Annotated in this window: 108 protein-coding genes, 1 tRNA gene, 2 pseudogenes and 2 riboswitches (2 of these 113 running past the window's edge); of the genes and pseudogenes, 56 read left to right on the forward strand and 55 right to left on the reverse strand. The window is 67.3% G+C overall.

The window, feature by feature from the left end; genetic code table 11:
- The 3 genes from ACXJJ8_RS10845 to ACXJJ8_RS10855 form a co-directional block, all read left to right on the forward strand.
- Nucleotides 1-277, forward strand: partial view of a DUF3108 domain-containing protein gene (locus tag ACXJJ8_RS10845; RefSeq protein ID WP_499029805.1) — the end only. It extends 422 nt beyond the left edge of the window; only the last 277 of its 699 coding nucleotides appear in the window; its start codon lies beyond the left edge, outside the window; its stop codon occupies nucleotides 275-277.
- Between the two features lie 516 nt (nucleotides 278-793).
- Nucleotides 794-1,108, forward strand: a complete 315-nt coding sequence (locus tag ACXJJ8_RS10850; protein WP_499029807.1) for a hypothetical protein — start codon at nucleotides 794-796, stop codon at nucleotides 1,106-1,108.
- A gap of 169 nt (nucleotides 1,109-1,277) precedes the next feature.
- Nucleotides 1,278-2,330 (forward strand): sensor histidine kinase, encoded by a 1,053-nt coding sequence (locus tag ACXJJ8_RS10855; protein ID WP_499029809.1) that lies wholly within the window; start codon nucleotides 1,278-1,280, stop codon nucleotides 2,328-2,330.
- A gap of 71 nt (nucleotides 2,331-2,401) precedes the next feature.
- On the opposite strand, the gene ACXJJ8_RS10860 is transcribed toward ACXJJ8_RS10855, so the two are convergent.
- The 3 genes from ACXJJ8_RS10860 to ACXJJ8_RS10870 are packed head-to-tail and all read right to left on the reverse strand — an operon-like array spanning nucleotide 2,402 to nucleotide 4,348.
- Entirely contained in the window at nucleotides 2,402-2,839 is a 438-nt protein-coding gene (locus tag ACXJJ8_RS10860) for a DUF2277 domain-containing protein (RefSeq protein WP_499029811.1), read from the reverse strand.
- Complete coding sequence (murA, locus tag ACXJJ8_RS10865; protein WP_499029814.1) at nucleotides 2,836-4,113, reverse strand: UDP-N-acetylglucosamine 1-carboxyvinyltransferase; 1,278 nt, start codon at nucleotides 4,111-4,113, stop codon at nucleotides 2,836-2,838. Before murA ends, ACXJJ8_RS10860 begins: the two co-directional genes overlap by 4 nt.
- 1 nt (nucleotide 4,114) lies before the next feature.
- Complete coding sequence (locus ACXJJ8_RS10870) at nucleotides 4,115-4,348, reverse strand: BolA family protein (RefSeq protein WP_499029816.1); 234 nt, start codon at nucleotides 4,346-4,348, stop codon at nucleotides 4,115-4,117.
- An 83-nt stretch (nucleotides 4,349-4,431) separates the two neighbouring features.
- Here ACXJJ8_RS10870 and ACXJJ8_RS10875 point away from each other — a divergent pair, with 83 nt between their 5' ends.
- The 15 genes from ACXJJ8_RS10875 to ACXJJ8_RS10945 all read left to right on the forward strand — a co-directional run bounded on the left by ACXJJ8_RS10875 (nucleotide 4,432) and on the right by ACXJJ8_RS10945 (nucleotide 16,571).
- Complete coding sequence (locus ACXJJ8_RS10875) at nucleotides 4,432-5,430, forward strand: KpsF/GutQ family sugar-phosphate isomerase (protein ID WP_499029817.1); 999 nt, start codon at nucleotides 4,432-4,434, stop codon at nucleotides 5,428-5,430.
- A 1-nt stretch (nucleotide 5,431) separates the two neighbouring features.
- Nucleotides 5,432-6,010: a KdsC family phosphatase gene (locus tag ACXJJ8_RS10880; protein WP_499029819.1), complete on the forward strand. Its 579-nt coding sequence runs from the start codon at nucleotides 5,432-5,434 to the stop codon at nucleotides 6,008-6,010.
- Nucleotides 6,011-6,012: 2 nt separating this feature from the next.
- Nucleotides 6,013-6,621, forward strand: a complete 609-nt coding sequence (gene lptC, locus ACXJJ8_RS10885) for an LPS export ABC transporter periplasmic protein LptC (RefSeq protein ID WP_499030531.1) — start codon at nucleotides 6,013-6,015, stop codon at nucleotides 6,619-6,621.
- The gene (gene lptA / locus ACXJJ8_RS10890; protein WP_499029822.1) at nucleotides 6,605-7,120 is read left to right on the forward strand and encodes a lipopolysaccharide transport periplasmic protein LptA; all 516 of its coding nucleotides are present in this window, start codon (nucleotides 6,605-6,607) and stop codon (nucleotides 7,118-7,120) included. The genes lptC and lptA overlap by 17 nt, the downstream gene beginning before the upstream one ends.
- Nucleotides 7,120-7,839 carry an LPS export ABC transporter ATP-binding protein gene (gene lptB, locus ACXJJ8_RS10895; RefSeq protein ID WP_499029824.1) on the forward strand — a complete coding sequence of 240 codons (720 nt, stop codon included), beginning with the start codon at nucleotides 7,120-7,122 and terminating at the stop codon, nucleotides 7,837-7,839. Before lptA ends, lptB begins: the two co-directional genes overlap by 1 nt.
- Nucleotides 7,840-7,887: 48 nt before the next feature.
- Nucleotides 7,888-9,297 carry an RNA polymerase factor sigma-54 gene (locus tag ACXJJ8_RS10900; protein WP_499029826.1) on the forward strand — a complete coding sequence of 470 codons (1,410 nt, stop codon included), beginning with the start codon at nucleotides 7,888-7,890 and terminating at the stop codon, nucleotides 9,295-9,297.
- A gap of 82 nt (nucleotides 9,298-9,379) precedes the next feature.
- On the forward strand, nucleotides 9,380-9,697 hold the full coding sequence (hpf, locus tag ACXJJ8_RS10905; RefSeq protein WP_498960693.1) for a ribosome hibernation-promoting factor, HPF/YfiA family: 318 nt from the start codon (nucleotides 9,380-9,382) through the stop codon (nucleotides 9,695-9,697).
- 10 nt (nucleotides 9,698-9,707) lie between these two features.
- A complete protein-coding gene (locus tag ACXJJ8_RS10910; RefSeq protein WP_499029828.1) occupies nucleotides 9,708-10,187 on the forward strand; it encodes a PTS sugar transporter subunit IIA in 480 nt (159 codons plus the stop codon).
- Nucleotides 10,184-11,131 (forward strand): HPr(Ser) kinase/phosphatase, encoded by a 948-nt coding sequence (hprK, locus tag ACXJJ8_RS10915; RefSeq protein ID WP_499029830.1) that lies wholly within the window; start codon nucleotides 10,184-10,186, stop codon nucleotides 11,129-11,131. Before ACXJJ8_RS10910 ends, hprK begins: the two co-directional genes overlap by 4 nt.
- 61 nt (nucleotides 11,132-11,192) lie before the next feature.
- A complete protein-coding gene (rapZ, locus tag ACXJJ8_RS10920) occupies nucleotides 11,193-12,038 on the forward strand; it encodes an RNase adapter RapZ (RefSeq protein WP_499030533.1) in 846 nt (281 codons plus the stop codon).
- Nucleotides 12,039-12,057: 19 nt separating this feature from the next.
- On the forward strand, nucleotides 12,058-12,450 hold the full coding sequence (locus ACXJJ8_RS10925) for a PTS sugar transporter subunit IIA (protein WP_499029832.1): 393 nt from the start codon (nucleotides 12,058-12,060) through the stop codon (nucleotides 12,448-12,450).
- 21 nt (nucleotides 12,451-12,471) lie between these two features.
- Complete coding sequence (locus ACXJJ8_RS10930) at nucleotides 12,472-12,741, forward strand: HPr family phosphocarrier protein (RefSeq protein ID WP_499029834.1); 270 nt, start codon at nucleotides 12,472-12,474, stop codon at nucleotides 12,739-12,741.
- The gene (ptsP, locus tag ACXJJ8_RS10935; RefSeq protein ID WP_499029836.1) at nucleotides 12,741-14,480 is read left to right on the forward strand and encodes a phosphoenolpyruvate--protein phosphotransferase; all 1,740 of its coding nucleotides are present in this window, start codon (nucleotides 12,741-12,743) and stop codon (nucleotides 14,478-14,480) included. The genes ACXJJ8_RS10930 and ptsP overlap by 1 nt, the downstream gene beginning before the upstream one ends.
- A gap of 87 nt (nucleotides 14,481-14,567) precedes the next feature.
- Nucleotides 14,568-15,929, forward strand: coding sequence for a magnesium transporter (gene mgtE, locus ACXJJ8_RS10940; RefSeq protein ID WP_499029838.1), 1,362 nt, complete (start codon nucleotides 14,568-14,570; stop codon nucleotides 15,927-15,929).
- A 96-nt stretch (nucleotides 15,930-16,025) separates the two neighbouring features.
- Nucleotides 16,026-16,571 (forward strand): hypothetical protein, encoded by a 546-nt coding sequence (locus ACXJJ8_RS10945; protein ID WP_499029840.1) that lies wholly within the window; start codon nucleotides 16,026-16,028, stop codon nucleotides 16,569-16,571.
- Here the strand turns inward: ACXJJ8_RS10945 and ACXJJ8_RS10950 are convergent.
- The 3 genes and pseudogenes from ACXJJ8_RS10950 to ACXJJ8_RS10960 all read right to left on the reverse strand — a co-directional run bounded on the left by ACXJJ8_RS10950 (nucleotide 16,568) and on the right by ACXJJ8_RS10960 (nucleotide 18,593).
- Complete coding sequence (locus ACXJJ8_RS10950; protein WP_499029842.1) at nucleotides 16,568-17,515, reverse strand: aspartate carbamoyltransferase catalytic subunit; 948 nt, start codon at nucleotides 17,513-17,515, stop codon at nucleotides 16,568-16,570. The genes ACXJJ8_RS10945 and ACXJJ8_RS10950 overlap by 4 nt on opposite strands.
- Before the next feature lie 77 nt (nucleotides 17,516-17,592).
- Nucleotides 17,593-18,027, reverse strand: a pseudogene (gene ruvX, locus ACXJJ8_RS10955) (Holliday junction resolvase RuvX); the annotation flags it as partial.
- Nucleotides 18,027-18,593 (reverse strand): YqgE/AlgH family protein, encoded by a 567-nt coding sequence (locus tag ACXJJ8_RS10960; RefSeq protein WP_499029844.1) that lies wholly within the window; start codon nucleotides 18,591-18,593, stop codon nucleotides 18,027-18,029. The gene ACXJJ8_RS10960 and the pseudogene ruvX, both read right to left, overlap by 1 nt.
- Before the next feature lie 75 nt (nucleotides 18,594-18,668).
- On the opposite strand from ACXJJ8_RS10960, the gene ACXJJ8_RS10965 reads away from it, so the two are divergent.
- On the forward strand, nucleotides 18,669-19,583 hold the full coding sequence (locus ACXJJ8_RS10965) for a DUF72 domain-containing protein (protein ID WP_499029846.1): 915 nt from the start codon (nucleotides 18,669-18,671) through the stop codon (nucleotides 19,581-19,583).
- A 64-nt stretch (nucleotides 19,584-19,647) separates the two neighbouring features.
- Here ACXJJ8_RS10965 and ACXJJ8_RS10970 read toward each other — a convergent pair whose 3' ends face one another.
- Nucleotides 19,648-20,778, reverse strand: coding sequence for a PilT/PilU family type 4a pilus ATPase (locus ACXJJ8_RS10970; RefSeq protein ID WP_036171929.1), 1,131 nt, complete (start codon nucleotides 20,776-20,778; stop codon nucleotides 19,648-19,650).
- A 16-nt stretch (nucleotides 20,779-20,794) separates the two neighbouring features.
- Nucleotides 20,795-21,832, reverse strand: coding sequence for a type IV pilus twitching motility protein PilT (locus ACXJJ8_RS10975; RefSeq protein ID WP_498960716.1), 1,038 nt, complete (start codon nucleotides 21,830-21,832; stop codon nucleotides 20,795-20,797).
- 137 nt (nucleotides 21,833-21,969) lie between these two features.
- Between ACXJJ8_RS10975 and ACXJJ8_RS10980 the strand changes: the two genes are divergently transcribed.
- Genes ACXJJ8_RS10980 through ACXJJ8_RS10990 form a run of 3 tightly spaced genes read left to right on the forward strand, consistent with a single transcriptional unit; the run spans nucleotide 21,970 to nucleotide 23,938 of the window.
- Nucleotides 21,970-22,653, forward strand: a complete 684-nt coding sequence (locus tag ACXJJ8_RS10980) for a YggS family pyridoxal phosphate-dependent enzyme (RefSeq protein ID WP_499029849.1) — start codon at nucleotides 21,970-21,972, stop codon at nucleotides 22,651-22,653.
- Nucleotides 22,654-22,662: 9 nt separating this feature from the next.
- Nucleotides 22,663-23,481 (forward strand): pyrroline-5-carboxylate reductase, encoded by an 819-nt coding sequence (gene proC, locus ACXJJ8_RS10985; protein ID WP_499029851.1) that lies wholly within the window; start codon nucleotides 22,663-22,665, stop codon nucleotides 23,479-23,481.
- Complete coding sequence (locus ACXJJ8_RS10990) at nucleotides 23,468-23,938, forward strand: DUF4426 domain-containing protein (protein ID WP_499029853.1); 471 nt, start codon at nucleotides 23,468-23,470, stop codon at nucleotides 23,936-23,938. Before proC ends, ACXJJ8_RS10990 begins: the two co-directional genes overlap by 14 nt.
- Here the strand turns inward: ACXJJ8_RS10990 and ACXJJ8_RS10995 are convergent.
- Both ACXJJ8_RS10995 and pdxH read right to left on the reverse strand, forming a co-directional pair.
- A complete protein-coding gene (locus ACXJJ8_RS10995) occupies nucleotides 23,916-24,716 on the reverse strand; it encodes a cobalamin-binding protein (RefSeq protein WP_499029856.1) in 801 nt (266 codons plus the stop codon). The genes ACXJJ8_RS10990 and ACXJJ8_RS10995 overlap by 23 nt on opposite strands.
- Complete coding sequence (gene pdxH / locus ACXJJ8_RS11000; RefSeq protein ID WP_499029858.1) at nucleotides 24,716-25,315, reverse strand: pyridoxamine 5'-phosphate oxidase; 600 nt, start codon at nucleotides 25,313-25,315, stop codon at nucleotides 24,716-24,718. The genes ACXJJ8_RS10995 and pdxH overlap by 1 nt, the downstream gene beginning before the upstream one ends.
- A gap of 31 nt (nucleotides 25,316-25,346) precedes the next feature.
- Here pdxH and ACXJJ8_RS11005 point away from each other — a divergent pair, with 31 nt between their 5' ends.
- The 3 genes from ACXJJ8_RS11005 to dusB are packed head-to-tail and all read left to right on the forward strand — an operon-like array spanning nucleotide 25,347 to nucleotide 27,985.
- Entirely contained in the window at nucleotides 25,347-25,889 is a 543-nt protein-coding gene (locus ACXJJ8_RS11005) for a shikimate kinase (protein ID WP_499030535.1), read from the forward strand.
- Complete coding sequence (gene aroB, locus ACXJJ8_RS11010) at nucleotides 25,886-26,965, forward strand: 3-dehydroquinate synthase (protein WP_499029860.1); 1,080 nt, start codon at nucleotides 25,886-25,888, stop codon at nucleotides 26,963-26,965. The genes ACXJJ8_RS11005 and aroB overlap by 4 nt, the downstream gene beginning before the upstream one ends.
- A gap of 21 nt (nucleotides 26,966-26,986) precedes the next feature.
- Nucleotides 26,987-27,985: a tRNA dihydrouridine synthase DusB gene (dusB, locus tag ACXJJ8_RS11015; RefSeq protein WP_499029862.1), complete on the forward strand. Its 999-nt coding sequence runs from the start codon at nucleotides 26,987-26,989 to the stop codon at nucleotides 27,983-27,985.
- A 189-nt stretch (nucleotides 27,986-28,174) separates the two neighbouring features.
- Here the strand turns inward: dusB and ACXJJ8_RS11020 are convergent, their stop codons facing one another.
- The gene (locus ACXJJ8_RS11020; RefSeq protein WP_499029864.1) at nucleotides 28,175-29,179 is read right to left on the reverse strand and encodes a metal-dependent hydrolase; all 1,005 of its coding nucleotides are present in this window, start codon (nucleotides 29,177-29,179) and stop codon (nucleotides 28,175-28,177) included.
- Nucleotides 29,180-29,333: 154 nt separating this feature from the next.
- Here ACXJJ8_RS11020 and metK point away from each other — a divergent pair, with 154 nt between their 5' ends.
- From metK to ACXJJ8_RS11050, 6 genes are all read left to right on the forward strand, one after another.
- The gene (gene metK / locus ACXJJ8_RS11025) at nucleotides 29,334-30,560 is read left to right on the forward strand and encodes a methionine adenosyltransferase (RefSeq protein ID WP_499029866.1); all 1,227 of its coding nucleotides are present in this window, start codon (nucleotides 29,334-29,336) and stop codon (nucleotides 30,558-30,560) included.
- Between the two features lie 44 nt (nucleotides 30,561-30,604).
- Nucleotides 30,605-30,682: riboswitch (S-adenosyl-L-homocysteine riboswitch) on the forward strand.
- Nucleotides 30,683-30,698: 16 nt separating this feature from the next.
- Entirely contained in the window at nucleotides 30,699-32,120 is a 1,422-nt protein-coding gene (ahcY, locus tag ACXJJ8_RS11030) for an adenosylhomocysteinase (RefSeq protein ID WP_499029869.1), read from the forward strand.
- A gap of 64 nt (nucleotides 32,121-32,184) precedes the next feature.
- A complete protein-coding gene (gene metF, locus ACXJJ8_RS11035; protein ID WP_499029872.1) occupies nucleotides 32,185-33,018 on the forward strand; it encodes a methylenetetrahydrofolate reductase [NAD(P)H] in 834 nt (277 codons plus the stop codon).
- A 121-nt stretch (nucleotides 33,019-33,139) separates the two neighbouring features.
- The gene (locus ACXJJ8_RS11040; RefSeq protein ID WP_499029874.1) at nucleotides 33,140-33,796 is read left to right on the forward strand and encodes a hypothetical protein; all 657 of its coding nucleotides are present in this window, start codon (nucleotides 33,140-33,142) and stop codon (nucleotides 33,794-33,796) included.
- A gap of 22 nt (nucleotides 33,797-33,818) precedes the next feature.
- Nucleotides 33,819-34,394: a hypothetical protein gene (locus ACXJJ8_RS11045; RefSeq protein WP_499029876.1), complete on the forward strand. Its 576-nt coding sequence runs from the start codon at nucleotides 33,819-33,821 to the stop codon at nucleotides 34,392-34,394.
- Between the two features lie 48 nt (nucleotides 34,395-34,442).
- Nucleotides 34,443-35,366: a branched-chain amino acid transaminase gene (locus ACXJJ8_RS11050; protein ID WP_499029878.1), complete on the forward strand. Its 924-nt coding sequence runs from the start codon at nucleotides 34,443-34,445 to the stop codon at nucleotides 35,364-35,366.
- Nucleotides 35,367-35,379: 13 nt separating this feature from the next.
- Here the strand turns inward: ACXJJ8_RS11050 and ACXJJ8_RS11055 are convergent, their stop codons facing one another.
- The 4 genes from ACXJJ8_RS11055 to ACXJJ8_RS11070 all read right to left on the reverse strand — a co-directional run bounded on the left by ACXJJ8_RS11055 (nucleotide 35,380) and on the right by ACXJJ8_RS11070 (nucleotide 39,046).
- Entirely contained in the window at nucleotides 35,380-36,711 is a 1,332-nt protein-coding gene (locus ACXJJ8_RS11055; protein WP_499029880.1) for a sensor histidine kinase, read from the reverse strand.
- Entirely contained in the window at nucleotides 36,692-37,381 is a 690-nt protein-coding gene (locus tag ACXJJ8_RS11060) for a response regulator transcription factor (protein WP_499029883.1), read from the reverse strand. The genes ACXJJ8_RS11055 and ACXJJ8_RS11060 overlap by 20 nt, the downstream gene beginning before the upstream one ends.
- 331 nt (nucleotides 37,382-37,712) lie before the next feature.
- Complete coding sequence (gene rimK / locus ACXJJ8_RS11065) at nucleotides 37,713-38,630, reverse strand: 30S ribosomal protein S6--L-glutamate ligase (RefSeq protein ID WP_499029886.1); 918 nt, start codon at nucleotides 38,628-38,630, stop codon at nucleotides 37,713-37,715.
- Nucleotides 38,627-39,046, reverse strand: coding sequence for an ATP-dependent zinc protease family protein (locus ACXJJ8_RS11070; RefSeq protein WP_499029888.1), 420 nt, complete (start codon nucleotides 39,044-39,046; stop codon nucleotides 38,627-38,629). The genes rimK and ACXJJ8_RS11070 overlap by 4 nt, the downstream gene beginning before the upstream one ends.
- A 211-nt stretch (nucleotides 39,047-39,257) precedes the next feature.
- Between ACXJJ8_RS11070 and ACXJJ8_RS11075 the strand changes: the two genes are divergently transcribed.
- A tRNA-Gly gene (locus ACXJJ8_RS11075) sits at nucleotides 39,258-39,331 on the forward strand.
- A gap of 229 nt (nucleotides 39,332-39,560) precedes the next feature.
- Here the strand turns inward: ACXJJ8_RS11075 and ACXJJ8_RS11080 are convergent.
- A complete protein-coding gene (locus ACXJJ8_RS11080; protein ID WP_499029891.1) occupies nucleotides 39,561-41,381 on the reverse strand; it encodes an autotransporter domain-containing protein in 1,821 nt (606 codons plus the stop codon).
- Between the two features lie 68 nt (nucleotides 41,382-41,449).
- Between ACXJJ8_RS11080 and thiS the strand changes: the two genes are divergently transcribed.
- The 4 genes from thiS to ACXJJ8_RS11100 all read left to right on the forward strand — a co-directional run bounded on the left by thiS (nucleotide 41,450) and on the right by ACXJJ8_RS11100 (nucleotide 45,352).
- Nucleotides 41,450-41,650 carry a sulfur carrier protein ThiS gene (gene thiS, locus ACXJJ8_RS11085; RefSeq protein WP_499029893.1) on the forward strand — a complete coding sequence of 67 codons (201 nt, stop codon included), beginning with the start codon at nucleotides 41,450-41,452 and terminating at the stop codon, nucleotides 41,648-41,650.
- 33 nt (nucleotides 41,651-41,683) lie between these two features.
- Nucleotides 41,684-41,774, reverse strand: a riboswitch (cyclic di-GMP riboswitch).
- Between the two features lie 187 nt (nucleotides 41,775-41,961).
- Nucleotides 41,962-42,765, forward strand: coding sequence for a thiazole synthase (locus ACXJJ8_RS11090; protein WP_499029895.1), 804 nt, complete (start codon nucleotides 41,962-41,964; stop codon nucleotides 42,763-42,765).
- Nucleotides 42,766-42,776: 11 nt separating this feature from the next.
- Entirely contained in the window at nucleotides 42,777-43,511 is a 735-nt protein-coding gene (gene trmB / locus ACXJJ8_RS11095; RefSeq protein ID WP_499029898.1) for a tRNA (guanosine(46)-N7)-methyltransferase TrmB, read from the forward strand.
- Between the two features lie 14 nt (nucleotides 43,512-43,525).
- Nucleotides 43,526-45,352: an SLC13 family permease gene (locus tag ACXJJ8_RS11100; RefSeq protein WP_499030537.1), complete on the forward strand. Its 1,827-nt coding sequence runs from the start codon at nucleotides 43,526-43,528 to the stop codon at nucleotides 45,350-45,352.
- Here the strand turns inward: ACXJJ8_RS11100 and ACXJJ8_RS11105 are convergent.
- Nucleotides 45,342-45,695 carry a Rieske (2Fe-2S) protein gene (locus ACXJJ8_RS11105; RefSeq protein ID WP_499029901.1) on the reverse strand — a complete coding sequence of 118 codons (354 nt, stop codon included), beginning with the start codon at nucleotides 45,693-45,695 and terminating at the stop codon, nucleotides 45,342-45,344. The two genes, ACXJJ8_RS11100 and ACXJJ8_RS11105, sit on opposite strands and share 11 nt — an antisense overlap.
- A gap of 87 nt (nucleotides 45,696-45,782) precedes the next feature.
- Here ACXJJ8_RS11105 and ACXJJ8_RS11110 point away from each other — a divergent pair, with 87 nt between their 5' ends.
- The 4 genes from ACXJJ8_RS11110 to ACXJJ8_RS11125 all read left to right on the forward strand — a co-directional run bounded on the left by ACXJJ8_RS11110 (nucleotide 45,783) and on the right by ACXJJ8_RS11125 (nucleotide 48,711).
- Entirely contained in the window at nucleotides 45,783-46,067 is a 285-nt protein-coding gene (locus ACXJJ8_RS11110; protein WP_499029902.1) for a hypothetical protein, read from the forward strand.
- Nucleotides 46,064-46,741: a fumarylacetoacetate hydrolase family protein gene (locus ACXJJ8_RS11115; protein WP_499029905.1), complete on the forward strand. Its 678-nt coding sequence runs from the start codon at nucleotides 46,064-46,066 to the stop codon at nucleotides 46,739-46,741. The genes ACXJJ8_RS11110 and ACXJJ8_RS11115 overlap by 4 nt, the downstream gene beginning before the upstream one ends.
- Before the next feature lie 37 nt (nucleotides 46,742-46,778).
- On the forward strand, nucleotides 46,779-47,183 hold the full coding sequence (gene mscL, locus ACXJJ8_RS11120; protein ID WP_499029908.1) for a large conductance mechanosensitive channel protein MscL: 405 nt from the start codon (nucleotides 46,779-46,781) through the stop codon (nucleotides 47,181-47,183).
- 100 nt (nucleotides 47,184-47,283) lie between these two features.
- A complete protein-coding gene (locus ACXJJ8_RS11125) occupies nucleotides 47,284-48,711 on the forward strand; it encodes a M28 family peptidase (RefSeq protein ID WP_499029911.1) in 1,428 nt (475 codons plus the stop codon).
- A gap of 90 nt (nucleotides 48,712-48,801) precedes the next feature.
- On the opposite strand, the gene ACXJJ8_RS11130 is transcribed toward ACXJJ8_RS11125, so the two are convergent.
- The 5 genes from ACXJJ8_RS11130 to nudE all read right to left on the reverse strand — a co-directional run bounded on the left by ACXJJ8_RS11130 (nucleotide 48,802) and on the right by nudE (nucleotide 51,702).
- The gene (locus tag ACXJJ8_RS11130) at nucleotides 48,802-49,134 is read right to left on the reverse strand and encodes a hypothetical protein (protein ID WP_499029914.1); all 333 of its coding nucleotides are present in this window, start codon (nucleotides 49,132-49,134) and stop codon (nucleotides 48,802-48,804) included.
- A 99-nt stretch (nucleotides 49,135-49,233) separates the two neighbouring features.
- Nucleotides 49,234-49,533 carry an Mpo1-like protein gene (locus tag ACXJJ8_RS11135; RefSeq protein ID WP_499029917.1) on the reverse strand — a complete coding sequence of 100 codons (300 nt, stop codon included), beginning with the start codon at nucleotides 49,531-49,533 and terminating at the stop codon, nucleotides 49,234-49,236.
- Nucleotides 49,530-50,348 carry a nucleoside triphosphate pyrophosphohydrolase gene (gene mazG, locus ACXJJ8_RS11140; protein WP_499029920.1) on the reverse strand — a complete coding sequence of 273 codons (819 nt, stop codon included), beginning with the start codon at nucleotides 50,346-50,348 and terminating at the stop codon, nucleotides 49,530-49,532. The genes ACXJJ8_RS11135 and mazG overlap by 4 nt, the downstream gene beginning before the upstream one ends.
- Entirely contained in the window at nucleotides 50,345-51,148 is an 804-nt protein-coding gene (gene cysQ, locus ACXJJ8_RS11145; RefSeq protein ID WP_499030540.1) for a 3'(2'),5'-bisphosphate nucleotidase CysQ, read from the reverse strand. Before cysQ ends, mazG begins: the two co-directional genes overlap by 4 nt.
- Nucleotides 51,145-51,702 (reverse strand): ADP compounds hydrolase NudE, encoded by a 558-nt coding sequence (gene nudE, locus ACXJJ8_RS11150; RefSeq protein ID WP_499029923.1) that lies wholly within the window; start codon nucleotides 51,700-51,702, stop codon nucleotides 51,145-51,147. The genes cysQ and nudE overlap by 4 nt, the downstream gene beginning before the upstream one ends.
- Before the next feature lie 17 nt (nucleotides 51,703-51,719).
- Between nudE and bioA the strand changes: the two genes are divergently transcribed.
- Entirely contained in the window at nucleotides 51,720-53,093 is a 1,374-nt protein-coding gene (gene bioA / locus ACXJJ8_RS11155) for an adenosylmethionine--8-amino-7-oxononanoate transaminase (protein ID WP_499029925.1), read from the forward strand.
- On the forward strand, nucleotides 53,093-53,839 hold the full coding sequence (locus ACXJJ8_RS11160) for a 16S rRNA (uracil(1498)-N(3))-methyltransferase (RefSeq protein ID WP_499029928.1): 747 nt from the start codon (nucleotides 53,093-53,095) through the stop codon (nucleotides 53,837-53,839). The genes bioA and ACXJJ8_RS11160 overlap by 1 nt, the downstream gene beginning before the upstream one ends.
- Here ACXJJ8_RS11160 and ACXJJ8_RS11165 read toward each other — a convergent pair.
- From ACXJJ8_RS11165 to ACXJJ8_RS11175, 3 genes are read right to left on the reverse strand one after another with little or no spacing between them, the layout of a single operon-like run.
- On the reverse strand, nucleotides 53,836-54,336 hold the full coding sequence (locus ACXJJ8_RS11165; protein WP_499029931.1) for a chemotaxis protein CheW: 501 nt from the start codon (nucleotides 54,334-54,336) through the stop codon (nucleotides 53,836-53,838). The two genes, ACXJJ8_RS11160 and ACXJJ8_RS11165, sit on opposite strands and share 4 nt — an antisense overlap.
- 20 nt (nucleotides 54,337-54,356) lie before the next feature.
- Complete coding sequence (locus ACXJJ8_RS11170) at nucleotides 54,357-56,009, reverse strand: chemotaxis protein CheB (protein WP_499029934.1); 1,653 nt, start codon at nucleotides 56,007-56,009, stop codon at nucleotides 54,357-54,359.
- The gene (locus ACXJJ8_RS11175; protein WP_499030542.1) at nucleotides 56,002-58,374 is read right to left on the reverse strand and encodes a response regulator; all 2,373 of its coding nucleotides are present in this window, start codon (nucleotides 58,372-58,374) and stop codon (nucleotides 56,002-56,004) included. The genes ACXJJ8_RS11170 and ACXJJ8_RS11175 overlap by 8 nt, the downstream gene beginning before the upstream one ends.
- A 131-nt stretch (nucleotides 58,375-58,505) precedes the next feature.
- On the opposite strand from ACXJJ8_RS11175, the gene ACXJJ8_RS11180 reads away from it, so the two are divergent.
- Nucleotides 58,506-59,096, forward strand: a complete 591-nt coding sequence (locus tag ACXJJ8_RS11180; RefSeq protein ID WP_499030544.1) for a pentapeptide repeat-containing protein — start codon at nucleotides 58,506-58,508, stop codon at nucleotides 59,094-59,096.
- Between the two features lie 487 nt (nucleotides 59,097-59,583).
- On the opposite strand, the pseudogene ACXJJ8_RS11185 reads toward ACXJJ8_RS11180, so the two are convergent.
- The 5 genes and pseudogenes from ACXJJ8_RS11185 to pilG all read right to left on the reverse strand — a co-directional run.
- Nucleotides 59,584-62,304, reverse strand: a pseudogene (locus tag ACXJJ8_RS11185) (FimL-related protein); the annotation flags it as partial.
- 33 nt (nucleotides 62,305-62,337) lie between these two features.
- A complete protein-coding gene (locus tag ACXJJ8_RS11190; RefSeq protein WP_499029937.1) occupies nucleotides 62,338-64,338 on the reverse strand; it encodes a methyl-accepting chemotaxis protein in 2,001 nt (666 codons plus the stop codon).
- Nucleotides 64,339-64,367: 29 nt separating this feature from the next.
- Nucleotides 64,368-64,919 carry a chemotaxis protein CheW gene (locus ACXJJ8_RS11195; RefSeq protein ID WP_499029940.1) on the reverse strand — a complete coding sequence of 184 codons (552 nt, stop codon included), beginning with the start codon at nucleotides 64,917-64,919 and terminating at the stop codon, nucleotides 64,368-64,370.
- A 13-nt stretch (nucleotides 64,920-64,932) separates the two neighbouring features.
- Nucleotides 64,933-65,298 (reverse strand): response regulator, encoded by a 366-nt coding sequence (locus ACXJJ8_RS11200; protein ID WP_498960797.1) that lies wholly within the window; start codon nucleotides 65,296-65,298, stop codon nucleotides 64,933-64,935.
- Nucleotides 65,299-65,320: 22 nt separating this feature from the next.
- Nucleotides 65,321-65,716: a twitching motility response regulator PilG gene (gene pilG / locus ACXJJ8_RS11205; RefSeq protein WP_036169627.1), complete on the reverse strand. Its 396-nt coding sequence runs from the start codon at nucleotides 65,714-65,716 to the stop codon at nucleotides 65,321-65,323.
- Nucleotides 65,717-65,918: 202 nt separating this feature from the next.
- Between pilG and gshB the strand changes: the two genes are divergently transcribed.
- Both gshB and ACXJJ8_RS11215 read left to right on the forward strand, forming a co-directional pair.
- Nucleotides 65,919-66,881, forward strand: coding sequence for a glutathione synthase (gene gshB / locus ACXJJ8_RS11210; protein WP_499029943.1), 963 nt, complete (start codon nucleotides 65,919-65,921; stop codon nucleotides 66,879-66,881).
- 30 nt (nucleotides 66,882-66,911) lie between these two features.
- Nucleotides 66,912-67,799: an energy transducer TonB gene (locus ACXJJ8_RS11215; RefSeq protein WP_499029946.1), complete on the forward strand. Its 888-nt coding sequence runs from the start codon at nucleotides 66,912-66,914 to the stop codon at nucleotides 67,797-67,799.
- Here the strand turns inward: ACXJJ8_RS11215 and tsaB are convergent.
- The 5 genes from tsaB to mrcB are packed head-to-tail and all read right to left on the reverse strand — an operon-like array spanning nucleotide 67,796 to nucleotide 73,833.
- A complete protein-coding gene (tsaB, locus tag ACXJJ8_RS11220) occupies nucleotides 67,796-68,494 on the reverse strand; it encodes a tRNA (adenosine(37)-N6)-threonylcarbamoyltransferase complex dimerization subunit type 1 TsaB (protein ID WP_499029949.1) in 699 nt (232 codons plus the stop codon). The genes ACXJJ8_RS11215 and tsaB overlap by 4 nt on opposite strands.
- Nucleotides 68,491-68,892, reverse strand: a complete 402-nt coding sequence (locus ACXJJ8_RS11225) for a VOC family protein (RefSeq protein ID WP_499029952.1) — start codon at nucleotides 68,890-68,892, stop codon at nucleotides 68,491-68,493. The genes tsaB and ACXJJ8_RS11225 overlap by 4 nt, the downstream gene beginning before the upstream one ends.
- A complete protein-coding gene (gene yoaA / locus ACXJJ8_RS11230) occupies nucleotides 68,885-70,873 on the reverse strand; it encodes a DNA repair helicase YoaA (RefSeq protein WP_499029955.1) in 1,989 nt (662 codons plus the stop codon). The genes ACXJJ8_RS11225 and yoaA overlap by 8 nt, the downstream gene beginning before the upstream one ends.
- Before the next feature lie 21 nt (nucleotides 70,874-70,894).
- A complete protein-coding gene (locus tag ACXJJ8_RS11235) occupies nucleotides 70,895-71,419 on the reverse strand; it encodes a hypothetical protein (RefSeq protein ID WP_499029958.1) in 525 nt (174 codons plus the stop codon).
- Nucleotides 71,416-73,833 (reverse strand): penicillin-binding protein 1B, encoded by a 2,418-nt coding sequence (gene mrcB / locus ACXJJ8_RS11240; RefSeq protein ID WP_499029961.1) that lies wholly within the window; start codon nucleotides 73,831-73,833, stop codon nucleotides 71,416-71,418. Before mrcB ends, ACXJJ8_RS11235 begins: the two co-directional genes overlap by 4 nt.
- Nucleotides 73,834-73,971: 138 nt before the next feature.
- Between mrcB and ACXJJ8_RS11245 the strand changes: the two genes are divergently transcribed.
- Nucleotides 73,972-76,089, forward strand: a complete 2,118-nt coding sequence (locus tag ACXJJ8_RS11245) for a glycosyltransferase (RefSeq protein ID WP_499029963.1) — start codon at nucleotides 73,972-73,974, stop codon at nucleotides 76,087-76,089.
- On the opposite strand, the gene ACXJJ8_RS11250 is transcribed toward ACXJJ8_RS11245, so the two are convergent.
- From ACXJJ8_RS11250 to hrpA, 3 genes are all read right to left on the reverse strand, one after another.
- On the reverse strand, nucleotides 76,086-77,618 hold the full coding sequence (locus ACXJJ8_RS11250; RefSeq protein WP_499029966.1) for a tetratricopeptide repeat protein: 1,533 nt from the start codon (nucleotides 77,616-77,618) through the stop codon (nucleotides 76,086-76,088). The genes ACXJJ8_RS11245 and ACXJJ8_RS11250 overlap by 4 nt on opposite strands.
- A gap of 1 nt (nucleotide 77,619) precedes the next feature.
- The gene (locus tag ACXJJ8_RS11255; RefSeq protein WP_499029969.1) at nucleotides 77,620-79,770 is read right to left on the reverse strand and encodes a RelA/SpoT family protein; all 2,151 of its coding nucleotides are present in this window, start codon (nucleotides 79,768-79,770) and stop codon (nucleotides 77,620-77,622) included.
- Nucleotides 79,771-79,833: 63 nt separating this feature from the next.
- Entirely contained in the window at nucleotides 79,834-83,748 is a 3,915-nt protein-coding gene (gene hrpA / locus ACXJJ8_RS11260; RefSeq protein ID WP_499029972.1) for an ATP-dependent RNA helicase HrpA, read from the reverse strand.
- A gap of 111 nt (nucleotides 83,749-83,859) precedes the next feature.
- Between hrpA and ACXJJ8_RS11265 the strand changes: the two genes are divergently transcribed.
- Nucleotides 83,860-84,387 carry a Dps family protein gene (locus ACXJJ8_RS11265; RefSeq protein ID WP_499029975.1) on the forward strand — a complete coding sequence of 176 codons (528 nt, stop codon included), beginning with the start codon at nucleotides 83,860-83,862 and terminating at the stop codon, nucleotides 84,385-84,387.
- Between the two features lie 59 nt (nucleotides 84,388-84,446).
- Nucleotides 84,447-86,246 (forward strand): DNA helicase RecQ, encoded by a 1,800-nt coding sequence (gene recQ, locus ACXJJ8_RS11270; RefSeq protein WP_499029978.1) that lies wholly within the window; start codon nucleotides 84,447-84,449, stop codon nucleotides 86,244-86,246.
- 89 nt (nucleotides 86,247-86,335) lie between these two features.
- On the opposite strand, the gene ACXJJ8_RS11275 is transcribed toward recQ, so the two are convergent.
- Entirely contained in the window at nucleotides 86,336-86,560 is a 225-nt protein-coding gene (locus ACXJJ8_RS11275) for a hypothetical protein (protein ID WP_499029981.1), read from the reverse strand.
- A 243-nt stretch (nucleotides 86,561-86,803) separates the two neighbouring features.
- On the opposite strand from ACXJJ8_RS11275, the gene ACXJJ8_RS11280 reads away from it, so the two are divergent.
- A complete protein-coding gene (locus ACXJJ8_RS11280; protein WP_499029984.1) occupies nucleotides 86,804-87,634 on the forward strand; it encodes an alpha/beta hydrolase-fold protein in 831 nt (276 codons plus the stop codon).
- Here ACXJJ8_RS11280 and ACXJJ8_RS11285 read toward each other — a convergent pair.
- On the reverse strand, nucleotides 87,553-88,071 hold the full coding sequence (locus ACXJJ8_RS11285; protein WP_499029987.1) for a hypothetical protein: 519 nt from the start codon (nucleotides 88,069-88,071) through the stop codon (nucleotides 87,553-87,555). The two genes, ACXJJ8_RS11280 and ACXJJ8_RS11285, sit on opposite strands and share 82 nt — an antisense overlap.
- 112 nt (nucleotides 88,072-88,183) lie before the next feature.
- On the opposite strand from ACXJJ8_RS11285, the gene ACXJJ8_RS11290 reads away from it, so the two are divergent.
- Together ACXJJ8_RS11290 and ACXJJ8_RS11295 are read left to right on the forward strand one after the other, a co-directional pair.
- Nucleotides 88,184-89,398, forward strand: coding sequence for a glycosyltransferase (locus tag ACXJJ8_RS11290; RefSeq protein ID WP_499029990.1), 1,215 nt, complete (start codon nucleotides 88,184-88,186; stop codon nucleotides 89,396-89,398).
- The gene (locus ACXJJ8_RS11295; RefSeq protein WP_499029993.1) at nucleotides 89,395-89,880 is read left to right on the forward strand and encodes a hypothetical protein; all 486 of its coding nucleotides are present in this window, start codon (nucleotides 89,395-89,397) and stop codon (nucleotides 89,878-89,880) included. The genes ACXJJ8_RS11290 and ACXJJ8_RS11295 overlap by 4 nt, the downstream gene beginning before the upstream one ends.
- On the opposite strand, the gene ACXJJ8_RS11300 is transcribed toward ACXJJ8_RS11295, so the two are convergent.
- Together ACXJJ8_RS11300 and galE are read right to left on the reverse strand one after the other, a co-directional pair.
- Entirely contained in the window at nucleotides 89,881-91,902 is a 2,022-nt protein-coding gene (locus ACXJJ8_RS11300) for a PAS domain-containing sensor histidine kinase (RefSeq protein WP_499029996.1), read from the reverse strand. It abuts the gene before it with no gap.
- Between the two features lie 76 nt (nucleotides 91,903-91,978).
- Nucleotides 91,979-92,953, reverse strand: a complete 975-nt coding sequence (gene galE, locus ACXJJ8_RS11305; RefSeq protein WP_499029999.1) for a UDP-glucose 4-epimerase GalE — start codon at nucleotides 92,951-92,953, stop codon at nucleotides 91,979-91,981.
- 76 nt (nucleotides 92,954-93,029) lie between these two features.
- Here galE and ACXJJ8_RS11310 point away from each other — a divergent pair, with 76 nt between their 5' ends.
- Nucleotides 93,030-94,874 carry an RpoH suppressor gene (locus ACXJJ8_RS11310; protein ID WP_499030002.1) on the forward strand — a complete coding sequence of 615 codons (1,845 nt, stop codon included), beginning with the start codon at nucleotides 93,030-93,032 and terminating at the stop codon, nucleotides 94,872-94,874.
- 7 nt (nucleotides 94,875-94,881) lie between these two features.
- On the opposite strand, the gene ACXJJ8_RS11315 is transcribed toward ACXJJ8_RS11310, so the two are convergent.
- The 4 genes from ACXJJ8_RS11315 to ACXJJ8_RS11330 are packed head-to-tail and all read right to left on the reverse strand — an operon-like array spanning nucleotide 94,882 to nucleotide 100,117.
- A complete protein-coding gene (locus tag ACXJJ8_RS11315; protein WP_499030005.1) occupies nucleotides 94,882-97,203 on the reverse strand; it encodes a type IV pilus modification PilV family protein in 2,322 nt (773 codons plus the stop codon).
- Between the two features lie 12 nt (nucleotides 97,204-97,215).
- A complete protein-coding gene (locus ACXJJ8_RS11320; RefSeq protein WP_499030007.1) occupies nucleotides 97,216-98,943 on the reverse strand; it encodes a hypothetical protein in 1,728 nt (575 codons plus the stop codon).
- 17 nt (nucleotides 98,944-98,960) lie between these two features.
- Nucleotides 98,961-99,563 (reverse strand): PilW family protein, encoded by a 603-nt coding sequence (locus tag ACXJJ8_RS11325; protein ID WP_499030009.1) that lies wholly within the window; start codon nucleotides 99,561-99,563, stop codon nucleotides 98,961-98,963.
- Nucleotides 99,551-100,117, reverse strand: coding sequence for a GspH/FimT family pseudopilin (locus ACXJJ8_RS11330; RefSeq protein ID WP_499030011.1), 567 nt, complete (start codon nucleotides 100,115-100,117; stop codon nucleotides 99,551-99,553). The genes ACXJJ8_RS11325 and ACXJJ8_RS11330 overlap by 13 nt, the downstream gene beginning before the upstream one ends.
- Between ACXJJ8_RS11330 and ACXJJ8_RS11335 the strand changes: the two genes are divergently transcribed.
- On the forward strand, nucleotides 100,089-100,295 hold the full coding sequence (locus tag ACXJJ8_RS11335) for a hypothetical protein (RefSeq protein WP_499030013.1): 207 nt from the start codon (nucleotides 100,089-100,091) through the stop codon (nucleotides 100,293-100,295). The genes ACXJJ8_RS11330 and ACXJJ8_RS11335 overlap by 29 nt on opposite strands.
- Nucleotides 100,296-100,321: 26 nt before the next feature.
- Here ACXJJ8_RS11335 and ACXJJ8_RS11340 read toward each other — a convergent pair whose 3' ends face one another.
- Complete coding sequence (locus ACXJJ8_RS11340) at nucleotides 100,322-100,624, reverse strand: I78 family peptidase inhibitor (RefSeq protein WP_499030016.1); 303 nt, start codon at nucleotides 100,622-100,624, stop codon at nucleotides 100,322-100,324.
- A gap of 66 nt (nucleotides 100,625-100,690) precedes the next feature.
- Complete coding sequence (locus ACXJJ8_RS11345) at nucleotides 100,691-101,332, reverse strand: glutathione S-transferase family protein (protein WP_499030019.1); 642 nt, start codon at nucleotides 101,330-101,332, stop codon at nucleotides 100,691-100,693.
- A gap of 131 nt (nucleotides 101,333-101,463) precedes the next feature.
- On the opposite strand from ACXJJ8_RS11345, the gene ACXJJ8_RS11350 reads away from it, so the two are divergent.
- Nucleotides 101,464-101,820 (forward strand): hypothetical protein, encoded by a 357-nt coding sequence (locus ACXJJ8_RS11350; protein ID WP_499030021.1) that lies wholly within the window; start codon nucleotides 101,464-101,466, stop codon nucleotides 101,818-101,820.
- A 10-nt stretch (nucleotides 101,821-101,830) separates the two neighbouring features.
- Here the strand turns inward: ACXJJ8_RS11350 and ACXJJ8_RS11355 are convergent, their stop codons facing one another.
- From ACXJJ8_RS11355 to ACXJJ8_RS11370, 4 genes are all read right to left on the reverse strand, one after another.
- Complete coding sequence (locus ACXJJ8_RS11355) at nucleotides 101,831-102,436, reverse strand: hypothetical protein (RefSeq protein ID WP_499030023.1); 606 nt, start codon at nucleotides 102,434-102,436, stop codon at nucleotides 101,831-101,833.
- An 82-nt stretch (nucleotides 102,437-102,518) separates the two neighbouring features.
- Nucleotides 102,519-102,899 (reverse strand): VOC family protein, encoded by a 381-nt coding sequence (locus ACXJJ8_RS11360; RefSeq protein WP_499030025.1) that lies wholly within the window; start codon nucleotides 102,897-102,899, stop codon nucleotides 102,519-102,521.
- 10 nt (nucleotides 102,900-102,909) lie between these two features.
- Nucleotides 102,910-103,590, reverse strand: coding sequence for a 2OG-Fe(II) oxygenase (locus ACXJJ8_RS11365; RefSeq protein ID WP_499030027.1), 681 nt, complete (start codon nucleotides 103,588-103,590; stop codon nucleotides 102,910-102,912).
- A gap of 27 nt (nucleotides 103,591-103,617) precedes the next feature.
- A complete protein-coding gene (locus ACXJJ8_RS11370) occupies nucleotides 103,618-104,097 on the reverse strand; it encodes a pyridoxamine 5'-phosphate oxidase family protein (RefSeq protein WP_499030029.1) in 480 nt (159 codons plus the stop codon).
- An 81-nt stretch (nucleotides 104,098-104,178) separates the two neighbouring features.
- On the opposite strand from ACXJJ8_RS11370, the gene dbpA reads away from it, so the two are divergent.
- Nucleotides 104,179-105,561 carry an ATP-dependent RNA helicase DbpA gene (gene dbpA, locus ACXJJ8_RS11375; RefSeq protein WP_499030031.1) on the forward strand — a complete coding sequence of 461 codons (1,383 nt, stop codon included), beginning with the start codon at nucleotides 104,179-104,181 and terminating at the stop codon, nucleotides 105,559-105,561.
- On the opposite strand, the gene ACXJJ8_RS11380 is transcribed toward dbpA, so the two are convergent.
- Nucleotides 105,527-106,366: a hypothetical protein gene (locus tag ACXJJ8_RS11380; protein ID WP_499030033.1), complete on the reverse strand. Its 840-nt coding sequence runs from the start codon at nucleotides 106,364-106,366 to the stop codon at nucleotides 105,527-105,529. The genes dbpA and ACXJJ8_RS11380 overlap by 35 nt on opposite strands.
- Before the next feature lie 132 nt (nucleotides 106,367-106,498).
- Here ACXJJ8_RS11380 and ACXJJ8_RS11385 point away from each other — a divergent pair, with 132 nt between their 5' ends.
- Nucleotides 106,499-107,296 carry a hypothetical protein gene (locus tag ACXJJ8_RS11385; protein WP_499030036.1) on the forward strand — a complete coding sequence of 266 codons (798 nt, stop codon included), beginning with the start codon at nucleotides 106,499-106,501 and terminating at the stop codon, nucleotides 107,294-107,296.
- Nucleotides 107,297-107,303: 7 nt separating this feature from the next.
- On the opposite strand, the gene ACXJJ8_RS11390 is transcribed toward ACXJJ8_RS11385, so the two are convergent.
- Complete coding sequence (locus ACXJJ8_RS11390) at nucleotides 107,304-108,308, reverse strand: HupE/UreJ family protein (protein WP_499030038.1); 1,005 nt, start codon at nucleotides 108,306-108,308, stop codon at nucleotides 107,304-107,306.
- A protein-coding gene (locus tag ACXJJ8_RS11395) for a peptidyl-prolyl cis-trans isomerase (RefSeq protein WP_499030040.1) crosses the window boundary here: on the reverse strand, nucleotides 108,305-109,023 show its 3' portion. Its footprint extends 157 nt past the window's final position; 719 of the gene's 876 nt are visible here — the last part of the coding sequence; the start codon falls outside the window, past its right edge — the gene reads right to left on this strand; it ends in the stop codon at nucleotides 108,305-108,307. Before ACXJJ8_RS11395 ends, ACXJJ8_RS11390 begins: the two co-directional genes overlap by 4 nt.

Consider the following 109,023-nt stretch of genomic DNA (forward strand, 5'->3'; position numbering starts at 1 on the left):
GGTGAACCTCGCGCTTGCGCGCGACGTCAGCGCCGGCAAGCCCCTGCGTTATCGCATGGTCGACGACGGGCGCGCGAAGGACATGGTCTATACGGTCGCCGGGAAGGAGAAGATCACCATCGGCGGCAAGTCGCAGCAGGCCACGAAGGTGCAGCGCACCGACGGGAACAAGCAGACGGTGGTGTGGATCGTCGACGGCATGCCGGCACCGGCGCGCATCCTGCAGCGCAAGGACGGCGAGGATGAGGTCGACCTGCAGCTCAAGTCGATGAAGTAAGCCCGAGGGGCTTCAGGGGTCGCGCCCGATCCGCGAAAGGAAGCTGACGGTGTTCAGGGCGCGGAGACTGCCGACCCGGGGGCCCCAGGTCTTGACCGGCCAGTGGTGGTCCTCGCTCCGACGCAGGTCAGCATAAAGCACGAAGGCCCCACAGGCCAGGCATTCGACGATCGTCTTGAGCTCGATCTCTCCGCCCGGAAGGGCAAAGCAGACGCCGGCGCAACTGGGACAGGACAAAGAGGGGCGATGCGAGCGCATGTGCCTTTCAACGCTGTGCGCTGTGCGGCGAGGACAGCGAATCCTCGATTCGTGCGCTTGCCGGGGTGGAGAAAGCTAAAGGATTCATCTCCGAGCACGCGCCAAAGCCGAGCGGCTGTGTGCGCATTGATGAGTTCGCAAGCGGCTCTGCAGTGCAGCACGAGGCTGGCGCTCGCGGGACCCTCGCGATGTGCGTGTTAGAAGGGCATTCACCCGATGCCTGCCCCGCTACGCGCTCGCACCGCGCGGCGGATAGGGGTGCCCTTTCAACAACCTCGTGAAAAAATGGAAAACCTGTCACTGACCGCCACCGCCCGTGAATTCCTTCATTGGATGGGCGCCCTTTCCACCGACCCGGCTGGGAATGAAATACGGGTCGGCCTGGACCACGGAGAAAGCGTGCGCTTGTGCGGCATGGAGCAAACCTGGTTCTGCGAGAAGCCGAGTGCTTCGCGAGAAGCCTTCGAACGCCGCGAAGACTACCTGCAACTGCACGATCGTCATGAGATCGCAAGGCTCGGCGCGAGCGGCTTCATCATTCTGATGCCCGGGACCGAGCCGGCGGGTCATTGAGCGCACGCCTGCCCTGCCCCGCGCATCTGAAGGGAACCGCGTGAGAATTTCGCGATTCATCCGGTCGAACGTCGAGCTGATCCTTGCCGAGTGGGACCGTTTTGCGCGTTGCAATTCCCCACGCCACGCGCACTTGACCGACTTGGTGCTACGCGACCACGCGAGGCAGATGCTGCTCACCATTGCGGCCGACATCGAAACCCCGCAGAGCGCAGAGCAACAGACGCTCAAATCGCAAGGCCTGGCCGAAGGCACCGATGCCCGCAGCGCGGCCTCGATCCACGGCTTCCAGCGCCATCAGCACGAGTTTTCACTCGTTCAACTGGGCGCGGAATTCCGGGCCCTCAGGTCGACCGTGCTGCGTCTTTGGTTACCCCAGGTGGGCACCATGTCGGATGACACCGTGTTCGAAGTCATCCGCTTCAACGAATCGATCGACCAGGCGATCGCCGAATCGATGGTGTCCTACGTGGAAGCGACCGACGAGGCGCAGAACATGTTCCTCGCGGTGCTGGGCCACGACTTGCGGTCACCACTGGCGAGCATGGCCATGGCCGGCGCAATCCTCGACCATGACGACCTGTCTTCGATGCAACGCGCGAAGCTGGCGAACACCGTGCAGCGCAGCTCGAAGTTGATGAAAAGCATGGTCGACGACCTGCTGGGTTACACCCGCGTGCAGTTCGGCAAGGGCCTGCCGGTCGAGCAGGTCTGGTGCGACATGTCGGATGTCCTGCAGGCCGCCATGGATGATGCGAAGGCCACGCACCCGCAAACGCAGTACGAATTGCGCATCAGTGGAGACCTCGCCGCGTGCTACGACGGCACCCGCCTCCACCAGCTATTCGTCAACCTGCTCGTCAACGCCGCACAACACGGCGCCAAGTCGCGTCCGGTCACCATCGAAGCGTCGGCGACGGAAGAATGGGCCAACGTACGCATCACGAACCATGGCAACGTCATCCCCGATGCTGCCCTGAAGTCCATCTTCAAACCGCTCGTCCAGCTCGGCGCAAATGAGACGTCCGATACGCGGCCCACCACCAGCCTCGGCCTGGGCCTGTTCATCGCACGCGAGATCGCCGAACGCCATGGCGGAACCGTCAGCGTGACATCCGACCAGGAGAACGGCACGACGTTTGCCGTCGCGCTGCCGCGTGATTTCACGTGCCGCCAAAGCGAAGGCACGAAGGCGCTCCAAGGGGCGAAAGTCGCTTCGTGATCGACCAGGTCCTCGCGCAAGCCGTCGAGGTCGACGCGGCGCGCGTCATCGATATTGCGGTGTCGATGAATTCAGGGTGCGCCAAAGCGCTTGGCGGAAAGGATCGCAGCCTTGCTGCGCTCGGCTTCGCGGTTCTTTGGCGGGCTGAATGTCGTGAGCGAGTTGATGAGCGTCGTGGCTGCGTCGCTGACTTGCTGCACCGCCAGGTTGAACGCCGCTTCGTTGGCCTTTGATGGCGCGTTGAAGCCACTCAGCTTGCGGACGAACTGCACCGCCGAGGCCCGAATTTCATCGCCCGTTGCCGGTGGGTCGAAGTTGTAGAGCGTCCGGATGTTCCTGCACATAACGCCTCCAGGCGGCTTCGGCTTTCCGAAGTCTGCACGCAATCCTGGGCCTTTTGAAGATCGAAAATGATCAGCTACCTGCAAAGCCCGCTTTGCAGCCCCCAATGAGTGCTCGGGCGAAAGCCCCCTGATCGAAGCGACCCGGACGAGCGGGCGAAAACTCACCCAACGCGCCGAATCCGCGCCCCCAGCCCCGACAACTTCTCTTCGATATTCTCGTACCCACGATCCAGGTGATAAATACGATCGATCACCGTCTCGCCATCGGCAACGAGCCCCGCAAGAATCAACGAAGCGGAAGCCCGCAAATCCGTCGCCATCACCGGCGCACCGCTCAACTTCTCGACGCCGCGCACGATCGCCGTATGCCCCTCGACGCGAATGTCGGCGCCCAGGCGCTGCAACTCCTGCACATGCATGAAACGATTTTCGAAGATCGTTTCGTTGATCACCGCCACGCCCTCCGCGATGCAATTCAACGCCATGAACTGCGCCTGCATGTCCGTCGGGAACGCAGGATGCGGATTGGTGGTGATGTTCACTGCCTTCGGCCGCTGCCCCTTCATGTCGAGCGTGATGCGATCACCATCGATTTCGATGTGCGCACCGGCCTGCATCAACTTCTCGAGCACCGCGTCCAACGTTTCCGGCCGCGTCCGGCGCGCCGTGACCCGCCCGCCCGTCATCGCCCCGGCGATTAGGAACGTGCCGGTTTCGATCCGATCGGCGACGACAGCATGCTTCGCCCCATGCATCCGCTCAACGCCATGCACCACGATCCGATTGCTGCCCGCCCCTTCGATCTGCGCACCCATCGCATTGAGGCAATCCGCGAGATCCACGATCTCCGGCTCCATCGCCGCGTTCTCCAACACACTGGTGCCCGACGCCAGGCACGCCGCCATCAACACATTCTCGGTCGCCCCGACACTCACCATGTCGAACACCACGCGCCCGCCCTTCAAACGATCCGCGCGCGCCTTGATGAAACCGTGATCGACGCTGATCTCCGCACCGAGCGCCTGCATCCCCTTGATGTGCAGATCCACGGGACGCGAACCGATCGCGCACCCACCGGGCAACGACACCTCGGCCGCACCATACTTCGCAAGCAACGGCCCCAACACGAGCACCGAAGCGCGCATCGTCTTGACCAACTCGTACGGCGCGACGTGGCTGTTCACGCTGCGCGGATCGACGACGATCCCGCTCTCGCTGCCCTTGCCGATGGTGCCCTGGTCGACCGTGATTTCCGCGCCCAACCCGGCAAGCAACTTCGCCGTCGTCACCACATCGTGCAGATGCGGCACGTTGCTGATCTCGACGGGTTCATCGGCGAGCAGGGTCGCGCAAAGAATCGGCAACACCGCATTCTTCGCACCGGAAATCTGYACGTCGCCGTTGAGCGGCGCGCCGCCCTCGATCTGGATCTTCTGCATGTCAGGCGTTCGCCTCGTCGGGCGTGAGCGTCTTGAGGGCCAGCGCGTGGATCTCGCCGCCCATGCGGTCGCCGAGCGTGGCGTACACCATGCGATGGCGGGCGAGCGGCAACTTGCCGCGAAAATCCTCGGCCACGACCGTGGCTTCGAAATGCACGCCGTCCTCCCCTTGCACCTGCGCACGCGCGCCGGGGAGGCCTTGTTCGATCAGGTGGCGGATGGTGTCGGCGTTCATGCGCGGGCGGTCCTGTAAACTGCGTCCTCCAGTTTAGCGGAACGCCACCCCGGTCTTCCGCCTGCCCCGGAGCATCCGCATCCATGGCGATCCACCCCGCCTCCCAGGACGCCGCCTTCGACTTCGCCGCCAGCGGCCGCCGCGTCATGGCCATCGAGGTCCAAGGCCTCGACGCCGTCGCGGGCCGGCTCGACGGTGCGTTCACCGCAGCCTGCCAGGCCATCCTCGCCTGCCGCGGCCGCGTGGTGTGCACGGGCATGGGCAAGTCCGGGCATGTCGCGCGCAAGATCGCAGCGACCCTGGCCTCCACCGGCACGCCGAGCTTCTTCGTGCATCCGGGCGAAGCCGCGCATGGCGACCTCGGCATGATCACCGATGCCGACATCGTGCTCGCGCTCTCCTACTCCGGCGAAAGCGACGAACTGCTGACCGTGCTGCCCGGCCTCAAGCGCCAGAAGAACCTGCTCATCGCGATGACGGGCCGCCCCGGTTCGTCGCTTGCCCGCGAAGCCGACGTGCACCTGGACGCCAGCGTGCCCGCCGAGGCCTGCCCGCTCGCGCTCGCGCCCACCGCCAGCACCACCGCTGCGCTCGCGCTCGGGGATGCACTCGCGGTCGCGTTGCTCGAAGCGCGCGGCTTCACCGCCGAAGATTTCGCACGTTCGCATCCCGCGGGCGCATTGGGCCGTCGCCTCTTGTTGCACATTCGCGACGTGATGCACGCCGGCGACGAGGTGCCGCGCGTGCGCGAAACCGCGACGCTCAGCGAAACCCTCGTCGAGATGAGCCGCAAGCGCCTGGGCATGAGCGCGGTCGTCGATGCCGAAGGCCGACTGCTCGGCCTCTACACCGACGGCGACCTGCGCCGTACGCTCGACGATGCGAGCATCGACGTGCGCGCGACGCCCATCGTGTCGGTGATGACACGCGCGCCGAAAGTCATCGGTGCCAACGCGCTGGCCGTCGAAGCCGCGCAATTGATGGAAGAACACAAGATCAACGCCCTGCTCGTCGTGGACGATGACCGTCGCGTCGTCGGCGCGCTGAACATCCACGATCTCCTCCGCGCACGGGTCGTCTGACATGAATTACTCCCACCTCAACGACTTTCCCGCAGACATTCGCGAACGCGCGCAGAAGATCCGTCTCGCGTGCTTCGATGTCGACGGCACGCTCACCGATGGCCGGCTCATCATCGACAGCAATGGCAACGAATCCAAGGCGTTCCATGTGTTCGACGGCCTCGGGCTGAAGTTGATCCAGCGCAAGGGCATCGCGGTGGCATTCGTCACGGCGCGTGCGAGCGCGGCGGCCGAACGGCGCGCGGCGGAACTGGGCGTGGAATCGCACACCGGCGTGAGCGACAAGCTTGCGTGCGTGGAAGGCATCGCGCAGCGCCTGGGGCTCACGCTCGACCAGGTGTGCTTCATGGGCGACGACCTGGCCGACCTGCGCGTGATGCTGCAGGTCGGGCTGTCGGTCGCGCCGGCGCAGGCGCATCCGTGGACACGCGATCGCGTGCACTGGCGCACCCACACGCGCGGCGGTGAAGGCGCGGCGCGCGAAGTCTGCGATCTGTTGCTCGCCGCGCAAGGCCATGCCGAAGACCTGCTCGCCGACATCGCGCACGTCACCGGCGTGCGCGTGGAGCGGGCTTCTTGACCATGGAACGCGTGGACTTCAGCCGCCTCATGAGCAAGCGCGGGCTGCTGTTGCTCGTCTTGTTCGTCGTCGCGTTGGGGATGGGGCTGTCGGTGTGGAAGCACCGGCCGAAGGACCGCGGCGGCAACGCCGACAACGGGCGTTCGGATTACGTCCTGACCAATTTCGAGGCCATCGTGCTCGACGACCTGGGCCGCGAGTCCTTCACGCTGCAGGCGCCGAGGCTCGCGCGCAGCCCGGGCGACCGGACGATGACCATCGACACGCCCGTGTTCTATATCCCCGTCGCTCCCGCCACCGGCCAGGCCCCCACGCGTGAAGCGGGCTGGGAAGTGCGTTCGAAAACCGGCTGGGTGAGCGCCGACGGCAACGAACTGCGGCTGATCGGCGCGGTCGATGCGAAGACCGCCAGCGGCGCCGACCGCCACGTGACGATCGCCACCGAGCGGCTGAATGTCTTCCCGCAGGCGAACCGGGCCACCTCTCCGGGGACGGTCACGGTGGTCCAGCCGGGCTCTATACTTCGCGGTCAAGGCATGGATGCGCGGCTCGACTCCAAGCGCGTCCGCTTCTCGTCGAACGTAAAGGCCCGCTATGTCCCGTCGCCCTGATCTGTTCCGCTGGTTCGCGCTGTCGCTGCTGGGCGTCGCCGCCGTCGCGGGCGCACGCACGTCGGACCGCAGCCAGCCGATGAACGTCGAGGCCGGCGGCAGCGACTGTTCGATCAGCGACACCGGCCAGTGCGTGCTCACGGGCAACGTGCACATCACGCAAGGCTCGATGGTGATCCTCGCCGGCCGCGCGGTCATCCATCGCGCCAATGGCGACATCCGCCGCGTGCAGTTCACCGGCAGCCCCGTGCAACTCACGCAGGAACTGGACGACGGTTCGACGATCAAGGCGCGCGCGCAGAACGTCGACTACGACATGGCGACCGACACCGTCGTCTTCACCGGCGATGCGCTGATCGACCAGCCGGGCCGCGGCAACATCTCCGGTGGGCGCATTGCGTACAACATGAAATCCGGCCAGGTGCAGGGCACCGGTGAAGGCAAGGGCCGCGTGAAAATGCAGTTCGTCCCGAAGGGCGCGCAGCAGGGCAGTCGCTGATGCTGGTCGCGCAAGGGCTGCGCAAGTCCTATCGCACGCGCGCGGTCGTCCGTGATTTCGGGCTGACGCTCGACGCCGGCGAAGTCGTCGGCTTGCTCGGGCCCAACGGCGCCGGCAAGACCACCTGTTTCTACATGATCGTCGGCCTGGTGCCGGCCGACGCCGGGCAGATCGTGCTCGATGGCCGCGATATCACCGGCGATCCGATGTACACCCGCGCGCGCCTGGGCGTCGGCTACCTGCCGCAGGAACCCTCGGTGTTCCGCAAGCTGTCGGTCGCCGACAACATCCGCCTGGTGCTTGAACTGCGTGAGGACCTCGACGACAACGCGCGCGAGCGCGAGCTCGAGTCGCTGATGGACGAACTCCAGATCGGCCATGTCGCGGGCCAGATGGGCGCCAGCCTGTCCGGCGGCGAGCGCCGCCGCGTCGAAATCGCCCGCGCGCTGGCCGCCAAGCCGCGCCTGATGTTGCTCGACGAACCCTTCGCCGGCGTCGACCCGATCTCCGTCGGCGAGATCCAGCGCATCGTTCGCCACCTGAAATCGCGCGGGATCGGGGTGCTCATCACGGATCACAACGTGCGCGAGACCTTGGGCATCTGCGACCGTGCGTATATTCTCAACGAAGGCAGCGTGCTCGCGCAGGGGGCGCCGGACGCGCTGCTGGCGAACCCCGACGTCCGCCGCGTGTACCTCGGCGAAGCTTTCCGCCTGTAGGTCCGTCGCGTCCGGCCGTCGGAACCCATCGGCGCCGTTGGACTCGACATGAAGCCCCGCCTCCAGACATCGCTGGGACAACATTTGGTCATGACGCCGCAGTTGCGTCAGGCCATTCGTTTGTTACAGCTGTCGACCGCCGAACTCGAGATCGAGATCGCCAGCGCGGTGGAGAGCAACCCGTTGCTGGACTGGGAAGAACCGGCGCAGCTCGACCCCCTTCCGGGCGATGGACACACCAACGGCAACGGCGCCGACCACGACGACGCACCACCGGCCGACGCCTCGGCGTGGGACGGCGACGAACCCTGGTACGAACGCATCGGCCCGGCCGACAGCGAGGAACCGCTCGCCGAACAAGTGGCCGAAGTCGAAACGTTGCACGACCACTTGTTGTGGCAATTGCACCTGAGTCATCTGTCGCAGCGCGATCGCATGATCGGCGTGGCGATCATCGAGGCGATCGACGACGACGGTTACCTGCGCGAAACCCTCGAAGCGATCGCCGAGAGCTTGCTGCCCGAGGTGACGGCGCACCAAAACGAGATCCTCACCGTGCTGCACCAGGTGCAGCGCTTCGATCCGCCGGGCGTCGGCGCGCGTTCGCTCAACGAATGCCTGCTGATCCAGCTCGCGCTGTTACCCGAAGAAACACCGGGGCGCGAACTGGCGAAGAAGATGGCCGACGGCCCGCTCGAACGCCTGCCCCGCATCGGCGTGGCGGGCCTGGCCAACGAGTTGCATCGCCCGCACGCCGACATCGAAGCCGCCGTGCATCTGCTGCGCTCGCTCGAACCGCGCCCCGGCGCGCAGATGGGCGGCTTGTCCGCGGATACCTACGTCACGCCCGATTGCGTGGTGTGGCGCCAGCAGGGCCAGTGGCGCGTCGCGCTCGCCGCGGGTGCGCGGCCGCGCATCGCGATCCATCGCGGCTACGAACGCATGATCCGTTCGGCCAGCGAAAACGATGCGCTCTACCTGCGCGGGCGCCTGCAGGAAGCGCGCTGGTTGCTCAAGTCGCTCGAAGCGCGCGGCGATACGCTGCTCAAGGTGATGCGCTGCCTGTTGCGGCAGCAATCGGCGTTCCTGGAATTCGGCGACCAGGCTTTGCGCCCGCTCACGCTGCGCGAAGTCGCCGCCGAAGTGGGCCTGCACGAATCGACGATTTCCCGCGCGATCGCGCGCAAGTTCGTGCGCACGCCGCGCGGCACGATTCCGCTGCGCGCGTTCTTCGCCTCGGGCATCGAGACCGGTTCGGGCGGTGAAGCCTCCAGTACCGCCATCCAGGCGATGATCCGACGCCTGGTCGAGGCCGAGGACCCGCGCAAGCCACTGTCCGACGCCCGCCTGGCCGAATCCCTGAAGGCCTCCGGCGTGCCCGTCGCGCGGCGAACGGTCGCCAAGTACCGGGAAGCCATGAGCATTCCCTCGTCGCAGGACCGCCTGCGAATCGGTTGAACCCCAGCCCCACGGCCGCCTACTTCCCCTCACGGCCGCCGGGCGTATCCTGTCTTTCCGAAGTGAGCAAAGGAGGTCCGCGATGCGCATCGACACCTACGGCCAGCAGTTGGAAGTCACGCCTGCCCTGCGCGAGTACGTCGAATCCAAGCTTTCACGACTGTCCCGACACTTCGACCAGCCCATCGATGTCCGCACCCAACTCCGCCTGGAGCGCACCGACCACTGCGCCGAGGCCAACGTGAATATCGCCGGTCGCACGCTGCACGCCGATGCCTCCGCCCAGAACATGTACGCCGCGATCGACCTGCTCGCCGACAAGCTCGATCGCCTGTTGATGAAGCACAAGGAAAAGATCATCGACTCCCATCGCGGCGGGGACGCCGCGGCCAGCGGCTGATCCGCAGGCGATGCCGTTCCAGTCGCTGCTCACTGCCGACCGCATCGTCCTGCTCAGGGAAGCCGGGGACCGCGACGGCGTGCTCGACGCCGCCGCCGCCCTGCTCTCCGACGCCTCGCCGGCGGGCACACAGGCGATCGCCGAGAGCCTGCGCAAACGCGAACGCCTGGGCAGCACGGCGATCGGGCACGGCATCGCCATTCCGCACGGCCGCACCAACGCCTTCGACCACGCGCGCGCCGCGTTCCTGCGCCTGCGCACGCCGATCGATTTCGGCGCAAGCGATGGCGAACCGGTCGACCTGGTGTTCGCGATGGCCGTGCCGGAACATTTCACCCAGGAACACCTGCAACTGCTCGCGCAGATCGCCGAGCAGTTCGCCGACGCGCGGTTCCGCGACGCCCTGCGCGCCGCTCCCGATGCATCGGTCATGCGCACCGTGCTCCTGGACCCGGCCTACGCGCCCGACGAAGCGGTGCGCACCCCATGACGCAACGGATCGCGGCGCAGGAATTGTTCGACCTGCACCAGCAACGCCTGGGCTTGCGATGGGTCGCCGGTCAATCCGGCGCCACGCGCGTGCTGGAATCGGTGGAGACCGTCGCACGCCGGCCGTCGCTCGCCGGCTACCTCAACATCATCTATCCCAACAAGGTGCAGATCCTCGGGACCGAGGAACTGCAATGGCTGGACGGCCTGGATTCGCGCGCGCGCTGGGAAGTGATCGAACACATCATGCAGGCGCGTCCGCTCGCGCTGGTCATCAGCAAGGAACAGCGCGTCCCCGAAGACCTGATCCAGGCGGCGGAGGAATCCCACACGCCGTTGTGGCTGTCACCGCGCCGAGGCCACGAGCTGCTCAACCACATGCAATATCACCTGGCGCGCACGCTCGCGCCGCGCGTGACCTTGCACGGTGTGTTCATGGAAATCTATTCGATCGGCGTGCTGATCACCGGCGAATCGGGCTCGGGCAAGAGCGAACTCGCGCTGGAACTGGTGACGCGCGGCCATCGCCTCGTCGCCGACGATGCACCGGAGTTCACGCAGATCGCGCCCGACGTGCTCGACGGCACGTGTCCGGAGTTGTTGCAGGACTTGCTGGAAGTGCGCGGCCTGGGCGTGCTCAACATCCGCCAGATGTTCGGCGACACCGCGGTGAAGAAGAACAAGTACCTGCGGCTGATCGTGCACCTGACCAAGCCGCACCTCGAACCGCAGGCCGCGGGCATGGAACGCATCATCGGGGATCTGAGCGTGCGCCGCCTGCTCGACCTCGACGTCCCGCAGATCACCCTGCCCGTCATGCCCGGCCGCAACCTGGCGGTGCTGGCCGAAGCCGCGGCGCGCGCGCACATCCTGCGCGCGAAGGGCGTCGACCCCGCGGCCGCCTTCATGGCGCGCCATTCCCATTTCCTCGAACGATCCAGCTGACGCCGTGAGCACGCCGACCCCTGTCCCCCCCGCCCCGCCCGCGTCCCCGGTTCCGAGCTTGATGATCGTCAGCGGCATGTCCGGTTCGGGCAAGTCGGTCGCGCTCAACACGCTCGAAGACCTCGGCTTCTACTGCGTCGACAACTTGCCGGCGGACCTGCTGCCGGAGTTCGTGCGGCGCGTGACCCGCGGCGAGGTGCGGCCGGAAAAGCTCGCCGTCGGGCTCGACGTGCGCAGCGGCGGCGACCTCGGCGTGATCCCCGATGTGTTGTCGGAAGTCGGCGGGCTCGGGCTCGATCCGAAGCTGCTGTTCTTCGATGCCGACGACGACGTGCTGCTGCGCCGCTATGCCGACACGCGCCGGCGCCATCCGCTCAGCCACCTCGGCCTGGCGCTCGCCGATGCGATCGCGCTGGAACGCCAGGCGCTCAAGCCGCTGCGACAGATCGCCGACGTGGTGCTCGACACCAGCCATCTCAACGTGCACAAGCTGCGGCGCGTGGTGATCACCGAGTTCGGGCTGGGCGAAGCCTCGAGCCTGTCGTTGCTGTTCGAATCCTTCGCCTATCGCCGCGGCGTGCCGCCGGACGCGGACTTCGTGTTCGATGCGCGCTGCCTGCCCAACCCGCACTGGGATGCGCGCCTGCGTCCGCTGTCGGGCCGCGACAAGGAAGTGGGCGATTACCTGGAGGCGCAACCCGACGTGCTGCAGTACGCCGGCGAGATCGAACACTTCCTCGACACCTGGCTGCCCCGCCTGCAATCGGACACGCGCAGCTATGTCACCGTCGCCTTCGGCTGCACGGGCGGGCGACACCGTTCGGTCTACCTGGCCGAGCGCCTCGCGCGGCATGCCCGCGAGCGCGGCTGGGCCGAGGTTGCGGTGCACCATCGCGAGCTGGACTGACTTGCACTAACCTGCCGCCATGACCGTCGGCCTCCTGCTCATCACCCATGAAGGCATCGGCGGCGCCCTGCTGTCGGTCGCCACGCGCCTGTTCGGCCAGTTGCCGTTGAAGACCGAGGCGTTCGAAGTCCCCTTCGACGCCGATCCCGATGCACTGTTGCCGCTGGCCAGCGCAGCCTTGCGGCGCGTCGACGGCGGGCAGGGCGTGCTGGTGCTGACCGACCTGTACGGCGCGACGCCCAGCAACCTCGCCGCCAAACTCGCGCGCATCGGCACGCCGGTGCGCCGCGTGTCGGCCCTGAGCCTGCCGATGCTGCTGCGCGTGATGAATTACGCAGAAATGGATCTCGACGAGCTTCCGAACGTCGCCGGCGCCGGCGCGCGCAACGGCGTGATCCATGATGACGCCTGAACCCACGCGAGAACCCACCGCATGATCGAGCGCGAGCTCATCGTCGCCAACAAGCTGGGCCTGCATGCGCGGGCCACGGCCAAGCTCGTGCAATTGCTTTCGAGCTACCGCTGCGGTGCGACGATCGCGGCGAAGGGCCGCGAGGTCAACGCGAAGAGCATCATGGGCGTGATGCTGCTCGCCGCCGGCCAGGGCACGCCGATCGTGCTGCGCGTGGACGGCGACGACGAAGCCGAAGCCGCCGCGGCCGTCTCGGAATTGTTCGAACGCCTCTTCGACGAGGGCGGCTGATGCGGCACGTCCTGCCCGGCCACGGCGCTTCGCGCGGCAGCGCGCTCGGCCGGGCACGGGTGCGCCTGCCGCACGTGCTGGACGTCCGCGAGGAACACATCGATGCCGATGCGGTGGAGACCGAACTCGACCGCCTCCATGCCGCCATCGACGTCGTGCGCGGGGAGATGCGCGTGCTGCGCCAGCGCCTGCACGGCGCGCTCGCGCAGGAAGTCGGCGAGTTCCTGGACCTGCATGCGTTGCTGCTCGACGACCCGGAGTTGTTGCAAGGCCTCGACGACCTGATCCGCACCGGCCGTTACAGCGCCGACTACGCGTTGCGCCTGCAACGCGACCGCATCGCGAACGTCTTCACCACGATGGACGATGCGTACCTGCGCAGCCGCATCGACGACATCGACCAGGTCATCGGGCGCATCCACGCCGCGTTGCACCGTCGCGCGATCCCGGTCGAGGGCCTCGCCGGCGACATCCTGGTCACCGACAACATTGCGCCGGCCGAACTCGCGCAACTGCAGCAGCAGGGCGTGATGGCGGTGGTGACTGCGGGCGGCAGCGCGTTGTCGCACAGTGCGATCCTCGCACGCAGCCTGCATCTTCCGCTCGTGGTCGGCGCCGCGCAGGCGCTGCTGCGCGTCAACGACGGCGACGTACTCGCGGTCGACGGCACGAGCGGGCTGGTCGTGCTCGAACCCAACGCCGACGATCTGCGCGGCCACCGTTCGCGCATGCGCGACCAGGTGCGCGAACGTCGCCAGCTCAATCGCCTGCGCCGCGAGCCCACGCGCACGATCGACGGCGTCGACATCAAGTTGTGGGCGAATGCGGAATCGCGCGCGGACGTCGCCGAAGCGCATGCGCTCGGCGCCGCCGGCGTGGGCCTGTATCGCACCGAGTTCCTGTTCCTGCAGCGCATGGAATTGCCCGACGAGGACGAACAGTTCCGCGCCTATCGCGACGTCGTGCTCGGCATGACGGGCCGCACGGTCACCATCCGCACGCTCGACCTCGGCGCCGACAAGGCCGACCGCAGCGGCCTGGTGCTCGAAGGCGAACCCAACCCCGCGCTCGGCCTGCGCGGCGTGCGATTGTCGCTCGCGCGCGAAGCGTTGTTCCGCACGCAGTTGCGCGCGATCGTACGCTGCTCGGGTTACGGCCCGGTGCGCGTGCTCGTGCCGATGATCAGCAGCCGCGAGGAAATCGTTTCGGTTCGCCGCCTGCTCAGGAAGGTGCTGGCCGAAGTGCGGCGCGAAGGCCATGAAGTCGCCGACGTGATCCCGCTCGGCGCGATGATCGAAGTGCCCGCCGCGGCGATCGCCCTGCCCGGCTTCGTCGGCGCGGTCGATTTCCTTTCGATCGGCACCAACGACCTCATCCAGTACCTGCTCGCCGCCGACCGCAACAACGAGGCGCTCGGCGAGATCTACACGCCATTGCATCCGGCGGTGATCCGGCTGCTGGACCAGATCATCCGCATCGCGCATCGGCGCGGGAAGCCGGTGGCCGTGTGCGGCGAGATGGCGGGCGATGCGTTGTTCGCGCCCCTGCTCCTGGCCCTGGGCCTCGGGGAATTCAGCCTGCACCCCAACACGCTGCTCGAATTGCGCCGTGCGATCCGCAACTGCGACCTGGGATTGTTGCGATCGCGCGCCCCGGCACTGCTGCGCGCACGGGACCGCCGGAGCATCGAGGATTGGCTGGACGACAACGGATTCGCGAAATCCATTCGCCAGGGGTAGGCGTGTTCATGCCGCGCAGGCCATAATTCGCGCCATGAACGCCTGACCCTGTCGCGCCCTCGTGTGCGACGCGCCAACGGACCCCGCATGGCCGAAGCGATCCGCCACGAGAAGACCGCACGACAGCTGCGTCTGTTATCGGACGCGCTCGACAGCGGCCGCCTCGGCCCCGTGCGGCGCCTGGTCAATACGCTGTCTCCGGCCGAGATCGGCAACCTGCTCGAATCGCTCCCGCCCGCCAAGCGCACCGTGGTGTGGGGCCTGGTCGATCCCGAGGACGATGGCGAGGTGCTGGTCCACGTCGGCGACGACGTGCGCGAAAGCCTGCTGGCCGAGATGGACCCCGACGAAATCGTCGCGGCCGTCGAGGACCTCGACATCGACGACCTCGCCGACCTGGTCGAAGACTTGCCCGACACGGTCATCGACGAAGTCCTCAAGTCGATGGACCGCGAGAATCGCGAGCGCCTCGAACAGGTGCTGTCCTACGACGAGGACACCGCCGGCCGCCTGATGAACCCCGACGTGGTGACGGTGCGGACCGACACCACGGTCGACGTCGTCCTGCGTTACCTGCGCCTGCGCGGCGAGTTGCCTGACCATACCGATCATCTGTACGTCGTCAGCCGGCGGCATCAATACCTCGGGCGCATCTCGCTGCAGGCGCTGCTCACGCACGAGCCGGGGACGCCGATCAATCACCTGATCGACGACGAGCAACCCGCCATCGGCGTGGACGAATCGGCGGACGAAGTCGCACGCCAATTCTCCGACCACGACTGGATCAGCGCCCCGGTCGTGGACGACAACAACATCCTGCTCGGCCGCATCACCATCGACGACGTCGTCGACATCATCCGCGAACAGGCCGAACACCAGGTGCTCGGCGCCGCGGGCCTGGACGAGGACGAAGACCTGTTCTCGCCGGTGCCGCGCGCGTGGCGGCGCCGCATCGTGTGGCTGTCGGTGAATCTCGCCACCGCGTTCCTCGCCTCGAGCGTCGTCGGCGAATTCCAGGCCACGATCGACCGCATCGTCGCGCTCGCGGTGCTGATGCCCATCGTCGCGGGCATGGGCGGCAACGCGGGGACGCAGGTGCTCGCGCTGATGGTGCGGGGCCTCGCGCTGGGCCAGGTCGGTGCGTCGAACGCGCGCATCCTGTTGTGGAAGGAATTGCGCGTCGCGTTGATGAACGGGTTGATGCTCGGTGGCATCGTGGCGCTCGCCACGTGGGCCTGGTTCCGGGACCCGATGCTCGCCGGCGTGATCGGTGCGGCGATGACGATCAACCTGCTCGCGGCGGCGAGCGCGGGCGTCCTCGTGCCGCTGACCCTGAAACGCATGAACCTCGACCCGGCGCTCGCCGGCGGCGTGATCCTGACGACGGTGACCGACGTGATGGGGTTCTTCGTCTTCCTGGGCTTGGCGAGCGTCATCCTCATTCGCTGAGCGCTGGCCGTTTTCGCGAAAAAATCCGTGGCGTTGTGCGCGGCAGCACGCGTGACATCATGCGCGCCACTTTCGCCAGACCGCTCCGGAGTTTCGATGAAGTCCTTCACGCTGACCCTTGCCGTCGCCGTTCTCGCACTCGCCGCGTGCAAGCCTGCCGCGCAAACGGACAAGGCCGTGCCGTCGACCGCGACTGCACCCGTGCCCGCCACGGCCGCGATGCCCGCGCACGCGTCCGTCGCACCGGCGACGGCCGAGACCGGCAGCATCGACACGTACGAACTGACGATGCCGAACGTCGACAAGGTCCTGCAGGCGCAGGTCGCGCTGGGCCAGGCGGTGAAGGCCGACCGGACGCTCGACCCGGGAATGAACATCTCCGAAGAGAACGACGCGCAGTACGTCGCGCGCATCGAAGCGACGCCGAAACTCAAGGCGGCGATCGAATCGGCCGATCTATCGGTGCACGATTACGCGTACACGATGCAGTCGCTGATGGCGACGATGATGGCCGTCGGCGCGGTGCAGGCCGGCCAGTTGAAGGAAATCCCGGAAGGCGTGAATCCGCGCAACGTCGCGTTCTTCAAGGCCCACCAGGCCGAAATCGAAGCGAAGATGAAGGCGCTCGGCGCGGAAGGCTAAGCGCCGAGCAGCACTTCCAGCACCGCCATCCGCGCGGCGACGCCGTTCGCGACCTGGCGCAGGATGAGCGACTGCGGACCATCGGCGACGTCGTCGTCGATTTCGACCCCGCGGTTCATCGGGCCCGGATGCAGGACCACCGCATCCGGCGCCGCGCGGCGCAGGCGCGTCGCGGTCAGGCCGTAATCGCGGTGATAGTCGCCGAGGGAACCGACGAGGCCCTCTTCCATCCGCTCGCGCTGCAGGCGCAGCATCATGATCGCGTCGACGCCTTCGAGCGCGGCGTCGAAATTCTGCGTCACGACGCAACCTTCGAGCGTCGCATCCGTCGGCAGCAGCGATTGCGGCCCGCACACCCGGATCTCGCCGGTGCCCAGGGTGCGCAAGGCGTGCAGATCGGTGCGCGCCACGCGGGAATGTTTGACATCGCCGACGATGGCGACTTTCAGTCGCGAGAAGTCCGCGCCCTTCGCCTGGCGCAGCGTGAGCATGTCGAGCAGGCCCTGCGTGGGATGCGCGATGCGGCCGTCGCCTGCGTTGATCAGCGCGGTGCCGGGCCGCGCTTCGCCCGCGAGCGTGGCAACGGCGCCGTCTTCCTTGTGGCGCACGACGAACCCGTGCACGCCCATCGCTTCGAGCGTGCGCATCGTATCGCGCGCGGTTTCGCCCTTGCTGGTCGAGGACGTGGATGCGTCGAAGGTCAGCACATCGGCGCCGAGGCGTTGCGCTGCGATCTGGAAACTCGAACGCGTGCGCGTCGAGGGTTCGAAGAACAGCGTGCACACCGTGCGGCCGACAAGCGTGTTGCGCAGCGACACATCGCCGCGGCGGTCGTCGAAGTTCTGCGCCAGGTCGAGCAATCGCACGAGCACCGTGCGCGGCAGGCCTTCGAGCGTGAGGAAATGGCGCAGGCGTCCCTGCGCATCCACCTGGGCGATGGTCACTCGGCGGCTCCGCTCTGGGTTGTGAGAGTTGGGGTGTTGCCGTTGGGCAGCATCTCGATGCTGTCGTCGACGCCGATGGCGTCCTGCGGCGCGGCGAGCCAGCGCTCGATGATCACCGCGGCGGCCACCGCATCCAGCGCGGCGGCGTCGCGGCGCTTCTTGCGGCCTTCGGCACGATCTGCGGCAAAGCGTTGCGCGGCTTCGATCGAACTGGCGCGCTCATCGACGAGCACCACCGGCAAGCGATAGCGCGCGTGCAGTTCGCGCGCGAAGGCGTGCGCCATGCGACGGATCGGCTGGTCGCCGCCGTCGAGGGTCATCGGATCGCCGACCACCAGGCCATCGGGCCGCCATTCGGCGCGGAGGCGATCGATCGCGGCCCAGTCGGGGCCATGCGCATGCACATCGATCACCGCCAACGCACGCGCGCCGCTGCCGAATGCGCTGCCGACGGCGACGCCGATGCGGCGTGCGCCGACGTCGAACCCCAGCACGGTGCCGTCCAGGCGCATCAGGCGTGCCCGCTGTGGTCGGCCATCTGCGTGAGGTCCACGCCGATGCTGCCGGCCGCGGCCTGCCAGCGCGCGTCCAGCGGCGTCGTGAACAGCAGGCCCGGATCCATCGGCACGGTCAGCCAGCTGTCTTCGATGAGTTCCTGTTCCAGCTGGCCCGCGCCCCATCCCGCGCACCCGAGCGCGACGATGGCGTTCGAGGGACCTTCGCCGCCCGCCATCGCTTCGAGGATGTCGCGCGAGGTGGTGACGTAGAGCGCATCGCCGATCTGCATCGTCGAATCCCAGCCATCACCCCCATCGTGCAGCACGAAGCCGCGTTCGGGATGCACGGGGCCGCCGGACAGCACGATCTGGCCGCGCAGGTCGTCGTTCCCGCTGTCGATGCCCATCTGCTGGAAGACATCGCCCAGCGTGTACTCCGACGGGCGATTGACGACCACGCCCATCGCACCCTCGGCGTCGTGTTGGCACACCAGCGCCACGCTCCGCGCGAAATGCGGATCGGTGAGCGCCGGCAGCGCGATGAGCAACCGATTGGCGAGTGGCGTCGGGGTGGCCTCCATGGGCCGGATTCTACCCCCGGCCGCGGGCGGCGGTCGCTCACCATGTTTGCACCGCGGGGCCGACACGATGGCCCGATGGCAATCCGGATCGGCATCTCGGGATGGCGCTACGCGCCCTGGCGCGGCGTGTTCTACCCGCCCGCCCTGCCGCAGCGCTGCGAACTGGAGTACGCATCGCGGCTGTTCCCGAGCATCGAGATCAACGGCTCGTTCTACTCGCTCCAATCGCCCACCAGTTGGCAGGCCTGGCACGACGCGACGCCCGACCACTTCGTCTTCGCGGTCAAGGGCCCGCGCTTCATCACGCACATCCTGCGCCTGCGCGGCGCGGAAACCGCACTGGCGAACTTCTTCGCCTCGGGGGTGTTGTTGTTGCGGCGGAAATTCGGGCCGATGCTGTGGCAGTTCCCGCCGAATTTCCGGTTCGACGCGGAGCGTTTCGCCGCGTTCTTCGCGCTGTTGCCGCGCACGATGCGCGAGGCCGCCGCCCTGGCCGAGCGCCATGATCCGGAGCGCATGCGCGGGCGGCATGGATGGCCGGATGCCATCGACGACATGCCGTTGCGGCATTGCGTCGAGATCCGGCATCCATCGTTCGAGACGCCCGAATTCATCGACCTGCTGCGACGACACGACATGGGCCTGGTCGTCGCCGATACTGCCGGCAAGTGGCCCTTGATGTTCGACGTGACGAGCGATGTCGTCTACATCCGCCTACACGGCGATGAAGCGCTGTACGTCAGTGGCTATTCCGACCGGGCGCTGGCCGATTGGGCGACGCGGATTCGCGCCTGGGCCGACGATGGCCGCGAGGTGGTTTGTTATTTCGACAACGACGTGAAAGTGCACGCGCCGTTCGATGCGCATGCGTTGATGCGTTTGCTGGGCGCGGATGTGCCGATGTTCATGCCGGATGTTCGCGAATCGCGCGCGGCGCTGCCGCATGAGGCGCGGACGGATGTGCCTGCGGGGTTGCGGCGGCGGATGTGACGCGCCAAAGGAAAGGGAGCGGTCGCCCGCTCCCTTCCTGGATCGTTGCCACGAATCGGGGCGCTTACCGCGCTTCCGCAACCTCGACGCCATCCAACCCCTGCGCCAGAGTCCGTGCATCGCCACCCTGCGCAAGCTTGATGCGCAGGCGCACTTCGTTCGCCGAGTCGGCGTAACGCAAGGCATCCTCGTAGGAGATCTCGCCGGCCTGGTACAGCTCGAACAGGCTCTGGTCGAAGGTCTTCATGCCGAGGTTGGTGGATTCCTTCATCACTTCCTTCAGCTTGTGGATCTCGCCGTCGCGGATGTAGTCCTGCACCAGGGGCGTGCCCAGCATGATTTCCATCGCCACGCGGCGCGCCTTGCCGTCGGGCGTCGGGATGAGCTGCTGCGCGACCACGCCCTTGAGGTTGAGCGAAAGGTCCATCAGCAACTGGCCGCGGCGGTCTTCCGGGAAGAAGTTGATGATGCGGTCCATCGCCTGGTTGGCGTTGTTGGCGTGCAGCGTGCAAAGCACCAGGTGGCCGGTTTCGGCGAAGGCGATCGCGTGGTCCATGCCTTCGCGCGTACGGACCTCGCCGATCATGATCACGTCCGGCGCCTGGCGCAGCGTGTTCTTCAGCGCGGCTTCCCAGCTATCGGTGTCGATGCCCACTTCGCGCTGCGTGATGATGCAGCCCTCGTGCTTGTGCACGAATTCGATCGGGTCCTCGATCGTGATGATGTGGCCCGTCGAGTTGCCGTTGCGGTAACCGATCATCGCGGCGAGCGAGGTCGACTTGCCCGTGCCGGTGGCGCCGACGAAGATGATGATGCCGCGCTTGGTCATCGCGAGCGTCTTGATGATCGGCGGGAGGTTGAGCTCCTCCACGCTCGGGATCTTCGTCTCGATGCGGCGCAGCACCATGCCGACCTGGTTGCGCTGGTAGAAGCACGACACGCGGAAGCGGCCGACGCCGGCGACGCCGATCGCGAAGTTGCACTCGTGCGTCTTCTCGAACTCTTCGCGTTGCTGCGGGTTCATCACGTTCAGCACGAGATCGCGGCTCTGCTGCGGCGTGAGCGGGTTCTGCGTGATGGGCGAGATCTTGCCGTGCACCTTCATCGACGGCGGCATGCCGGCCGTGATGAACAGGTCCGACGCCTTCTGGTGCGCCATCAGCTTGAGGAACGAGGTGAAATCGATGCTGCTCATGGTGTGCTCCGGACTGTCACTCGAACAGTCGCTTGTCCTTTGCGTATTCCTTGGCGTGCTGGCGCGTCACGAGACCGCGCTTCACGAGGTCCTGGAGGTGCTGGTCGAGCGTCATCATGCCGTGCGACTGTCCGGTCTGGATCGCCGAATACATCTGCGCGACCTTGTCTTCGCGGATGAGGTTACGGATGGCCGGGATGCCCACCATGATTTCCCACGCCGCCGTACGCCCGCCACCCACCTTTTTCAACAGCGCCTGCGAGATCACCGCGCGCAGCGATTCGGACAGCATCGATCGGACCATCGGCTTTTCGCCGGCGGGGAAGACGTCGATGATGCGGTCGATGGTCTTGGCCGCCGACGAGGTGTGCAGCGTGGCGAACACCAGGTGGCCGGTTTCCGCGGCGGTGAGCGCCAGGCGGATGGTTTCGATGTCGCGCATTTCGCCGACGAGGATGTAGTCGGGGTCTTCGCGCAACGCCGATCGCAGCGCTTCGTTGAAGCCGTGCGTGTCGCGATGCACTTCGCGCTGGTTGATCAGGCACTTCTGCGAGGTGTGCACGAACTCGATCGGGTCTTCGACCGAGAGGATGTGCGCATACTCGTTCTTGTTCACGTGGTCGAGCATCGCCGCCAGCGTGGTCGACTTGCCCGAGCCCGTCGGGCCGGTCACGAGGATCAGGCCCTGCGGCTGGTCGATCAGTTCCTTGAAGATGCGCGGCGTGTCGAGGTCTTCGAGCGTCAGCACTTCGGAAGGAACGGTACGGAACACCGCGCCCGCGCCGCGGTTCTGGTTGAACGCGTTGACGCGGAAGCGCGCCAGGCCGGGGATCTCGAAGGAGAAGTCGACCTCGAGGAATTCTTCGTAGTCGCGCCGCTGCTTGTCCGACATGATGTCGTAGACCAGCGCGTGCACCTGCTTGTGGTCCAGGGCCGGGATGTTGATGCGGCGGACGTCGCCGTCGACACGGATCATCGGCGGGAGCCCGGCGGACAGGTGCAGGTCCGACGCTTTGTTCTTGACCGAAAACGCCAGAAGTTCGGCGATATCCATTTACGTGCTCCCCCGCACGGCGATTGAAGTGCCAACGTTGAACGACTGGTGCATGGCACCCCCCGCGGGCAGTATGGGCGCCGCCCTCCCCGCGGTGTCAACCGCGGATTCCGCGGCGATCACGAGGTTGCGACGAGATGCTCACCCCTGCCCTTGACGCTGTCGTTCAAAGACTTGAGAACGCGGCTCGGCAGTACGGTCGGCCAGCCCCCCGGCTGCTGGCCGTGTCCAAGCGTCAGCCGGCCGCGGCCATCGCCGCCCTTGCGGCCGCCGGGCAGCGCGCGTTCGGCGAGAACTACGTCCAGGAGGCACAGGCAAAGCAGGCCGAACTCGCCGACCAGGCCCTGGAATGGCACCTCATCGGGCACCTCCAATCCAACAAGGCCGCGGTGGCTGCGCAGGCCTTCGACTGGGTGCAGACCCTCGATCGCGCGAAGCTCGTGCCCCTGCTGGCAGCAGCCCGCCCCGATGTTCGCGGCCCGCTGAACGTGCTGATCCAGGTGAACATCGATGATGAGGCCAGCAAGCACGGTTGCCGCCCGGAGGAGGCGGATGTGCTGGCCGGTGCCGTCGCAGCCGCATCGCCCCGGCTGGCGCTGCGGGGCCTGATGGCGATCCCCGCACCGGTCGAGGACATGGGCCGGCGACGCGACGCCTTCGCCCGAATGAAGACCTTGTTCGACACCCTCGCCGTCCGCCACCCGTCGATGGACACGCTGTCGATGGGCATGAGCGAAGACTTCGAACTGGCGATCGCGCAAGGCGCGACGATGGTGCGCGTGGGCACCGCTTTGTTCGGCGAACGCGCGCCGCGCGGCTAAACTTCCCGGATGAACGACCCCATCGCATTCATCGGCGGCGGCAACATGGCGCGCAGCCTGATCGGCGGCCTCGTGCCGGGCCGCGTGCCTGCCTCCGCGATCCACGTGGCCGAACCGGTCGATGCATTGCGCGATGCGCTGGCGCGCGATTTCGGCGTGCACGTCGACGCCGGCAACGATCCGATCGCACGCGCAGCCGACACGTGGGTGCTCGGCGTCAAGCCGCAGGTGTTGCGCGAGGTCTGCGAGGCGCTTGCGCCGATCGCGCAAACCACGCGCCCGCTGATCGTCTCCATCGCCGCGGGCATCACCACCGCGCAACTCGATCGTTGGCTCGGCGGCGGGCTCCCCATCGTGCGCACGATGCCGAACACGCCGGCGTTGCTTGGCGCGGGCGTCACCGGCTTGTTCGCGAACACGCGCGTCGACGCACGGCAGCGTGAGCGCACGCAACAGTTGCTCGGCGCGGCGGGTCGCACCGTCTGGATCGACGACGAAGCCCAGATGGATGCCGTGACCGCGGTGTCCGGCAGCGGCCCGGCGTACGTGTTCCTGCTTGCCGAAGCGATGCAGGCGGCAGGCGAAGCGGAAGGCTTGTCGCCCGAAGCCGCGCGCACGCTCGCGTTCCAGACCATCCTCGGCGCGGGGCGCATGCTGGTCGAAAGCGATGTCGGCGCCGCGGAATTGCGCCGCCGCGTGACCTCGCCCAACGGCACCACGCACGCGGCCATCGAAACCTTCGAAGCCGGTGGTTTTCGCGCGCTCGTGCAGCGCGCCGTGCATGCCGCGGCCGTACGCGGAAAGGCCTTGTCCGATGCGAACGATTGAGCGCGTGGCCGTGTTGTTGCTCGCCAGCGCGCTCGGTGCGTGCGATGGCGGTTCCGCGCCGGTGCCGGCGCAAGCCGCGCAGCCGCCGGCGGAACTGCACGACGGCGATCTCCACATCCATGCCACCGCCGTGAACACCCTCGCGTTGCCCGAAAGCGTCACGAAGACCTACGGCATCCCCCGCGGCGAGCAGACGTGGATGCTCCTGGTCACGACGCGCCAAGGCGAAGAAGGCCGCGATGTCGCGGTGCCGGCGAAGGTCGTCGCGAGCGCGCGCGACCTGCAGGGCCGCAACATCGGCATCGCGATGCGCGAACTCCGCACGGGCGACGGGCTGTTCGACAACGTCGGCACGTTTTCGATCACGCCGCCCGATACGCTGCAGTTCACCGTGGAGATCACGCCCGCCGGTGCGCGGACGCGCACGCTCAGCTTCACGCGCGAAGTGGCGAAGTAGCCCACGCACGCACGATGCGCGCAATCGCGTCGACGCCGTCGGTCAACGCCGCCGGCCCCGGCTGCAGGATGATCGGCGACTTCACTTCGTGCAGTTGTCCGTCGCGCACGGCGGGAATCGCGCCCCAACCCGGGCGTGCCGCGACGCGCTCGGGCCGGAAGCGCTTTCCGCACCACGACCCCAGGATGATGTCGGGCGCGCGACGGATCACTTCGTCGCTGTCTTCGAGGATGCGTTGTTTGGCGAGCGGTTCCAGCGCGCGTTCGGGGAAGATATCGTCGCCGCCGGCGATGCGCACGAGTTCGGCGACCCAGCGGATGCCGGTGATCGGCGGCTCGTCCCATTCTTCGAAATAGACGCGCGGGCGGCGTTCGAGTGTCGCGGCGTCCGCCGCGATGCCATCGAGACGGCGCTGCAACGCATCTGCGTATGCCTCCGCGCGCGACGCCGCGCCGACCAACGCGCCGAGGCGACGGATGTAATCGAGGATGCCATCGACACTGCGATGGTTGGAGATCCACACTTCCACGCCGCGCCGAATGAGTTCGGCAGCGATGTCGGCCTGGATATCGGAAAAGCCGATCGCGAAATCCGGCTCCAGCGCAAGGATCGCGTCGATCTTCGCGCTGGTGAATGCACTGACCTTCGGCTTGTCGCGGCGCGCGGCGGCGGGCCGCACGGTGAAACCGCTGATGCCGACGATGCGGTCCTGTTCGCCGAGCGCGTACAGCGTTTCGGTCGGTTCCTCGGTCAGGCAGACGATGCGGGACGGCGGCATCAGGGGAACAACATGCGCGTCGACCACGTGCCGTCGTCGCCGCGTTCGTGCAGGTGCCGCTCGTGCAGACGGAATTGCGCGCCGTACCAGAACTCCAGCGCGCGCGGCACGATGCGGAAGCCGCTCCAGCGCGGCGGGCGCGGCACGGGCTGGCCTTCGAACCGGCGCTCGGCATCGGCCAGGCGCGTTTCGAAGGTGTCCTTCGAGGCCAGTGTTTCCGATTGGTCGGACGCCCAGGCGCCCAACTGGCTGCCGCGCGGGCGCGAGGCGAAGTAGGCGTCGGCTTCGGGATCGTCGACGATTTCGACCTCCCCCTCGATCCGCACTTGCACGCCGAGCATCACGCGCGGCCAGTGGAACAGGAGCGCGGCCTGCGGGTTGGCCTGCAATTCGCGCCCCTTGCGGCCGTCCAGATGGGTGTAGAAGACGAAGCCACGCGCGTCGTGCGCCTTCATCAGCACGGTGCGCGACGAGGGGCGGCCCCTTGCATCGGCGGTCGCCACGACCATGGCGGTGGGGTCGGGTTCGCCCGCCGCCGCGGCCTGCGCGAAGAGGTGGTCGAACGTGGCGAGTACGTCTGGGGGAAGGTCGGCGCGCATGGCCGCATTCTCGCGCATTAAGATCGCCGGCATGAATCCCGCCCCGCACCTTGTCCTCGTCGGCCCCATGGGGGCCGGCAAGACCTCGATCGGCCGCCGGCTGGCCGAGCGCCTGGGCCTGCCCTTCACGGACATGGACACGGTCATCGAGGCCCGTGCGGGGACGAAAGTGACGACGATCTTCGACCTCGAAGGCGAGGCCGGTTTCCGCGCGCGCGAACGCGAGATGCTCGCCGAAGTGCTGCACGCACCGGCCGGCGTGATCGCCACCGGCGGTGGCGTGGTCCTCTCCGGAGACAACCGCAGGCTGCTGCGCGAAAGTGCGTTCGTCGTCCATCTCGACATCGCGGTGGAAGGACAACTCGAGCGCCTGGCGCGCGATCGCACGCGCCCACTGCTGCAGCGGCCCGATCGCGAAGCGGTGTTGCGCACCCTCGCGAGCGAACGCGCATCCCTGTATGCCGACGTCGCCGATTTGCGTTTCGCCACCGACGGCATGAGCGCGCAGGAAGCGGCGCTGCAACTGGCACGCCTGGTCGACGCGCAGTGGCATCGCAGCGAGGCCGCGGCATGAGCGGCCTGCATACGGTGGACGTCGCCGGAGAACAGCCCTATCGCATCTCGATCGGCGACGGCTTGCTGCGCGACGGCGCTGCGCTCGCGGCGCACGTGCGCGGACGCCATGTTTTCATCGTGAGCGATGCGCACGTCGCGCCGCTGTATGCACCGCGCGTGGTCGATGCGTTGCAGGGCGCGCGAAGCGGCCTGCGTTGCATCGTGTCCTGCATCCCCGCGGGCGAATCGGCGAAGTCGCTCGAGCGCTTCGGCGAACTCGTGCGCGAGCTCGCCGACTTCGGCGCGACCCGCGATGCCTGCGTGATCGCGCTCGGCGGCGGCGTGGTCGGCGATCTGGCCGGCTTCGTCGCGGCGTGCTGGATGCGCGGCATCGATTGCGTGCAACTGCCCACGACCTTGCTCGCGATGGTCGATTCGTCGGTCGGCGGGAAGACGGCCGTCGACATGCCGCAGGGCAAGAATCTCGTCGGCGCGTTCCATCCGCCGCGCGCGGTGTTCGCCGACACGGCCACGCTGCGGACATTGCCGGATCGGGAATTGCGCGCCGGCCTGGCCGAGGTGGTGAAGTACGGCGCGATCCGCGATGCGGCGTTCCTCGATTGGCTCGACGCGCATGCCGCTGCGTTGCTGGCGCGCGACGGCGATGCGCTTGCGCAGGCCATCGCCCGAAGTTGTGCGCACAAGGCGGACATCGTCGCGCGGGATCCGTTCGAACGCGGGGAGCGTGCGTTGCTCAACTTCGGGCATACGTTTGCGCATGCGATCGAGAGCGAACAGGGCTATGGCGGGTTGAATCATGGCGAGGCGGTCGCCGTCGGCATGGTGTGCGCGGCGCGCCTGTCGGCGCGCCTGGGGATGTCGACCGATGCCGAAGCCACGCACCTGGAAAGCCTGCTGACACGATTCGGCTTGCCGGTCGCCGTGCCTGCGGGCCTGTCGGCCGCCGCGCTCGTCGCGCGCATGCGCCTGGACAAGAAGGCCGCCGCCGGTTTGCGCTTCATCCTGTGGGGCGGCGCGGGCGCCGCACACATCGTTTCCGACGTGGACGAGCAAGCCGTCGCCGCCGTTCTCTGACGCGAGGGTAGAATCGCCCCCATGCAGATCGGCCCGCACATCATCGCCCCCAAGGTGATCCTCGCGCCCATGGCGGGCGTGACGGACAAGCCCTTCCGGGTGCTGTGCAAGCGCCTGGGCGCCGGGTCGTGCGTTTCGGAGATGACGACGTCCGACCCGCGCTTCTGGAAGACCAGCAAATCCCTGCACCGCATGGACCACGACGGCGAGCCGGCGCCCATCAGCGTGCAGCTCGCCGGCACGGTGCCGGAGGTGATGGCCGACGCGGCGCGCCACAACGTCGACCACGGTGCGCAGATCATCGACATCAACATGGGCTGCCCCGCGAAGAAAGTGTGCAGCGCGTGGGCGGGGTCGGCCCTGATGCGCGACGAAGGTTTGGTGGCGCGCATCCTGGAAGCCGTGGTGCAGGCGGTCGAGGTGCCGGTGACGCTCAAGATCCGCACGGGCTGGGCCGCGGACAAACGCAATGCGCCGGCGATCGCGCGGATCGCGCAGGAGAGCGGTATCGCCGCGCTCGCGGTCCACGGCCGCACGCGCGACCAGCAGTACGGTGGCGTGGCGGAGTACGACACCATCGGTGAGATCAAGGCGATGCTGTCGATTCCGGTGGTCGCCAACGGCGACATCGATTCGCCGCAGAAGGCCGCCTTCGTGCTTGCGCAGACCGGATGCGATGCCGTGATGGTGGGGCGTGCGGCGCAAGGCCGGCCATGGATCTTCCGCGAGATCGCGCATTACCTGGCGACGGGCGACACACTGGCGCCGCCTTCGCTGGTCGAGGTGCGCGACGTGTTGCTCGGTCATCTCGAAGCGCTGCATGCGTTCTATGGCGAACCCTCCGGCGTGCGCATCGCCCGCAAGCACCTCGGCTGGTACGCGAAGGACCGCCCCGAGAACCATGCGTTTCGCCACGTGGTGAACCGTGCCGAGAGCGCCGAAATGCAACTGGCGCTGACGCGCGATTACTTCGATGCATTGATCGCCGGCGATTCGACCGGCTGGCCGGTGGCCGCCTGAGGTTTAGCTGATGTGGTGGCGTCGTGCGCGACGTCCGAAACTACGGAGTCACAGGTCTTTGCAGGGGAATGTGTTCGTCGGCGCGTCTCACGACGGGCGGCTGCACACTGACGTCAACCACGGCGCGAGCATGCGCAACGCACGTGTTGCATGTCTGCACGATCCATCCCGTCGACGGCGCGAAGCCTCTCACGACGGCGCGTGCCAGATGCGCGTCCACATCGCACCCAGCCGACGCGAGGCATCCCACGGCCACTGCAGTTGCTCGGCGGGGATGGCGCGCCACGCATCGCCTTCGCATTCGGCGACGGCGAAGCGGAAGGTGTAGTCGGGCTCCGCGCCCATGCGCAGATCGCTGAGCACGAGCTTGCCATCGCGCACCTGCGCCTTCGCGAAGTGATGGTTGAACCACAGCAGGCGCGCGACCTGTGGTGCACCACGCACCGCATCCAGCGCCCGCGCATCGGACGCGAAGTGCGTGAAGCGCATCGGCCCGCGGTCGGCGACGAGCGAACGCTCGCCTTCGACGAAACCCTCCGGCGTCATCGCGACCACGCGCCACAGCAGCGTGTTGAACGGCATCGGCACCGAGAACCGGGGCGCATCACCCAAACCGATCGCCGCCAGCGAATCCCGCGCCTCGCGCTCGATCATCGACTTGGCCACGAACGACCAGCCGACATACCCGACGGCGACGGCCAAGGACGCCACCAATGCACGCTGCGCCTGCGGGCGCGCGCCGAACCAGGCCGCGACACCGCACCCGATCACCAACGGCAGGGTCAGCATCGGATCGATGATGAACAGCGTGGACCACATTGCCGGTGGCACCGGCAGCGGCCACCACAATTGCGTGCCGTAGATCGTGCACGCATCGATCAGCGGATGGGTCAGCAGGCACAGCTGGATGATCCAGAACCAGCGCGTCGGCGCCGCCGCCACGCGCCCACCGCGCGATCGGAACCAGAGCCACGACAACCACCCCACCAGCGGCAGTACGAGTAGCGAATGCGTCGCCGCGCGGTGCCAGGTCATGCGGACGACCGGATCGTCGGTGAGGAACAGCGGCAGGACGTCGAGGTCGGGCAACGAATTGAGCGCGGCGCCGGCGAGCAGGGCTGCGCGCCGTTGCGCCGGCGGTGCGAGGGCCGCCGCGATGGCGCCGCCGATGAACAGGTGGGTGATCGAATCCATGCCGGCGATCCTAGCCTGCCGCCTTCACGGCTTCGGGCAGGCTGGCGCGGTGTTCATTTAACTGCGGGAGGGGCGCAAACTGCGCAATCCGGTCCGCGCGCCTGTACAATGCGCGCCCTCATCCTTTCATCCGCATTAAAGGATATACGCAGCGATGACCAGCTCCAGCTACCTCTTCACCTCCGAATCGGTTTCCGAAGGCCACCCGGACAAGATCGCCGACCAGATCTCCGACGCCGTCCTCGACGCGATCCTCGCGCAGGACAAGCGCGCGCGCGTGGCGTGCGAAACGATGGTGAAGACGGGCGCGGCGATCGTCGCCGGCGAAGTCACGACCGGCGCCTGGGTCGACATCGAGTCGCTCGCACGCAAGGTCATCAACGACATCGGCTACAACAATTCCGACGTCGGCTTCGATGGCCACACCTGCGCCATCATCAACATGCTCGGCAAGCAGTCGGTGGACATCGCCGCGGGCGTGGACCGCAAGAAGCCCGAAGAACAGGGCGCGGGCGACCAGGGCCTGATGTTCGGCTACGCCTGCAACGAGGCGCCGGAATTCATGCCGGCCCCCATCTATTACTCGCACCGCCTGGTCGAACAGCAGGCCAAGGTGCGCAAGGCGAAGAATTCCAAGCTGCCGTGGCTGCGCCCCGATGCGAAGTCGCAGGTCACGCTGCGCTATGAAGCCAACAAGATCGTCGGTCTGGACGCCGTCGTCCTGTCCACGCAGCACGACCCGGGCATCAAGCAGAAGGACCTGGTCGAGGGCGTGTACGAGCACATCCTCAAGCCGGTGCTGCCGAAGAATTGGCTCGACAAGCTGCCGAAGAACAAGGTGCACATCAATCCGACGGGCATCTTCGTGATCGGCGGCCCGGTGGGCGATTGCGGCCTGACCGGCCGCAAGATCATCGTCGACAGCTACGGCGGCATGGCCCGCCACGGCGGTGGCGCGTTCTCCGGCAAGGATCCCTCGAAGGTCGACCGCTCGGCCGCCTACGCCGCGCGTTACGTCGCGAAGAACATCGTCGCCGCCGGCCTGGCCGACAAGTGCGAAGTGCAGGTCTCCTACGCCATCGGCGTGGCCGAGCCGACGTCGATCTCGGTCACCACCTTCGGCACCGGCAAGATTTCCGACGACAAGATCGAGAAGCTGATCCGCAAGCACTTCGACCTGCGCCCGTACGGCATCGTCAAGATGCTCGACCTGATCCACCCCGTGTACCAGGCCACGGCCTCGTACGGCCACTTCGGCCGCAAGCCGACGCAAGTCGAATACGTCGACGGCGCCGGCAAGAAGCAGAAGGCCACCGCGTTCTCGTGGGAGAAGACGGACAAGGCCGACGAGCTGCGCAAGGACGGCGGGCTGAAGAAGTAAGCGAACCCATTCGGGCGCGCGACCGCACTGGTCGCGCGCCCTGCTCTTTCGAGGGGCGCTGCGACCGTGGATAGGCACGGCCAGGCTCGAAGGGGTGCACCAGGTAACGGCGCCCGCTCGAAATTCGGAGCAAACGCCATGAATGCACAAGTCAAGCAAGCCCAGGATTACAAGGTCGCCGACATCTCGCTCGCCGACTGGGGCCGCAAGGAAATCGACATCGCCGAGCACGAGATGCCGGGCCTGATGTCCATCCGCCGCAAGCACGCCGCCGCCAAGCCGCTCAAGGGCGTGCGCGTGACCGGTTCGCTGCACATGACCATCCAGACCGCCGTGCTGATCGAGACCTTGAAGGACATCGGCGCCGACGTGCGCTGGGCCTCGTGCAACATCTTCTCGACGCAGGACCACGCCGCCGCCGCGATCGCCGCCACCGGCACGCCGGTGTTCGCGTGGAAGGGCGAGTCGCTCGAGGAATACTGGGACTGCACGCTCGACGCGGTGACCTTCCCGGGTGGCAAGGGTCCGGAGCTCGTCGTCGACGACGGCGGCGACGTGACGCTGCTGATCCACAAGGGTTACGAACTCGAACAGGGTTCGGATTGGGTGAACACGGCCTCGGGTTCGCACGAAGAGCAGATCATCAAGAACCTGCTCAAGCGCGTGGCCAAGGAACGCCCCGGCTTCTGGACCAACGTGGTCAAGGATTGGAAGGGCGTCTCCGAAGAGACGACCACCGGCGTGCACCGCCTCTACCAGATCGCCGAACAGGGCAAGCTGCTGGTGCCGGCGATCAACGTCAACGACTCTGTCACCAAGTCGAAGTTCGACAACCTCTACGGGTGCCGTGAGTCGCTGGCCGATGGCCTGAAGCGCGCGATGGACGTGATGCTTGCCGGCAAGGTCGCGGTCGTCTGCGGGTACGGCGACGTCGGCAAGGGCTCGGCGCATTCGCTGCGCGCCTACGGCGCCCGCGTGGTGGTCACCGAAATCGATCCGATCTGCGCCCTGCAGGCCGCGATGGAAGGCTTCGAAGTCAACACGATCGAAAGCACGCTCGGCCGCGGCGACATCTACGTCACCACGACCGGCAACAAGGACGTCATCACGCTCGCGCACATGCAAGCGATGAAGGACCAGGCGATCGTCTGCAACATCGGCCACTTCGACAACGAGATCCAGGTCGACGCGCTGTACGCCTCGGGCGCGCAGCACATCAACATCAAGCCGCAGGTGGACAAGTACGTGTTCGCCAATGGCAACGCGATCTTCCTGCTGGCCGAAGGCCGCCTGGTGAACCTGGGCTGCGCGACGGGCCATCCGAGCTTCGTGATGTCGAACTCGTTCGCGAACCAGACGCTGGCGCAGATCGACCTGTGGGCGAACAAGGACACATACGAGAAGACCGTGTACCGCCTGCCCAAGCACCTCGACGAAGAAGTCGCCCGCCTGCACCTGGAGAAGATCGGCGTCAAGCTGACCCGCCTCACGCAGGAACAGGCCGACTACCTCGGCGTGTCGCCGGAAGGCCCGTACAAGCCCGAGCACTACCGCTACTGAGTCGCGCGAGCGGGCGGTCCACGGGCCGCCCGCTTCGTTTCCAAACACCGCCACGGATCCACACATGGCCCTGCGCGTTCCGATCTCCTTCGAGTTCTACCCGCCCAAGACCGACGACCAACGCCAGCAACTGGACCGCACCGCGGGCCGGTTGAAGTCGCGTTCGCCCGATTACGTGTCGTGCACGTTCGGCGCCGGTGGTTCGACGCTCTCCTACACGCCCGAAACCGTGCAGCGCCTGCGCGAAGACCACGGCCTCAACGCCGCGCCGCACATCTCGTGCATGGGCGGCACGCGCGAGGAGTTGCGATCGCTACTCAAGCTCTACCGTGCGCTGGGCTGCAAGCGCGTCGTCGCGTTGCGCGGCGACATTCCCTCCGGCATGGCGCGCATGGGCGACTTCCGCTTCGCCTCCGACCTCGTGGAATTCATTCGCGCAGAGCACGACGGCTACTTCCACATCGAAGTCGGTTGCTATCCGGAAATGCATCCGCAGGCCGACGATGCGTTCACCGACATGCTCCACTTCAAGGCCAAGGCCGACGCCGGCGCCGACGGCGCGATCACGCAGTACTTCTACAACGCCGACGCGTATTTCCGTTTCGTCGACGACGCCCGCAAGCTCGGCATCACGATCCCGATCGTGCCGGGCATCATGCCGATCTCCAACTTCACACAGCTTCGACGCTTTTCCGAAGCGTGCGGCGCGGAGATTCCGCGGTGGATCGGCAAGCGCATGCAGGCTTACGGCGACGACAGCGAGAGCATTCGTGCATTCGCGTCGGAGTTCGTCGCGCAACTGTGTTCACGCCTCATCGACGGCGGCGCGCCGGCGCTGCATTTCTATACGCTGAATCTCTCGAAGCCGACGCTGAACGTCATCGAACTGCTCGACTGATTTCGCACGAACACGCGGCAATCCCGCGTGTTCAGCCACGGAGCGTTGACGGACGCACCCCGATGCTGCACGTGGATTCCACGCGGGCACGGCTGCCATGCTTCGATCGATCACTGCAGGGATGTCGCTTGCATTTGCGTGCGTCGCGTTGAGCGTCGCGCCGAACATCGCATGCGCCGCGCCGCCGCTCGTGCAGCAATGCGTCACCGCCAACGGCAACACTCTCTATACCGACAAACCCTGCCGCAGCATCGGCGCCCGCCCCGTTGCGATGCGTGGCGAGCTGGCAACGCGCCTGGTGCGCGAAAGCGCGACCGAAGCCCGCTACGCCGGCATTGAAGTGGCGTATGTCACCGGAACCGGCACAGCACCCAAAGCGAACACGGCCACGATGCGCGCAGCGCGCGAAGCCATCGGCCGACGCTCGGTCCACGGTGGCTGCGCACGCACGACGACGCAATTGGCGATGGATCTGCGCGGTGCGTTCGCACTGGGCGACGTGAACCGCATCGCCGAGAGCTTCCATTGGGTCGGCATGTCGCAGCGCGCCGCCAACGCGACGATGACCCGCCTGCAATCGTTGACCAAACGCAACCTGGTGGACGTGCAGTTCTACGACGCGCAGATCGGCGGTTGGATGGAAACGGCGGATGCAGGCGGCGGTAGCGGCGGTTCCAATGGCGGCGTGATGCAGCTGCAATTCGGCAACGGCACCGCCGCGACGATCCAGGACTTCGACGTGGTGCGCAATAACGGGTGCTGGTTCGTCCGCTTCTAGCCAGGCTGCTAGGCTTGCGTCGATGCGCGCGCTCCTCCTGCTTTCATTGATGGCTCTTGCCTGGGCATGCCCGCAGGCCGTGCACGCCCAAGTGCGCAAATGCCTGTCGCCCGACGGCCGCCCGCTTTACACCGACCAGAAATGCGATGCGCTCGGCGCGACCGATTTTCCGGCGCCGCCCACGCTCAATCCCGGCGCCGCGGCCGATGTCGCGAAAGGCAACCACGCTTACATGGGCGGCTGCACGCAAACCCTGCAGGACCTGGTGTTCGAAATCCGCACCGCGATCGAACAGGGCGACGCCAACCGCCTGTCGGGTGTCTACAACTGGGTCGGCATGTCCGATGCCGCGGCGATGTCGGTGATGGATCGCCTGGACAAGATCGCGCATCGGCCGCTCATCGACATCCAGCCGATTTCGGCCGACCCCGCATCCGAAGGCGCGATCACCGGCGAGGCGGGCGACGTGCCACGCACGACGGCCCGCCGCCCGCCGGTCGGCCTGCGCCTGGAGCAGACGCTGCCGCAAAGCATCACACCCGCACGCACCGTGCTGGGGCTTCGGCGCCATTACGGCTGCTGGTGGGTCAGCCTGTAAGCGCGTCGCCGCTTACAATGGCCGCCTCCCCGCAAGCGAGCCGCCGGCATGACGATGCGCTACCCCGAATGGATCTGGCACAACGGCGCCATCAAGCCTTGGGCGGACGCCACCACGCATGTCATGTCGCACGCGATCCACTACGGCTCGTCGGTGTTCGAAGGCATCCGCTCCTACGAAACGCCGAAGGGCCCGGCGATTTTCCGCCTCACCGACCACAACCGCCGACTGATGGCCTCCGCGCGCATCTATGACATGCCGATGCCGTATTCCGTCGATCAGATCAACGCGGCTTGCCGCGAGGTGTTGAAGAAGAACGAATTGGGCAAGGCCTACCTGCGTCCGGTCGCGTTTCGTGGCCTGGGTGGGTTCGGTCTGTCGGCCGATACGCCGACCGACACCGCGGTCGCTGCCTGGCAAATGGGCGCCTACCTCGGCGACGGCGTGCTCGAAGAAGGCATCGATGCGTGCGTGTCGAGCTGGCAGCGGTTCGCGCCCAACACGATCCCCGCGGGCGCGAAGGCTGGCGGCAATTATCTTTCCGGCCAGTTGGTGGCACGCGAAGCGCGTCGCCTCGGCTTCGGCGAAGGCATCGCGCTTGCGTCCACGGGTTTGCTCAGCGAAGGCGCGGGCGAAAACCTCTTCCTGGTGTTCGACGGCGCGCTGCACACCACGCCGATCAGCGCCGCGCTGCTCAACGGCATCACGCGCAACACGATCATGACGCTCGCGCGCGCGAACGGCATCCCCGTGGTCGAGCGCGACATCCCGCGCGAATACCTCTACCTGTGCGACGAGCTCTTCATGTGCGGCACGGCGGCGGAAATCACGCCGATCCGTTCCGTCGACGGCCGCCAGGTCGGCATTGGCCGCGCCGGCCCGGTGACGCGTCGCGTGCAGGAACTGTTCTTCGGCTTGTTCAACGGCAAGACCGAAGACAAGTTCGGTTGGCTGGAGTACGTGGACGCATGACGGCGTCGGGGGGTCAGCGCACGACGTCGCCGAAACGCAGCGTCGCCACGACCCCCACTTTTTCGCCCGGCACCACGCGGACATCCCAGCCGTACATCGCGCACAGGCGGCGGACGATCGACAAGCCGATGCCGGCGCCCTGCGAATGTTCGGCGTGCGTGCCGCGATAGCCGCGTTCGAACAGGCGCGCGGCTTCTTCGGCGCTGAGGCCGGGACCGGAGTCGATCACTTCGACCCCATCGGGCCCCATGCGCACGATGACCTCGCCTTCCAGCGTGTACTTCACCGCGTTGCCGATCAGGTTGCCGAGCGCAACCGCGACGGCGGCTTCCGGCGCATCGACGACCAGGCCGCCCTCGCCTTCCATGCGAAGCACCAGCGCCTTGCCACCCAACTGCGCCCGATGCATGTCGAGGAGTTGCTCGGCGACCTTGCTCACGTCGGTCGCGCCGTGGCCACGTTCGTTGCGCGAAAGCAGCAGCAACGCGCTGATCAGGTCGGTGCACTGTTGTTCGGCGCGCTGGATGCGGCGCAAGCGCGCCTGCATGCGTTCGTCCAGTTCCGGGCGTGAAAGCAGCAACTCGGTCGCGCCGCGAATCACCGCGAGCGGCGTGCGCAACTCGTGGCTCACGTCGGCGTTGAACTCGCGGTCGCGCTGCACCACTTCGGTCAGGCGCGCTGCGTAATCGTCGAGTGCGGAGGCCAGCTGGCCGACTTCGTCGTTCGGGAAATGCTCGGCGAGCGAAACCGGTTCGCTGCTGCGGCCCGACCCCTTGAGCCGATTGGCGAGTTCCGAGACCGGGCTCATGACGCGCGAAGCCGCCCACCAGCCCACGAGCAACGAGAGCAGGGTGAACACGATCACCGCGCCGTAGATACCGCGGTTGAACTGTTCCGCGCCGCGCATCGTCTGCGTCATGTCGTAGGCGAGGAAGAACCACACCGTCGGTGTCTTGCGCACCGCGAGCTTGTAGGAGAACGCTTGCCCGTCGTCGTCGACGCCGCTCAACTGGTGGATGCCGTCGGGCAGCTCGTACCACTGCGGCTGGTTCTCGCGCACGCTCTCGAACTTGTCGGGCGTGAACGCGAACGCGCGGATCTGGTCGACCGGCAGGCTTGGGTTCTGTGGATCGCGCGCGTACTGCTGCGCGTAGAGATCGATGTTGCGGTTCATCAGGTCGACGACGAGTTTGTCTTCGACCTGGTTGCGCACCTTGTCCACCGCGTAGGCGAACAGCGCCGTCAGCCCGAACCCGAGCAGGACGAACGACAGGATGATGCGGCTGCGGAGCTGGCGCCGATAACGGCGCGGGCGCCGCGCGGCTTCAGGTCGCGCTAGTGGCATCGGGTGCGGCGATCCGGTATCCGATGCCGTGTCGGGTCTGGATCAGGGGCGTGCCGAACGGCTTGTCGACCACCGCGCGCAGGCCATGGATGTGCACGCGCAAGGAATCCGAATCCGGCAATTCCTCGCCCCACACGCGCGTTTCCAATTCCTGGCGCGTGACCACCGCGGGCGAGGCTTCCATCAACGCCTGCAGGATCTTCAACGCCGTGGGATTGAGTTGCAGCAGCCTGGCTTCGCGGCGCACTTCGAGCGTGTCCAGGTTGTATTCCAGGTCGCCGACGTTGAGCACGCGCGTCTGCACGCCGCGGCCGCGGCGCGCGAGTGCGTTGAGGCGCACTTCCACTTCCTGCAGCGCGAAGGGTTTGATCAGGTAGTCGTCGGCGCCGGAGTCGAAGCCTGCGAGCTTGTTGTCGAGCGAGTCGCGCGCGGTGAGCATCAGCACCGGCGTCTGCTTGCGCGCCTCGTTGCGCAGCTTGCGGCAGACCTCCAGGCCATCGAGGCCCGGCAGGCTGAGGTCGAGCACGATCGCATCGAAGTCGTGCACCACCGCCAGGTGCAGGCCGGTGACGCCGTCCGCGGCGAAGTCCACCGTGTGGCCGCGGTCCTCGAGATAGTCGCCGAGATTGGCGGCGATGTCCTGGTTGTCTTCGATGACGAGGATGCGCATCCGGGCTTTGTCCTGCAGGTCGGCGGGGGGATCGTCTTCGACCCGGAGAACGCACCGGGGTTCAACGAGATGAATTCGGACGATTCTGCCAGAGGCGCAAGCGACGGTAGTGTCGATGGTGCAGCCGAACCCGGAAAAAACAAAGGCCCAGGCACGTTGCGCGTGCCTGGGCCAAATCAAGCCCCGATGACCGTAATCTGCTTCGTCCGTTGCGGCTGGCCGAGCGGTCTACAGACAGATTCGCGGTAGGCAAAGGCTACGCAACGGGCGATTAAACGGGTGTTAAAACCGGCGGTGGAATCGCGTTAAAAATTCGATAAGTCATGGATCCTCAGGCGGCCCGGACCGAAGGGCTGCGTTTGTGCGATCCCGACCGTTTGCCGCCGTTGGCGACGTATTCGATGATGCTCCCTGCAACATCGACGCCGCTGGCGGCCTCGATGCCCTCCAGCCCAGGCGATGCATTGACCTCCAGGATCAGCGGCCCGCGACGGGACCGGATGAGGTCGACGCCCGCCACCCCCAACCCGAGGAGCTTGGCGGCGCGCAGGGCGACGTCCTGTTCGCCGGGGGTTGCCGTGACCGCCTTCGCCGTACCACCGCGATGCAGGTTCGAACGGAAGTCGCCCTTCGGTGCCTGGCGCTTCATCGTCGCGACGACGCGATCGCCGACGACGAAGCAGCGCAGGTCCGCACCCTTGGCTTCGGCGACGAACTCCTGCACGAGGAAGTTGGCGTACAAGCCGCGCAGCGCTTCGATCACGCTGCGCGAGGCCGACAGCTTTTCGGTGAGCATCACGCCCGCGCCCTGCGTGCCTTCGTTGAGCTTGATGACATGCGGCGTGGGGCCGAGCATCGCGAGCAGGTCGGAGGTGTCGTCGGGGTTGTCGCCGAACACCGTCGCCGGCAGCGCGAGGCCTTCGGCGGCGAGGATCTGGTGGCAGCGCAGCTTGTCGCGCGCCTTGAGGATGGCGTCGGACGGGTTGGGCGTGGTGGTGCCCATCAGTTCGAACTGGCGCAGCACCGCCGTGCCATAACGCGTGACCGATGCGCCGATGCGCGGGATGACCGCGTGGTAGCCGGTGAGCGGCTTGCCCTGGTGGTGCATGGCGAAGCCGTCGACCGCGATGCGCATGTAGCAGCGCAGCGGATCGAGCACGCGCACGCTGTGGCCGCGCTCGCGCGCGGCATCGACCAGGCGGCGCGTCGAATACAGCTTGGTGTTGCGCGAAAGGATCGCGAGTTTCATGCGGGGGGTTTTCCATGCAGGAAAGAGCGGGCCGGATCGATGGTGAACGCACGGGCGAGCGAAGTGCGGCCGAGGAGCATGGGGAAAAGCATTCCACGCCGGTCGGTCAGGTTGATTTCCACCTCCCGTTCGACGCCCGCCAGCACCAGCGGCGTGCGCAGGAACACGCGCCGGCTGCGGTTGCCGCCCGAGTCGGTGACCTCCCGCTCGTCGCAGATCGCCCCCCGGGCCTCGATGACCTGGTCGCCGCGCACGCCGGTGGCGATGCGGAACCCGGCCCACGGCACGCCGCCTTCGACGAAGCGCCATTGCGCGTCCACGTGCAGCGATGAGCTGCGCGCGCCGGTATCCACTTTCGCGCGGATGGCGACGATGCCGAGCGCCGGCAACGCCAACCACTCCCGCCAACCGAGCATGACGCGTGTGGCCACCTGGCCTCCGGGGGTTCGCATGCGGGCGCATGCATTGGGACGGGGGATGCGGCCGGCTTCCAACCGGCGCAGGGCGCGGAATATACGCGAGCCCGTGTTATCGGAATGAAGGACTGTCGGCAATCCGCGACGAACGGGAATCGGCGACCCGCCGCGTTGCCAGCCGCCTGCCCCGCGGCATAGACTCGCGCCTGTCGCGGGTGTAGTTCAATGGTAGAACTGCAGCTTCCCAAGCTGCTAGCGTGGGTTCGATTCCCATCACCCGCTCCAACCTTCCTAACGACGGCCTTGCGCCGTCGTTTTTGTTTGGGGGGTCGCGGGCGCTGTATGAGGGCCTACGTCATTGACGCGCCGCCTTGCGGGTCGCTTCGATCGGGGGCATTTGCCCGAGCGTGCATTGGTGGGTGCGAAGCAAGCGTCGCACTCGCCGATCATTTGGTTCGAAACGAACGAGGCCCGCTTGCGCGGGCCTCGTTTTTTCCAGCGACGTCGCTTTCAATCAGAACCGCTTGCCCACGCTCACGAACACCGTCGCGTTGTCACCGTTCTCCTGGCCGACGCTCGCCGTCGCACCGATGTCGGTGTCCACGCCCCAGAGCTGCGTGCGCACGCCGAACACCAGCGTGCCGTAGTTCTCGTCGTGTTCGATGTTCGGCACGGCGTAGGGCAGCGTGCCGGCGATGGTGAGCGACTGCGCGAACGCTTCTTCCGGCGCGTCTTCGAACTCGTGTTCCCAGGTGAACTTCGCGTACGGCACGGCCGTCGGCGAGATCTCGAAGCGCGCCTGCCAGCCAGCGGCGCCGACGAGCGAGTCGTAACTCTGGTCGGGATACGCCAGGCCCGCGGAGTCGATGCGGTTTTCGGCATAGCCGTCGACATCGATCTGCTGCGAGAGCACCGAGACGACCGGGCCATGCACGAGCGAACCGGCGTGGAAATCCCAACCCGCCGACGCACCGAACGAGAGATTGTCGCCGTCGGGCGAGCCTTCGTAGCTGCGCAGGACCGGTCCGAGCTGCACGTTGCGCGTGACGTCGTAGCTGGTCTTCGTCCAGCTCAACTGCGCATTGACCCACACGGTGCCGGAGAACCAGCCGACGAAGCCGCCGATGGTGGCGTCGTCCTGCGAGAAGTCGCCCATGCGGTGGCCGTAGTCGAAATCGTTGCGGCCGAAGCCGGCGAAGCCGCCGTACACGATGTCGCCGCTGGCCCAGTCGACGCCGAACAGCAGCGAAGGACCGGTGCCGTCGTAATCGCCAGGGGAGTCGTCGTAACGCTGCGTGTCGCCGCGCAGGTTCGCCCACCAGTGCGCGCCGTCTTCGGCCGGCTTGACCGGCATGTGCGAGGCGACCATTTCCGCGCGCGATTTGCCGATCAGTTGCTCGGTGTAGGGCAGCAATGCGATCTGGCGCGGCGCTTCGAGAATCGAAATGGCGTACTGGCCGAGGATCGCGTGTGCGTTCCCCGTGGGATGCACGCCGTCGGCGAACAGGTAGGTGTTGGCCGCATCCGGCGAGACCAGGGAGCCCGGGTTGCACGTCACCGACGACGCGGTGGTGCACGCCACGCCGATGGTGTTGGAGAATCCGTAGGCCTGCGGCGAGGCGATGATTTCATGCAGCAGGTTGAAGGTGTCGAGCGGAATGACGCGCAGGCCCTGCGACGACAGCGTCGAGAACAGTGCGGCGTTGTACGTCGTCGACAACGCCGTGCCGCCGGCCGCACCCGCGGGGCCCTGTGCGGCGAACGCCGGCGTCGCGCCGAGATCCGGCACCGTCGGCACGAGGATGTACTTCGCGCCGGCGCCGGTCAGCGTTGCCACGTTGCCGACCTGCGCACCAACCGCCTGGGCCATCGTCGCCTGTGCGGGCGCGCCGCTGGCGATCGCGAGCAGGTCGTTGGCGCCGCCCCACACCGTGTACAGCCCGCGCGAATCCGCGATGCCGCCGGTCGATGCCAGGTACCTGTTGATCTGCGTGCTCATGGAGGGAATCGCGCCCAGCGCGCCGACATCGTCGGTGCCCGTGCGCCCACCGCCGACCGCCCAGTTGGTGCCGCCCTGGTTGGCGCTGGCCGCATTCGTGCCGTAGTAGTCGGCCAGGTATTCCGACCAGACCAGCGTCGGGTTGGTGGAGAACCTGCCGAGGATCCCGGCCTGCGGCCCGCCGACCTGGACCAGCGCCGGGCGGAACCAGCCCGCGTCGGTGAGGCTGTCGCCGAAGAACACGGTCTGCGTGTAGGTCTGCGCCGCAGCAGGCAGAGCGGCGAACGCGAGGGCGGCGGCAAGGAGACTGCGGACGGGCTTGAAGGCCTGCTTCATCGAACGCTCCGGGCAAACGGGTGGGTATGGTGCGTGAACTCTGCCACGCTCCGCGCGAGAATGCGCGGATGGACATTCTGCTCAACGGAACGAACCGGCCCCTGCCCTCGGGTGCCACGATCGCCGCGCTATTGGAAGCCGAAGGCCTCGCCGGCCGTCGCGTGGCGGTGGAGGTCAACGGTGAGATCGTGCCGCGCGGGGCGCACGCGACGCATGCGCTCGCCGAAGGGGACCGCGTCGAAGTGGTCCACGCGCTCGGCGGCGGGTAGAAAAAAAGACGCGCGATGACACCATCGGGCGGTATCGGGAACCCGGCTGTCCGCGGCAGGGGGAGTGCCGGAGGACCCGTAGCTTTGCGACCCCGGCTTTCGCGCGGGTGTGCCGTGGCGTACCGCGCGATGGGCATCGCGCGCAGCGGCGGGATCCGTCGGTCGAGTCAGGGGTGAGCTCGCCTTCGTAATCGATGCCACTCCTCCAGCCTTACGCGGCACTCGGTGAACACAGGACACCCCGTGTGCAAATCCCCACGATTGACGATCCCCGGAGCGCTTCGACCGACGAACGGCGTTACCATTCACGGATGCAAGACACCCCAGACTTCGCGACCGACGACGCCTTGGTCGTCGCGGGCCGCCGTTATCGTTCCCGCCTGCTCACCGGTACGGGCAAGTTCAAGGATTTCGACGAGACCCGCCGGGCGACCGACGCAGCCGGCGCGCAAATCGTCACCGTCGCGATCCGCCGCATGAACCTCGGCCAGGACCCGAACGCGCCGAACCTGCTCGACGCCCTGCCCCCCGAACACTTCACGCTATTGCCCAACACCGCCGGCTGTTACACCGCCGACGATGCGGTGCGCACCTGCCGCCTGGCGCGCGAGCTGCTCGACGGCCACAAGCTGGTGAAGCTCGAAGTGCTCGGCGATGCGCGCACGTTGTATCCCGATGTCGTGCAGACGCTCGCCGCCGCCGAGCGCCTCGTCGCCGATGGCTTCGACGTCATGGTCTACACCTCCGACGACCCCATTCTCGCCAAGCGCCTGGAGGAGATTGGTTGCGTCGCGGTGATGCCGCTGGCCGCGCCCATCGGTTCGGGCCTGGGCGTGCAGAACAAGTACAACCTGATCGAGATCGTCGAGAACGCGAAGGTCCCGATCATCGTCGACGCCGGCGTGGGCACCGCCTCGGACGCGTCGATCGCAATGGAACTGGGCTGCGACGGCGTGCTGATGAACACCGCGATCGCCGGCGCGAAGGACCCGATCCTGATGGCGCATGCGATGAAGCTCGCCGTCGAAGCCGGCCGCGCCGCCTTCCGCGCCGGCCGCATTCCGCGCAAGCGTTACGCGTCGGCGTCGAGCCCCGTGGATGGCCTGATCGGTTGATTGCCCTGTCGATGCCAGCCGATCCCATCGAAAACAAGCCCTTCACCAAGGAACCTGGCAACCGCAAGGTTCGCAGCTTCGTGCTGCGGCAGGGGCGCTTCACGCCTGCGCAGCAGCGCGCGTTCGACGAACAATGGCCGCGCTTCGGCCTCGATTACGCCGGCACGCCGCGCGATTTCGACGCGGCCTTCGGTCGCCACGCGCCGCGCGTGCTGGAGATCGGCTTCGGCAACGGCGAGGCGCTGCGCTACGCCGCCGCGCGCGATCCCGATCGCGACCTGGTCGGCATCGAAGTCCACGCGCCCGGCGTCGGCCGCCTGCTCAACGCACTGGCCGCCGACGACGCACGCAACGTGCGCCTGTACCACCACGACGCGGTCGAAGTGCTCGAACATGAGATCGCCGACGCGTCGCTCGACGAAGTCCGCATCTATTTCCCCGACCCGTGGCACAAGAAGCGCCACAACAAACGGCGCCTGGTGAATCCCGCCTTCGCCGCGCTGCTCGTGCGCAAGCTCGCGCCCACGGGGCGCTTGCACCTTGCGACCGATTGGCAGGACTATGCCGAGCAGATGTGGGACGTGCTCGATGCGACCCCCGGGCTGGCCAATCGCGCCGGCCCGCGCGGGACGGTGCCCCGCCCCGAATGGCGTCCGCAGACGCACTTCGAGACGCGCGGCCAGAAGCTCGGGCATGGGGTTTGGGATCTGATCTACGACCGCGCGACGGGGGAAACGAACGCGTGAACGACACCGCGTTGATGCTCACCACCGACATGAAGCTCGTGCTCGGGCTGGTGGGCTTCACGATGGTGATGTTCCTGTTCGAACGCATCCGCGCGGACGTCGTCGCGCTCGTCGTGCTCGTGTTGCTCGGCCTCACCGGCCTGGTCGCGCCGGAAGACCTCTTCGGCGGTTTCTCCGGTAACGCGGTCATCTCGGTCATTTCCACGATGATCCTCGGCGCGGGGCTGGATCGCACCGGCGCGCTCAATCGGCTCGCGGCCTGGTTGTTGCGGCGCTCGCGCGGCAGGGAAGAACGCCTGCTGCTGCTCACGAACACGGTGGCCGGCCTCAACTCCTCGTTCATGCAGAATCCGTCGGTGATGGCGTTGTATCTACCGGTCGCATCGCGACTGAGTTCGCGCACCGGCCTGCCGTTGTCGCGCTTCCTGCTGCCATTGGCCGTCGCCATCGTGATGGGCGGCTCGCTGACGATGGTCGGTACCTCGCCGCTGATCCTGCTCAACGACCTGCTGGTGTCTTCGAACGCCAACCTGCCGTCCGGTGCGGCGACGCTCGAACCGCTGCACATGTTCGCGCCGATGCCGATCGGCCTGGCGCTGCTCGGATCGGGGTTGTTGTATTTCCGCTTCTTCGGCGACAAGCGCCTGGAGCAGTACGACATCGACCGCGGCGTCACGCCTGCGCGCACGCAGAGTTACTTCGCGCAGGCCTACGGCATCGAAGGCGATGTCTACGAACTCACGGTGTCCGCCGACAGCCCGCTGGTGGGCATGTCGCTCGGCGAAGCCGAAGCGCAACGCGGCGCACCGCTGCTGCTCGCGCTGAAGACCGGCAACGAATCGCGCCTCGCCCCCCCGGCGGATGCGCGCATCTGGGTGGGCAGCGTGATCGGCGCGATGGGCAGTCGCCAGGTCGTCGCCGATTTCGCGCAAAACCACTTCCTGCGCATGAGCACGCGCCTGCGCACCTTCGGCGACCTGTTCAATCCGAGCCGCGCGGGCATCGCCGAAGCCGTCGTCCCGCCGACCTCGCAATACATCGGCAAGTCGCAGGCCGAACTGCAGCTGCGCAAGCAATACGGCATCAGCCTGCTGGCGGTGAACCGCGACAAGACCGTGCATCGCGAAAACGTGCGCCAGCTCGGCCTGCGCGCCGGCGACATGCTGGTGCTGCACGGCATTTGGCAGGACCTCGCGCAGGCCGCGGAGAACAAGGATTTCGTGGTCGTCACCGACTACCCGAAGGGCGAGCAGCGGCCGCACAAGTTCAAGCTCGCGATCGGCATCTTCGTGGTGACGATGTTGCTCGCGCTGTCCACGCGCATCCCGGTCTCGATCGCGCTGATGACCGGCGTGGCTGGCATGCTCGTCGCCGGCGTGCTGCACATCGACGAGGCTTACGCGGCGATCAGTTGGAAGACGGTCTTCGTCATGGCCTGCCTCATTCCATTGGGATGGGCGATGGATTCCAGCGGCGCGGCGGCGTGGATCGCGGGGCACACGATCGAACAGATGCCCTCGGACCTGCCACTGGTCGTGGTCGAGGTCGCGCTCTGCGTGTTGACCACCTTGTTCTCGCTGGTCATCGGCCACGTCGGCGCGACCATCGTCATGGTGCCGATGGCGATCAACCTGGCCTTGGCGGCGGGCGGCAATCCGACGGCGTTCGCTTTGCTTGTCGCGATGTCGGCATCGAACAACTTCATGACCGCATCGAACCCGGTGATGTCGATGATCACGGGGCCTGCCGGCTATCAGCCGAAGGATTTGTGGAAGCTCGGCGCGCCGCTGTCGCTGGTCTATCTGATCGTGATCGTGGCGGCGGTCAACCTCATGTTTTGAGGCGAACGAAGCCGTCGCTGACGATGACCTCGATCGTGCGCAATGCCGATCCCCGGCACGGCCCGGCGATGCATTCCCCGCCCTGCAACTCGAACGTCGCCCCGTGGACTGCGCACACCAGGCAGCCCTGCTTGTCCCTCAGGAAGCGGCCCGGCGCCCAGTCGAGGCGACGGCCGGCGTGCGGGCACACGTTGAGCCAGGCGCGCACGGTGTCGCCTTCGCGCAGGAGGATCAGGGATTCGGCGTCGTTGCCCTCCAGTTGCGCCTGGACCTCATGCAGCCCGCCGTCTTCCAATTGGTCGAAGCGGAGCAGTGCGTCGCGTTGTTCGACGGCGGAGTTCACGATTTAACGAAGTCCTCACACGCTTTGCGAAGGGGGGCCGGATACTCGCCGCCCCGGCACTGCCGCATTGTGTCACGGCCCCCGACGATGATCGCTTTCACGCACCGCTTCGATTCCACCGCGTTCCGCAACGCCTTCGCGCCGCGCAAGCCGCGTCGCCCGTGGTTGCGCGTGTTGTTCGGCCTGGTCGGCGTGGCGCTGCTCGTCGCGCTGGTGGCCGTGAGCGTCGTCGTCGGCGTCGCGATGATCTCGGCAGGCCTGTTGATCAAGCTGTGGAAGTCGCGCAATGCGCGCGTGTCGCGCGACGCGCGCGTGCTCGAAGGCGAATATCGCGCCGTCCGCAACGACAAGCACGCCCTCCCCGCCCCATGAGCGACGTCGTCGCGCCTACCGCGCCGGTGCGCATCCCGGTGCGCGGCGGCGGCACGTTCCCCGTGCGCCGCGTTTACTGCGTCGGCCGCAACTTCGCCGACCACGCGAAGGAAATGGGCGCCGCGGTGCCCGCATCGAAGGCCGAACGCGGCACGCCGGTGTTCTTCGCCAAGCCTGCCGATGCCGTCGTGATCGATGGCGTCGTGCCCTACCCGCCGGGCACGAATGCGCTGCACCATGAAGTCGAACTCGTCGTCGCCCTCGGCGAGGGCGCAAGCGTGTTCGGTTACGCCGTCGGCCTCGACCTGACGCGCCGCGACCTGCAATCCGCCGCCAAGGCCAAGGGCCTGCCGTGGGACACGGGCAAGGGGTTCGACTACTCCGCGCCGGTGGGCGAACTCGTGCGCGCCGAGGCGATCGAGCCCCTGGCTTCACGGCGCATCTCGCTGGAGGTCAACGGCACGCAGCGCCAGGCCTCCACGCTCGACCAGCGCATCTGGGACGTGCCCGAGATCATCGACGAGCTCTCGAAGCTCTACGCGCTGAAAGCCGGGGACCTGATCTTCATGGGCACCCCCGCCGGCGTGGGCCCATTGCAGCCCGGCGACGTCTTCACCGCCTGCATCGACGGCCTGCCCGCCCTCCGCGGCCGCATCGACCCGCCGCTGCGCTAACCTCGCCCGACCGGCCTGTCGCCGGGGGAGGACGCGCATGGGCATGCTCTCGGAGTTCAGGGAATTCATTGCACGCGGCAATGTCGTCGACCTCGCGGTCGCCGTCGTCATCGGTGCTGCGTTCGGCAAGATCGTGACGGCATTGGTCGACGGCATCGTCATGCCGATCATCGCGATGATCACGGGCGGCGCGAGCGTTGCCGACTGGAAATACGTCGTTACCCCGAGTGTCACCGATGCCGCAGGCAAAGTGCTCACGCCCGAAGTCGCGTTCAAGTACGGCCTGGTGTTGCAGACCTGCATCGACTTCCTGCTGATCGCCTTCGTGATCTTCCTCGTGCTCAAGGCCTACAACCGCGTACGCGCCCCGGCGCCGGAAGCAGCGACGGCCGAAGAGGTCCTGCTGCTGCGCGAGATCCGCGATTCGCTCAAGACGCGGTAGGCGGCCTCCGGTCACGCGCGAACATGACCAGCGGCACCCCTGCCGGACAGGGGTCCGCTGCTACGCTCGACGTCTTTCCGCCAGCAGGGGTGTGTCCGCAATGCGCCTTGTCCCGACGATGCTCGCCACCGTTCTCGCAACCACCCTCGCCGCAGCGCAGGCCGCGACGCCGGCCGCGCAGACGACCACGATTTCCGCGGCTGCCATCCAGCACGCCACGCAACTGCGCGACAAGGCCATCGACGACGACACCGGCTACAAGATCGTCGAATCGCTGACGACCGAAGTCGGCCCGCGCATGGCGGGCAGCGAAGCCGATGCACGCGCCGTCGCGTGGGCGGTCGCGAAGTTCAAGTCGCTCGGCTTCGACAAGGTGTGGACCGAACCGGTGACGTTCCCGATGTGGGTGCGCAACAGCGAGTCCGCGGAAGTGTTGGGCGAGCATTCGCAAAAGCTGACGCTGACCGCGCTCGGCGGCAGCCCCGGCGGCACGGTCGAAGGCGAAGTCGTGCGTTTCGCCGATCTGAAATCCTTGCAGGCCGCGCCGACCGGTTCGCTCAAGGGCAAGATCGCCTTCATCGATGTCCCGATGGCGCGCGCGAAGGATGGCAGTGGTTACGGCATGGGGTCGCAGATTCGCGGCGCGGGTCCGTCGGCGGCGATCAAGGCCGGGGCATCTGCGTACCTCATGCGCTCGGCGGGCACCGATTCGCACCGCAACCCGCACACCGGCATCACGCATTTCGACGACGGCCTGACGCCGATTCCGTCGGCCGCATTGGCGACGCCGGATGCGGAACAACTTTCGCGCCTGGTGGCGCTCGGCAAGCCGATCAGGGTCAAGGTCGCGCTCGATTGCGGTTATGGCGGCGATGCGACTTCGTACAACGTGATCGGCGAGATGCGTGGTCGCAGCAAGCCCGATGAGGTCGTCGTGATCGGCGGGCACCTGGATTCGTGGGATCTCGGCACCGGCGCGATCGACGACGGCGCGGGTGTCGCCATCGCGATGGGTGCGGGCAAGTTGATCGGCGACATGAAGCAGCGCCCGGCGCGCACGATTCGCGTGGTCGCATTCGCCAATGAAGAGCGGGGCCTGTTCGGCGGGCGCGCTTATGCGGAGAAGCATGGTGCCGATGTGCGCAAGCATCAGATCGGGGCGGAAAGCGATTTCGGCGCGGGCCGTATTTATGCGTTCAGCACGAGTGCGCCGGAGCGTGCGTTGGGTGCGGTGAAGCAGATCGCCGATGTGTTGGCGCCGCTCGGGATTGCGTATACGCCGGGCGAAGGTGGGCCGGGCCCCGACGTGAGTCCGTTCGCGGGCAATGGGATGGCGTGGGCTGCGTTGCGCCAGGACGGCACCGATTACTTCGACTATCACCACACGCCGGATGACACGCTCGACAAGATCGATCCGAAGGCGTTGGCGCAGAACGTGGCTGCGTACGCGGTGTTTGCGTACCTGGCGGCGGATGCGCAGGGTGACTTTGGCAGCGAGGCGAAGAAGGTCACGCCGCCGAAGGAATAAGTTGCGCTTGAGCCCCTCTTCCACCGGGAGAGGGGTGCTTGCAGCCGATCGTTGAGAGCGCGTGTGGGCACCTCAGCCCGAAGCCTGTCCCTAGAGAACCTCGACTCTGGTAGCCCGGAGGAGAATCGCTTCCTGCTGGAAATCCCGCTCCATCCTCTCTCTGAACGCGGCCCACCATGCCTGGTCGAGCCCGTCGATCATCACTTCGAACAGGATGACATCGTCGCGGGAGACCGACCCATCGCCCGTGTCCCAGGCACCCACCGCGGGCGAGCGAACGTAGGCGGTGACGCCCCCGAATTGCGCGATCAGTTCCGCCCGCACCGCATCAAACCGTGCTTTCGCGAACGGCTTACCGTCGTTGTCGCTGAGCGGAAGCAGCAACTGGATGAGGTGTGTCGCGTCGGGGAGTGCGTCGGCCATGGACGCAGTGCAGCAAGAACGCCGTGATGACGGCGCGTAAAAAAACAAACGCTTTGCACTTTGGCGAAAACGATCGGCTCCTTGGCTCGGGTGAACGCTTCAGACCTTCACCCGCCCCCGCAGTACGTCGACAAACATCACCCAATCCCCGACGAACGAGTAGATCGGATGCTTGAACGTCGCAGGCCGATTGTGTTCGAAGAAAAAGTGTCCAACCCAGGCAAACCCATACCCGCAGAAAAGCGCCGCAAGCAACCACCACGCATTGCCCGACGCAATCGCAACCCCCAACAACACCAACACCCCGCAACTCCCGACGAAATGCAGCCGCCGGCACACCACGTTCGCATGCTCCCCGAGATAAAACGGATAAAACTCCCGGAAACTCGCGAACTTCATTTCGACTCCGACCGCTTCGCACGCACCCAATACGCATCCTGCGCATCCAGGTCCAACGTCGACAGATGGATGCCCTCCGCCGCCGCCATCACCTCCATCAACCGGAACCGCCGCTCGAACTTCAGATTCGCCCGCCGCAACGCAGACCCGACATCCACCTTCGCGTGCCGCGCGATGTTCGCGCACACGAACAACAGATCCCCGATCTCGTCCTCCAGGCGATCCCGCGCGAATGCATCCGTGGGATCGGCCGCAACCGCATCGAACTCCGCCCGCACCTCGTCGATCTCCTCGTGCAACTTCTCGATCACAGGCTTGGGCCCCGGCCAATCGAAACCGACCTTCGCCGCCTTGTGCTGCAGCTTCACCGCGCGCTGCCACTCCGGCAACCCGCGCGCGATGCCGGCCAATGCACTCGTGTCCTCATGCCCCGCGGCATCGCGCTCGCGGCGTTTGTGCTCTTCCCACGCAACCGTCTGCGCCGTCGCATCACCCACCTGCGCGTCGGCGAAGACATGCGGATGCCGGCGGACCATCTTGTCGCAGATCGCGGCGACGACATCGCCGAAATCGAACGCGCCCTGCTCTTCCGCCATCCGCGCATGGAACACGACCTGTAGCAACAGATCACCGAGCTCGTCGCGGAGCCCCGGCAGATCCTTGCGATCGATGGCGTCGGCGACTTCGTATGCTTCCTCGACCGTATACGGGGCAATCGTCGCGAAGGTCTGCTCGACATCCCACGGGCAGCCGCCAGTCGGATCGCGCAGGCGCGCCATGATCTGCAGCAGCGCATCGATATCCGGCTTGCTCATGCGCCCAGCCACTCGCGCCACGGCAATTGCGGATCGCCCAGCGCGAGGAAATCGCCGTTGAGGATCGTCTCGCGCTGGTTGTAGCGCAGCGGACGTCCCTTCGGGTCGACGACCAATCCACCGGCGGCCTCCAGCACGATCTGCCCCGCCGCCGTATCCCACTCGCTGGTCGGCCCGAAGCGCGGATACACATCCAGCCCGCCATCGGCGAGGCGGCAGAACTTCAGCGAAGACCCCAGGCCCAACGGCTCGGTCGGTCCGAGCTTCGCGATGAAGGCATCGGTGCGTTCGTCGCGATGCGAGCGGCTTGCCGCGACGCGCAAAGGCGCAGTCGCCGGGCGACGCGAGGCGATCATGCGTTCGCGCGCGCCATCCCGATGCAACGCCGGCCCGCCGCGCGAGGCGTGCCACAGATCGCCCGTCACCGGCGCCTGCACGACGCCGAAGATCACTTCGCCGTCTTCGATCAGCGCCAGGTTCACCGAGAACTCGCCGTTGCGCTTAACGAATTCGCGCGTGCCGTCGAGCGGGTCGACGAGCCACAGACGCCGCCATTCGCGGCGCATGTGCCATGTCGTGTCTTCCGCGGCTTCTTCCGACAACACCGGAATCTCGGGCGTCAGCGACTCCAGGCCTTCGACGAGGATGCGGTGCGCGGCGAGATCCGCCGCGGTCAACGGGCTCTGGTCGGACTTGCGCTCGACATCGAAGGGCTGCTCGTAGATCGCGAGGATCGCGACGGCGGCCTGTTCGGCCAGGCGAATCGCGCCTTCGCGCAGCGTGTCGTCGATCTTCATCATCGATTCGCCGCCTGCGTGCGCAGCCATTCGCGCACGACGAACAACGCGGCGATCGACCGGCCTTCGGAGAAATCCTCGCGCAGGATCAACTGGTCCAGCGCATCGAGCTTCCATGGAATCACTTCGAGTTCCTCGGGTTCGTCGCCGGGCAGGCGTTCTTCGTACAGATCGCGCGCGAGCACCAGGTGCGTCTGGTGGCTCATGTAGGTGGGCGCGAGCGTGATCGACCGCAGCACCTGCAAGGAGCGTGCGCCGTAGCCGGCTTCTTCCTTCAGTTCGCGGTCGGCGGCCTGTTCGGGCGTTTCGCCGGCGTCGATGCGGCCCTTCACCAGGCCCAGTTCGTAACGATGCATGCCCGCGGCGTATTCGCGCACCAGCAGCGCGGTGTCCGCATCGAGCATCGGCACGACGATCACCGCCCCGTGGCCGCGGCCGTGAAGACGCTCGTAACGGCGGCGCTCCCCGTTGTCGAACTCCAGGTCCAGGCGCTCCATGCGCCAGGGGCCGGCGTCGTGCTCGGTGATGCCGTGGATGGTGGGCAGGCGGCGGGTCATGGACGCAGAATGCACTTATGGACAGCTTCGACCCGATGATAACGCGCGACCTGACGGTGCTGTGGCACCCCTGCACGCAGATGCGCGAACACCCCGCGGTCCTGCCGCTCGTGCCCATCGCGCGGGGCGAAGGCGCGTGGCTCGTGGGCACCGACGGGCGCCGCTACCTCGACGCCGTATCGAGCTGGTGGACCAACCTGTTCGGCCACGCCGAGCCGCGCATCGCGCGCGCGATCGCCGAACAGGCCGGCACGCTGGAACAGGTGATCCTCGCCGGCTTCACGCACGAGCCCGCGGTCGCGCTCGCCGAACGCTTGCTTGCACTCGCCCCGCGGGAGCCCGGCCGCGCGCCGCTCGCGAAGGTCTTCTACGCCGACAACGGCTCGGCGGGCGTCGAAGTCGCGCTGAAGATGGCGTTCCACTGGTTCCGCAATGCCGGGCAGCCGCAGCGCACGAAGTTCATCGCGCTGGAAAACGGCTATCACGGCGAAACCATCGGCGCGCTCGCGGTCGGCGATATTCCGCTGTATCGGCGCGTGTATGCGCCGCTGCTGGCCGAAGCCCTCTTCGCGCCGTCGCCGGACGCCTATCTGGCGGTCAATGGCGAAACACCCGTCGATTGTGCAGAACGCGCGGCCGAGGGGTTGCGCGACATTCTCGAACGCCACGGCCACGAAGTCTGCGCGCTCATCCTCGAACCCATCGTGCAGTGTGCCGGCGGCATGCGCATGCACGATCCGGTCTACCTCAAGCGCGCGCGCGAACTCTGCGATGCGCATGGCGTCTTCCTCATCGCCGACGAAATCGCGGTGGGCTTCGGCCGCACCGGCACGCGCTTCGCGTGCGAGCAGGCGACGATCCAACCGGACCTGATGTGTCTGTCGAAGGGCTTGACCGGCGGCTTCCTGCCGCTCGCGGCGGTGCTCGCGACGCAGGCGATCTACGACGGCTTCCTCGACGATTCGCGCGAACGCGCCTTCCTGCATTCGCACAGCTACACCGGCAATCCGCTCGCGTGCGCGGCGGCCTTGCGTGCGCAGGCGATCTTCGACGAAGACGACGTGCTCGTGCGCAATCGCGCGACGGCTGCGCGCATGGGCGAACTCGCGGCGTCGGTGGCGCAATCGCCGCACGTCGCCGATGCGCGCCAGGCCGGGATGATCCTCGCGTTCGAACTCACGAAGAACGGCGACAAGGCCACGCCGTTCGATGCGTCCTCGCGCGTTGGACTGCATGCGTATCGCAAGGCGCTCGAACTCGGTGTCGTCTTGCGTCCGCTCGGTGACATCCTGTATTGGATGCCGCCGTACTGCGTCGATGACGATCAACTCGAATTGCTCGCGCGCACGACGCGCGAGGCCATCTTCCACGCCACGAAGGATGCCGCCTGATGCGCACCACGCGTGTGTTCGTCGACATGCCGCTGAAGCCGGGCGCCATCCTTTCGTTGCCGGAGGATGCCGCCGCGCATCTGGTTCGCGTGCTGCGCCTGCAGGAAGGCGATGCGTGCGTGCTGTTCAACGGCGATGGCGCTGACTATGCGGCGTCGTTGTTGGTCGCCAATAAGCGTAGCGTGGAGGTCCAGGTCGGTGCGCGCCGCGAGGTCGACAACGAATCGCCGCTGCGCATCGCACTCGTGCAAGGCATCGCGCGCGGGGAAAAGATGGACTGGATCCTGCAGAAGGCGACCGAACTCGGCGTCGCTTCGGTGCTGCCCGTGCAGAGCGACCGCAGCGAGGTGAAACTGGAAGCCGAGCGCGCGGTGAAACGCCTCGCACACTGGCGCAGCGTGGTGATCTCGGCGTGCGAGCAGAGTGGCCGCGCGCGGGTTCCGGAAATCGCGGTCGTGCAAGCCTTGTCGGGCGTCGCGAACGCGCTCGCGTCGCCGCATCGCTTCCTGCTCGATCCCGAAGCGCGGGACACGATCGCCACGATGCCTGCGATCGACGGCGCGTGCGTGCTTGCGGTCGGCCCGGAAGGCGGATGGTCGGAACGCGATCGCGCGACGTTGCAGGCGGCAGGCTTCAAGGGCCTGCGGCTGGGACCGCGCGTGTTGCGAACGGAGACGGCCGGCATCGCCGCGATCGCGGCGTTGCAGGCGAGGTTCGGAGATCTTGCCTGGCGAGGGCTGGGTTAGGCGGCCGACGCCGTCAGCGCTTCGCCGATCAAGGCTTCGACGCGCTCCAGGTCCGGCAGTAACGCGTGGTCCTCGTTGAGCAGCACGCGCGCCTGCACGCCTTCGGGCAACTGTTCGTCGGGGTCGCCGGCGTCGGTCACCACGGTTTCGCGCGACACCGTCACCAGGCGCGGGAAGCCCTGGGTCAGCATCGCGAAGTACGGCGCCTTCGAATCGCCACCCAACGCCTTGAGCACGATGACCTTGCTGCCGAGGCCGCCGGCTTCGCCACTGGCGATGCCGGACAAGCGCGCGAACGCGATCAGCGGCAACTGCCAGCCGCGCCAGCGGATGCGGCCGAGCATCCAGTCGGGCGTGTTGGCGATCGGTTCGGGGTCGGCGTAGGACATCACCTCGGCGATCGTCGCGTTCGGCAGCAGCAAGCGGCCGCCGGCGATCTGGATGAGCACGCCCCGGACGTCGTGCGTTTGATGGTCTGCAGCTTGGGCGTTGGACATCGCGTTCGTTCTCGCTGGGTTCAAGCCGGCCAGCGCTGCAGCAGCGACTGGACGAGTTCCTGGGGTGCCGCGGCCGTGGCGCCGCGTGCGGACAGCGCCATCGGTGCGGCCGCGTCATAGCAACCGTCGGGCGATTGGCCGGCGACGAGCGCGCCGCGCGCGGCGTGCGCGATCGCGGCATCGACGAGCGTGGGATCGGCGCCGCTGAGCATCAGCACGGCGGAGTCTTCCGCCGGCAGTGCGTCGAGCAGCGAGAACCCGGGCGCGAAATTCAAACCGTGCGAGCCATCCAGGCCGAGCTCGGGCGGCACGATGTACACGTTGCCCGGGAAGATCTTCGTGCTCGCCTCGGCCAGATGCACCGGCAGGATCGACGCGCGCGCCATCTGCTGCACGAGGCGATCGTAACGGCCACCGTCCAGGCGCTGGCTGATGAGCACCGGACGCGGGAAGCCGATGGGCAACGCGGTCAGGATCTGGCGCACCGCATCGGGGCCGCCGATCCCGGCGAGGATGAGCACCGCGCCGGGATGGTCGTCGTTGGAGACCCCTGCAAGCGCGAGCGAGGAGATCTTCTGCTCGAGCGCGTCGAGGTTCTGCTTGAACTGCGCGGCGACCGGCGCGTCGTCGATGCGTTGGGTCGCGGGCGCGTCGCTGAGGTCTTCGAGCGAGAGATTGCGGAAGCTGGGCGCCGCACGTTCGGCCTGCTTCGGCGTCGGTGGCGCATCGATGGGCGCGATGTCGAAGCCCATGCTCGGGAGGGCTTCCTTCGGCGCGAAGTCGCGCGCGGGGGGAAGCTCGGCGGGCATTTCGACGGCGCTGAAGTCTTCCGACGGTGCGTTGCCGAGATCGCGCAGCAAGCTGTCGAAGTCCTGCGCCGTTTCGCGGAAGGACGGCGTCGCGGCTTCGAACGTCGGCGTGTCGCCGGCGAAATCCAGGTCGTTGATATCGTCGGTGAAGCTGAGCGCGCCGTACTCGGACGCAACTTCAGCAGGTGCCTGCGCAATGGCGGTCGCAGCAACCTCCAGTTGCGCCGCCTCGAAATCCGGAAGTTCGAAGGAGAAGGTGTCTTCCTGCGTTTCCGCAGCGACGGGCATCTCGAAGATCGCTTCGACTTCGGGCATCGCGACGACCGCATCGATCGCCGGCATCTCGTATTCGACCGCTTCGACCAAAGGCGCACCGATCGCCGCTTCGCGTGGCACCTGCGCGACGATGTCGTCGGCTTCGGCCACGAAGGTCGCGATATCGGCGTCGGCGTGGCGCTCTTCCGGCTTTTCCGGGCGACCCGGGCGCGGCAACGCATGGGCGTCGGGTTCGCGACCCGGCGGCAGCACGTCGTCGTGGCGATGCAGTTTCGCGGACAGATGGCGCACCCACCGGGCGGCATCCCAACCTTCGCGGCGCGCGGCGAGATCGGCTTCGTCGAAGATCACTTCGATCGCGCGGTCGGCCAGCACGTCGTCGAACTTTTCCAACGCGTCTTCCACCGCCGGGTCCAGCGCGACGAGCACTGTTTCCACCGCGGCGATGCGCAGGGCTTCGGGATCGATGACCGACGGATCGGCTTCGATCACCACGTCGCCGCCGGCTTCGCGCAGCGCGGCGCGCAGGCGCTCGCAGGCTTCACCGGGGCGCGCGAGCAACGCGACGCGCGGGGAGGAATCAGCCATTGCGCGGACCACCCTGTTCGGCGAGCAGTTCGAACACGTTGCGCAGCAATTCGTGCTCCTGGTACGGCTTGCCGAGGTAACGCTCCACGCCGATGTCGAACGCGCGCTGGCGGTGCTTCTCGCCGGTACGCGAGGTGATCATGATGATCGGCACGTTGCGCAGGCGCGGATCGGCCTTCATCGCGGTCGCGAGTTCGTAACCGTCCATGCGCGGCATTTCGATGTCGAGCAGCATCAGGTCGGGCACGCGCTCGTCGAGTTTCTCGAGTGCGTCGACGCCGTCCTTCGCGGTGGCGACTTCGAAGTTGTGGCGTTCCAGCACGCGGCCGGTGACCTTGCGCATCGTGACCGAGTCGTCGACCACCATGACGAGCGGGACGCGGCGCGCTTCGACCTGCGGTGCCGGCGCGACATCGCGCGGCATCGAAGCCTGGCGGCGCACGAGCGGTGCGACGTCGAGGATCACGACGACCGAGCCGTCGCCCATGATGGTCGCACCGAAGATGCCCGGCACCGAACCCACCTGCGGGCCCACCGGCTTCACCACGATTTCGCGGTTGCCGACGACCTGGTCGATGCTCACCGCCGCGCGCAGTTCACCCGATCGGATGAGCAGCAGCGGCATCTGCAACTGGCCTTCGGCCTTCGCAGCGGCGTGGCCGAGCAACAGGCCCAGATCGTGCAGGCCGTACTCTTCGCCGCCGTAGCTGTAGTGCTCTTCGCCCGAAAGCTGTTCGCGGCCGATGCGGCCCACGCCGCGCACCGAAGCGATCGGGACCGCGTAGGTGGTTTCGCCGATCTTGACGAACACCGCCTGCGTGACAGCGAGCGTCTGCGGCAGGCGCAGGGTGAACGTCGTGCCCTCGCCGTGGCGGCTCTTGATGTCCAGCTGGCCGCCGAGCTGGCGGACTTCGCTGGCCACCACGTCCATGCCCACGCCGCGGCCGGCGAGGCGGCTGACGGTGTCGGCGGTGGAGAAGCCCGGCTCCATGATCAGCGCGTCGAGGTCGGCATCGGCCAGGACCGCGTCGTTGCGGATCAGGCCGCGCTCTTCGGCACGCTTGCGGATGGCGGTGCGATTCAGGCCCGCGCCGTCGTCGCCGACTTCCAGCACGACTTCCGACCCTTCGCGGCGCACCGCGATGCGGATCGTGCCTTCTTCGTTCTTCTTGTGCTTCTTGCGATCGGCCGGTGCTTCCAGACCATGCGCGACGGCGTTGCGGAGCATGTGCTCCAACGGCGCGGTCATGCGCTCGAGCACGTTGCGATCGAGTTCGCCCTGCGCGCCTTCCAGTTTGAGCTGCACGTTCTTGCCGGTTTCGCCCGCCGCCTGGCGGACGACGCGACGCAAACGCGGCACGAGCGCATCGAAGGGCACCATGCGCGTGCGCATGAGGCCTTCCTGCAGTTCCGAGCTCACGCGCGACTGCTGGAGCAGCAGCGTTTCGTACTGGCGCGTGAGGTCTTCGAGCGATCCCTGCAGCGAGGTCAAGTCCGCGGAGGACTCGGCCAGGCCGCGGCTGAGCTGTTGCAGGTTGGAGAAGCGGTCGAGTTCGAGCGGATCGAACTGCGTGTCCGCCGTGTCCTCGCGCTGGTAGCGCGCGATGATCTGCGCTTCGGTTTCGATGTCCAGGCGGCGCAGCTGATCGCGCAGTCGCGCGTTCGTCTGTTCCATTTCGCCCATCGCGCCGCGGAAGGCGCCGAGCTGCTGTTCCAGGCGCGAGCGGTAGATCGCCACTTCGCCCGCGTAGTTGACGAGGCGGTCCAGCAGGTCGGCGCGGATGCGCACCTGTTCCTGCGGGGCGCGCACGGTGCCGTCGTCGTCGTCGCCCGCCGGCTGCGAATCCACCGGCGCCGACAGCGGCTTGAGTTCGATCTTCGGCGTTTGCACCGGGCGTTCGTAAGCGGCCTCGGCTTCCGGCTCGTACGTGCGGCCCTTGGCGCGTGCGTCGAACTGCGCGATCAACGCATCCGGCATCGAGATCGCACGACGTTCGGAAACGCGCGTGACCATCGCATGCAGGCGGTCGAAACCGCGTTCGAGCAACGGAATGCCGTCGCGACCGAGTTCGGAGCGATGTTCGACCACCGCTTCGAGCAGCGATTCCATCGCGTGGCCGAGTTCGCCCACGGCCATGATGCCGGCCATGCGCGCGCCGCCCTTGAGCGTGTGCAGGTCGCGCTGCAGGCCGACCAGGTGTTCGCGCTCGGTCGGGCCTTCGCGCAATTGTGCGAGCAGGCCGTCGGAATGATCGAGCAGGTCGCCGCCTTCTTCGCAGAAGATGTCGACGAGTTCGGGATCGAGGTCCGTGAGGTCGAGCGCTTCGTCCGGATCGCCGTGGCCGGCCATCGCATCGGCGAGCATCTGCGCGACGGCGGGTTCGGATTCGGCGTCGACGGCGGGTTCTTCCACCGGCGCGATCTGTTGCGCGGCTTGCGCGGCGGCATGCTCGCGCTCGGCGCGTTGCGCTGCCTCTTCGGCTTCGATGCGCGCGTATTCGGCTTCTTCTTCGGCCGCAATGCGTTCGGCTTCGACGCGTTCGGCTTCCACGCGTTTGGCTTCGACGCGCTCGGCTTCGACGCGTTCGGCTTCGACGCGTTCGGCTTCGGCGCGTTCGGCTTCGGCGCGTTCGGCTTCGGCGCGTTCGGCTTCGGCGCGTTCGGCTTCGACGCGTTCGGCTTCGACGCGTTCGGCTTCGACGCGTTCGGCTTCGACGCGTTCGGCTTCGACGCGTTCGGCTTCGACGCGTTCGGCTTCGATGCGTTCGGCTTCGATGCGTTCGGCTTCGGCGCGTTCGGCTTCGATGCGTTCGGCTTCGGCGCGCTCGGCTTCGGCGCGTTCTGCTTCGGCGCGTTCGGCTTCGATGCGTTCGGCTTCGGCGCGTTCGTAGGCAACGCGTTCGGCTTCCAGGCGCTCCGCGGTTTCCAGCGCGTGCAGGCGCTGCTCCGCTTCCAGGCGCTCGGCCTCCAGACGCTCGGCATCGAGCAACGAGGCTTCCAGCGCGGCCTGCGCATCCGCCGTGCCCGCATCCAAAGCGTCGCTGGACGCCAGCGAGATCTCTTCGATCTCGGGCGATTCCAAGGTGATCGATTCGATCGACGCTTCGTCGAATGTCAGTTCGGCGCGCATCTGGTCGTGCGTCGGCGTTTCCATCTCGCCGTCGAGCACGATCTCCTCCAGCACGATTTCTTCGATCTCCTCGTCGGCGTCGCCGACCGGCAGGCCGGCGTCGACCGGAATGTCCTGCGCTAGATCGAGGAACGCCGAGAGATCCTCGGACGCGACGATGTCGTCGGTCGTGGGGACTTCGGCGGAGTCGAGCGCGGCCGCGTCGTCCTGCAACACCAGGCCGGTGTCGACCGGTGCTTCGCCAGCGAGATCCGTGAACCCCGACAGATCGATGCTGCCCGTGAGTTCGGCCGCTTCCAGCTCGACCGGTTCGGTCGGCAGCAGCGGCATCTTCGCTTCAGGCAGCGAATCGCGCAGTTCCATGACCTGGCGCGAAAGCGCTTCGAACACCGGCACGCGCGGCGTGTCGGACTGCAACGCATCGACCGTGCGGCGGATCGCTTCGGCGGCCGCGGCCAGCGCGGCGACACCCTGCACCGTGGGCAGCGCGTGCGCGGCGAGCATGCGCTTGATGTAGGTTTCGGCGGGACCGGTAAGGTTGGTGATGGCCGGTACTTCTGTCATCGCGAACGCACCGTTCATCGTGTGCATCGCGCGCAGCAGCGCGTCGTTGGCAGCGATCGGGTGCGCTTGCGCCTGCGCAAGCCACGCATCGATGGTGACGAGGTGTCCACTCACTTCGGTGCCGAGGATTTCGAGCAGCACCGGGTCGACCCGCGCGGCGATCGTCGGTTCTTCGTCCGCGACGACGATCGGTTCGGCTGCGACTTCGACGATCGTTTCGACGGTGGCGTCGGCGACCGGCGCGGCCACTTCGGCGATCGGCGCAGCCGAAGCGACGTAAGTGACTTCTTCGCCCGCGGCGACGCGTTCGGCGATCGCTTCGATGCCGGCGAGGTCCGCCGTCAGCGGCGCTTCGCCGCGCAATGCCGCATGCAGGTGCGGCAGCGTGTAGAAGGCCTGGTCGACGAGCGCGATGACCGCGTCGCTCGGCGGGCGCGTGCCATCGAGCACGCGGTTGAGCATGTTCTCGATCTTCCAGCTGAACTCGCCCAGCGTCTTCGCGCCGACGAGGCGGCCCGACCCCTTGAGCGTGTGGAAGACGCGGCGGATCGGACGCAGCTTGTCGTTGTCTTCCGGTGCCGCGCGCCAGAGCGGCAGCATGGATTCGAGATGGCCGATCTCTTCCTCGAATTCCTCGAGGAAGACCTCGCGGATTTCGTCGTCGATGTCGTCGCTGGTCGCTTCGAAACCGCCTGCGGCGCCGGTGGCGACGGGTGCGTGCGCAGCAACGGGCGCTTCGGCGACGGGCTGCGTCGGCTCGGAGGCGAACGCGATCGGACTGTCGGCGGCGACGCGCTGCGTCGGCTCGGACGCGATCGTGATCGCGCCTTCGGCGTCGGTGCTGGCGCCGATGTCAAACGACCCTTCGGCTTCCGGCGCGGGCGCCGCTTCCACCGCCGGCAACGGCCAGTAGTGCAGCGTCTCCAGGCTCTGACGCGCGATGTCGAGGATGCCTTCTCGGTTCGGGCGCTTGTCGCGCATCGCTTCGAGGTAGTACTCGATGGAAGCGAGCGCGTCGGCGAGCGTGTCGAGCTGCTGGCCGTTGGGCACGCGCTTGCGCGCGAGCAGTTCGTTCTGCGTGTAGCGGCCGACGCCCTTGAGGTATTCGGCCGGCTGCGGGACTTCGAGAATGCGCAGCGCGCCGCCGACTTCATCGAGCAGGCGCGGCACGTCGACCAGTTGCGAATGGTCCCAGCTGGTTTCGACGAAGGCGACGAAGGCCTGGCGCGCGTCGGCGAAGTTGGCGATCGCCTCGCGGATCAGGATGTCGAGCACCTTGCGCGATTCGGCACCGATCGTGTCCGACTCTTCGCTGTCGGCGCGGCCAAGGCGTGCGACCTGATCGTCGAGCGAGGCGTCCACGTAAAGCAGCGCGCCGGCGATGTCGAGCAGCGCGCCTTCGTCGGCGGAACGGTTGCCCGCGACGATCTCATGCATCGCATCGCGCTGTTGCAGCACGACGTTGCGCGCGACGCCCAGGCCCATCATGCCGAGCGTGTCGGCGACGCGGCTCAGCGCTTCCACTTGCGGCTGCAGGTCGGCGACGCCGGTCTGCTTGGTGCGCAGGTGCAGGTCGAGCGCGTCCTTGACGCGCAGCAGGTCTTCCTTGATCGCGGCGGCGACGGTGTCGAGCAGCGCGCGATTGCGCCCGCTCAGGCTGCCGCGGGCGTGTGCGAGTTCGGATTCGGTCGGCTTTTGCGAGGCCAGGTCGAAGGTGTCGCGCAACGCATCCAGGGCGTTGTGCGCCTGTTCGTTGTGGGCGACGTGATAGAGCAACTGGCGGGTCGGTTCGGCCGTGGGTTCGCCGCGCGGGGCGTTGAAACCATCGCCTTCGAAGATGTGGCGCGCTTCGCGTTCGACACCGGCGAAGGCTTGGCGCAGCGCCTTGGTCGCGGGCAACGCGCCATCGCGCAATGCCGTGGCGACCGACGAGGCCACCCACAACATGCGGCGCGTGGCTTCGTGGTCCGCGCTTTCGAGCAGGCCGTCGATCGCCTTCGCGATGCCGCCGATGTTGGTCGGCGTGCCGTCTTCCGGCCATTGCGCGAGTGCGTCGCGCAATGCGGACAACTGCTGGCCGGCCATGAGCTGGCGGCTCTGGCGCGGCAGCGCCATCGGCGCGGGCAGGCTTTCGGGCAGCGGGCGGTCGAGGTTGGGCGCGAACAGCACGCTTTCGCTCAGGCCCGTTTCACCGCGCGCCGCACGCAGTTCGTTGAGCAGCGGCAGCAGGACGATCGGAATGTCCTTGTGGCCGCCCTGCAGACGCTCGAGGTAATCGGGCAGCAGCACGACACCGCGCATCAGTGCGGCGCAGGCCTCGTCGCGATCCGCCACCGCGCCGACCGCACCTTGCGGAACGACCAGGGCGAGCGCGAGGCGCTCCATTTCCTCGGCGACCATCGCCGGGGCATACAGCTCCACCATCCGCAGCGTCCCGTGCACCTGGTGCAGGAAGCTCGCGCAGAAGCGCATGTAGTTGGTGTCGGAGGGATCTTCGGCGAAGGCCTCGATGTCCCTGCGCGCCTGGCGCAGGGTCTCGTCGATCTCCGGCTTGATCCAGCCGAGCGTGGTGGTGTCGATGGCGTCGCGCAACGCGGTCATGCCGATTGGTTCCTTGCAGCAGCTGCCGCGTTCTTAGGCGGGCAGCTTGAAGTCGGCGACCGAACGTCGCAGGTCGGCAGCGAGCTGGGCCAGGTTGCCGATCGACTCGGCCGTCTGGCTCGCGCCCTGCGAGGTCTGCGAGGTGATCTGCTGAATGGTGTTCATCGTGGCGGTGATGTTCGCCGCGGCGCCGGACTGCTGCTGCGCCGCGGTCGAAATGCCCTGGATGAGGTTCGACAAGTCGGACGACACCTTTTCGATCTCGCCCAGCGCCGTACCCGCGTCTTCCGCCAGGCGTGCACCGGCGACCACTTCGGAGGTCGTCTGTTCCATCGAACTCACCGCTTCGTTGGTGTCGGACTGAATCGTCTGGACCAGCGTTTCGATTCGCTTCGTCGCGTTGGACGCGCGTTCGGCGAGTCGCTGCACTTCGTCCGCCACGACCGCGAAGCCGCGGCCCGCTTCACCGGCGGAGGCCGCCTGAATTGCGGCGTTCAGCGCCAGGATGTTCGTCTGCTCGGAGATGTCGTTGATCAGTTCGACGATCGAGCCGATTTCCTGCGAGCTTTCGCCCAGGCGCTTGATGCGCTTGGAGGTTTCCTGGATCTGGTCGCGGATCGAGTCCATGCCCGCGATCGTCTGGCGCACGACGCCGGCGCCCTTGGTCGCGATCTGCACCGAGCGCTGCGCCACGTCCGCCGATTCGGCCGAGTTGCGCGACACCTGGTTGATGCTCGCCGCGATCTCCGTGATCTTGTCGGAGGCCGAGTTGATTTCCTGCGCCTGGTGTTCGGCGGCTTCGGCCAGGTGCATGGCGGTCGCCTGCGTTTCCTGCGCACTGGAGGCCACCTGCACCGAGGTGTCGTTGATCGTCGCCACGAGGCTGCGGAGCTGTTCGACCGCGAAGTTGATCGAGTCGGCGATCGCGCCGGTCATGTCTTCGGTGACCGTCGCCTTCACCGTCAGGTCGCCTTCTGCGAGCGAACCCATTTCGTCGAGGAGGCGCATGATCGCCTCCTGGTTGCGGTCGTTGAGTTCCTTGGTGGTGTCGAAGCGCTTCTGCTGCGCGCGATACAAGGAGAACAACAGGCCGAGGATCGAGATGACCAGCACGACGCCCGAGCCGAGCGTGACGAGCGGGTGGCCGATCGGGTTGGTGCTCTTGACCGAACCGAAGGCGGTCAGCGCATCGAACAGGCTCTTGCTGTCGTCGAGCAGGGCGTCCGAACCGGTGGTGATCGATGCGGCGGCCGACTGCGCGGCGAAGAGGTTGCCCGAGCCTGCGAGGATCGCGTCGAGGTCCTTCTTCATTTCCGTCCACAGGACGTTGGCCTGGCCCAGCGAGCTGATCGCAGCGTTGTTGGTCAGCTTCTGCACGTTGGCCGAACCGCCATCGCGCAGGCCCTTGAGGACGTTTTCGAACACGTCGGTATCGCGCTTGAGCGCGTCGCCTGCGAGCGACGCGGTCGCGCCGCCGGCGCGGATCTGCGTGACGCGCTGGGCCATGGTGGATGCGAGCACCACCTGGCGCAGGGCGATGTAGACCTGCGAGGAGGGTGCGCCACCGGCGGACATCGCGCGCACGACTTCGTCGAGCTGCGCCTGCAACTGCGGGACCTTGGCGGTGAACTTGTCGGCGTGGCCGGCGAATTCGACGACCGTCTTCTCCGCGCCGATCACCTGGTCGGCACTGCGACCCAGCGGGGCCCACGTGGCGGCGACCTTTTCGATCGGGCCCGGGACTTCCTTGCCGTAGTCGTTGCGCAGGCGGGCGACGCCTTCTTCGATTTCGCCCTTCGTGGTCTTGAAGGACGCGATCGCCTCGGGCTTGCCCGACACCGCTTCACGACCCTGGACCGCGAGCTGCTGCGACAACACCTGCAGGCTGGCCGCGTTGGCGTTCGCGCCGGCCAGCTTGGAGCTGCGGTACGTCGCATACGCAATGTTGCCCACCAACAAGACCAGCGACAGGCCCATCAAGCCGATCCACGCCGTCGTGCCGATGCTGCGGCCCTTTTCCATCATCGTGCTCATGTCGAACCTCTATGTCTTGCAGAAGCGGCTCAGGCCGCGGCTTGTCGGAATTCGGGAGTGCGGGCCAGCAGCGACAGGCTGAAGATGCCCCACGGGTGGTCGCCCAGGCGGTAGGCCCGGTCGATGAAATGCGAGTAGCGACCTTCGGCGAGCCCGTCGGTGGCGATCTGTTGTTCGTCGACGAAGGAACGCTGGCCGTACAGCTCGTCGATGGTCACCGCGACGTCGCCGCCGGCCTGGCGCACGATCAGCACGCGCTGGCCTTCGTGCAGCACGGTGCGTTCGCCTTCGAGGAACTGCTTGAGGTCGACGATCGGCAGCAGGTTGCCGCGGATGTTGGCGACGCCGAGCATCCACGGCTGCGCGCCCGGCACCGGCGTCACCGGCGGGAGCGGCAGGATTTCCACCACTTCGTCGAAGCCCGAAGCCAGGCGATGCTTGCCGATGCGATAGCCCACGCCGCGCCACAGACCGGGCGCTTCGAGCTGTTCGGGCAGGCCCGCGACGTGCGAGAGGCTGCGGCGCTCGTAGTCCGCGATGACCTCGTACGGCGAAAGGCGCAGTGGGGTCGGAGCGGTCATCACGGCCATGTCCTCACGCACCCAGTAGTTCGTTGATCCGCGCGATGAGACTCGGCTCATTCGGCGGCTTCACGATGTAGTCCTTGGCTCCCTGCCGAAGTCCCCATGCCTTGTCGGTTTCCATGCCCTTGGTGCTGACGATCAGCACGGGGATGGCGCTCGTCGCGGCGTCTTTCGACAGCGCGCGCGTCGCCTGGAACCCGTTCATGCCGGGCAGGATCACGTCCATCAGGACGAGGTCGGGCAGCTCGCGCTTGCAGACGGCGATGCCGTCTTCCGCACTCGCGGACGCAAGGACCTGGTGGCCGTTGCGTTCAAGCAGCTGCGTGAGGACCGCCGTATCGGTCGGCGAGTCCTCGATAAGAAGGATTCTTGCCATGTTGCTGCCCTACCCCCCCGGTTCAGGCTGTGACGTGCTTGCGAATGGCGTCGAGCAGTTCTTCCCGAGTGAAAGGCTTGGTCAGGTACTGCTCGGAACCGACGATGCGACCCCGTGCTTTGTCGAACAGGCCGTCCTTGGAGGACAGCATGATCACGGGTGTCGACTTGAACATCTGGTTGTTCTTGATCAGCGCGCAGGTCTGATACCCGTCGAGGCGGGGCATCATGATGTCCACGAAGATGATCTGCGGCTGGTTGTCGGCGATCTTGGCGAGCGCCTCGAAACCATCGGTCGCCGTGACGACCTCGGCACCCTCGCGCTTCAACAGCGTTTCGGCGGTGCGTCGAATCGTCTTCGAGTCGTCGATGACCATCACCCTCAGCCCACTGAGGTTGGTCGTCGCGTCTTCCTGCATCACGGGATCCCCTTCGAATCGCACGTCGCTCCCCTATTCCCCGGCGCCGCTGCGGTCACTCTATATCCCAGACCGTTGCACTGCCGTCAAGCGGAAATTCAGCTTATTTCCTGATGCAACGCATTCACGCCGCGCGCCGGCGGGGGCGAGGGATGCGTGCCTGCTAACATCCGGCGCCATTGCCGCTGTCGCCAGGCCACCCATGTTCGATGTCGTCGTGGTGATGGACCCCATCGGGTCGATCAAGATCGCCAAGGATTCCACCTTCGCGATGCTGCTCGAAGCGCAACGCCGCGGGCATCGCCTGTGGTACGTGCTGCCCGGCGGCCTGTGGGTCCGCGACGGGCGCGCGGGCGCCACCGCGGCGCCGCTGGAGGTGCGCGACACCTACGGCGACCACTTCAAACTGGGAGACGCGTCACAGTTCGAGCTCGGTTCGGGGCACGTGGTGCTGATGCGCACCGACCCGCCGGTGGACACCGACTACCTCAACGACACCCAGGTCCTGGGCCTGGCGCAGGGCGCCGGCGCGTTGGTGGTCAACGATCCGCAGGGCCTGCGCGACCTCAACGAGAAGCTCGGGTCGCTCGAATTCCCGCAGTGCTGCCCGCCGTCGCTGGTTTCGCGCGACGCCGCAGCGCTCAAGGCCTTCGTGGCCGAAGTGGGCCAGGCGGTCGTCAAGCCGCTCGACGGCATGGGCGGGCGTTCGATCTTCCGCGTCGCCGCCGGCGAGGCGAACGTCAACGTGATCCTCGAAACCATCACCGCGAACGGCCGCCACTTCGCCGTCGCGCAGAAGTACCTGCCGGAGATCGCACAGGGCGACAAGCGCATCCTGCTGGTCGACGGCGAACCCATCGACTACTGCCTGGCGCGCATTCCCCAAGGCGACGAATTCCGCGGCAACCTCGCCGCCGGTGGCCGTGGCGAAGGCCGCCCGTTGAGCGAACGCGACCGCTGGATCGCCGCACAGGTCGGCCCGGAGATGCGCCGCCGCGGCATGGTCTTCGTGGGCCTGGATGTCATCGGCGACTGGCTGACCGAAGTCAACGTCACCAGCCCGACGTGCATCCGCGAACTCGACGCACAGTTCGGGATCAACATCGCCGGTACGCTGTTCGACGCGATCGAACGCCGCGCCGCGGTGGCTTTCGCGAAACGCTGATCGCCCGAGCCCGAAGACCGCACCGACCCGATGTCCGCCGTCGCCGCCCCGCCCCCGCCGCTGCCGCCGCAGATCGGCGACAACGCACGCCTCGGCGCGACGGTGGTGTTCTCGCTGATCCTGCACGGCATCCTCGTGCTGGGCGTGGGCTTCGCGCTCGACGACGCAGCGCCCGTGCTGCCCACGCTCGATGTCATCCTCACGCAGGTACAGAGCCCGCTGACGCCAAAACAGGCGGATTTCCTCGCGCAGGCCAACAACGAAGGCGGCGGCGAACACGACAAGGCCTCGCGGCCCGGCGAAGCGCAGATCGGCATCGCCGACCGCCCGACGCCGGGCGTCGCATCGCAGCCGCTGCGTCGCCAGTCGCCCGCGCCGCAACCGCCGCCCGAAGCGCGCGTGATCACCGCGATGCGCAGCGACGCGCACGTGACGCAGCCGCTCGACACGCCGCCGCCCGTCGAGGCGCCCTACCCCGAAGGCCGTGCGAAGGTCGAGCGCGACATGGAGATGGCGCGGCGCGCCGCCGAGATCCAGCTGCGCAGCGAGGCCTACGCCAAGCGGCCCAAGCGCAAGTTCGTTTCGGCGAGCACGAAGGAATACGCGTACGCCGCGTACATGCGCAATTGGGTCGACCGCGTGCAACGCGTCGGCAACCTCAACTATCCCGACGAAGCGAGGCGCCGCCGCATCGGCGGGTTGCTGGTCATCAGCGTGGCGATCCGCCGTGACGGCACGGTCGAGAAGATGTTGATCGTCGAATCCAGCCGCGTGCCGATGCTGGACGCGGCGGCCATGCGCATCGTCAAACTCAGCGAACCCTTCGCGCCCTTGCCGAAGACGCCCGAAGACGTCGACGTGCTGCACGTGACGCGCACCTGGCAATTCATGCCGGGCGGCGAGTTGATCGACCGCTAGCGTTTCGCTGCGCGGTTTGCGTCCTGTTCGGCCAGGGTCAACGCGACGTTGTCGCGTAGATAAGCAGGTTCGGCGCGTTCGGGGGCAACGCCTTCGCCACGCTTGAATGCCTGCGCCGCAAGGCGAGCGACATCGGACGCGCGCGGCAAGGCCTGCGGATCGATCCGCGTGAAGCGATGCGCGCGTGTATTGCGCAAGGTTCCTTCGACCGCATCGAACCCGGTCCCGACGCCGACCCAATCGTTCGCCTCGTCGGGAAGCACCAGCGCATCCGGTGCGACCACGCGTTCTGCATCCAACGCGAACGCGTTGTCGCCTTCGCAACGAAACGCCGCCGCATACACCTCGCCCATGCGCGCATCGATCGCGGCGAGTACGCGCGGTGCACGTGCCTGCAATGCAAGCGCGGCGAGCGTGGACACCGGGACGACCGGCCGATCCAACGCGAGCGCGACGCCCTGCGCCAACGCAATGGCCAGCCGGACGCCCGTGAACGCACCCGGCCCGCGGCCGACGGCGATCGCATCGAGCGCGGTGCGTGCGATGCCTGCTTGCGCCAGCATTTCGTCCGCCCACGGCAACGCGAGTTCGGCGTGGCGGCGCGGTGCGATCTCGAAGCGTTCGCACACTTCGCCATCGACCCACACGGCCACCGAACACGCTTCGGTCGCGGTTTCGAACGCCAGCAGTTTCACGCGGCAGGGTCTTCCGGCGGTTGCTGCCACAACTCGATGAGCCCGCCTTCGGGATCGACCACGTAACCGAACTTGCCGTATTCGCTTGCCGAGTAACGCTCGTCGAGCACCTGGCAGCCTTCTTCCTTCAATGCGGCCAACACGGCGTCGAGATCGTCGACGCGCATGTTGATCATGTACGGCTTGTCGCTCGGCTTGAAATGGTCGGTCGTCGCCTTGAACGGCGTCCACACGCTGTAAGCCGGCGAGCCATCGTCGCGCTGCCACCTGAAGATATGGCCGCCCCACTCTTCGCTGCCGACGCCGAGGTGTTTCGAATACCAGGCGGTGAGCGCCTTGGGATCCTCGGCCTTGAAGAAGATGCCGCCGATGCCGTGGACGCGGGGTTTCTCAGCCATGCGAGCGTTCCTCGAGGAGGGGTTGGAGGGATTCTGCCGCAAAGAACGCGGCCACGTCGGCGACATCCCGGGTCTTCGCGAACGGCGGCAGCGAGTCGAAGAACACGCGGCCGTAGCTCTTGCCGATCAGGCGCGGATCGCAGAGCACGAGCACGCCACGGTCGGTTTCGCTGCGGATGAGCCGGCCAACGCCCTGCTTCAACGCGATCACGGCCTGCGGAAGTTGTTCGTCGCGGAAGGGATTGCCGCCGCTCCTGCGAATCGCATCCAGGCGCGCTTCGAACACCGGATCGTCGGGCGCGGCGAAGGGGAGTTTGTCGATGACGACGACGCTCAATGCATCGCCCGCGACATCGACGCCTTCGCGGAAACTCGCCGCACCGAGCAGCACGCCGTTGCCCGACTCGCGAAAGCGTTGCAGCAACACGTGGCGCGGCGCTTCGCCCTGCACGAACAAGGGCCACGGCCCGTCGCGCAGCGCGGCAGCGGCCTCGCGCAATGCGCGGTGCGAGGCGAACAAGACGAACGCGCGACCTTTCGAAGCTTCGAGCACGGGCGTCAATGCGTCGATGACGGCTGCGCCGTAGTCGCGCGACATCGGTTCGGGCATGCGCGGCGGCAGGTAACACAGCGCCTGCGCGTTCCAGTCGAAGGGACTGGGCTCCAGCAGCGTTTGCGGATCGTCGAGGCCCAGACGCGTGCGCAGGTGATCGAAACCGCCGGCGACCGACAGCGTCGCCGAGGTGAACACCCAGGCCGCATGCGAACGCAGGCGGTGGTCGCGCAGCGGGCCGGAGACATCGAGCGGCGTACGCTGCAAACGGAAGCCGCGCGGCGAGAGTTCGAACCACAACACGTCGCCTTCGTGCGGCTCTCCTGCTTCGGCAAAATCCCCGGAATCCGGCGATTCGACCCAGCGCTTCAAACGCCCCGCGAAATCCTGCGCACGCGCGTGGCATGCCTCGAAGCCCGGCGATGCCTCGCGCAGCCCAGCCAATGCATCGACGAAACCTTGCAAGGTCTCCATCAACTGCGCACACGCCTCGCGCACCGGCGCATCCTGCAGCGCGCGGCCGCGCGTGCCGCGCGTGGGCAGATTTTCCATGGCCGCGCGCAACACGCGCGTGGCCTGTTCGAGCTGCTGCGCAGGCCCTTGCACCGTCGCGATCGATGCGCTGACGTCCTTGCATTCGCCCATCGCATCGCGCGCCAGTTCGACCAGCGGCCGCGCCCCCAGGCCTTCGCCGAAGAACTGCGCGGCGAGGTCCGGCAACTGATGCGCTTCGTCGACCACGAAGGCTTGCGCGCCCGGCAGGATTTCGCCGAAGCCTTCCTGCTTCAGGGCGAGATCGGCGAGCAGCAGGTGATGGTTCACGACGACGATGTCGGCCGCCTGCGCGCGCGCACGGGCCTGCACCACGAAGCAGTCCGACCAGAACGGGCACTCGCTGCCGAGGCAATTCTCGGCGGTGCTCGTCACCATCGGCAGCAGCGGCGAATCCTCGGGCAGTGCTTCGAGTTCAGCCATGTCGCCCATGCGCGTGCGGCCGCTCCACGACACGATGCGCTGGAATTGCGCAATCTGCTCGCGATTGGCGAAGCGCGGCTCGCCCTTCGCGCGTTCGAGGCGATGCTTGCACAAGTAATTCGCGCGACCCTTGAGCAGCGCGGTCTTGATCGGCGTACCGAGCGCATCGCGCACGCGGGGCAGGTCGCGCAGGAACAACTGGTCCTGCAGCGCGCGCGTGCCGGTGGAGATGATCGTCTTCTGGCCCGACAGCAGGGCCGGGACGAGATACGCATACGTCTTGCCCGTGCCCGTGCCCGCTTCGGCGAGCAAGCTGCCGCGCGTGTCGAACGCATCGGCCACCGCCGCCGAGAGCCGCTGCTGCGAGGCGCGCGGAACGAAGGCGGGAATGGCGTCGGCGAGCGCACCGCCTTCGGCGAGCGCGTCGCGCGCGGCGGCGGCGAGGTCGGACATCGTGTCTATCTTACGGCCGGCTCAGTAACGCGGGGGCGCGGTGACCTTGCACGCGTCGCGTTCACGCTGCGCGTCCGCGACCGCGGTGGCATCGGCGCGTTCGAGGCGCACCACGCGCACCGTTTCCCAGTGACGGCGGCACAACGGGCCGACCTTGGCGCCGACGTCGATGGCTTTGCGCGCGAAGCGTTCGGCGCCGTCGAGATCGCGGTTCAGCAACGCAGCTTCGGCACGTTCCTGGAGGATCGCCGGGTCCTCGCCGATTTGCGCGATGACTTCGTCCAGGGTTTTCGCCGCGTCGGCGGGGCGGCCTTCGCGCTCGGCGCGCGCGGCGTCGGCGCGCAGACCCTCGACCATCGGGTCGCGCAAGGGACGGATCGCGAGTTCGTCCTTCGCATCGTCCGGCCCTGCGGCTGCACGGATCTGCGCGACGAGCGCGACCGGGTCGTAGATCGGTTCGATGCTGTCGGCCGACGGCGGCGGCGCGGACGCGCACGCGGACAGGCCGATCACGCAGGTCGTCATGACAGCGACCCGCAGGTTCATTGTTGGTCCTGCGGCACGGGCTGCGCTTGCGGCTGCGGCTGCGGGGGTTGCTGCTGCGGTTGTTCGTCGCGGCCGAAGCCGAACCAATCACGCCAGCCCCCCGATTCGTCGGCGCTCTGCGCCTGCACGCTGCACGGTTCGAACGGCGGCTGGAACCCGGCGACGAAGGCGAAGCGGCGCGCACCCGGGCATTCGGCGTTCGTCGCATTGCCGCCGACGACCCACTGCCAGTCCAGGCCCTTGTCGCCGATCTCCAGCGGCCGGCTCGGCAGGCGCGAGAAGATGCCAGACCACACGCGCATGCCGCCGGTGGCGCCATACAGGCCGGTCGGTTGGTTCTGGTCGTTGCCGACCCAGACGACGGCCAGGTGGTCGCCCGTGTAACCGGCGAACCAGCTGTCGCGGCTGTCGTTCGAGGTGCCGGTCTTGCCCGCGGGTTGCAGCCGGCCGAGGCCGTCGCTCATCAGCGGACGCCCCGTGCCCGAGGTCACTGCGTGTTGTAGTGCCGTGCCGATCAGGCGCGCGGCGATCGCGTCGCCTTCCTGCGCGGGCGCCGGCGCAATGTCGTAACGCGTCAGCGCCTTGCCGTTCGCGTTGAGCACGCCGCGCACCGCATGCAGCGGCTGGATTTCGCCACCCGATGCAAGGAACTGGTACAGCTGCGCCATCGCGTATGGGCTCTGGTCCACCGCACCGAGGATCAGGGCCGGATGCGGGTCGGCCTCGATGCCCGCGAGCGCCTTGATCAGCGCGGCGAGGCGACGCGGATCGACTTGCATGCCGACGCGCACGGTGGCCTGGTTGTAGGACATGCCGAGCGCATCGATCATCCGCACCAGGCCGTGGCTGCGGCCGTCGGAATTGCCCGGCGTCCAGCGTTTGCCGCGACCGAGCGTGACCGCGACCGGCGCATCGTCGACGAAACTGGCGAGCGAGAACTTGTTGGGCTGCGCAAGCGCGAGCAGATACACGAAGGGCTTGAGCAGCGATCCCACCGGGCGCTGCGCTTCGACGGCGCGATTGAAACCCTGCTCCTGGAAACTGCGGCTGCCGACCACGGCCACGACATCGCCGTTGTGCACGTCGGTCACCACCAGTCCGGCCTGCAACGGCGGGCGCTTCTTGTTTTCAACGGCCTTGAGCGTGCGCGTCACCGCGCCTTCGGCATACGCCTGCGCCGAGGGCGACATCGCGCTGAGCACGGTCAGGCCCGCGCCCTGCAACGCATCGGCCGGATAGTCGCGCGCGAGCTGGCGGCGAATGAGGTCGACGTAGGCCGGGAAACGATTGGCGATGTTCACCGGTGTCTTCGTCACGCCGAGCGGCGCGGCCTTGGCGCGTTCGAACTCGGCGTCGTCGATCAGCCCGGATTCGCGCATCTTGCCGAGGGCGAAATTGCGGCGCTGCGTCGCGCGTTCGGGATTGCGGCGCGGATCGTAGAGCGACGGGCCGCGCACCATGCCGATCATCAACGCGATCTGTTCGGTCGACAGGTCCCGCAGGTCGCGCCCGAACCAGAATTCCGACGCCGCGGCCACGCCGTGGATCGCCTGCGAACCCTGCTGGCCCAGGTAGACCTGGTTGAAGTAGGCCTCGAGGATCGTCTTCTTGTCGTAGCGCGCTTCGATCAGCAGCGCATACAGGATTTCGTTGAACTTGCGGCTGAAGGTCTGTTCCTTGCCGATGCCGAGCAGGCCGCTGCGCGCGAGCTGCTGGGTGAGCGTGCTCGCGCCCTGCCGGGCTTCGCCCGAACGCAGGTTGACCCACATCGCGCGCGCGATGCCGGACAGGTCGATGCCGTGGTGGCGGTTGAAGTCGCGGTCCTCGACCGCCTGCAGCCCGGTGACGAGGAGCTCGGGAACTTCCTCGATGCGCACGATGCGGCGCTCTTCCTGCTGCTGGCCGTAGAGCGTGGCGATGCGCGCCGGGTCCAGGCGCGCGGCCTTCATCGTCTGCTTGCGGGCGTGATCGCGCACGCTGGCCACGCGCGAACCCGACAGGACCACGTCGACCTGCCGCGGCGCGACCTGGCCGTCGACATCGAAGAACCCGCGGCTGGCGATGCGCCAGCGCCCACCGTCGTGCGAATAGGTGCCGGGGCGCACGCCCGCGCCGTCGTCGCGATAGCCGGCCGCTTCGAGCTCGGTCTTCAGCGTCTGGGCATCCATCGCCGTGCCCGCGTGCAGCACCAGCGGGCGCGCATACACGCGCGTGGGCAACTGCCAGCGCAACTGGCCGAAGCGTTCGCCGACCTGGTGGTTGAGGTAGATCGTGTACGGAATCAAGAACCCGAGCCCCAGGCCCACCGCGGCCAACGCCCATGTCAGGAGCCGGCGGCGCCAGCCCGGCACCGGCGCACTGCCGTCACGGTCGTCGTCGTCTTCGTCGTATTCGATCCGCGGGGCTTTGGGCATTGGGTCTTCGGAGAAAGCCCGCTGGCCTCGGGCCGGGGCGATGCGACAATGGAGCCGCGAGTCTAGCGCAGGGCCTTGTCCACGCCAGTTCGCGCCCCCGTGGCCCCACCCCCTTTCTTCAGCCGGAGTTGTGCTGGCATGTCGATGACCCCGGCCGATGCACGCTTCCTCCTGCGACGCGCCCTCGGGCTGGCGACGCGCGGGCTTGCGAGCCTGCGCACGCGCGGTTGGTCGGCGACGCTGGCGCAGGCGCGGTTACGGTTCACGCGCGCGCCGGTGGCGGACGCCGCACCGCTGTATCGGCCCGATGCCACGCCCTTCGCGCCCTTCGCATTGCCCGATACGCTGCAACTCACCGGCGCCGCGCCGCGCGCGAGCATCGTGATCCCGGTCTACGGCCAGTTCGCACGCACGCTCGCCTGCCTGCGCGCATTGGCGGCGCATCCGCCGGCGAGCCGGGCCGAGGTGATCGTCGTCGACGACGGTTCGACGGACGAAACGCCGGACGCCCTCCCCCACGTCGATGGCCTGCGCTATCACCGGCGCGCCGAGAACGGCGGCTTCATCGCTGCCTGCAACGACGGGTCGGCGCTCGCGCGCGGCGAATACGTCGTCTTCCTCAACAACGACACGATCCCGCAACCCGGCTGGCTCGATGCCCTGCTGCGCACCTTCGACGACCACGCGAATGTCGGCCTGGTCGGCGCGCAATTGCGCTCTCCCGACGGGCGCCTGCAGGAAGCCGGCGGCGTCGTGTTCACGGACGGCAGCGCCTGGAATTACGGCCGCCGCGCCGCGCCCGGGGATTGCCGTTACGCCTACGTGCGCGATTGCGATTACGCGAGCGGCGCCGCCATCGCATTGCCGCGCGCGCTGTTCGCCGAACTCGGCGGCTTCGCCCACGCCTACGCACCGGCGTATTACGAAGACACCGACCTCGCCTTCGCCGTACGCGCGCGCGGATTGCGCGTGCTGTATCAACCCGACGCGGTCGTCGTGCATGACGAAGGCGGCACCGCGGGCACCGACGTCAACGTCGGTCCCAAGGCGGCGCAGGTGCGCAACCAGGCCACGTTCGAAGCGCGCTGGCGCGATGCGCTCGCCGCGCACGCCGCGCCGGGCACGATCCCGACGCCCGCCGTGCTGCATGCGCGTGCGCCGCAGGTCCTGATCGTCGATGCGCTCACGCCGCATCCGGACCACGATTCGGGTTCGCTTCGGCTCATGAACCTCATGCGGCTGCTGCGCGAAGAAGGCGCGCACGTCGTCTTCCTCCCCGCCAATCGCGCCAACGACGGCGCCGCCACGCACGCTTTGCAGCAACTGGGCGTGGAATGCTGGCATGCGCCCTTCGCGCCGCGCGCGCCGGCGTGGTTCGCCGCGCATGGGCATCGGTTCGACACGATCGTGCTCAGCCGCCACTACGTCGCCTCCGAATTCCTCCCGCTCGCGCGCCGGCACGCGCCGCAGGCGCGCGTGGTGTTCGACACGGTCGACCTGCATTACCTGCGCGAGGCGCGCGGCGCGGAACTGGCGAACGATGCCGCCCAGCGCCGCATCGCGCTGCGCACGCGCGCACTGGAACTCGACGTAATCGCGCGCAGCGATGCCACGCTGGTCGTCAGCGATGTCGAGCGCACGCTGCTCGCCATCGATGCGCCCGGCGCGCAGGTCGACATCCTGTCGAACCTGCACCAGGTTGCAGGCGCCGGCCATCCGTTCGCGCATCGCGAAGACCTCGTGTTCGTCGGCGGTTTCCGCCATCCGCCGAACGTCGATGCGGTGCGTTGGTTCGTCGAATCGATCTTCCCGGCCGTGCGCGCGCGCTTGCCGAAGGTGCGGTTCCATTGCATCGGCAGCCACGCGCCCGAGGCGATCCGCGCGCTGGGCAAGGTCGAGGGCGTCGTCGTGCACGGCCACGTGCCGGACATCGATCCCTACATGCGCGGCGCACGGATCGCGATCGCGCCACTGCGGTTCGGTGCCGGCGTGAAGGGCAAGGTGAACCTGAGCATGGCGCACGGACAACCGGTCGTCGCCACCGCGTGCGCGGTGGAAGGCATGCATCTGCGCGCGGGCGAAGACGTGCTGGTGGCCGACGACGCGCAGGCTTTCGCCGATGCCATCGTGCGCCTGTACGACGACGAGGCGCTCTGGACGCGCCTGCGCGACAACGCGCTGGTGAATGTCGAACGGCACTTTTCGCTCGACGCGGGGCGCGCGGTCGTGCGCCGCGTGTTGCTCAACAAGCCCTAGCGGCGCGAGGCCAGTCGCAGGCGCTCGGCGAAGGCGTCGAGCCCTTCGGCATTCGGATCCAATGCGCGCGCGGACAGCAATGCGCGTTGCGCGGTCGCGATTTCCCCGGCCCCCAGGCGTTCCTGGCCCACCGCGATCCAGCGCATCGCGAGGCGGTTGTGGGATTGCAGCACGCTCGCACGGTCCTCGCCGAGTTGGTCGCGCGCATCCAGGCAGCCTTCCGCCCGAACCAGGCGATTGGTGCGCAAGGCATCATCGAAGCAGGTGCGTGCCGCAGGCAGGAGCCGCGCTTGCGCGGCGCGCACCGCCGGGTCGTCCGGGGCAAGCGCGCGTGCACGGCGGATCTGGTCGTAGGCGCTGTCGCCCGGTGGCGTGAGCAAGTCGCCACGCGCCTCGGATTCCGCGGCACCGGCGAGCAGGCGCCGGACTTCGGCGATGCGCCCGGGCGTCGAGGCGCGCAGCGGCAGCCGCTCCCCGCGCGCGCGCGATTGCGCGAGGTGGCGTTCGGCCTCGCCGATCGAAGGCGATTTCGGATCGATCATGCGGGCCAGGTCGAGTGCGCGCTTGGCTTCGTCGAAATCGAAATCCGATGCGGCGCGCTGGCTGCGTTTCGCCCACGCCTCCGCCAGCCGGGCGAGATTGTCGCGTGCCTGCGTGTCGTTCGGATCCAGGGCCAGGGCCGCGCGATACGCGTCGGTCGCGGCGTCAAGTTGCTTCCCGCGCAGGGCGGTATCCCCGCGCGCACGTTGTGCGTCGCGCGCCTGCGTCAGCGCGGCCTGCGCGTCGGGCAAGCCCACGTGGCCCGGGTCGAATTCCCGGACGCGCGCCACCAGCGTCGCCGCTTCGTCGAATTCGCCGCGCGAAAGATGCGCCTGCGCTTGCTGCAGGAGTTGCGAGAGCGCGTCTTCGCGCCCTTCCAGCGCGGTGTTGTTGGCCGGCTGCAGCGACAGCACTTCCTTGTACAGCGGCAGCGCGGCCTTGGGGTCGCCGTCGAGATGGCCCGCCTGCCGCGCCTTGTCCGCGTCGGCGAGCAGCGTGTCGATGGCGACGAGGTCGACTTCCTGCTGGCGCAAACGGTCTTCGATGCGAACGACCTGCGCATTCGGGACGGCCAGCTCGCGCGCCAGGCGCAAGGCCAGGTGCGCCTCCTGGAAGCGGCGCGCGTCGGTCGCCTTGTCCGCCTTGGCCAACGCGACTTCGCCCACGCGCTGCAATCCGGCGCGCGCTTCGTCGCGATCCGAATCCATCGCCAGTGCCGCGGCGTACAACTCGCGCGCGCCGGTGCCGTCGGGCGCGGTGAGCTTCCCCGCTTGCAATGCGCGCGCGGCGGCATCGAGCGTCTGCTGGTATTGCGCCTCGGGATACACGCGATCGGACATCGGTTGCCGGAAGGCGACGATCAACACCACCAGGCCGAGTACGCCGACCGCGCCGATCTCCACGCGCCGGCGCAATGCCGGCGGCCAGCGGCGCAGCCAGTCGAACAGGCGCAGGCGGAGCGGATCGCGGCGGAGGGGCACGCGGGGCATGTCAGGTCGCGCGCCGCGCGTCTTCCACGCCGGGCACGGAAGACAGCTTGCCGAGCAGCGTGGAGAGTTGGCCGTAGTCGGACACGCGCAGCCGCAGGTTCAGGCGCACGCGGCCGGTGCCGCGCTCCGGATCGCTGGAAATCGCCGCGACGTGTGCATTCTCCTGCGCGATCAGGTTGGTCAGGTCCTTCAGCAACCACTTGCGATCGAGCGCGAGCAAGACGACATCGACATCATGCCCGCCACCGACGCCGCCCCATTCGACGGGGATGGCGCGTTGCGGTTGCGCTGCGGCGAGACGTTCGTAGGTCGTGCAGCCCGCGCGATGCACGGAGATGCCCTTGCCGCGCGTGAGATAGCCGACGATGGGTTCGCCCGGCAGCGGCTGGCAGCAGCGCGCCGGTTGCGCGAGCAGGTTGCCGAGGCCGGCGATGGTGAAGTCCGAGCGGCCCTTCCTGGCCGGCGCACGCGACACCACGGGCGACTGCACGGGCTCGGGTTCGGCGAGCGCGCGTTCGTGTTCGAGCAGCGCGCGGCCGATCTGGTGCGGGCCAACGTCGCCCAACGCCACGAGGACGACAAGGTCGTCGTCGTTGGAAACGTTGAAGCGCGACAACACCGGCGCGAGGTCGGCTTTCGCCAGGCCCAGGCGCTTGAGTTCCTTGTCGAGCAGTTCACGCCCGGCCAGCAGGTTGCGCGCGCGATCGAGCTTGTGGAACCAGCTGCGCACCTTTTCGCGCGAACGCGGGCTGGCAAGGAAACCGTTGGATTGCACCAGCCAGTCGCGCCGCGGTTCGGCGACCTTGCCCGTCAGGATCTCGACGCGATCGCCGCTGTGCAGCACGTGGTCGAGCGGCACGATGCGGCCATCGACCTTCGCGCCACGCGTGCGATGGCCGACATCGGTATGCAGGCGGTAGGCGAAATCGATGGGCGTCGCGCCCTGCGGCAGGTCGATCACTTCGCCGCGCGGGGTGAGCACGTAGATGCGATCCTCGGCGAGTTCGGTGTCGAGCTCGCGCAGCAGGTTCGCCTCTTCGCCCGGCGTACCTTCCAGCAATTGCCGCATCCAGGCGATGCGTTTCTCCATCGCGGCATCGGCGCCCTTGCTGCCGGCGCGGCCTTCCTTGTATTTCCAGTGCGCGGCGACGCCAAGCTCGGCCTGCGCGTGCATCTCCTGCGTGCGGATCTGCACTTCGAGCGTCTTGCCTTCCGGCCCGATCACCGCGGTGTGCAGCGAGCGGTAGTCGTTGCGCTTGGGGCGCGCGATGTAATCGTCGAACTCGTCCGGCACCGGCAGCCACAGCGCATGCACGACGCCGAGCACGGCGTAGCAGGCCGGCACGTCGTCGACCAGCACGCGCAATGCCCGCAGGTCGTACAACTCGCCGATGGGCGCGTTCTTCTTCTGCATCTTCCGCCAGATGCTGTAGATGTGCTTCGGGCGGCCGGCGACTTCGCCGCGGATGCCCGATGCGGCGAGCGCGTCGCGCAGCGTGTCCTTGACCGTTTCGATGTAGCGCTCGCGGCCGCTGCGCTTGTCGTCGAGCAGGCGCGCGATCTGCTGGTAGGTCTGCGGCTCCAGGTAACGGAACGCGAGATCCTCCAGTTCCCACTTCAATTGCCAGATGCCCAGGCGGTTGGCGAGTGGCGCGTGGATGTCGCGCGTAAGTTGCGCGAGCGCGCGTTGCTGGTCGGGCGGCGCGTTGACCGCCAGGCGCAGGCGTGCGAGGTGGCGCGAAAGCAGCACCAGCACGACGCGCAGGTCGCGCACGATGGCCAGCAGCAGGCGGCGCAGGCCTTCGCTGTTGCCGTGGCCGCGTTGTTCGGCATGCAGCGCCCACACCTGCACCGCGGCGCGCTGACCTTCGAGCAGCGCGACGACCTGCGGATGGTCCTTGTCCAGGCGTGCCCGCAACTGCGCCTCCACCGACGGCAGCGCGCGCAGCACTGCGGCCGCCGTCACGTCGCCGTCGGCGCCGAGCCTGGCCAGCGAGGCGAGCGTATCGGCGAGCACCGCCGGCGGGTCGGGCGCCTGCGCGAACGGATCGCCGTCGACCTGCAGCATCGCGTCGCGCAAGGCTTTCGGGATGGCATCGGCAGGCGGCAGCGCCAGCAACGCGGGCAATGTGAGGGGGGTGAGCTTGCTCAAGGGTCTGGATCCTGCGACGGCCCTACAGTACCGCGCCTTGTGCGAAGGGCGCGGGAGCGCCGTTCATTCGCGCAGGCGCGCCAGGCGTGCGGCGAGCCGTTTGGGCGAGACACCCGCGCGCGCGCCGAGTTCCTGCGCGAACAACGACACCCGCAACTCCTCCAGGTCCCAACGCAGCGCCTGCCATTCGGGATCGCGCGTCGCATCGGCGGCGGCATCGGCCACCGCGTCGGCGAACGGCTTGAGTTCGAGCATGCGGGCCTGGTCGCGGGCCGGATCGCGCAAGGCGCGCTCGCTGCGCAGGACCAGCGCGCGCAGGTAGCGCGGATACTCGGCGAGTGCGGGCGCCGGCACGTCGCGCAGGAATCCCGGCGGCACGAGCGCGGCAAGCTGCCGGCGCATGTCGTCGAGATTGCCGCTGGCCCAGCCCACGAGTTTGCTGTCCAGGCCTGCCCGGACTTCGGCGACGAGGCCGAGGATGGTTTCGGCCTGGCGCAGGCGTGCAGTCGCTTCGGGGAACAGGCCCCTGGCGATCGCCTCTCGGCGCGCGTCGAACGCGGCGGCGTCGCGCACCTGTTCCAGGCCGTCGGCGGCGAGAGCGGCGAATGCGCCTTCGATGAGATCGGCGCGCAGGCGATCGGAATCGTTGCCGGTGAGGTCGCGCGGCGCGGCCGATTCGATCGCGGCGTACAGCAGCGCGAGCTTCGGCTGGATCGGGAGTTGCTTGCGCGCTTGCTTCAGTTTGTCGGCCAGCTCCAGGCGCAGCAGGCGACGCACGCCCTGCGGATGTCGGCGGTCGGCTTCGGCACGGCTGGCGTGTACGGTAAGCGCGACCGATTCGCCACGATCCTCCAGCGCCGGATACGCGGGCACGCCGCCGGCGCCGGGCACGGATGGGGGAATCGGTTGTTCGGGGAAATGCACGAGGCCCTGCTGTGCGAGGCCCTCCGCGGCGCGTGCGGCGAAGGCCGCTTCGGCACGCGCGCCGAAACGGGCGCGCAGGTCGGCCAGGTCGCGCGATTCGGCGAGGACCGGTGCCTCCTTGCCGGGCTTCACCACATCGAGCAAACGCAGGTTCGCGTGCAGGTGCGAATCGATGGATGCTGGATCGAACTCGGTCGCCGAAATCGCCACGCCGGTCAGCTTCTGCAGGAAGCGCGCCAATTCCCCTTCGATCGCATCCCCCGTCGGCTGCGCGAACGCTTCGGCGAATGCGCGCGCGAAATCCGGCGCGGGCACGAAGTTGCGCCGCAAGGCCTTCGGCAGCGACTTGATCAGCGCGCTCGCCTTGTCCGCGACGAAACCCGGCGCGAGCCACGACAGGCGCTGCGCATCGAGCGCGTTGAGCAGGTGCAGCGGCACGACGACCGTCATGCCGTCGTCGGGCGCGCCGGGTTCGAAGCGATAACGCACCGCCAGGCGCGCTTCCCCGATGGGGAAATACGGCGGAAAACGCGTCGCATCGCTTTCGTCGCCCACCATGAGGTCGGCCAGCGACCAGTCCAGCGAGGCCTTCTGCTCCTTCGATGATCGCGCGTACCACGCATCCAGCGCCTGCGCGTTGTGCACGTGCGGCGGCAGGCGATCCAGGTACCACTGCGCCTGCCAATCCTCATCGACCACGAGGCCCGTACGCCGCTGCTTGGCTTCCTCTTCCTTCGCCTTCGCAAGCATTGCAAGGTTGCGCGGCAAGAAAGCGGCGCGCGTGTTGATCTCGCCGGTCACCAGCGCATCGCGCGCGAAGATCTGCCGCGCTTCTTCCGGAAACAGCGCGCCGTAATGGATCGGCCGCTTGGGCGCGAGCACCAGGCCGAACAGGGAAATCTGCTCGCTTCCGACGACGCGCCCTTGCGAACGCGCCCAACGCGGATCGTGCTGTCGCCGCGCGAGCAGGTGCGGCAAGGCCTCGATCGCCCACTCCGGTTCGATCGTGCCGTTGGTCAGGGACCATACGCGCTCGGTGTCGAGCAACGTCGCCGACAACACCCACGGCGGCGGCTTTTTCGCCAGCGGCGAACCCGGGAACAATTGGAACTTGCGCCCGCGCGGGCCGTCGTAAATGTTGCGGTCGCCGCGATTCCCGACCTGCGTGGGCAAGCCCGTCAACAGTGCGCGATGCAGGTCGGCATAGGGCGCGTCCTCCGCGTTTTGCTGCCACCCGAGTTCATCGCACAGCAACTTCAACTGGCGATGCAGTTCGCGCCACTCGCGCAGGCGCAGGAAGCCGAGGAAGTGCTTCTCCGCCCATTGGCGCAACTTCGATTGCGTGAGGTCCTCGTGCGACTGCCGATAGGCATCCCACAGTTTGACGATGCCGACGAACTCGGACTTCGCATCGGCGAATTCCGCGTGCGCAGTGTCCGCCGCGCCGCGCTGGTCGGCGGGACGCTCGCGCGGATCCTGGATGCCGAGGAACGCGGCGATCGCCAGCATCTCGCGCAGGCAACCGCGTTCGTTGGCGGCGATGAGCATGCGCGCGAGCTTCACGTCGACGGGCAGGCGCGCCATCGTCCGGCCGATGGCGGTGAGCTTGCGCGCGCCGTGCTCGCCTTCTTCGATCGCACCCAGCTCCAACAACTGCTGCCAACCATCGGCGACCGCGCGCGGTTCGGGCGGTTCCAGGAACGGGAATTCCTCGATGCGCCCCAAACCCAGCGACAACATGCGCAGGATCACGCCCGCCAACGCCGCGCGGCGGATTTCCGGATCGGTGAAGCGCGCGCGCGATTCGAAATCCGTCTCCGCATACAGGCGATAGCAAGTACCCGGCGCGACGCGGCCGCAGCGGCCCTTGCGCTGGTCGGCGCTGGCCTGGCTGATCGGTTCGATGTGCAGGCGATCGAGCTTCTGCCGCGGGCTGTACCGTTTTACGCGCGCCAGCCCGGGGTCGACGACCGCATGGATGCGCGGCACGGTCAGCGAGGTTTCGGCGACATTGGTCGCGAGCACGATGCGCCGCTTCGGGCCGGGATTGAACACGCGATCCTGGTCCTTGGCGGACAGGCGCGCGTAGAGGGGCAGGATTTCGGTGTGGCGATATTTGCGGCGTTCGAGCGCGAGGTGCGCATCGCGGATCTCGCGCTCGCCCGGCAGGAAGATCAGCGTGTCGCCCATGGGATGGTCGCGCGCGATCTCGTCGCACGCACCGACGATGCCGTCGAGAACCGTGCGATCGCCGGTGTCCTCGCCCTCGCCTTCGATCGGCCGCCAGCGCACGTCGACCGGATAACCGCGGCCTTCCACGCTGACCACCGGCGCGTCGTTGAAATGCGCGGAGAAACGCGCGGTGTCGATCGTCGCCGAGGTGACGATGATCTTCAGGTCCTTGCGGCGTTGGAGCAGTTGCTTGAGATAGCCGAGCAGGAAGTCGATGTTGAGGCTGCGTTCGTGCGCCTCGTCGACGATGATCGTGTCGTAGGCCGACAGCCAGCGGTCGGATTGGATTTCGGCGAGCAGGATGCCGTCGGTCATGAACTTCACCGCGGTCTGCTCGGAGACGTTGTCGGTGAAGCGCACCTGGTAACCGACGGCGCCGCCCATCGGGACCTTGAGTTCTTCGGCCACGCGCCGCGCCACCGCGCGTGCGGCGATGCGACGCGGCTGCGTGCAACCGATCATGCCCGCGGCCCCGCGGCCGGCGGCGAGGCACAGCTTGGGCAACTGCGTGGTCTTGCCCGAGCCGGTTTCGCCCGCGATCACGATGACCGGATGGCGTCGGATCAGCTCGACGATGGTGTCGGCTTCGGCCGCGATGGGCAGCGTGTCGTCCACGGCCGCTTGCGGCAGGCGTGCGGCGCGCAGCTCGCGCGCTTCGACCGAGCGGGCCAGCGCGACGGCAAAGGCCTCGCGCGCGGATTCATCGCCGGGCCTGGCGTTCCAGCGGTTCCACAGGCCCAGCAGGCGCCCGCGATCCTTCGACAACGCCCCGTCGATGGCCCGCCTGCCCTGCGATGACGCGCCCTTTGCACCCGTTTCCATACACTCCAGCACCATTGATCGAAACTATCGCGACGGCAGCAACAATCGATTTCCGTCGCCGACCCCGCCCCACTATTGTGATCGCAACCCACGCGAAGGAGCACCGAACGCATGGCCACCCCCGCCAAGACTCTCCAGGAAGACCCGCAGGTCGGCGGCAACGCCCCCGACATCGACATCGGGATCAGCGCCGAAGACCGCAAGAAGATTTCCGAAGTGTTGATGGTCTCCCTGGCGGACGCCTTCACGCTGTACCTGAAGACCCACAATTTCCATTTCAACATCACCGGCAAGATGTTCAACAGCCTGCACACGATGTTCGAGACCCAGTACAACGAGCAGTGGATGGCCTTCGACGAGATCGCCGAGCGCATCCGCGCCCTGGGTTACAACGTGCCGTGCTCCTACGACGAATTCCAGCGCCTGACCAGCATCAAGCCGGGCACCAAGGTCGAACACACCGACTGGCGTGAAATGGTGCGCCAGCTCGTGGTGGGCAACGAAGCGGTGGCGCGTGCGCACCGCAAATCGCTGGAGATCGCCGACCACGCGGGCGACGACCCGACGGTGGACATGCTCACCCAGCGCCTGAAGGTGCATGAAAAAAACGCGTGGATGTTGCGCGCGTTGCTGCAATAACCGGTTGAATCGCCGACGCGTCGGCAATGCCGGCGCGTCGCGCTTGTTATCCTAGCGGCATGTCGCAAGCCGCCCTCGATGTCCTCCGCCACGTTTTCGGTTTCGATGCCTTCCGCGGCGTGCAGGGCGAGATCGTCGGGCATGTCGCCGGAGGCGGCGATGCGCTGGTGCTCATGCCCACCGGCGGCGGCAAGTCGCTGTGTTACCAGCTCCCCGCGTTGCTGCGGCAAGGGACGGCGATCGTCGTCTCGCCGCTGATCGCGCTGATGCAGGACCAGGTGGAAGCCCTCAGGCAATTGGGGGTGAAGGCGGCGTTTCTCAACTCCTCGCTCGATGCCGGGGAAGCGTTGTCGGTCGAGCGCGCGTTTTCCGATGGCGACCTGGATCTGCTTTACGTCGCCCCCGAGCGCTTGCTGACGCCGCGTTTCCTGTCGATGATGGAGCGCGCCCGCATCGCGTTGTTCGCCATCGACGAGGCGCATTGCGTGTCGCAATGGGGCCACGACTTTCGCCCGGAATACCGGCAACTCACGCTGCTGCACGAGCGTTGGCCCGATGTCCCGCGCATCGCGCTGACCGCCACGGCCGACGCGCCCACGCGCCGCGAGATCGTCGAGCGCCTGAAACTGGAGGACGCGCGGCAGTTCGTCAGTTCCTTCGATCGGCCGAACATCCGGTACACCGTCGTCGCGAAGGCGGACAGCCGGCGGCAGCTCGTCGACTTCCTGGGCGCGCGGCGGCGCGATTCGGGCATCGTGTATTGCCTCTCGCGCAAGAAGGTCGAGCAGACCGCGGAGTTCCTCGTCGCACAGGGGTTTTCCGCGCTGCCCTACCACGCCGGGCTCGATGCGGAAAAGCGCGCGGCGCACCAGCGGCGCTTCCTGCGCGAAGACGGCATCGTGATGTGCGCGACGATCGCCTTCGGCATGGGCATCGACAAACCCGACGTGCGGTACGTCGCGCACCTGGACTTGCCGAAATCGCTCGAAGGCTACTACCAGGAAACCGGCCGCGCAGGCCGCGATGGCGATCCGGCGGACGCGTGGATGGCCTACGGTCTCGGCGATGCGGTGCTGTTGCAGCGCATGATCGAGGAGTCCGAATCCGGCGAAGAGCGCAAGCGCCTGGAGCGCCGCAAGCTCGACGCCCTGATCGGTTATTGCGAATCCACCGCGTGCCGGCGTCAAACCCTGCTCGCCTACTTCGGCGAGCCGCACGCAGGCGAATGCGGCAATTGCGACAACTGCATCGCACCACCGCGCAGCTGGGACGGCACGGTCGCCGCGCAGAAGGCCTTGTCGTGCGTGTATCGCACCGGGCAGCGGTTCGGCGCCGCGCACGTGATCGACGTGTTGCGCGGTGCGCAGACGCAGAAGGTGTTCCAGTTCGGGCACGAGAACGTGAGTACCTACGGCGTCGGGACCGAACTCGATGCGAAGCAATGGCGCAGCGTGTTCCGGCAGCTCGTCGCCGGTGGGTGGTTGGCGGTGGACGTGGAAGGTCATGGCGCCTTGCGCTTGACTTCCGCGAGCGCGGGATTGCTCAAAGGCGAGACGGCGCTGACCTTGCGCGCCGAAACGGAGAAGTCCCCGCGGCGGCGCGAGCCGCGCAATGCGGAAGTTGCCGCGGACCTTTCGGGGGATGCGGCGCAACGGTTCGAAGCGCTGCGTGCCTGGCGAACCGGTGTCGCGCGCGAACAGGGCGTGCCGGCGTACGTCATTTTTCATGATGCAACACTGCGGCTGATCGCGTTGCAGGAGCCGGGCGACCTGGATGCGCTCGCACGCGTGCAGGGCGTGGGCGTCGCAAAGCTCGAACGTTACGGACGCAACGTGCTCGAAACGCTGGGCGCGCGCTAGCGCATCGCACAAAAGGCGACGGGAAGCCCTTTCGGCCTTCCCGTCGTCAGCCCTGATCAGAGGCTGTGGATCATTTCACCGCGGGTGCGTCAGCGCTTCTGGTTCTGGTCCTTGCTGCGCGACTGGTCCGAGGTGGACGTGCCGGACTTGCCGGAGCCGCCCTGCATGTCGCGGTCGCTGTCGGATGGGCTGGCCTGGCGCTGCTGGCCGGCATCTTTGCCCATGCCCTGTTGGCCCTGCTGGGCTTGCTTGCCCTGCTGGTCCTGCTGGCCACCGGTGTTCTGTTGGTTGCGATCGTTTTGATTGTTGGCCATCGTGTGTCTTCTCCGTTGGTTTCCAATGCTCCGGCTTGTCGTCTGCCGGTGTGTGCAGTGTGCCGTCGCGCACGTCAGAAACACGTGATCCGCCCGCGCATTCAGTGCGCAATCGAACGTGTTACTTCAACTGTTGCCTGAACATCGGCCGCTTGCACAAACCGGAATGCGCGCATTCACACCGCACTGTGGGGCTGCATGCGAGCGTCGCGCTTCTCCGCGCGCGCTTCAGGGATGACCGACATGCCTCGTGTATTGCTGGCCGTGTTGTTCGCCGCACTGTTGTCTGCGTGCGTGGCGAAGGGAGATCCCTCGCAGCCGATTCCGACGGCGACCGTCCCCGCCACCAGCGGCAAGGCCGATCGCCTCGTCGTCGTGCTGCCCGGTCGCGCCGATGACCTTGGGCGCTTGCACGACAGCGGCGTGGCCGATGCCATCCACCAGGCCTGGCCGGATGCGGACGTGGTGTTCGCCGAACTCACGCTCGACTTCTACCGCGAAGGCGATGCCCCGAAACGGCTGCGCACCGAAGTGATCGAACCGCTGCGCGCGCGGGGCTACCGCGAAGTGTGGATGGCCGGGGCATCGATGGGCGGCATGGGCACGCTGATGTACGACGCGCAGTTTCCGGGCGAGCTCGACGGCATGATCCTGCTCGCGCCGTATCTCGGCGACTTCGACCTGCTGCTGGAAATCGACACTGCCGGCGGCGTGCGCAAGTGGAACGGTGGCGCACCGCAAGGCTTCACCGCGGAAAGCTGGCAGCGCGATGTGTGGCGTTATATCAAGCAACTCGCCGACGATCCGGCGCGCAGCCAGCGCATCTGGCTGGCGTATGGCGACGAGGATCGGCTGCGCAAGGCGATGCCCTTGTTCGTACCGGCCCTGGACCCACGGCACGTGTTCGTGCGCGACGGCGGGCACAACTGGCGCGTATGGACGCCGGCGGCGCTGCAGATGCTGCGCGCGATCGACGCGCAACGCGCATCGGCTCACGCCGCGAGCGTCGGCAATCGCGGCAACGCCTCTTCCGGCACGACTTCGGAAAAACGCGTGGAGACACGTTCACCGTAACTGCGCGGCGTGGACGCCACCAGGTGGGCGAGCGCTTCCAACAGGCGCTCCAGCAGCAGCGCCGGATCGCTGGTCGACTGGATCGACAGGCGCAGTTCCGCCGCCGTGGGCGAACGCTGCAGTTGCAACATGTCGATGAGGTACATCTTCGCGGCTGCGAGTGAGCGGCGTTTCCCGGGGGCGGCCGGCGCGGGCACCATCGCAGTCGGTGTCGCGATCGGCACGACCACCGGCGCGTCGTCCGTCGCGGCCAGGAAGCCTTCGCGCACGAGGCGGTCGATCGACGCCACGCGTTGCACGCCGAGCATCGCGATCAGTTCGGCGCGCGTCCGCTTGCCGTCGGCGAGGATCAGGATCTGCCGGTCGCGCAGGTCCACGGCGCCGGCCTTCCCCGCGCCCAACGCATCGCGTGCCTTGTCGGTCTTGGACAATCGCATGGCATTCCCCCTGAGCCGCGAGAGGCTAGTGGGCGGATGTTTTGATTCGATGACAGTCGCGCGGCCTGAGCGCGTCGTAAAAGTGTCACAGGCCTGCCATACCGTGGCCGGCATGGACATCCTGATGGTGTCGGACGTGTACTTCCCGCGGATCAACGGCGTCTCGACGTCGATTCGCACCTTCGCCAAGGCGCTGGTCGCACTGGGCCATCGCGTCGTGCTCGTCGCCCCGGATTACGGCGCCACGCATCGCGAGGAGCAGCGCATGCGCGATGCGGAGTTCGGGCCCGGGTTCGACGTGATCCGCGTCCCCGCGCGCACGATTTTCTTCGATCCCGAAGATCGTTTGATGAAAGGCAGCGCGATGCGGGCGGTGTTCGAGCGCCTGGCGCATCGCCGCTGGGATGTCGTGCATGTGCATACGCCGTTTCGCGCGCATGCGCTTGGCGTGCGGGTCGGGCGTGCGTGCAACGCGCCGGTCGTGGAGACCTACCACACGTACTTCGAGGAGTACGTCGCGCACTATCTGCCCTGGTGCCCCCCACCGCTGACGCGTTTGATCGCGCGGCGCCTGTCGCGCAAGTTGTGTGGCGAAGTCGATCATCTGATCGTGCCGACGGAGGAAATGGCCGACGTGTTGCGCCGCTACGGCATCGACACGCCGGCCACCGTGTTGCCGATGGGGATCGACCTGAGCGAATTCACCGGCGGCGATCGCGCGGCCTTCCGCGCGCGCCACGGTTTGATGGACATGCAGCCCGTCGTCGCGACGGTGAGCCGCCTCGCCGTCGAAAAGAACATCGCCTTCCTCGTCGACGTCGTGCAGCGCCTCCTGCCCGAGTTCCCCGCGCTGCGATTCGTGATCGCCGGGGAAGGCCCGGATGCCGCGCGGCTGCGGCGCCTGGTGCGGGAACGCGGGCTCGACGCGAACGTCCTGTTCCTCGGGAACCTCGATCGCCGCACCACGTTGCTGGATTGTTATCGCGGCGCGGATGCGTTCCTGTTCGCCTCGCCCACCGAAACGCAGGGCCTGGTGCTGATCGAGGCGATGGCCCTCGGTGTGCCGATCGTCTCCACCGCGGTGATGGGCACCGCGACGGTGCTGCGCGATGCCGCGTCGGCGCTGGTCGCGCCGGAGGATGTCGAGGGCTTCGCCGAACGGGTGACCCGCGTGCTGCGCGATCCGGTGCTGCGGACCCTGCTTTCCGCCGCCGGGCCGCGTGATGCGCGCGCGTGGAGCCACGAGTCGCTCATGCAGCAGGTATTGACTGTCTATGGGCAGCGCACGCAAACACGCGCGCCGAACACCGCCGAGGAAATCGCATGACCGCCTACCGTCGTCGCTGGTTGCTCTTCCTGTTGCTGCTCACTGCGTGCGCCGCGTGGGCCGCGGCGCCCTGGGTCGACCTCGAACGGCGCTTCACGCCCGCGCAGATGCACGAAACGGGCCTGGATACGCTGCAACCCGTGCAACTCGCGTCGCTCAATCGCTTACTGCGCGACGAAGCAGCAACTGCCCGCGCGTCCGTCGCGACGGTGCCGTCCGAAAGCGGAGAGCAACGCAAGTCGTTCTTCGGCTACGACGAAGGCGTCATCCTCACGCGTCTCGTCGGCACGCTGACCGCGTGGGAACCGGGCACCGAGTTCACGCTGGCCAACGGGCAGCGTTGGAAAGTCCTCAAGGGCCACTACACCTTGAACAAACCGCGCGAAAATCCCGAGGTGAAGCTCGTCCCCGGCGCCGCGGGCCGCTGGTTCTTCCGCATCGACGACGACACACCGGGCGCGCGCGTTTACCGCGTCGACTGATCAAACCGCGGCGAGTTGCGGCGCGACCGGCAGATCCACCGGCAAGCACACGCGGAAGCACGATCCCTTCCCCAGCCCCGCGCTGCTGGCCTTGATCGTCCCACCATGCTGTTGCACGAGGCTGCGCACCAGCGACAAGCCGATGCCGAGGCCGCCTTCGTTGCGGTCCGGCGTCGGTTCGGCCTGCACGAAGAGATTGAACACGCGCGGGATCAGGGTGGCCTCCATGCCGACACCGTCGTCCTCCACCTCGATGCATGCCAAGTGGCCATCGACACTGAAGCGCACGTCGATGTGTCCGCCTTCGGGCGTGTATTTCGCGGCATTGACGAGCAGATTGGCGAACACCTGCCGCATGCGCGTCGCATCGCCCAGCACGCGCACCGGGCCCTCCGGCAGCGACACGCGCACGACGTGCCGCTTGCGTTCGACCAGGGGCGCGACCTGCTCCAGCGCCTCGTGCACGGATTGGGCGAGATCCATCTCGCGCACGTCCAGGACCGCCTGTCCCTGCGTGACGCGTGAGACGTCGAGCAGGTCGTTGACCAGGTGCGTCATGTGTTCGACCTGGCGCTGGATGATGTCGCTGGCGGCGAGCACGCGGTCCGCATCGCCGGGCGCCAGGCGCAACAGCGAGGCGGCGGTGGCGATCGGCGCGAGGGGATTGCGCAGTTCGTGCGCGAGCGTGGCGAGGAACCGGTCCTTGCGCTGGTCGGCGTCGCGCAGCGAATACTCGCTGCGTTCCAGGGCTTCCTGCACGAGCTTCTGTTCGTGGATCTCGGTGCACGTGCCCATCCAGCGCACGATCGCCCCGGTGGCGTCGCGAATCGGCAACGCACGGCCGAGCGTCCATCGATAGTCGCCACTTCGGTGGCGCAAGCGATATTCGATTTCGTAGGGCTCGCCCGTCGCGAGGCTGTGGCGCCAACGTTCCCACGCGCGCGGCTGGTCTTCGGGATGGAAGAGACCGCTCCAGCCTTCGCCATCGGTCGAGCCTTCCGGCACGCCGGTGAAGGCGTACCACTGGTGGTTGTAGTAGTCGTGGTGGCCGTCGGGCCGCGTGGACCACACCATCTGCGGGATCATCTCGGCGATGGTGCGGAAGCGCTGTTCGCTTACGCGCAGTGCATCCAGCGCGACCTCGCGGTCGGTGACGTCGTGGCCCTGCACGAAGATGGCCGCCGCCTGCCCGTCGGCGCCCACGATCGGTTGGTAGACGAAGTCGACGTAGCGCGGATGCAACGCCCCGGCGGTCGAGGCCAGGCGCACTTCCATCCCGCGCCCGACGAAACGCCGCCTGGTCTCGCGCACCTGGTCGAGCAGGTCGAAGTAGCCCTGGTCGCTGATCTCCGGCAATGCATCGCGCAGGCTGCGGCCGATGAGATCGGTGCGGCCCACGAGTTCCTCGTACGCCGGATTCGCGATCTCGAAGATGTAATCCGGGCCGGAAAGCACGGCCATGAAACCCGGCGCCTGCGCGAACAGCGACATCAGGTAACGGCGCTGCGCATCCAGCGCGCTGTTCGCATCCTGCACCGCGCGTGCGCGCGAGACGACGCCCTGCCACAGTTGTTCCGGCGTCGCGCCCTGGCTTTGGCGCACGGCTTCGAGTTCGGCGCGGTTGCGTTCGACATCGGTGACGTCGGTGGTGTGTTGCAACACAGCGTGCACCCGGCCGTCCGCATCGAACAGGGGCGTATGCGTCGCGCTCCAGAAGCGCTCTTCGACCAGCGGACCTTCCGGCGTTTCGCGCTCGATGGCGTACGGCACCAGCGCGAGCATGTCGGGACGCCCGGTTTCGAACACGCGCAGCATCGAACGACGCACCGCGTCGCTTTGCGAATCGCCCTGGTCGTTGACCTCGCCCGGGAAGGCGTCGAACACGCAGCGCCCGACGAGCGCCTGCGGCGTCGTGCCCAGGATCGCCGCATAGGCGTCGTTGACCGCGAGATAACGCAGCTCGCGATCCACCACCATGTAGGGGTTCGGCGATTGGCGGAACAGGGCTTCGAAGTCGACCACTTGGTGCTCCGGCGCCGCCGCAGGATCGGGAAAGCCGGAATTGTGAAGAAGGCGCCGTCATGGCGCCTTCACGCGATCAGAACCGTTGGTCGCGGTGCCAGCGCAGGGCCGTTTCGAGGATGGGTTCGAGGCGGTCGTAAGCGGGCACCCAGCCCAGCGATGCGCGCGCCTTGTCGCTTGCGGCGACCAGCACTGCGGGGTCGCCCGCGCGGCGCGGGAGCATCTCGAAGGGAATGGACCGCCCGCTCACCCGCTCGGCCGCGGCGATCACCTCGCGCACGGAGAACCCTCGGCCGTTGCCTAGATTGAAGGTGTGCGCGCCGGGCTGGTGGTCGATCAAGGACAGCGCGCGCAGGTGCGCTTCGGCCAGATCGTCGACGTGGACGTAATCGCGCACGCAGGTGCCGTCGTGCGTGTCGTAGTCCTCGCCGAAGACCTTGAGCCCGCCGCCGCTGCCCAGCGCGGCGCGCAGCACGTTGGGAATCAGGTGCGTTTCGGGCGAATGCGATTCGCCGATGGTGGCCTCGGGACTCGCACCGGCCGCGTTGAAGTAACGCAGCGCGACCGAACGCAGCCCGTAGGCGGCGGCCGCATCGGCGAGGATGCGTTCGACCATCAACTTGCTCGCGCCGTAGGGATTGATCGGCTGCTTCGGATGGTCTTCGTCGATGCGCTCGCGCTCGGGATGGCCGAACACCGCGGCGGTCGAGGAGAACACGAGCCGGTCGACGCCCTGCCCGCGCATCGTTTCCAGCAGGTTGAGCGTGCCGGTGACGTTCGCCGCGTAATAGGCGTACGGGTCGGCCACCGATTCGCCGACGAGCGAGCGCGCGCAGAAATGCATCACGGCATCGAACCGCCGGCCTTCGAAGGCCCGGGCGAGCGATGCAGGATCCAGGACATCGGCTTCGACCAGCTCGCCCCATTGCACCGCCTCGCGATGCCCGGTGGAGAGATTGTCGAGCACGGTGACGCGGTGGTCGCGCAAGGCGAGCCAGCGGGCCATGTGACTGCCGATGTAACCCGCTCCGCCGCAGACGAGGATATGCATCGTGGAAGCATGACCCGTTGCATCGCCGCGCCGCAAGGGCCAAGGTTTCCCCATCGCACCGGCATGGAGCATCGCGATGAAGTACTGCGACCTGGTGATGAAGGGCGGGATCACGAGCGGCATCGTGTATCCGAACGCGGTGCTGGCCCTGGCCCGGGAGTTCCGGTTCAAGAGTGTCGGCGGGACATCGGCCGGTGCCATCGCCGCCGCGGTGACGGCGGCCGCGGCCTGCGGCGATCGGCGCAAGACGCTGGGCGCGGCGGTTTCCGACGCGCAGGGCGCGGGGTTCGAAGGCCTGGCGGCGGTGGCCGCACAACTCACGACCCAAGGGTTCATCGCGCGCTTGTTCCAACCCGCGTGGGGCGCACGCAATGCGTATCGCGCGCTGGTGTGCGCCACCGGCACCGCGTCGCGATGGAAGAAGATCGCCGCGATCGCCGGTGCGGTCCTGGCGACGGCGCCGCTGGAATTCGCGCTCGTGTTCGGTTTGCTGCTCGCGCTCGGGTATTGGCTCGCGGACGCAGGCGGCGTTCTCGCGATGGTGTTGCCGTCCTTGTTCTGCGCTTACGCGGCGGCGGCGATCTCCGCGGTGCTGCGGGTGGCGCGCGTCGTGCGCGGGAATCTGTTCGGCCTGTGCAGCGGCAGGTCCCGAACACCGCGGCCTGCGCTCATCGAATGGCTGCACGCGATCCTGCAACGCCTCTCGGGCCAGGCCGCCGGCGCACCCCTCACCTTCGCCGACCTTTGCAATGCGCCGCGCTTCGCAGGCGAGCCTGCGACGCCCGACGCCATCGTGCTGCGCATGATCACCACCAGCATCTCGCATCGCGAACCGCGCACCCTCCCCTTCCGCGACGTGCGCTTCTGGTTCCTGCGCGATGAATTCGAGCGCCTGTTCCCGAAGGACGTCGTCGACTGGATGGTCGCCAACGGCGGCACGCCGGCGCAGGTCGAAGGCAAGACCTATTACCCGCTGCCCGCCGACGACCAGCTGCCCGTCCTCGTCGCCACGCGCATGAGCCTGAGCTTTCCGCTCCTCGTCAGCGCCGTGCCGCTGCATGAACCGGCGCGCCGTGCCGCGCCCGACCCGGAAGTGGAACGCGCGCCTCCCGCCCCCGCGCAATCGCAGGCCGACACCGCCGACCAACTCGCGACGGGTGGCGCACGCACCGCCTCGCATATCGCGGCGATGCGCCCGGTGTGGTTTTCCGATGGCGGCATCGGCAGCAACTTCCCGATCCACCTGTTCGACGCGGCGCTGCCGCTGTGGCCGACCTTCGCGATCGACCTGGTGTACCCGGGCGTCGACGACACGCCCAGCGATGCGGTGTTCCTGCCGGAACGCAACGCGCAGGGTTGGCAACGCACGTATCAACGCATGGGCGATGGCAACGCCGCGGCGGTTGTCGCCGGTTTCCTCTTCGGCATCCTCGCCACGATGCAGAACTGGCGCGACCTTCTCCTCGCACGCGCCCCGGGCCAACGCGACCGCATCGTGCACATCGCCTTGCACGGCGACGAAGGCGGCCTGAACCTCGACATGCCCCAAGCCGTGCTGGAACGCATCGCCGCGAAAGGCACCGCGGCCGGCGAACGCTTCAACGCGTTCTCCTTCGAGAACCATTACTGGATCCGCTGGCGCAACCTCGCCTCGGGCCTGCAGCGTTACACGCGACAGGTCGCACGCACGCACGACCCCGCGCTGCGCATTCCCGACTACGCCGCTGCCTACGCCCTGCCCGAATCGCCCGACACCGAACCGCCGTCGTACGCGTACACCGACTACTTCCAGCGCAACGAATCGGCGAGGCTACTGCGGCAACTGGTGCACCAGGGGGAAGCGTGGAGCGACATGCAACCCGACCTGACGCAAGGCGCGCCGCGGCCGTTGCCGCAGATGACGATCACGCCGATTTATTGAGGCGCGATTACTGCAGCCACGGCTTGTTCCAGGTCGGACTGTTGATCTTGTTGCCGCCACCGTTGGTCGAGCACGTCGCGATGGTCGCGTAGGTCGGGCTGCCGGCCTGCTCGGTGAAACCGATCAGCAGCAGCGAACCTTGTGCGATCGCCGAGAAACTCACGCTGGTCGATTCGGTCGCCTTGTTGTCGTTGGTCGGCTGGCCGATGATCCCGTTCACGCCACCCAGCGTTGCCGTCGAAAGCACGTAGTTGCGGAAAGTCGGCACCGCGATCGTGTCGGTGACCGTGCGGCCGCCGCACACACCCGTGATGCTGCGGTTGGTCGTCGTCTCCAGCCAGTAATTCGTGAACAGGATCGCGCCGGTCTGCGGCAACGCATTGCCCGCCGACAACACGCAATGATGATCGGTGCCCGCCGGTTTCAGGCATTCCTTGTTGACGTCGGTCGATACGGTCGCAAAGACGAAGGGATTGCCGCCGCCGCCCGTGACGCGCACGTCGAACGTGCCGCCCGTGCTGCCGCCGACCTGGAAGGCCTGCGCATCCGCCCAGACATCGCTGTTGTCGTTGGGATCCACGCCCGCCAGGTTCGGCAGCGACGCATTGACCGCCACGCCGGAACTCGAGCGCCGCATTTCGCCGGTGTTGTTCGCCGTCCCGCTGGTCTTGCCGATGGTGCGGCTGCCGGAAGGCTGCAAGGGGTTGCTCGCCAACAGGTTCCCGCTGTTGACCGTCAGCACCGCGGCGTTGCTGGCCGTCCACTTCGCGATCTCGGTCAGGTTGACCGTCGTGAAGGGCAGGAAGGGCATCACGCATTCTTCGTTCGGCGTACCGGTCGGGCAATCGCCGTCGGCGGCGGTGTCCTGCAGCACTTCGCCGAGCTTGTCGCGCGCGTCTTGTTCGAGATAGTCGACGTACAGCCCGCGCCCGTGCAGGTAACGATAGTCGGTGTTGGAAGCCGTCGAGATGTTGACGGTCGGTGCGTTGAAGAGCAGGTCGTTGTTGAACGCGACCTGCGCGTTCGATGGCGCGGTCGACGAACTGCCGTTGTAGCCGGAGAGGAAACTCTTCACGAAGCTCGTGTAGCGCGTCACCGCATCGCTGGTCGGCAAGCCGCTCTTGGCCGCAACGCTGCCGATGGCCTGCGTTTCGAGCAAGCCGAACTGTCGTGCGTAAAGATCCGATGCCGTCCGCCAGAACCCATCGACGCGCACCAGGCGGCACGCGTCGACATACGTGCCGTTGTTGGTGTTGTTGACGGCGACCAGGACGTTCGAGTTGTTGAGGTCGTACTTGGAAACGGAATTGTCGTTGCGCTCCGGATCGAAACGCACCTGCGTGTTGTTGCCCGTGTCATGGTGGTCGCGGCAGCATTCCTGGCACAGGTCGCTCTGCGTGACGCCCGACTTCACCCCGGAGGCCTTCGATTGCCCCGGCGCGGCCGTGTTGCCGGCCGGCTGCGTCACCGCGTATTCCTCGCCCGTCCACACCGCCGGCCACAACGCCGTGCGGTAGATCGCGGGCAGATTGTTGCCGCCTGCGCCGTACTTGCAGCTGCACTTCACGATTTCCTGTTCGAAGCGCTTCTGGATCTGCACGCCGTCGCCGAAGCCCGGCGGCGAATAGTTCAGCACCGTGTAGCGCGTGCCCACGACGATCTGGTTGTTCTTCGAACCGATGAGCTCGGGAGTCGGATTGGTCGTGCTGCTGTTGGATTGATCGTTGAGCGCGATCGGAAAGCTGCCAGGGGTGGTCGAGCGCACGATCGGCCCGCCGCTGCCGATGCTGAGCGGCTCGGGCGGGATGACGACGCTGCTGGTCAGCGCCATCGAACTCACGTCCGAGACCAGTTGCATGTTGTGGCGCAAACCGCTGGCGTCGTTCCACCACGCATCCAGGGTGACGCGCTTGAACTGCGCGACTTTCGAGTCCTGCAAGCTGGGCGCAGGCGCTGGCGTGGCGAAGTCGGGCGAGCCGTACCAGGTGGTGATCGTTTGTTGCGTGGAAAGACTGCCGATGCCCGCCTCATCGCGTGCGCAGACCCGCCACGCATCGTCGGGCGCGGCTGCTTCGCAATCTTCGCCGTCGACGGTGGTCTTGGCGGCCTGCGCGCCCTCCGGCAGCAGTTGCCCGTAACTCCCGCTGCGCAACGCATCCATGCGCGCCGACAGCATCGCCGCAACGCGTCCACGCACTTTCGCATCCGCCGACGAACGCGTCAGGCTGCCCTGCAAGGCCGCAAGGGCCAGCAGGCCGACGGTGAGTACGACAATGGCGACCAGCACTTCGAGGAGGCTGAACCCGCCGCTGCGGCGATGGAGGATCATGTTGCGTTCTCCTCAGTACGACTCGCGGTCGGTCCACGCGCCCGGCAAGGTCGCGTACACGTTGCCCGCCTGTGTGACGATGCTCCCGAGCACGCTGGCGTCGGAGATCACCGCGGCGGTGCCGTTGACTTTCATCTGGCCCTGCACCACGAGCGCGCCGTAGATCGCGGAGCCTGCGTTCATCTGCAGCATGCAGTTGCTGGGGCACGACCCGGACAGGCTGCTGCCCGTGGCCGGGCGAAGCGTATTGCCGGTATCGCGGATGAACACGTAACCGAACACGACGCCATGGATCGTCGTCTGCCCGTCGAGGATCAGGAACACCGGTGCGTCCGGTGTGCCGACCTGCCCGCTGATGTCGCAATCGGTCTGGCACCAGATGATGCCCTTGCTGGTTTCGGAGGAAAGCAGCGCGCTCGTGCCGAGCTGCGCGCTGGTCACCAGGTTTTCGTGCGCCTGTGTCGGGATCACTTTTTCGGCGATCTTGTACAGATAGGCCTCGTCGGGCGGCACCGTGGCGATCACGCCGTTTTCGGGATTCTGGTACAGCACCGAGGGCGCCTTGGTTTCGGCGAAGCAGTCGAGGTCGCTGTCGACCCATGCCTTCACGCCGAACACGAAGCGGAACATGTCGGGCGGGAACTCGCAGGTGGGATACGACAGCGAATCCGAACGCACGTTGAAGTTCGCACCGACGTGGCCGCCGGTGTTGTACAGCGTGTTCGAGTTCGTGCCCGCGTCGACGTCGAGCACGTCGATGCCTTCGCAATCGGTGAAGGCACCCGAACAACGGTCGTTGCCGCTGGTGTCGTAACTCAGCGTCGCCGGCGAACCGGTGGCGTCGCACTTGCAGTCGTCGCAGCGGATCGTGTGTTGGTAGATCGACGGCGTGTGGCTCCCCTGCGAATAGCGGAAGAACTCATCGGCGTAACAAGTGTTGGGCGTGCCGTGCTTGTCGATGTCCAGTCGGCTCCAGACAGAAACGGGCACACCTTTGCCGCCGGCCCTCGCGTTGGTCACGATCTGCAGGTTGCCGGTCACGTCGACCGCGCCGGAGGCCATGACCGGCGGCGTGCTCACAATCTCGTCGCCGAGCTTCGGATACTGGCCGACGGTCTGCACGAGCGTGCTGTTGGTGTTTTCGCCCGGCAAGCGCGCGACGCTGACGAAGGTGGCGATCTGCACGCTCGACGAGCCGACGGCGCCGCAGGGGATCGGAGACGTCTCGGTTGCGGGCGCCTGGGCAAAACACACCACCGGCGCCACACCATAGGCAACGGCCTGTGTGTTCGCCATCGACGTGATCTTCGACGAGGTCGGCATGCGCAGCATGTATTGCGACAGGGCGGTGTCGATATTGCCGATGGTGTTGGTGGTGTCGGCCTTGAGCCGGTACATGGAGCCGCGGCGGGAAACCTCCGCGCCGTTGACCACGAACGTGGTGTTGGGCACCGCACTACAGGGAAAGGTCGCGTCGTCTTCCGGGCAGAGCTCCCAGAGGTTGGCGTTGGTCAACATCTCCGGATGCTGGCGGATCAGGTATTCGAAGCCCTGTGCCAGGCCCGCCTCGGCCACTTCGCCCGCGACCTTCGAACGCACGTCGTTGCCGGTGCTGCGTTGCTCGAACACGCCCACGCGCAACGCGAACAGCGTCAGCAGGCCGGCGAGCAACAGCAGCACGAGCGCGATGAGCAGGACGGTGCCCGACTGACGCGAACGCGGAAGAGGATGGGCGCGCATGGAGGGCTCCGTGGAGGTCAGGTACCGGCGCCGACCGAGCGGACGTAGACGGTCTGGCGCATGGTCCGCACGATGGGCGGAGCCGAGGGGTTGGTGTCGATGAGGCGACCGGTGATGGTCACGTCGATCTGGCGGACGAAGTCGTCGGGGACGCCGGAGGGAACACGGTCGAAACGAAGGTCGGTGATCTGGACCTGATCGGAGCTGAGCTGGGCACCGCCGACGACACAGTCGCCCGGCCGAGTGTCGGCGCCGTTGATCATCAAGCGCCCTTCCTGCAGTGCCAGCGTGTGCCAGGGCCCTTGAATCGCGTCGTCATAGGCATAGATCGCACAGACATTCCCTGGCGTGCGAATGTCGGCGAAATCATTGGGCCCCAACGCCTCGCTGAGCGGATCTCCCACCGACCGCGCACGCCGCAAATCATTCGCGACAAGATTCAGCGTCGCGCGCAACTCCTGGTTCAGTCGCGTGGCTTGCAACGTCTGCCGATTCGACCGGATCACGGCGACGACGAGCGTGGTGACCGCGGCCATCACGACGAGCGCCAGCACGAGCGACACCATCAGCTCGATGAGCGTGAATCCCGCTTCGCGACGACGGGAAATCAGTTTGCGCATTGCGACATTCCCGACAACCTCGGCTTCGCCGGGGGCGTGCACGACCTGGCCTGCCCGAGCGCCGGGACCGCGACCATGACCTCGTACTTCCCGCTCGGAGACGTCAGCGACAAGCTCTGGCTGCCCAACCGTCGCTCGCTTCCAGTGCCTGTCACCATCGCACCGAGCGTGTTGTCGAAGACGATGTCGGCGTCCGGAAGTCCGCTAAGCGAGACGTCGTGATAGTCGGCCGAAGACACCACCCGCCGAATGCCAGAGACCATGCACTTCGTACCATTGGTGCAATCGCAGCCGTTCGCGCTCTCGTCGGCTTTCTGACCGCCGGTGGGCGGCAGCGCCTGGTCGGCGCCCACGCACCACGTCGTGCCGCTGCCGGTCGCCTTGACGCTGATCGGCAAATCGTTCTTCACCGCCTCCGCCCGCGCCTGACTGATGAGGCTGGACACATCATCGGCTGCCGCGCGCACGCGATTGCGGTCGAAGAAGTCCGACAGCGAGGGCGCGGCCAGTGCGGCCAGCACCACGATGATCGCCACCGCGATCATCATCTCCATCAATGTGAATCCGGGGGACGGCGCGCGCGCCATGATCGTCGCCTGGTTGCTGCACGTTTGCGTGCATGCATTGGAACGCCGCTGGCGCTCCTTCACGGGCACTAAACGGACGGGCGGGCCATCGAGGCGGACCAACGAAAACGTGGGCCGTATCGCTGCACGCACCGCCGCGCGATGATCACTCTGCGGTGCGTGCGCCTTCGCTCAGTGGCAATCGAGCGATTGGATGATGTTGTCCTTGTCCGTGTAAATCGTCAGTCGGTCGGGGCGATAGTCCGCGCGCTCGACATTGTCCGGGCCGATGATCCGCCACAGCCCGAACCCGCTCTCGCGCACCAGGCGGCGCGCGTTGGCTTCGTTCGCGGGCTGCCCTTTCGCCCAGTCGAGTTTGGACGTGTCGCACTTGGCGACGCCCTTGGCCTGTGGCGCGGGCTTTTCCTTCGCATCCGTCGATGCGCATGCACAGAGCATGCAGGCCACGACCACTGCAAGACCGAACCGATGCATCGCGCTCTCCTGGTCAGCCCCGCGAAGGCGGGGCATCCAGACTAGGCCAACGCAACGCGGGCGCATTCACGGCAATTCCCGGATCGAATGCGGATCGATCGAATAGGGGTGCATCTGCGCGAGGAAGCCCGGTTGCGCCGCCACGCGCGCCACCCACGCGCGGAAGGCGGCGAACGGCGCGAGCGCCAGGCCGGCTTCTTCGGCACGGCTTGCGTAGGCGAAGAGCGCGATGTCCGCGATGGTGTATGTCTCCCCCGCGATGAACGGGCGCTGCGCGAGCTCGCGATCGAGCAACGCAAGCGTGCGCAGACCACCGGCGCGCTTGCCTTCGACGAGGTCGGGCGAACGGCGCGCGAGCTTGCCCGTCATCGTCCAATGACGCAGCGAACCGATGACCGCTTCGACGTTCTCCTGTTCGAACGACAACCACTGATGCACCTTGGCGCGCGCGAACGGATCGCCCGGCAGGTAGGCGGTGCCATCGGCGAGGAAGGCGAGGATCGCGTTCGACTCGGCGAGCGCGCGCCCATCGTCGAGTTCCAGCACCGGCACCTTGCCGGTCGGGTTGCGCGCCAGGAATTCCGGCGAACGGCCTTCGCCTTCGAAAATCGAGACGGGCACCGTGCGATGCGGCAGCGACAGATGTCGTAGCAGTTGCCGCACCTTCCATGCATTTTGCGAAGGCAGGTAATCGTGGAGGGTCATCATCGCGGCGCTTCCGGTGGGAAAGCGACAGTCTGGCGCGCCGTGCCAGGCGCCAATATCCGATTCGTGCGCAGGCCGCTTGCGCGCAGGGTTGGCGTTAGGCTCGACGTCCCCCCGTTTGCAGGATGCCCGCCATGCCCCGCTATCTCGCGATTTTCACCGGTACGCCCGAGGCCCGCGCGGCGAGCGGATGGGATGCGTTGCCCGAGGACCAGCGCAAGGTGCGCGAACGCGAGGGCATCGCGGCCTGGAAGGCGTGGATGGAGCGCAACGCCGGGGTCGTGCAGGAAAACGGTGCGCCGCTGGGCAAGACGCTGCGTGTCGACAAACAAGGCGTGCAGCCCATCCGCAACGCGATGTCGGCGTGGGTGGTGGTCCAGGCCGATTCGCAGGAAGCGGCCGCGCGCCTGTTCGAAGGGCACCCGCACTTCACCATTTTCCCCGGCGATGGCGTGGAAGTGATGGAGTGCCTGCCGATGCCGGGCGGCTAGCCCGCAGGCCTCACGCGTCGGAGAGCGCCTGCTTCACCGCGGGCGGAAGCACCAGCAACTGCACGATCCGCTCGGCGTTGTCGACCAGGAACTGACAGCTTTCGGATTCGCCGAGGTTCGCGCCCTTGCCGATGTCGCGCATGTCCTGGTCGATCGCCTGCACCATCTGCGGCTTGATCAACGGATACGCCTTTTCCGGATCCGTGCCATCGGCGACGAGGATCGCCTTCGCACGCGCGTATTCCTGCGCGTGCGCATTTTCGAAAGCGGAAACGAACGGGCCGATGTCCACGCCGCGCGCGTCGCAATAATCCTTGCGCGTGCGCGTGTTCGACCAATGGAAGCCCATGTAGAAACCCGCCGCCGTCTTGGCGCGGTCCTTCGCGTCCAGGGACGCGAGCTTCTGGTTGGCCAATTCGGTGGAGGTCGCCTTCATCGCGTCGGCCAGCGGCATGTCCGGGTGGTCGGCCTTCGCCTTCTCGACCATGCCGTCGTAGGCCGCCTTCGCCTGCGCCTGGACCACTGCCGGTGCGATGTGCTTCGACCAACCGCGATGCACGTGATAACCGACGATCAAGACCGCGACCAGCGCCGCGGCCCAAAGGACTCGCTTCATGTCCCCTCCTCCCCCGAGGTGGAATGCCGGGCCGGGCGGCCGGGCTGGCGCGGATCATAGCGTGGCGCAAACAGGCCGCGCTTCAATCCCAGGCGGTCGCGTTCTTCGGGAAGCCGGGGCGCTGCACGCGCACGATGCAGAAGCGCTGGCCCGTCGGCGCTTCCATCACGACCCAACGTTCCAGCGTGTCCACGACGCGCGCGCCGAGGCGTTCCAGACGTGCCACTTCGGCCGGGATGTCGTCGGTCTCGATGTCCAGGTGCACGCGGCTTGCGTGCGAGACGCGCTGCAATTGCACGATCGGTTCGTCTTCCGGTGTTTCCAGCATGACGTAGTTGCCGCGCGTGCCGGGGTGTGCGCGGTCGATGCCGCGGCCGAGCGCCGCCGACCAGAAGCCGGCCGCGGCCTCGATGTCGTCGGTGTTGCAATCGATCAGCAGGGCGCAGAGGCGGGAGCGGTGCATGCCCGCGATGTTAATCCAGGTGCGCCGCGTTCTTGTCGCGATGCTTGCCGTACCCGCGATCCATCCGCCCCGTGAGCCATTTGACGAAGCGCGAGAGTCGCCCGCGGCGCGTCTTGCGCGCTTTCGCAGCCGCATCGACCAGCCACGCCACCTGGATGACATGTCGCTCGCCTTCGAACGGCAGGTGCCCATGGAAGGAGCAGTCGGACCGTTTGAAGGCGGCCAGCGTGCCGAACACCGGCGGGATCTCCGGCACGAGCGTCGCCTCGATGTCGTTGGGTTGCGTCAAAAAACGCAGGCATCCGGCGTGCGCTTCGGCCGGCCATCGCGGGTTGAGATACAACAGCGCGCTCGCGACCTTCGACAGACTGTCGGTGTGGATGGAGCCGTGCCGCAGGTTGAGCGAGCGACAGATCGTCACCAGCGGCGGGTATTGCGACAGGCGCTCGATGCCCAGGTGTGCGCCGAGTGCATCGGCGAATTCCGGCGCCGTCAACTCCGACACCAACGCATTGATGCTCGCGCCGCAATCGTTCGCCGCATGCGGGAAGTAGCCTGCGCCGCTGTAGCGCGGGAAATCGGCATCCAGGTCTGACGCCGCCGCCTCGTCGAGCACCCCGTGCGCGATCAGCAGCGGGAACGGCGCCTTGCGGATGTCGGCGACTGCGAGCTGGTCGGGGCGCAATAGCATTCGGGGATCACCGATGCGGAAGGCCGATCAGTGCAGGTCGACCTTGGCCACGTGGTCCTTGTAACTTTTCTTGGGGTCCACGCCGAGCAGCAGCTTCACGCCCGCGAACAGGCTCGATGCGTTTTCCCACACTTCGGCGTCGTCGGCATCGAAGCGCAACAGCGCCAGCTTCGGATCGTCCTTGCCCTCGTACCACGCGGCGATGAAGGGATTCCACAGGCGATCGATCACTTCGCGATCCATGTGCAGCGCGAGCGAACCCGACAGGCTCGCGAACAACTCGTGGCCCTTCGAAGCAAAACTCGCCACGGCGCGCCCGCCCGAATCTCCCAGCTGTTTCACCAGCGCGCTGTCCTGCGCCGTGAAGAACCAGATCGGCCCGCGTTCTTCCTCGTACACGGCGGTCAGGGGACGCGCGTGTTCTTCGCCCTGCAGCCCGACGAAGATCGTCCGGTCGGACTTCAGCGCCTTCCACATTTTCGCTTCGAGTTCGTGGGGCGTGGACATGCGTGGCTCCGCCGTTGGGGACCTGCCGGTTGTATTGAAACCACGGTGAACGCGGGGCGATGGCGGCCGGTATCATGGCGCATGAACGATGCCGCCGAATTCTCCGATCTCCCGCTCGATCCGAAGCTGATGCAGGGCCTGGATGCGCTGGGCCACGTGCGCATGACGCCGGTCCAGGCGCGCAGCCTCCCCGCTTTGCTCGAAGGGCACGACCTGATCGCGCAGGCGCCCACCGGCAGCGGCAAGACCGCGGCGTTCGGCCTGGCGCTGCTGCATCGCATCGACCTCCCGCAGGTCCGCGCGCAAGCCCTGGTGCTGTGCCCGACGCGGGAGTTGGCCGACCAGGTCGCCAAGCACATTCGCAAGCTGGCCACCGGCTTGCCGAACCTGAAACTCCTGACATTGACCGGTGGCGTCGCGCTCGGGCCGCAACTCGCATCGCTCGGCCACGCACCGCATGTCGTCGTCGGCACGCCGGGCCGCGTGCAGGAGCTGTTGCGCAAGAAGGCGCTCGACCTGCGGGGCATCCGCACGCTGGTGCTCGACGAAGCCGATCGCCTGCTCGACATGGGCTTCGAGGAACCGATTCGCGAAATCATCAAGGCCACGCCGAAGGACCGGCAGTCGTTGCTGTTCTCGGCCACGTTCCCGGACGCCGTGCGCGCGATCGCGCGCGCCACGATGCGCGATCCGGTCGAAGTCACCGTCGAAGGCGCCGCCGATGCAGCCCCCATCGAACAGCGCTTCTACGAAGTCGATGCCGAACGCAAGCCGTCCGCGCTGGCCGGCCTGCTGATGGACCACGGCGGCAACAACGCGGTCGTGTTCTGCAACATGCGGCGCGATACCGAGGAAGTCGTCGCCTCGCTCACGCACCTGGGGTTCTCGGCGCTCGCGTTGCACGGCGACATGGAACAGCGCGACCGCGAAGAAGTGCTGGTGCGCTTCGCCAATCGCAGTTGCACGGTGCTGGTCGCCAGCGACGTCGCCGCGCGCGGGCTCGACATCGAAGACCTGGGCGCGGTCGTCAATTACGACGTGCCGAACGATCCCGACACGTACTTGCATCGCATCGGCCGCACCGGGCGCGCGGGCCGCGAAGGCCTGGCGCTGACGCTCTGCACCTCGCGCGAATTGCCGCGCCTGAAAGCGATCGAAGACGCGCTGAATCTGCGCATCGCGCTGCAGCGGCCGCCGATGGCCGCGTTGAAGGCGAACGTCGGGCAACGCGCGCCGATGGCGACGCTGCGCATCGACGGCGGCCGCACCGACAAGCTGCGACCGGGCGACATCGTCGGCGCGCTCACCGGCGAAGGCGGCCTGAAGGGCGACACGATCGGCAAGATCGATGTCTTCGCCACGCGCAGCTACGTCGCGGTGCCCGCGGCGCAGGCGAACAACGCGCTCGCGCGATTGACGCAAGGGAAGATCAAGGCGAAGCGTTTTCGCGTTCGGAAGCTGTAATCCCGTCCTGCGCTTTGTCGCGCTCGCGCAGGCCCAAGGCTTCGAGCGTCGCAACGATCGGCGTGCGGAAGGGCAACAGGCAGGTACGAAAGATCGCGGAGCGTACCCGGCTGCTGGTCGGCAAGCGATACGCCAGGCCTTCTTCGACGGTGTACAGGCACGGATGGCAGATGCCGCAGGGCAGCCCGTTGCGTCGCGGACTGTGGCAAAACCACGTCATCGCCATCAGGTCCTGCCAACCGCGTGCGTTCGCCTCGGCCGCCATCTCGCGTTTCGTGACTTCGAAGACGGGGAAACTGAAGAACCGGAACAACGCGTGGAGATCCGCCGCTTCCTCCGACGCCGTCGCCAGGCGGGCATCGAAGACATGCGTTGCGCCCGCCCGCTCGGCTTCGATGACGAACGGCGCCAGGACCGCGTGCGCCTTGTCGTCGCGATGAATGCACAGTTCGATGGCGTCGATGCCTTCCTGCGTGCAGAACCATGCGAGCCATTCGTACTGCCGGCCGAGGAAGCTCCGCCGTAGCGTCCGTTCATATGCCTGCGTGATCGCGGGATCCTGCGCCAATGCATCGACATCGCACAATTGCGTCGGCGCCAAACGCGAAGCCGCATCCGGAAAGACTTTCCCCAGGGCAGAACGAATACGCTCCATCGTGGCAAGCTCGACAGCCGTCGACGCGCGCTTGCTGCGCAGGAGATAGAACGGGGCCACGCTTGCGTTCGAGCCCGACAGCAGACGCATCAGGCGGAATGTCGAGTCCCAGCCGCCGGTCCAGAGCAGCCGTACTTGCGTGTCGTGCATGTGTTGCAACTCCGATGCCGATGCAACGAGTGTGGCATCGCACACATCAATGCGCGTTTCATCTTGGGCAATGCGCATGCCGCGTTCACGACCACGCGCGCAAGGTTCGCGACGCTCACAGGAGGCAGGCACATGTCGAACGCCGTTCCGACCCAACTCTTCTGGACCAGCGGATGGGATTCGACATTCCGCCTGCTCAGCCTGCTGCTCGAACACCGCGTTCCCGTGGCGCCGATCTACATCGTCGATCCCACGCGCGCGTCGGCGGCCATCGAGCGTTCGTCGCTGGAGCGCATCCGCGATGCGTTGTTCGAACGGCACCCGCACACCCGCGCGTTGCTGCAGCCGGTGCAGGAAGTGCCGATGTCCGACATCGCCGAAGACCCGGCGGTGACCGCGGCCTTCCACCGCATCGCGTCGCGCACGCCGCTCGGGAACCAGTACGAATGGATCGCGCGCTATTGCAAGCAATACGGCGTGCGCGGCGTGGAGGTCTCCTGCGAACACACCTACCAGGGCCCGCACGCCGTACTGCATGCGATCGCCGAACGCGTGACCGACGCGCACCGGTTGACCACGTGGCACTTGCCGAGCGACTACCCCGACGCGGACGTGCAAGCGATCTTCGGAGCGTATTCGATGCCCTTGTTCGAAATGACGAAGGAACAGACCGCCGAAGTCGCACGGCGCAACGGGTGGCTCGACCTGATGGGCCTCACATGGTTCTGTGATCGGCCCACCAGGCAGGGGCAACCCTGCGGCCTCTGCAATCCTTGCCTCTACGCGATCAAGCAAGGGTTCGGGTGGCGCATCTCGCCAGGCCGCCGCGCGGTGTCGGCCATCTACCGCCGCACGCTGTATCCGGTACGGAAGATGGCGCGCAGTGCGCTGCTCCGCTCGCGTGCCGCGCAAGCGCAGCCGGTGCACTAGGCGGGCATCAGGCCCAGATCGCGGCGGTGCGCTCGATCGTCCAGAACGCGGCGGCTCCGCCGATGGCATAGGCCGGCACGTAATGGCTCCATGTCGGCAGGCGCTGGATCCACCGCTGCGCTGCCGCAGCCACCGCAAGCACCGCGCAGACGAACGCCAGCTGCCCGATTTCCACGCCGACGTTGAAGGTCAGCAGCGCAACCGGGATCGCCTTCTGCGGCAAGCCGACATCGGCCAGCGCGCCGGCGAAGCCGAAGCCATGCAGCAACCCGAACGAGAATGCGACGACCCATGGCGCGCGCGCGGTGAGGCCGGGTTGACCGTGCATGCCGCGGATCACTTCGGCGGCGACGAACACGATGCTCAGCGCTATGGTCGCTTCCACCGGCGCGCCGGGCACATGCACCCAGCCCAGCGTCACGGCGACGAGCGTCAGGCTGTGTGCCGCGGTGAAGGCCGTCACCGTCGCGACGATGCGCTTGCCGCCACGCACCACCAGCAACAACGCGAGCACGAACAGCAGATGGTCGATGCCGCCGAGGATGTGCCCGATGCCCAGCAGCAGATACGACCAGGCGACGCGGCCGGTGGTCGCGGGCGCCTGCACGACGAAGGACGTGCGTTGCGCCGGCAGGCGTTCGACCTGGCTGGCGCCGTCGGCCCATTCCACGCGCGCGATGATGTCGGTGGCGCCGGTCGCGCGCCCTTCGAAGGCGATCGCCTGCCCGACCATCCCGCCCGGCCGATGGACGCGCCACTGCTCGATGATCGCATCGCCCGTATACGCGCTGCGCGGTGCTGCGTCGACCACGGTGCCATCGGGAAAACGGACATGCATCGCCATCGGCGTGCCGCGGTCCAGCGCCGGCAACTTCCACAGCACGTCGTAGCGCTCGGCGCCGATCTGCCGAAGTTCGAAATAGGCCGGGCGGAACGTATCGGCGTGCGCGATGCCGTACCAGGTGCCGAGGGCCAGGTACAACACGATGCACCACAGGCGCCATCGCTTCATGGCGCGGCGCCCTCGCCCGCGGTGCGTTTTTCGTTGTCGGCGACGGCTTGCGCAAGGTTGGCGTCGATGTCGACGGTGTAGTGCCTGCGCAGCGCCGCCAGGTAGGCGCGATTCGCGCGCTGCGTGCGATCCCGCAGCCAGTCGCGCTCCACGTCATCGCGGACTTCGGCCAGTGCCGGCATGCGCGCGGGCGTCCGCGCATCCACGCGCACCAGGTGCATGCCGAAACCGGAGGCGATCGGACCGCTCCATTCGCCGAGCGGTGCGCGGTCGAGCGCATGCACGAACGCGGTGCCGAAGACGGCCGCGAGATCCTCCGCGGCCATCGCATCCACCGATGAAGGCAACAAGGTCGCGTCGCCCGGGGATGTGCGGTCATCCTGCGACAGCAGCGCACGCGCCGCCTGCATCTCGCCGGTCAATTGCGCGCCGTGGCGCCCCGGATCGAAATACACCTGGTGCAAGGTATAGCGCGGTGCGGTGCGATAGGCCGCCGGATGCGTGCGCATCCAGGCCTGCAACTCCGCCTCCTGCGGCACCGCGGCCACCATGCCTTCGTTGAGCGACACCATGCGTTGCGCGACGCGCCGGCGCACGACTTCGTCCTCGCGGTCCAGCCCGGCCGACAGGCCCTCGCGATACAACATCTCGTCATCGACCCAGGCATCGATCGTTTGCCGCAGTTCGTCCTGCGTCGGCGGCCGTTGCCAGGTGC

The organism is Lysobacter sp. P5_C4 (assembly GCF_054049695.1).

Excerpts from the sequence above, each read along its gene's own strand:
- ACXJJ8_RS10855 (WP_499029809.1), top strand. The coding sequence starts at position 1,278 with ATGCTGCTCACCATTGCGGCCGACATCGAAACCCCGCAGAGCGCAGAG.
- ACXJJ8_RS10870 (WP_499029816.1), bottom strand. The coding sequence starts at position 4,348 with ATGAACGCCGACACCATCCGCCACCTGATCGAACAAGGCCTCCCCGGC.
- ACXJJ8_RS10875 (WP_499029817.1), top strand. The coding sequence starts at position 4,432 with ATGGCGATCCACCCCGCCTCCCAGGACGCCGCCTTCGACTTCGCCGCC.
- ACXJJ8_RS10880 (WP_499029819.1), top strand. The coding sequence starts at position 5,432 with ATGAATTACTCCCACCTCAACGACTTTCCCGCAGACATTCGCGAACGC.
- lptC (WP_499030531.1), top strand. The coding sequence starts at position 6,013 with ATGGAACGCGTGGACTTCAGCCGCCTCATGAGCAAGCGCGGGCTGCTG.
- lptA (WP_499029822.1), top strand. The coding sequence starts at position 6,605 with ATGTCCCGTCGCCCTGATCTGTTCCGCTGGTTCGCGCTGTCGCTGCTG.
- lptB (WP_499029824.1), top strand. The coding sequence starts at position 7,120 with ATGCTGGTCGCGCAAGGGCTGCGCAAGTCCTATCGCACGCGCGCGGTC.
- ACXJJ8_RS10900 (WP_499029826.1), top strand. The coding sequence starts at position 7,888 with ATGAAGCCCCGCCTCCAGACATCGCTGGGACAACATTTGGTCATGACG.
- hpf (WP_498960693.1), top strand. The coding sequence starts at position 9,380 with ATGCGCATCGACACCTACGGCCAGCAGTTGGAAGTCACGCCTGCCCTG.
- ACXJJ8_RS10910 (WP_499029828.1), top strand. The coding sequence starts at position 9,708 with ATGCCGTTCCAGTCGCTGCTCACTGCCGACCGCATCGTCCTGCTCAGG.
- hprK (WP_499029830.1), top strand. The coding sequence starts at position 10,184 with ATGACGCAACGGATCGCGGCGCAGGAATTGTTCGACCTGCACCAGCAA.
- rapZ (WP_499030533.1), top strand. The coding sequence starts at position 11,193 with ATGATCGTCAGCGGCATGTCCGGTTCGGGCAAGTCGGTCGCGCTCAAC.
- ACXJJ8_RS10925 (WP_499029832.1), top strand. The coding sequence starts at position 12,058 with ATGACCGTCGGCCTCCTGCTCATCACCCATGAAGGCATCGGCGGCGCC.
- ACXJJ8_RS10930 (WP_499029834.1), top strand. The coding sequence starts at position 12,472 with ATGATCGAGCGCGAGCTCATCGTCGCCAACAAGCTGGGCCTGCATGCG.
- ptsP (WP_499029836.1), top strand. The coding sequence starts at position 12,741 with ATGCGGCACGTCCTGCCCGGCCACGGCGCTTCGCGCGGCAGCGCGCTC.
- mgtE (WP_499029838.1), top strand. The coding sequence starts at position 14,568 with ATGGCCGAAGCGATCCGCCACGAGAAGACCGCACGACAGCTGCGTCTG.
- ACXJJ8_RS10945 (WP_499029840.1), top strand. The coding sequence starts at position 16,026 with ATGAAGTCCTTCACGCTGACCCTTGCCGTCGCCGTTCTCGCACTCGCC.
- ACXJJ8_RS10960 (WP_499029844.1), bottom strand. The coding sequence starts at position 18,593 with ATGGAGGCCACCCCGACGCCACTCGCCAATCGGTTGCTCATCGCGCTG.
- ACXJJ8_RS10965 (WP_499029846.1), top strand. The coding sequence starts at position 18,669 with ATGGCAATCCGGATCGGCATCTCGGGATGGCGCTACGCGCCCTGGCGC.
- ACXJJ8_RS10970 (WP_036171929.1), bottom strand. The coding sequence starts at position 20,778 with ATGAGCAGCATCGATTTCACCTCGTTCCTCAAGCTGATGGCGCACCAG.
- ACXJJ8_RS10975 (WP_498960716.1), bottom strand. The coding sequence starts at position 21,832 with ATGGATATCGCCGAACTTCTGGCGTTTTCGGTCAAGAACAAAGCGTCG.
- ACXJJ8_RS10980 (WP_499029849.1), top strand. The coding sequence starts at position 21,970 with ATGCTCACCCCTGCCCTTGACGCTGTCGTTCAAAGACTTGAGAACGCG.
- proC (WP_499029851.1), top strand. The coding sequence starts at position 22,663 with ATGAACGACCCCATCGCATTCATCGGCGGCGGCAACATGGCGCGCAGC.
- ACXJJ8_RS10990 (WP_499029853.1), top strand. The coding sequence starts at position 23,468 with ATGCGAACGATTGAGCGCGTGGCCGTGTTGTTGCTCGCCAGCGCGCTC.
- ACXJJ8_RS10995 (WP_499029856.1), bottom strand. The coding sequence starts at position 24,716 with ATGCCGCCGTCCCGCATCGTCTGCCTGACCGAGGAACCGACCGAAACG.
- pdxH (WP_499029858.1), bottom strand. The coding sequence starts at position 25,315 with ATGCGCGCCGACCTTCCCCCAGACGTACTCGCCACGTTCGACCACCTC.
- ACXJJ8_RS11005 (WP_499030535.1), top strand. The coding sequence starts at position 25,347 with ATGAATCCCGCCCCGCACCTTGTCCTCGTCGGCCCCATGGGGGCCGGC.
- aroB (WP_499029860.1), top strand. The coding sequence starts at position 25,886 with ATGAGCGGCCTGCATACGGTGGACGTCGCCGGAGAACAGCCCTATCGC.
- dusB (WP_499029862.1), top strand. The coding sequence starts at position 26,987 with ATGCAGATCGGCCCGCACATCATCGCCCCCAAGGTGATCCTCGCGCCC.
- ACXJJ8_RS11020 (WP_499029864.1), bottom strand. The coding sequence starts at position 29,179 with ATGGATTCGATCACCCACCTGTTCATCGGCGGCGCCATCGCGGCGGCC.
- metK (WP_499029866.1), top strand. The coding sequence starts at position 29,334 with ATGACCAGCTCCAGCTACCTCTTCACCTCCGAATCGGTTTCCGAAGGC.
- ahcY (WP_499029869.1), top strand. The coding sequence starts at position 30,699 with ATGAATGCACAAGTCAAGCAAGCCCAGGATTACAAGGTCGCCGACATC.
- metF (WP_499029872.1), top strand. The coding sequence starts at position 32,185 with ATGGCCCTGCGCGTTCCGATCTCCTTCGAGTTCTACCCGCCCAAGACC.
- ACXJJ8_RS11040 (WP_499029874.1), top strand. The coding sequence starts at position 33,140 with ATGTCGCTTGCATTTGCGTGCGTCGCGTTGAGCGTCGCGCCGAACATC.
- ACXJJ8_RS11045 (WP_499029876.1), top strand. The coding sequence starts at position 33,819 with ATGCGCGCGCTCCTCCTGCTTTCATTGATGGCTCTTGCCTGGGCATGC.
- ACXJJ8_RS11050 (WP_499029878.1), top strand. The coding sequence starts at position 34,443 with ATGACGATGCGCTACCCCGAATGGATCTGGCACAACGGCGCCATCAAG.
- ACXJJ8_RS11055 (WP_499029880.1), bottom strand. The coding sequence starts at position 36,711 with ATGCCACTAGCGCGACCTGAAGCCGCGCGGCGCCCGCGCCGTTATCGG.
- ACXJJ8_RS11060 (WP_499029883.1), bottom strand. The coding sequence starts at position 37,381 with ATGCGCATCCTCGTCATCGAAGACAACCAGGACATCGCCGCCAATCTC.
- rimK (WP_499029886.1), bottom strand. The coding sequence starts at position 38,630 with ATGAAACTCGCGATCCTTTCGCGCAACACCAAGCTGTATTCGACGCGC.
- ACXJJ8_RS11070 (WP_499029888.1), bottom strand. The coding sequence starts at position 39,046 with ATGCTCGGTTGGCGGGAGTGGTTGGCGTTGCCGGCGCTCGGCATCGTC.
- ACXJJ8_RS11080 (WP_499029891.1), bottom strand. The coding sequence starts at position 41,381 with ATGAAGCAGGCCTTCAAGCCCGTCCGCAGTCTCCTTGCCGCCGCCCTC.
- thiS (WP_499029893.1), top strand. The coding sequence starts at position 41,450 with ATGGACATTCTGCTCAACGGAACGAACCGGCCCCTGCCCTCGGGTGCC.
- ACXJJ8_RS11090 (WP_499029895.1), top strand. The coding sequence starts at position 41,962 with ATGCAAGACACCCCAGACTTCGCGACCGACGACGCCTTGGTCGTCGCG.
- trmB (WP_499029898.1), top strand. The coding sequence starts at position 42,777 with ATGCCAGCCGATCCCATCGAAAACAAGCCCTTCACCAAGGAACCTGGC.
- ACXJJ8_RS11100 (WP_499030537.1), top strand. The coding sequence starts at position 43,526 with ATGCTCACCACCGACATGAAGCTCGTGCTCGGGCTGGTGGGCTTCACG.
- ACXJJ8_RS11110 (WP_499029902.1), top strand. The coding sequence starts at position 45,783 with ATGATCGCTTTCACGCACCGCTTCGATTCCACCGCGTTCCGCAACGCC.
- ACXJJ8_RS11115 (WP_499029905.1), top strand. The coding sequence starts at position 46,064 with ATGAGCGACGTCGTCGCGCCTACCGCGCCGGTGCGCATCCCGGTGCGC.
- mscL (WP_499029908.1), top strand. The coding sequence starts at position 46,779 with ATGGGCATGCTCTCGGAGTTCAGGGAATTCATTGCACGCGGCAATGTC.
- ACXJJ8_RS11125 (WP_499029911.1), top strand. The coding sequence starts at position 47,284 with ATGCGCCTTGTCCCGACGATGCTCGCCACCGTTCTCGCAACCACCCTC.
- ACXJJ8_RS11130 (WP_499029914.1), bottom strand. The coding sequence starts at position 49,134 with ATGGCCGACGCACTCCCCGACGCGACACACCTCATCCAGTTGCTGCTT.
- ACXJJ8_RS11135 (WP_499029917.1), bottom strand. The coding sequence starts at position 49,533 with ATGAAGTTCGCGAGTTTCCGGGAGTTTTATCCGTTTTATCTCGGGGAG.
- mazG (WP_499029920.1), bottom strand. The coding sequence starts at position 50,348 with ATGAGCAAGCCGGATATCGATGCGCTGCTGCAGATCATGGCGCGCCTG.
- cysQ (WP_499030540.1), bottom strand. The coding sequence starts at position 51,148 with ATGATGAAGATCGACGACACGCTGCGCGAAGGCGCGATTCGCCTGGCC.
- nudE (WP_499029923.1), bottom strand. The coding sequence starts at position 51,702 with ATGACCCGCCGCCTGCCCACCATCCACGGCATCACCGAGCACGACGCC.
- bioA (WP_499029925.1), top strand. The coding sequence starts at position 51,720 with ATGGACAGCTTCGACCCGATGATAACGCGCGACCTGACGGTGCTGTGG.
- ACXJJ8_RS11160 (WP_499029928.1), top strand. The coding sequence starts at position 53,093 with ATGCGCACCACGCGTGTGTTCGTCGACATGCCGCTGAAGCCGGGCGCC.
- ACXJJ8_RS11165 (WP_499029931.1), bottom strand. The coding sequence starts at position 54,336 with ATGTCCAACGCCCAAGCTGCAGACCATCAAACGCACGACGTCCGGGGC.
- ACXJJ8_RS11170 (WP_499029934.1), bottom strand. The coding sequence starts at position 56,009 with ATGGCTGATTCCTCCCCGCGCGTCGCGTTGCTCGCGCGCCCCGGTGAA.
- ACXJJ8_RS11175 (WP_499030542.1), bottom strand. The coding sequence starts at position 58,374 with ATGCTCGCCGATGCGATGGCCGGCCACGGCGATCCGGACGAAGCGCTC.
- ACXJJ8_RS11190 (WP_499029937.1), bottom strand. The coding sequence starts at position 64,338 with ATGAGCACGATGATGGAAAAGGGCCGCAGCATCGGCACGACGGCGTGG.
- ACXJJ8_RS11195 (WP_499029940.1), bottom strand. The coding sequence starts at position 64,919 with ATGACCGCTCCGACCCCACTGCGCCTTTCGCCGTACGAGGTCATCGCG.
- ACXJJ8_RS11200 (WP_498960797.1), bottom strand. The coding sequence starts at position 65,298 with ATGGCAAGAATCCTTCTTATCGAGGACTCGCCGACCGATACGGCGGTC.
- pilG (WP_036169627.1), bottom strand. The coding sequence starts at position 65,716 with ATGCAGGAAGACGCGACGACCAACCTCAGTGGGCTGAGGGTGATGGTC.
- gshB (WP_499029943.1), top strand. The coding sequence starts at position 65,919 with ATGTTCGATGTCGTCGTGGTGATGGACCCCATCGGGTCGATCAAGATC.
- ACXJJ8_RS11215 (WP_499029946.1), top strand. The coding sequence starts at position 66,912 with ATGTCCGCCGTCGCCGCCCCGCCCCCGCCGCTGCCGCCGCAGATCGGC.
- ACXJJ8_RS11225 (WP_499029952.1), bottom strand. The coding sequence starts at position 68,892 with ATGGCTGAGAAACCCCGCGTCCACGGCATCGGCGGCATCTTCTTCAAG.
- yoaA (WP_499029955.1), bottom strand. The coding sequence starts at position 70,873 with ATGTCCGACCTCGCCGCCGCCGCGCGCGACGCGCTCGCCGAAGGCGGT.
- ACXJJ8_RS11235 (WP_499029958.1), bottom strand. The coding sequence starts at position 71,419 with ATGAACCTGCGGGTCGCTGTCATGACGACCTGCGTGATCGGCCTGTCC.
- mrcB (WP_499029961.1), bottom strand. The coding sequence starts at position 73,833 with ATGCCCAAAGCCCCGCGGATCGAATACGACGAAGACGACGACGACCGT.
- ACXJJ8_RS11245 (WP_499029963.1), top strand. The coding sequence starts at position 73,972 with ATGTCGATGACCCCGGCCGATGCACGCTTCCTCCTGCGACGCGCCCTC.
- ACXJJ8_RS11250 (WP_499029966.1), bottom strand. The coding sequence starts at position 77,618 with ATGCCCCGCGTGCCCCTCCGCCGCGATCCGCTCCGCCTGCGCCTGTTC.
- hrpA (WP_499029972.1), bottom strand. The coding sequence starts at position 83,748 with ATGGAAACGGGTGCAAAGGGCGCGTCATCGCAGGGCAGGCGGGCCATC.
- ACXJJ8_RS11265 (WP_499029975.1), top strand. The coding sequence starts at position 83,860 with ATGGCCACCCCCGCCAAGACTCTCCAGGAAGACCCGCAGGTCGGCGGC.
- recQ (WP_499029978.1), top strand. The coding sequence starts at position 84,447 with ATGTCGCAAGCCGCCCTCGATGTCCTCCGCCACGTTTTCGGTTTCGAT.
- ACXJJ8_RS11275 (WP_499029981.1), bottom strand. The coding sequence starts at position 86,560 with ATGGCCAACAATCAAAACGATCGCAACCAACAGAACACCGGTGGCCAG.
- ACXJJ8_RS11280 (WP_499029984.1), top strand. The coding sequence starts at position 86,804 with ATGCCTCGTGTATTGCTGGCCGTGTTGTTCGCCGCACTGTTGTCTGCG.
- ACXJJ8_RS11285 (WP_499029987.1), bottom strand. The coding sequence starts at position 88,071 with ATGCGATTGTCCAAGACCGACAAGGCACGCGATGCGTTGGGCGCGGGG.
- ACXJJ8_RS11290 (WP_499029990.1), top strand. The coding sequence starts at position 88,184 with ATGGACATCCTGATGGTGTCGGACGTGTACTTCCCGCGGATCAACGGC.
- ACXJJ8_RS11295 (WP_499029993.1), top strand. The coding sequence starts at position 89,395 with ATGACCGCCTACCGTCGTCGCTGGTTGCTCTTCCTGTTGCTGCTCACT.
- galE (WP_499029999.1), bottom strand. The coding sequence starts at position 92,953 with ATGCATATCCTCGTCTGCGGCGGAGCGGGTTACATCGGCAGTCACATG.
- ACXJJ8_RS11310 (WP_499030002.1), top strand. The coding sequence starts at position 93,030 with ATGAAGTACTGCGACCTGGTGATGAAGGGCGGGATCACGAGCGGCATC.
- ACXJJ8_RS11315 (WP_499030005.1), bottom strand. The coding sequence starts at position 97,203 with ATGATCCTCCATCGCCGCAGCGGCGGGTTCAGCCTCCTCGAAGTGCTG.
- ACXJJ8_RS11320 (WP_499030007.1), bottom strand. The coding sequence starts at position 98,943 with ATGCGCGCCCATCCTCTTCCGCGTTCGCGTCAGTCGGGCACCGTCCTG.
- ACXJJ8_RS11325 (WP_499030009.1), bottom strand. The coding sequence starts at position 99,563 with ATGCGCAAACTGATTTCCCGTCGTCGCGAAGCGGGATTCACGCTCATC.
- ACXJJ8_RS11335 (WP_499030013.1), top strand. The coding sequence starts at position 100,089 with ATGATCGCCACCGCGATCATCATCTCCATCAATGTGAATCCGGGGGAC.
- ACXJJ8_RS11330 (WP_499030011.1), bottom strand. The coding sequence starts at position 100,117 with ATGGAGATGATGATCGCGGTGGCGATCATCGTGGTGCTGGCCGCACTG.
- ACXJJ8_RS11340 (WP_499030016.1), bottom strand. The coding sequence starts at position 100,624 with ATGCATCGGTTCGGTCTTGCAGTGGTCGTGGCCTGCATGCTCTGTGCA.
- ACXJJ8_RS11345 (WP_499030019.1), bottom strand. The coding sequence starts at position 101,332 with ATGATGACCCTCCACGATTACCTGCCTTCGCAAAATGCATGGAAGGTG.
- ACXJJ8_RS11350 (WP_499030021.1), top strand. The coding sequence starts at position 101,464 with ATGCCCCGCTATCTCGCGATTTTCACCGGTACGCCCGAGGCCCGCGCG.
- ACXJJ8_RS11355 (WP_499030023.1), bottom strand. The coding sequence starts at position 102,436 with ATGAAGCGAGTCCTTTGGGCCGCGGCGCTGGTCGCGGTCTTGATCGTC.
- ACXJJ8_RS11360 (WP_499030025.1), bottom strand. The coding sequence starts at position 102,899 with ATGCACCGCTCCCGCCTCTGCGCCCTGCTGATCGATTGCAACACCGAC.
- ACXJJ8_RS11365 (WP_499030027.1), bottom strand. The coding sequence starts at position 103,590 with ATGCTATTGCGCCCCGACCAGCTCGCAGTCGCCGACATCCGCAAGGCG.
- ACXJJ8_RS11370 (WP_499030029.1), bottom strand. The coding sequence starts at position 104,097 with ATGTCCACGCCCCACGAACTCGAAGCGAAAATGTGGAAGGCGCTGAAG.
- dbpA (WP_499030031.1), top strand. The coding sequence starts at position 104,179 with ATGAACGATGCCGCCGAATTCTCCGATCTCCCGCTCGATCCGAAGCTG.
- ACXJJ8_RS11380 (WP_499030033.1), bottom strand. The coding sequence starts at position 106,366 with ATGCACGACACGCAAGTACGGCTGCTCTGGACCGGCGGCTGGGACTCG.
- ACXJJ8_RS11385 (WP_499030036.1), top strand. The coding sequence starts at position 106,499 with ATGTCGAACGCCGTTCCGACCCAACTCTTCTGGACCAGCGGATGGGAT.
- ACXJJ8_RS11390 (WP_499030038.1), bottom strand. The coding sequence starts at position 108,308 with ATGAAGCGATGGCGCCTGTGGTGCATCGTGTTGTACCTGGCCCTCGGC.